Below are 112,344 nucleotides of genomic sequence, written 5' to 3'. Positions count from 1 at the left end.
GACACGATTTGATGATCGCATCCGGGTAGGCGGCATGGCCGAGGTGGTGGGCTACGACACCCATCTGGATCCCCGCCGTCAACGCACCCTGGAGATGGTGCTTAATGATCTGTTTCCCGGCAGCTACGCGCCCGGTGATGCACATTTCTGGACAGGCCTGCGGCCCAAGACGCCTGACAGCACCCCCATCGTGGGGCGCACGCGATTAAGCAATCTGTTCCTCAACACCGGCCATGGCACTCTGGGATGGACCATGTCATGCGGCAGCGGACAACTGATATCAGATCTGGTCTCGGGCAAGCCTACCGCCATCCGCAGCGACGATCTGGGCGTGCAGCGCTATCGCTAAGTGTTGGCCCTGATGCACACCTGGATCGCCACAAAATAATGATTATTTAAGCAATACCCTGCCCAACCCGCATCAGCACTCGTATACTTGGCCTCACGCGGGGGTACTCGACGGCATTGCCGGCGGGTTGAGAAACACCCTTCGTACCAGTACGGATAATGCCGATGCTGGGAGCGTGCAGGGTGTCTCTCAGGGGCATCTTGCGTCCAATCCTCCCCGACTCGGCTCCATTTCCGAAATTCTTTCGAACCTGGAGCTTCCTCTTGAACACACATCCCTCTTTTCTGGCCACACAGGCCACTGTCGACCCAGCTGCTGTCCACCCATTGCCGGCGTCACAAAAAATTTACGTTACCGGCTCACGCACCGACCTGCGTGTCCCGTTCCGGGAAATCCGCCAGGATGACACCCCAGGGCAGTTTGGCGGCGAGCCCAATCCGCCACTGACGATATATGACACGAGCGGCCCGTACACCGATCCATCCGTAACCATCGACATCCGCAAGGGGCTGAGTGCCCCCAGGTTGCCATGGATTCTGGAGCGCGGAGACACGGAAGCCCTGCCGGGGCTGAGCAGCCAGTTCGGGCGCGCCCGGCAGGCAGACCCCGAGACAGACAACCTGCGTTTTACACGCACACGTGCTCCGCGCCGTGCCCATGCAGGCTCCAACGTGACGCAGATGCATTACGCGCGCCGCGGCATCATCACTCCCGAGATGGAGTACGTGGCCATCCGCGAAAACCTGCGCCGCGAGCAATACATCGAGACTCTGCATCAAACAGGCCCGGATGGTGCGCGCCTGGCCGAGCGACTGACACGGCAACATGCCGGCCAATCCTTCGCGGCCAGCATCCCGGAGACCATCACCTCCGAGTTTGTGCGCCAGGAAATAGCCCGCGGGCGGGCGATCATCCCGGCCAACATCAACCATCCCGAAATCGAGCCCATGGCCATCGGGCGCAATTTTTTGGTGAAGGTAAACGCCAATATCGGCAACTCGGCCATCCGCTCGGACATCCACGAAGAAGTGGAGAAAATGACCTGGGCAATCCGGTGGGGTGGCGACACGGTGATGGATCTGTCCACCGGCAAACATATTCACGAAACCCGCGAATGGATCATACGCAACTCACCCGTACCCATTGGCACAGTGCCGATTTATCAGGCACTGGAAAAAGTGGGGGGCGTGGCTGAAGAACTGAACTGGGAGATTTTCAGGGACACCTTGATCGAGCAGGCTGAGCAAGGTGTGGATTACTTCACCATCCATGCCGGGGTGTGTCTGCCATTCGTCCCCATGACAGCCAGCCGCATGACGGGGATTGTCTCCCGTGGGGGCTCGATCATGGCCAAATGGTGTCTGGCCCATCATCGCGAAAGCTTTCTGTATGAGCACTTCGAAGACATCTGCGACATCATGAAGGCGTACGACGTCAGCTTCTCGCTGGGTGATGGCCTGCGGCCGGGATCGGGGTACGACGCCAATGACGAGGCACAGTTCGCAGAGCTGCGCACCCTGGGCGAGCTGACCCAGGTGGCCTGGAAGCATGAGGTTCAGGTGATGATCGAAGGGCCGGGCCACGTGCCCATGCATCTCATCCGCGAGAACATGGACTTGCAGCTAAAGCATTGCCACGAAGCACCCTTTTATACCCTGGGCCCCCTGACTACCGACATTGCCCCCGGATACGACCACATCACCTCCGGCATTGGTGCTGCGATTATCGGCTGGTATGGCACGGCCATGCTGTGCTATGTGACACCAAAAGAGCACCTGGGCTTGCCCAACAAGAAAGACGTCAAGGACGGCATCATCACGTACAAGATTGCCGCCCATGCCGCCGATCTGGCCAAGGGACACCCGGGCGCGGCGATCCGGGATAACGCACTATCCAAGGCGCGCTTCGAGTTTCGTTGGGAAGACCAGTTCAATCTGGGGCTGGATCCTGACACAGCGCGTGCGTTTCATGATGAAACCCTGCCCAAGGACTCCATGAAAGTGGCTCACTTTTGCTCGATGTGCGGGCCCAAGTTCTGCAGCATGAAGATTTCCCAAGATGTGCGCGACTACGCCCGCGACAACGGCCTGGACGAAGCGACGGCACTGGCTCGGGGCATGGCGGCAAAATCAGCGGAGTTTATTGCCGGCGGTGCACAGATCTACCAGAAGGTGTAGTGCCCGGCACGGTGCCCGGCCGTCCAGCACCCTGCCCGCACGAAAAAGCCCGCACAGTCCTGGCATTGCCGGGCCTGTGCGGGCTGATAAGCAGCTTGCGGCTTATTTCACTGCATACAAAAAGAGCTCAACGCGCCGGTTAAGGGCCCGCCCTTCGGCGGTGCCATTGTCACCAATCGGGTTGGCAGCGCCACGTCCTTCGGCCATCAGGCGGCCTGCAGCCACCCCCTGACCCGACAGATACTGTGTGACGGCCGCTGCACGGCGCTGCGACAGCGGCATATTGATGGAATCGCTACCGGTAGAGTCGGTGTAACCGATCGACTTGGCGCGCAGCTCGGGGTGTTGCGTCAGTGCACGTGCCACGCTATCGAGCACAGGCAGCAGTGCCGGCTTGAGCTGAGCCTTGCCAGTATCAAAGGATACGTTGCTGGGAATATTGACCTTGAGCGTGCCATCAGGCATCTCGATAACCGCTACCCCCAGATTGGATGCACCGGATTTTTCGACATCCTGCTTGATACCTTTCCAGTTGTAGCCGACGACACCGCCCACCACAGAACCAATCCCGGCACCAATCATGGCCGCCTGGCTGCTATCGCCTATCAGGGCTCCCAGGCCCGCCCCAAGAGCAGCACCGGCGCCCGCACCCACAGCCGTATTTTGGCCCTGAGGTGTGACATTGGCGCAAGCTGTCAGCAAGGCCAGGCTGCCGATTACGCTTGCCCGCATGACGCATCGTTTGGATAAAAGCATGGAACCCTCCTGAATTAGTATCAACTTTTTTAGCGTAACAGGACGCCTCAAATTAAATGTAAGTCGTTGTTTCAACCGCTCTTTTTACCAGTTATAAAAGGCCTACCGCCCGGGGCAGACCGAATACAATCAGCCAGAACACAGCAACCGTCTCAAAGGCCACAAAGCACATTGCATGATTGAGTTCCAGCACGTATTCAAATCGTATGGCCGCGGCCGCAACATCCTGGCCGACGTCAATTTCCATATTCAGCCCGGCGAATTCATTTTTGTTTCCGGGCCATCGGGCGCAGGCAAATCCACCTTGCTCAAACTGGTTGGTGGCCTCGAGCCCGCCAGTCGCGGTGCGGTCACCGTCAACAAGCACCGCATTGATCGGCTGTCCCCACGCCGCCTGCCCTACTTGCGCCGCACGGTTGGGCTGATCCTCCAGGACGCCCATTTGCTGTTTGACCGCAGTGCCATCGACAACGTGCTGCTGCCCATGGCAGTGCAGGGGCTGGAGCCTGCCAGCGCGGCCAAGCGGGCACGGGCCGCCCTCGAAAAAGTGGGGCTCAGGGGCAAAGAAAAAATGTTACCAATCGAGCTCTCGGGTGGCGAGCAACAGCGCCTGGCCATCGCGCGCGCCATCGTTGGACGGCCGGCCATCCTGATTGCAGACGAACCCACCGCCAACCTGGATCACGACAGTGCCAGGCACATCATGGATGTCTTTCGGGATTTCAACCAGGTGGGGGTCACCACCCTGATTGCCTCGCACGATACCCAACTGATGGCACGCTACGCCCAACGCACCCTGCACATCGACGCCGGCCATTTTGCCGATATCCCGGGAGTACAGGCATGACCCGCTGGTTGCGTCACCATCAATATGCACTGCGTGTGGCCTTGCGTCGGCTGCGCCAGCATCCCTTGTCATCACTGGCCAATATCGTGGTGATCGCGCTGATGCTCAGCGTACCCATTTTGGGCGCATCGATACTCCAATCCAGCCAGCCGCTGGCCCGACAGCTTGCTGTTGCGCCCGAGATCACCCTGTTTTTGGCGGCAGACACCAGCGCAAATCAACAAGAAGAATTGCTTGCACGGATCCAGAAGCAGTCGGGTGAACAAATCGCCAAGACCCGGCTGCTGCCTCGCGATCAGGCCATGGCACAACTGAGATCAGACCCGGCATGGGCCCAGGCACTGGATGCGCTGGGCAGCAACCCCTTGCCGGACGCACTGATCGTCACCCTCAAAGACAGCGACACCCCGGCCCAGCAGGCACAGGCGCTGGCCGACAGCTGGCGCCAATGGCCAGAGGTCGATCACGTACAACTGGATAGCGAATGGGTGCGCCGCCTCGAGTCTCTCCTGTCTTTCATCAAAGTGGGGCTGGGGCTGCTGGGTATCGGCGTGATTGTGGTGGTGCTGGCCACGGTATTCAACACCGTGCGCCTGCAGGCACTGACACAACGCGACGAGATCGCTGTAGCCCGGCTGGTGGGAGCCACCGAATCCTTCGTACGCCGCCCGTTCTTGTACCTGGGCGCCCTGACAGGGCTGGCAGCCAGTCTGCTGGCACTGCTACTGGCCTGGCTGTCACTCACGCCCCTGAACACGTTGCTGGGGCAGTTTGCGCGAAGCTACGGGATCCACTGGGCGATGCACTTGCCGGCCTGGCCTGATTTGCTGCTATCCGGCGCATTGATCATCTTGCTGGGGGCAGTGGCTGCACGCCTGTCTGTTACCCGTCACACGCAGTTTTGATGGCGGCCACAGATCCCGCCTCACGGATCGCCGGCTGGCAGATCCAGGAGGGCCGTCATACGCTGCCCTGGCAGGACACGCGTGATCCCTACCGGATCTGGCTGTCGGAAATCATGCTGCAGCAAACCCAGGCCAGCACCGTCATTCCTTACTACCAGCGGTTTTTGGAGTTGTTTCCGGACGTACTGGCTTTGGCCAATGCCCCGGCTGACGCAGTGATGCACGCCTGGGCAGGCCTGGGCTACTATGCACGCGCCCGCCATCTGCACCGCTGCGCCCAGCAAGTGCGCGACCACCACCAAGGGCGGTTTCCCAAGGACGCACAAACGCTGGAAACCCTGCCGGGCATCGGTCGCTCAACGGCCGCGGCCATCGCAGCATTTTCTGACGGGCAACGGCAGCCCATCCTGGATGGCAATGTCCGGCGGGTGTTGATCCGCTATCTGGCCCTGGAGGGCGACCCTGCCTCGGCTGCCATGACGCGCACACTGTGGGCACATGCCCAGGCATGGCTGGATCAGGCACCTGAGTCTCTGGACATGCGGGCCTACACACAAGGGCAAATGGATCTGGGCGCCACCGTATGCACCCGCCACCAGCCTGCCTGCACCCGTTGCCCACTGCAAGAGGACTGTACGGCCCGCAAGCAGGGTTTGCAAAACACACTGCCGCGGCCACGAAACCGGCGCGAAGTGCCGCGCCACGAATGCTGGATGCCGGTGATTGAGTGCGAGAATCACCTCTGGCTGCAACGCCGCCCCGCCGGAGGGGTATGGGGCAGCCTTTGGGCACTGCCTGTGTGCGAGCACCCAAGCGAGGCAGACATCCTGCTTGCACACCTGGGAGTATCCGCCAAGGACAGACAAAATCTGGCTGCCTTTGAACACATCTTTACGCATTTCCGTTTGCGGATCCGGCCGCTTTGGCTGCCTGCGCGCGAGCCCCTGCAAATAGTGAAAGCAGCGGCCACTTGGCCAGAGATCTGCACGACACCCTCTGCCAGACAATCAAAAAATCCGGTTTTGATCCCGCCGGAGGCCGGCACACATGCCTGGGTGCCCATTGCCGGGTTGTCTGGCCTGGGGATGCCTGCGCCTATCTCCCGATTACTGCTGGGCCTGTACCCCGGCACTGACTGATCGGTAAACGCCCCGGCCGGCGGATATCCCTGCCCTATCTGACTCGGCGGTCGGATGGTGACAACTGGTGAGCCCCGATACTCATCAGCAAACCGCAGGCAATACCCAGCGTCATGAGTGCAGTGCCGCCATAGCTCATGAATGGCAGCGGCACACCCACCACCGGCAACACCCCGGTAACCATCCCGATATTGACGAACACATACACAAACATCATCATCGACATGGCGCCAGCCAGCAAGCGGCCAAACTGGGTGGGTGCCCGCACCGTAATGGTAAGCCCGCGCAGCACCATCAAACCGTACAGCACCAGCAGCATCACACTGCCGTAAAAACCAAATTCTTCAGAAAATACCGCAAAGATAAAATCGGTCGTGCGCTCGGGGATGAAATCCAGATGGGTTTGCGTCCCTTGCATATAGCCTTTGCCATACACACCGCCAGAGCCCACCGCAATCATTGACTGAATCGTATGAAACCCCTTGCCCAGGGGGTCGGAGCCCGGATTCAGCAGCACACACACCCGGCTTTTTTGGTATTCGTGCAGCACCACCCAATCAACACCCGGCTGACAGATCTGGTCTTCGTAAACCACCAGGGTGCCCAAGGCCAACACAAGTACCAGCACCACCGGCACCAGGACCTTGAACGAAAAGCCCGCAAAATAAATCACGCAAAATCCTGACACCAGCACCAGCAGGGCAGTGCCCAAATCCGGCTGATCAATGATCAATGCCGCCGGCACCAGCAACAGCACGGTTGCCACAAGAAAATCCAGGATCCTGAAGCGATTGGCAGACTGCCGCTGAAAATACCAGGCCAGCATCAGTGGAACAGCTATTTTCAGCATCTCGGAGGGCTGAATCCGGCCAAACCCCAGATCCAGCCAACGCGTGGCCCCTTTGCTGGTAACCCCAAACAGCATCACGGCGACCAGCAACAAAACACCCAAAATATAAAAATAAGGGGCTGTGCGCATGATGGTGGTGGGCCGCACCAGGGCAACGGCCCACATGGCCACAAAAGCGATCAGAAAATTGCGCAACTGATCGGCAAACCGCCAGTCGGTGTTGCCCACAGCGGAATGCATGGTGGCCATGCCTACCATAGCCATCACCACCAGCAAAATCAGCAAGGGCCAATCGAGCACCGAGAAAAGCCGTCGGATGGCCTGAATGATGAGGTTCATGGCGTGTCCTCCTGTGCCCCATCTTCGGGCGGCGTATCGGCATCCGGCAAGGGTGCAGGCTCGGGGGGTTCAGTGTCCTCGGGGCCTGGGGCCACATCGGGCAAGCCGGCCGCCTGCCCGCCCGGCGGAGCATCAGGCGCTTGCCCGGCGATTGCATTCATCGCCTTGCGTGAAGCATGCTCTTTTTCCAGCTGCTGCTGACGCTCGCTGACCCGGCCCGGGTCAAGCCAGTAGTCAAACACGGTGCGGGCAATGGGCGCTGCCACTGAAGCGCCCCAACCGCCATTTTCCACAATCAGTGCAACAGCAATCTGCGGATCTTCGACAGGGGCATACGCCATGAACAAGGCGTGGTCACGCAGGCGCTCGTCTACCGATTGTGCCTTGTATTTGGCGCCCCGCAGGCTGTACACCTGCGCTGTGCCTGTCTTGCCAGCCGCCTGATACGTGGCCCCGCTAAAGGCACGCCGGGCAGTCCCCTTGCGCACCACATCCACCATGGCATCGCGCACCACCTTCAGATTTTCTGGCTTAAGCGAAATGACGTACTGGGGGGCAGGCACCGGGTAAGTAAACTGCCCGGTCAGGGGATTGATGATGCGTCGCACCAGATGAGGCTTCATGTAGACGCCGTCATTGGCCAGCACCGACGTGGCCTGGGCCAACTGCAACAAGGTAAACGCGTTGTATCCCTGCCCCACCGTGACAGACACCGTCTCGCCCTGATACCAGTGCTGCTGAGACTGCTTTTTATAGGCCTGGCGCTTCCAGGCCCTGGAGGGCAGTACGCCACGGCGCTCACCATCCAGATCGATTCCGGTGATCTGCCCAAAGCCAAACTGCTTGCTGAAATCGTGCAAGGCATCCACGTCCATCTCTGCGCCCAGCGAGAAAAAATAGGTATCCGAGGACACCACCAGGGCGCGATGCATATTGGTGGGGCCATAGGCAGCCCCACCAGCATTGCGAAACTTTTGGCCGGCCAGCTCGAAATATCCTGGGTCAGGAACCAGTTGGTTGGGCCCGCGAATCCCCATCTGCAGGGCGGCCAGCGCCACAAAGGGCTTATAGGTGGAACCAATCGGATAGGTTCCGTACAACGGCCGGTTGATCAGGGGATGGTCGGGAGACTCGTTAAGCTTGCGCCAGTTTTCAACATCGATGCCATCTACAAACAGATTAGGATCAAACGATGGTGAGGACACAAACGCCAGCACCTCGCCGGTATGGGGCTGGATGGCCACCAACGCACCTCGCCGGCCATCAAACTGCGCTTCTGCCAGTTTTTGCAACCCCGTATCAATGGACAGCTCCAGGTTGGATCCCGGAATCGGATCCGTGCGGCTGAGCTCCCGGACGGGCCGTCCGGTGGCGGTCACTTCCAGCTCCTCAACCCCTGTGCGCCCATGAAGGGCTTTTTCCCATGTTTTTTCGATCCCCTTTTTGCCCATTACCAGGGTGCCGCGATAATTGCCCTCCTGGCCGGTTTCCTCGAGATGCTGTTCGTCGGCCTCAGAGATACGGCCGACAAAACCCAACACATGAGCGGCGGATTCGTGCAAAGGATAATTGCGCACCCAGCGGGCCTGCAGGCTCACTCCGGGGAACTCGAAGGCATGCACCGCAAACCATGAGGCTTCGAGATCACTGAGGTTATTGCGCAGCAACACGGGCGCATAGCGCCCGCTTTGTTCGTAGAGCCTCAAGAATTTACGCTGATCGCTGTCACTGATGTACACCAGCGGGCGCAGCCGGGCGAGCAAATCATCCACACTGCCTTTTACCTGCGCGCGCGTCACCAGCAGGGTGTAGTCGCGCAAATTGTGCGCCATGACCTCACCATGCCGATCCGTGATCTGACCGCGCCGGGGTGGAATCGGCACAATGGTGATACGGTTTTGATCGGCGCGTGCCGCCAGGTTGTCGTAGCGCACCACTTGCAAATACCATAGGCGGCCCACCAGCAACAGCAGGCAGATCAAGCCAAACAGCCCCGCCACCCAGGCACGCAGCAACACGGTCTGGCGCTGATGCTGACTGGTTTTGTGGAATTCAAACATGGACACAAGTCAAGCCGAACGGGCGTCATCGCCATCCAGACGACGCTGCGGCAACAACAACAGTACATCTGCCAGGGGCAACAAGGCACCGGTGATCAGGGCTGCCCACAACCAATCCCAGCCGACCCATTCGCCATTCAGCCAGGCGCCCAACAGCCGTGATACCAGGGCGGCCCCCACTAAAATCGGGACGATGTGCAGGGTGTGCTCCCAGGCTGTGAAATGCCGCAAGCGGCCATGCAGGCGTATGACACCGTAGGCACACAACACATAATTAAGCGCATGCAGGCCCAGCAGGCCCGAATCATGCACGTCCATCAGCAGCCCCAGGAAAAAGGCTGTAAACAGGCCCACCCGGCGCGGCTCGTGGAGGCACCAGAACACCAGCACCAGCAGCAGCACGTCGGGCACCGGATGCCATAGGCGCCAGGGCAACAAGGATGCCAGCCAGACGAATACCAAAGAGCCCCAGATCAACAAGACGGAAGACGGCCGATGAAACGGCGCGGCATCTACGGGCTGCAAGGACGCCAGGGACGAGCCTGACACACGACGGTCACTGCGATCCGGCGGCATGCTCGAACTCCTGCGGTTGAGGGATCCCGGAGACGTCTACTTTCAGCACCAGAAAGTGACGATAACGTTCGGGATGAGATAGCGGTTCTGCCACGGCCATGGAAAACCCAGTGCCTGGGTCGCGGTCGACCTTGACCACACGTCCCACCGACAAACCGGCGGGAAACAGGCCGCCAATCCCGCTGGTGACAAGGGTATCGCCCACCTGCACGTCCACATTGGCTGTCAAGTAGCGCACCTCGAGCTTGCCGACTTCGTCGCTACCAAAGGCAATCAGACGCAGCCCGTTGCGCAGCACCTGCACAGGCACCGACACCTGGTCATCGATCAGCAAGGCTGCTTCGGACGTGAACGGTGTCACACGAACGATCTGCCCAACCACGCCACCTTCGTCGATCACCGGCATGCCGGGCGCAATACCGGCGTTTGAGCCCTTGTTAAACACCAGGCGATGACTGAATGCATTGGGGGGTTCGTAGAAGACTTCGACCGCCACTGACTTTTGGGAGATGGATTCGGAGACTCCCAGCAAGCGGCGCAATTGCTCGTTTTCGGTGGTCAGCTGCGCAGAATGCGTGACAAGTTGCGCCATTTCGATCTGCTGACGGCGCAAGGCATCTTGTTCTTCGCGGGCCAGCGTGGCGGCATGCGACCAGCTGTCGACGTAGTCGATCGCCTCGCGTGGCGCCATCACCAGCCGCTGAAACGGGTAGATGGCTACCGAAATGGCCTGGCGTACCGGGCCCAATACCGGCCAGTGTGCATCGGAGACAATCAGGCCCAGACAGATCGCCAGCAAAAGCACCAGACGTACTTCGATGCTCGGCCCTCGTTTGAAAAGCCTGAGTGTCCCGGGATCACGCATGGCGAATGGTCATCGGAAGCCGTCCGGTCAGTCGTAAATAAAGACTCCGCCCAAGCGCTCGAGGTGCTCAAGTGCCTCGCCGCAGCCGCGGACCACGCAAGTGAGGGGGTCTTCGGCCACGACCACGGGCAGGCCGGTTTCTTCTTGAAGCAGGCGATCGAGATCATGCAGGAGCGCACCACCGCCGGTAAGGGCAATGCCCTTATCGGTGATATCGGCGCCAAGCTCGGGTGGCGTTTGCTCGAGGGCAGTTTTGACGGCCGAGACAATCTGGTTGAGCGGGTCGGTGAGCGACTCGAGGATTTCGTTGGACGATACCGAGAAGCCGCGAGGCACGCCTTCGGACAGATTGCGTCCCTTGACCTCGATCTCGCGGATTTCAGAACCCGGAAACGCCGAGCCGATTTCTTTTTTGATGAGTTCGGCGGTGGGCTCGCCAATCAGCATGCCGTAGTTGCGCCGGATGTAATTGATGATGGCTTCATCGAATTTATCGCCACCCACGCGAACCGAGCCCTTGTACACCATACCGCCCAGAGAAATCACGGCGACTTCGGTGGTGCCACCGCCGATGTCCACCACCATCGAGCCGCTGGCATCAGAGACTGCCAGACCGGCACCGATGGCCGCGGCCATGGGTTCTTCGATGAGATAGACCTGGCTAGCGCCTGCACCAAGCGCGGATTCGCGGATAGCGCGGCGCTCTACCTGAGTAGACCCGCAGGGCACGCAAACGATGATTCGCGGGCTGGGCGCCAGCATGCTGCGCGGATGCACCATGCGGATGAATTGTTTGAGCATTTGCTCGGTGACGGTGAAATCGGCGATCACGCCGTCTTTCATGGGCCGGATGGCCTCGATGTTGCCCGGCACACGCCCAAGCATCTGTTTGGCTTCCCGGCCAACCGCCTGGATGATTTTTTTGCCATTGGGGCCGCCATCATGACGAATAGCCACCACTGAGGGCTCGTCGAGGACAATGCCCTTGCTGCGGACATAAATAAGCGTATTGGCCGTACCGAGGTCAATCGCCATATCGCTGGAGAAGTAGCTGCGTAGGAATCCGAACATGGGCGCACTAATGGAAAAGAGAAAAGAGAATTGATCCCGCACAAAACTGAATCACGCCGGCAAATCTTGCTGAGCACAGCAGTGCTGGTTGGTCAAGTCGCATGGAATCGGTAATGATAACTTATAATCCTCTAGGGACATGCCCGGAATCAAGAGGAATGTTTTGCAAAACATCCTCTTTACCGCTTTTCGGACACATCCACATACATTCATCCGGCTGCCCCAGACGGCAGCCTCTGTGGCAAGACAACATGGCACTCACCCAACAGGATATCGCACGGCTGGCCCGGCTTTCGGGCTTGCAGCTGGATTCTCATGACCCCGACCGCCTCGTTCAGGAGCTCGACCGCATCCTTGGGCTGATCCAGGAGTTGCAGGCGGTGGACACTCAGGGTGTACAGCCCATGGCGCATCCCCTGGAAGCACACCAAACCATCGCCCTGCGTCTGCGCGACGACATTGCAGACCCGGCCCAATCGGCCGACCAACGCGATGCCTGCCTGAAAAACGCACCAGCGGCCCACGAGGGTCTGTTTCTTGTACCCACCGTGATCGAATAAGCCATGAGCCTGCTTTCCCAATTTCACAGCATCCAGTCGCTGCGCGACGCCCTGCAGGCAAAAAAAATCAGCGCTACCGAGCTGGCCACCGATGCCTTGCAGGCAGCCCAGGCCTACCCCGACAACGCCCTGTTCCTGCACATCGACCAAGATCTCACGCTGCAGCAGGCCCAGGCGGCTGATCAATCACTGGCAGCAAACACAGCCGGGCCACTTACCGGCATCCCCATTGCCCACAAAGATCTGTTTGCCACGCAAGGCTGGCGCACAACCGCATCCAGCCGCATGCTCCAGGATTACATCAGTCCCTTTGATGCGACCGTCGTGGGGCAACTGCGCCAGGCTGGCACCGTGTCCCTGGGCAAGCTCAGCTGTGACGAGTTCGCCATGGGCTCAGGCAACGAAAACTCTGCCTTTGGCGCCGTCCAGAACCCCTGGGATCCCACCCGCGTACCCGGCGGTTCTTCCGGCGGTTCGGCAGCCGCCGTGGCAGCCGGCCTGGTGCTGGGCGCCACAGGCACCGACACCGGTGGTTCGGTGCGCCAGCCAGCGGCCTATTGCGGTGTCAGCGGCATCAAGCCCACCTATGGCACGGTATCCCGCTACGGCATCATCGCCTACGCTTCCAGCCTCGACCAAGCCGGCCCTCTGGCACGCAATGCCCAGGATCTTGTCCCCCTGCTGGACACCATGAGCGGCTTCGACCCTCAGGATTCCACCAGCCTGGAAACCTGCAATGGGGCACCCAACACTCAGGGGCGCATTCAAGCCAGCTATCAGGCTGCCCAAAGCCGTTTTCAGGCAGCCGGCGCACAGCCACTCAAGGGCTTGCGCATCGGGGTGCCCAAAGAATTCTTTAACCAGGGGCTGGCCGCGGATGTCGGGGCAGCCATCGAAGCCGCCTTGCAGGCCTTCCAGGCACTGGGTGCACAGCGGGTGGATATCTCCTTGCCGCTCACCCGTCTGGCAATACCGGCCTACTACGTGATTGCTCCGGCCGAAGCCTCCAGCAATCTGTCACGCTACGACGGCGTGCGCTATGGCCACCGGGCCGCGCAGTACACCGATCTGGCCGACATGACACGGCGCTCAAGATCCGAAGGCTTTGGCGAAGAAGTCCGGCGTCGCATCCTGGTGGGTACATACGTGTTATCCCACGGATACTACGACGCCTATTATCTGCAGGCGCAACGGGTACGACGCATGATTGCCGACGATTTCAACCGTGCCCTCACCCACGACTGTGACGTCATCATGGGCCCTGTTACCCCCAGCGTAGCCCGCCGGATCGGTGACAACCGCCAGGATCCCATCGCCGACTGGCTCAGCGACATCTACACGCTGGGTGTCAGTCTGGCAGGCTTGCCCGGCATGTCCATCCCATGCGGTTTTGGGGGCGACACCCAGCAATTGCCCATCGGGCTGCAAATTGTCGGCCACTACTTCGATGAAGGCCGCCTGCTGGCCATCGCCGACCGCTACCAGCAAGCCACCGACTGGCACCAACGCACACCGGAAAACACATAATGGATTGGGAAGTCGTCATCGGGCTGGAAACCCACGCCCAGCTGTCTACACAGTCTAAAATTTTCTCGCGCAGCAGCACCCGCTTTGGTGCGGCGCCCAACACCCAGGCCAACGCCGTGGATATGGCCCTGCCAGGCTCTTTGCCCGCCATGAACCGCGGCGCAGTCGAGCGTGCCATCCAGTTTGGGCTGGCCGTTGGCGCCACCGTGGCACCGCGTTCTGTGTTTGCGCGCAAAAATTATTTTTATCCTGATCTGCCCAAAAACTATCAGATCAGCCAGTTCGAACTGCCCATCGTCGTAGGCGGGCAACTGTCCTTTTTCGTGGACGAAACCGAACACACCATCAATCTCACGCGCGCCCACCTCGAAGAAGACGCTGGCAAATCCTTGCACGAGCACTTCACCGGCCCGCACGGCGAGTCCTCCAGCGGTATCGATCTCAATCGGGCAGGCACTCCCCTGCTGGAGATCGTCACCGAACCCGAAATGCGATCCGCCGCCGAAGCCGTGGCCTACGCCCGCACTCTGCATGGCCTGGTGGTGTGGCTGGGGATCTGCGACGGCAATATGCAAGAGGGCTCTTTCCGCTGCGACGCCAACGTTTCGGTACGCCCGCGCGGCCAGGCCACCTTTGGCACCCGCTGCGAGATCAAAAACCTCAACTCGTTTCGCTTCCTCGAGCGCGCCATCCAGTACGAGATCCGGCGCCAGATCGAACTGATCGAAGACGGCGGCAAGGTGGTGCAGGAAACCCGCCTGTACGATGCCGACCACGACGAAACGCGCAGCATGCGCACCAAAGAAGACTCCGACGATTACCGGTATTTCCCCGACCCGGATCTTCCCCCCCTGATTGTGTCTGCCGACTGGATCGAGCGGGTGCGCCAGGGGCTGCCAGAGCTTCCCGCCGCCAAGCGGGCCCGCTTTGAATCCGCACTGGGCCTAAGCCCCTACGATGCCGCACAACTGACGCTGCACCGTGACGTGGCAGATTACTTCGAAGCCACCTGCCAGGCCTTGCCGGCAGACCAGGCCAAACAGGCCGCCAACTGGATCCTGGGCGAACTCTCCGCCGCCTTGAACCGCGATTCCCTGTCCGTTGGACAGTCGCCCGTGGGCCCGGCGCAGTTGGCCGCCCTGATCAACCGCATCGTGGATGGCACGATCTCCAACAAGATTGCACGTGACGTCTTTGCCGCCATGTGGGCGGGCGAGTCCGCAGGCAATCCGGATGCCATCATCGAAGCCAAGGGGCTGCGCCAGATCAGCGACACCGGCGCCATCGAAGCCATGATCGACGAGGTACTGGCTGCACATCCAGCCATTGTCGAAGAATATCGGGCAGGCAAGCAAAAAGCCTTTAATTCACTGGTGGGCCAGATCATGAAAGCCGCCCGTGGCAAGGCCAACCCGCAACAGGTCAATACGCTGTTAAAGCAAAAGCTGGACGCCTGAATTACGTCAATGTGCACGCGGCTGGCGCCTGCCATCCCGTGCCCCATCCTTGCGGGCAAACCGCATAAGCAGCCACAAACCAATCCCGTGCAGCACAACAGCGTTGTTGTTGCACGGATCTGCGCGCGCCACTCACCCCAGGCAGCGCCGCAAAGGCGTGCGTGTCAGAAACAACATTCACGGAGCAAGACATAAGAGCGATCCAAAATCCCTGGCATGAAGCAATCGTTTTATGTATCCTTATTAAAGAAACATATGTTTCTTTAATGGATAAAAAGATCTGTTGAGCCCACACTCGATCAGCAAGCAGCAGCGCCCTTTCAACGTTTATTGCATACCATGACACATGTCTTTCATCGGAAACCGGCAACCGCGCTGAACTGCGCCGTTCGTGGGCAAGGGATCACTTTGCTTGACGCACAGGGGCGCACGTATATCGATGCATCAGGGGGCGCGGCAGTGTCCTGCCTGGGGCACGGACACCCGGACGTCATTGCCGCCATCAAGGCGCAGCTGGATCAACTGGAATACGCCCATTCCTCTTTTTTCACCAACCAGCCTTGCGAAGACCTGGCCGATTTTCTCGTGGCAAACGCGCCCGGGGATCTCTCAAAGGTCTATTTTCTTTCCGGCGGATCAGAAGCCATCGAAGCCTCTCTGAAGCTGGCACGCCAGTATTTTCTGGAGCGCGGCGAGCCACAACGCAGCTGCTTCATCGCCAGGCGTCAAAGCTATCATGGCAACACGCTGGGGGCCTTGGCCATTGGCGGCAATGCGGCGCGGCGCGAACCCTTCCTGCCCTTGCTGACACCGGCGCATCACGTGTCGCCCTGCTATGCCTACCGCGATCAGCGGGCCGACGAGACCGAAGAACAGTACGCCGGCCGCCTGGCTGACGAACTGGAACAAAAGATTCAGGAAGTGGGGCCCAAGCGTGTAGCGGCTTTTGTTGCCGAAACCGTGGTTGGTTCGACCGCTGGCGCCTTGCCCCCCGTACGCACTTATTTCCAGCGGATTCGCGAGGTATGCGACCGTTACGGCGTACTCCTGATTCTGGATGAGGTGATGTCGGGCATGGGCCGTACCGGGTACCGGTTTGCCTACGAAGAAGACGGCATTACCCCCGATATCCTCGCCATTGCCAAAGGGCTGGGCGGCGGCTACCAGCCCATCGGTGCCATGCTGGCCAGCCAGCGCATCTACGACGCCATCGTTAATGGCACGGGGTATTTCCAGCATGGCCATACCTACATGGCCCACGCAACGGCATGCGCGGCAGCCCTGGCTGTGCAGCGCATCATCGACCGCGACGGACTGCTGGCCAATGTGCGCGAGCGCGGCGCTCAGTTGATGGCACAACTTGGCCAGGTGTTTGCCGATCACCCCAATGTGGGCGATGTACGCGGCCGAGGCCTGTTTGTGGCGGTAGAGCTGGTGCAGGATCGCAACAGCAAAGAACCGCTGGATCCGGCACTCAAAACACATGCGCGCATGAAGCGCCAGGCCCTTGAAAACGGGCTCATGACCTACCCGATGGGCGGCACAATCGATGGCATCCGGGGTGACCATATCTTGCTGGCACCGCCGTTTATTTGCACCAGCGCCGATATCGACGAGATTGTGGATCGCCTGAACAAAACAGTGCGGCAGGTTCTGCCTGCGGCCTGAAGCAAACAGGCCGCAGGCTGCGCCGTTGCTTAGCGCACACCGTAGCGGTTGCGGTACGCCGCAACCGCCTCCCGGTGCGCCGACAAGCTGGCATCACCCTCAAGCAGCGCCATGACGTCTGTCAGCGAAGCAATCCGCACCACCGGGATCCCGTACTGCTGTTCGACGTCCTGCAAGGCCGAATGCACAGACAGGGCATCATCGGCCCCGGCGCGCTCCATGCGATCCAGTGCAATCAGTACGGCAGCCGGCTGAGCACCCGCAGCACGAATCAAAGCAACGGACTCTCTGACCGACGTACCCGCCGTAATGACGTCGTCGATGATGACCACCTTGCCTTGCATTGGGGCCCCCACCAGCACCCCGCCTTCACCGTGGTCTTTGGCCTCTTTACGGTTATAGGCAAAGGGCACCGGGCGCTTTGCCATGGCCGGCTGAGCAGCCAGGGCAATGGCGGCGGTGGTTGCCAGCGGAATACCCTTGTAGGCTGGCCCAAACAACATGTCGAAAGACAGCCCCGAGGCCAACAATGCGTGGGCATAGAACTGCCCAAGGCGCCCGACGCTGGCTCCGGAATCAAACAGACCCGCATTAAAAAAGTAAGGGCTTAGCCGGCCCGATTTGGTCTTGAATTCTCCAAACCGGAGAACCCCGTGATCCAGGGAAAAGCGCACAAACGCCTGGGCATCAAAACCTGACATGGTGGTGATCTCAACATCCGCAAAACCCACATTATCGGTTATTTGCGTCTATGACTCGCCCGTTATTTACGCCTATGATTAACCCTTGACCTGCCATCCCCCACAAAGGGCGGGCCGTTTTTTGGTTGTTTTGCCTGAAGGATCCCCCGTGCAACGTATCACCACACTGAACGCCAATGGCATCCGCTCAGCCTTTCGCAAAGGCCTGGCCGATTGGCTGCAAACCCGGCAACCCGACATCGTCTGCCTGCAAGAGATCAAGATCCAGGATGCCGATCTGGTCGACGAACTGCGCCACCCCGAGGGCTACCAGGGATACTTTCATCACGCAGAAAAAAAGGGGTATAGCGGCGTGGGGCTTTATGCCCGCCAGGCCCCGGACCACGTCACAATCGGGATGGATAACCCCGAGTTTGACGCGGAAGGCCGTATCTTGCGCGCCGACTGGCCGGGCCTGACAGTGGTCAGTGCCTACCTGCCATCGGGCTCCAGCGGCGACGAGCGTCAAACCGCCAAATACCGGTTCCTGGATCACTACCTGCAGTGGCTGGATACCCTGATGCAAGAGCACCGCGACACTGGCCGCGAGTTTCTGGTGTGTGGCGACTGGAACATTGCACACCACGAGATTGATCTCAAAAACTGGAAAGGCAACCTTAAAAATAGCGGCTTCTTACCCGAAGAGCGTGCCTGGATGACCCAACTCCTGGACCAGCACGGCTGGGTGGATGTTTACCGCGGGCTGTATCCACAGGCTGAGGGCGAGGCCTACACCTGGTGGAGCAATCGTGGTCAGGCCTGGGCAAAAAACGTGGGGTGGCGCATTGATTACCAGATCGCCACGCCGGGGCTGGCAGCCCGCGCCACGCAGGCTGATGTTTATAAAGACCAGCGCTTCAGCGATCACGCACCACTGACTGTGGAATACCGTTGTTCAGATACATAAACATACAAAAGCCGCATCAAAGTCTGTACAATCAAACTGAATTTGCATATTAAGCACCTCTAACCTGGAAACCACCCATGTCAGATTCCGTCGAAAGCGCAGTGGCCACTGCCTCTGGCCTGCAAAATTGGTCGATGATGCAAGAAAAACAAAACGTGCTGCTGCGTAAAGTGCTGGATGGGCAGTCCAACACCATCCTCAGCCTGGTCAACTCGGTACCCAGCGTGCCGCAACTGGCCAATACCGGTGCTGTCGGCACGTTGCTGCACACCACTGCTTAAACAGTCACAGCAAAAAGCACCATTCAGGTAGCGCCCGGTTAAAACGGGGTGCCACCTGAATGGTGCTTTTTTATTGGTGGGATACGGGTGGCTAAAGCACTATGATGCAGGCATCCGGGATACTGTGACACAGATACCCGAGAACCTGCACACTCAGGCCACAGCCCGGCGCGTCTTTTGCCGCGAGAGATCATTCTGGCGCTGATAATTTTGGGCCAACACAGCGCACACCATCAGCTGGATCTGGTGGAAAATCATCAAAGGCAGCAGCACGGGGCCAATGGCGCTGGCGCTAAACAGCACCCCGGCCATCGGCACACCCGTGGCCATACTTTTTTTAGAACCACAAAAGACAATGGTGATTTCATCTGCCCGGTTAAATCCCAGTTTGCGGGTAGACCACGTATTAAGCACCAGCACCAGCGCCAGCAAGGCCGTGCAGCAAATGGTAAGCCACACCAGCGAGGCCGTATCCACCTGCTGCCAAAGCCCCGCCACCACCGACTCGCTAAAGGCGGTGTACACCACCAGCAAGATCGAGCTTTGATCCACACTAGTGATCAGTGGGCGATGGCGATCCATCCAACGGCCGATGACTGGCCGCATCAGATGCCCGGCGACAAATGGCAGAAAAATCTGCTGGCCGATGCGCAGAATGGATTGCAACAGCGAATGGCTGTCCAGTGCCGAGGTATCGGTTTTAAGCAGCAGCTGCAATAGCAGCGGCGTAATCACGATCCCCACAATGCTGGATGCCGAGGCAGCGCATACGGCTGCAGGCACGTTGCCGCGCGCAATCGAGGTGAAGGCAATCGCGGATTGCACGGTGCCCGGCAAGACACACAGGTACAGCACCCCGACATACAGGGGCTCGCCAAGCAAAGGCACCAACACCGGCCGCAAACCCCAGCCCAGCAGCGGGAAGATCACAAATGTCCAGATGAAAATCACGCCATGCAGCCGCCAATGCATGGCGCCTGCGATGATGGCCTGACGCGACAACTTGGCCCCATGCAAGAAAAACAACAAGGCAATGGCTGCTGCGGTGAGCGTTTCAAAGAACACCGCGCCCTGGCCATGCGCCGGCAACAGCGTGGCTGCCGTAACAACGGCAATCAATATCAGGGTGAAGCGATCAAAGAGCAGACGTAATTTTGAGAGCATGATTCGGGCAGCACGGCAAAACGCGCATCATCTAAACAAAGGGGAAAATGGCACAGCTTAAATAAATCTGACACTTCTATCTATCGACAAAACCGACACCATCAATGCTGAACAGCCATTTTGATCATTTTGCAGCCATATTGCCGGCGCAACCGGTCATCCACCCTTAAGCGGGCTGTTGCTCGTCAAGCCGCATGATCAGGCCGCGCATGCGCCATAACAAGGCCAGGCCGGGCAAGGCAATGGCGATGGTGATAATGAAAAACCCTGGCCACCCCAGATGCTCGACCAGTACCGGTGTAAGCGGCCCGGCCAGATAGATGCGGCCCACCGCAGACAGCGCTGACAACAACGCAAACTGGGTGGCCGAAAACTGCTGCTGGCACAGGGCCATCAACAGGGCCACAAATGCGGCCGTACCCAAGCCACCACACAGGTTTTCAATAGCCACCACCGCAGCCATCGAATACAGATGCGGCGGCGTGACCGCCAACACCCAATAGCCAAAGTTGGAGACTGCCTGCAAGGCACCAAACAGCATCAGCGCCCGATAAAGCCCCAAGCGCGTCATCAGGCCGCCCCCCGCCAGTGCACCGATGATGGTGGCCACCAGCCCAAAGACTTTGTTCACCATTCCCACTTCGGTGACATCAAAACCGGCACCGCGAATCAGGAAGGTTGTAGACAACGCGCCCGCAAAGGCATCACCCAACTTGTATAGCACAATCAGCAACAGTATCGTCCAGGCCCCCGAGCGCCCGAAAAACTCTCGCAAGGGTTCCACCACTGCCAGTTGCAGGCTTCTGGGTGCCTGGGTGACACGCTCGGGCTCGGGCGCCCAGAGGGTTGCCAGTGAGGAGATGGCCATCAGCACACCCATCACCATATAGGTGCGTCCCCACCCCAGCCACTGATCAGCCATGATCAGGGCCAAGCCACCGGACACCACCATCGCCAGCCGATACCCCATTACTTTCAGTGCTGCGCCGGCCGCACGCTCGTCTGTGCGCAGGACATCGGTGCTGTAGGCATCAAAAGCGATATCCTGAGTGGCAGACAAAAACGCCACCCATACTGCCAGCAACGCCAGAACTTCCAGTTGCGAGCCAGGGGCAAAAAACCCCATGGCAGCAATCGATGCAGCCAGCAACCACTGCATAAGAAACACCCAGCCACGCCGCCGCCCCAGCCCGGGTGGCGCATAGCGATCCACCAGTGGCGCCCAAAGAAACTTCAGGGTGTAGGCTGTGCCGGCAAGCGTGAGAAAACCAATACTTTGCAGGGACACTTGTTCTACCGTGGCCCAGGCTTGCAGCGTGCCTGACGTCAGTGCCAGGGGCAAGCCGCTGGCAAACCCCAGGACCAGCAAGGGTGCAACCCGCCGCTGACCATATACACGCCAGCCTTTCGTCATCCTTGCCTGTCCATGGGCGACTCAAATCGATAAACGGCCAGTGTGCTGCGCCAGCTGCGCAGCCAGTGGATCTCGGTTTCTCCCCGGAAGGCGGCCAAATCCGTAATACGCAAGCCCAGTTGTGCGGCCAGCTGCTGGAAGTCGCGCAACGTGCACAAATGGATATTGGGCGTGTTGTACCACTGGTAGGGCATCTGGTCGTTGACCGGCATGCGCCCGCGCAAAATCGACCAGCCGTGCGGCCAGTATCCAAAATTGGGGAACGACACAATGCCATAGCGGGCCACCCTGGCCATTTCGCGCAGGATATGTTCTGTGTGATGCATCGACTGCAGTGTTTGCGACAACACCACCGTATCAAACTGCTGGTCATCAAACAGCGCCAGGCCTTCTTCGAGGTTTTGCTGGATCACCCGTACGCCGCGCCGCACCGCTGCAATCACTTGCTGGTCGTCGATTTCGACCCCGGCACCCTTTACCTGACGGGTGTTTTGCAGATACTCAAGCAGATGCCCGTCGGCGCAACCCAGATCCAGCACCCGGCTGCCGGGCTCAATCCAGGAGGCAATGCGCAGCAGATCGATACGCGGTGTACCGCTTTGAGAAACGGCTGCAGGCCGATTGTTGTGTGGGTCTGCTTGAGCCACAGCTGATTTCATGCCAAAACCCCGGTGGTTTCACACCTTTCGCCCAAACCCAGGCGCTGTGCGATTTGGTCGTAGTAGCCCTGGACAATCGCGTGATAACGCACGTCTCCGAGCAGGAAAGCATCATGACCATGCGGTGCGTCGATCTCGGCGTAGGTGACTTCGCGCTGATTTTTGAGCAGGGCCCGCACCATCTCGCGGGAGTGCTCTGGGGCGAAACGCCAATCGGTGGTGAACGATACCAGCAAAAAACGCGCCTGCGCAGGCGCCAATGCCTTGGCGAGATCGCCTCCATGAGCCCGCGCCGGATCAAAATAATCGAGGGCCCGGGTAAGCAACAAATAGGTATTGGCATCAAAATACCGCGAGAACTTCTCGCCCTGATGCCGCAGATAGGATTCGACCTCAAACTCGACATCGTAGTTATAGCGATAATCGCCATCCGGCCCCGGCGCCCGCTGGGATCGGCCAAACTTCGAGGCCATGACTTCGTCAGACTGGTAGGTGATATGCCCCACCATCCGGGCCACAGACAAGCCATTTAGCGGCACCACACCCTGGGCAGCGTAGTCGCCCTGCCTGAAATCGGGATCCGTCAGGATGGCGCGACGCGCGACCTCGTTGAAAGCGATGTTCTGTGCGGTAAGGCCGGCCGTACTGGCCACCACAATGCAGTCTCCCACACGATCCGGGCAAGTAATTGCCCAGCTCAGGGCCTGCATCCCGCCCAGGGATCCGCCCATCACGGCGGCGAAGCGTTGAATCCTGAAGTGATCGGCCACCCGTACTTGGGCATGTACCCAGTCTTCGACAGTCAGTAGCGGAAACGACGCACCCCACGGCTGACCGGTGGCTGGATTGACGGTAGTGGGGCCTGTCGAACCAAAGCACGAGCCCAGATTATTGACGCCAATGACAAAGAAGCGATTGGTATCCACCGCCTTGCCGGGGCCCACCATGTTGTCCCACCAACCCGTCTGATGAGGTGGCGCAGCGTCGATCCCGGCCACATGATGCGAGGCATTAAGCGCATGGCATACCAGTACTGCATTGTTACGTTGCGCATTGAGCTGCCCATAGGTTTCCACTGCCAGCGTATACGAGGGCAGCACCTGGCCACTGGCCAGTGTGAGAGGCTCGTTGAAGGTTAGAAATTGGGGCGATACATAACCGACGCTGCCTGTGGGAACAGGAGGCTGGCCGGATTGGGGTGCGGATGCCGTGCCTACGGAATCAGCGGAAAGGGCAATGGTGGTCATCGGGACCTCTTTAGCTGGATTTATGGGGCGCCCGCAAGCGGATCAGGCAAATCGGCGCCAAGACAGGTTTTATTCTAGCACCACGCCCGCCCATGATTAAGCACCACCCTATAGCGAGCAGCACTTCCTGAAAAAGAGTCCTTTTACAGGTGTCAAGGCAGCCAGCCGCAACCTGGACAGCACTTTTCACCGGGCCACATGTCAACCATCCGGGGCACTTCCAAAATTATTTGGCATCCATTTGATCTAGCGCAGAAAAACGCGACAAAAACGACAGATGGAGGCGCTGAATATTTGCAATGACATGATACATTTTCTCACGTTTAAATAAACAGAGCGCAGATTGCGCCATATAGCGGAGAGACCATGAGAAAGTCGTCGTTACCCAAGTTGTCTGAGCGAGAGAGGCAGTGCCTGTACTGGGCGTCACACGGGAAAACCAGCCAGGAAATGGGCAGCATCCTCGGCATTTCTGCTCGCACGGCAAACTTCCACCTCACCAATGTCTGTGGGAAGCTCGGGGTGCGCTCGCGCCAGGCCGCCGTTGCGCTGGGGTTACGCCGAAAACTATTCTCGTATGATCGCCTAGACTGAGCTGGCCAGTACAGATTCAGCACCCGGGCCGGTTTCATCACCGGCCCGCAAGACAGTCTAAAATCAGCTTATTCAGACTAAACCGGTACCCTTTATCATGACCCAGGCCCCCCAACGACGCAGCCTTCTGGCAGCGCACCCCGAGCTGCTGCTCGGCATCCGCCGCGGCATCGAGAAAGAAGGCCTGCGGGTTGACGGCGAAGGGACTCTGGCGAAAACGCCTCATCCAGTGGCATTGGGTGCCGCACTTACCCACCCCCACATCACCACAGATTACTCAGAATCCCTGCTCGAGCTGGTCACCAGCCCCTTGCCTTCAACCGAAGCGCTGGTCGGGCAACTCAGAGACATCCATACCTTCGTAGCCTTACGCAACCCCAACGAGGCCATCTGGAATCAATCCATGCCCTGTCATCTGCCGGCAGAGGCAGACATCCCGGTGGCCTGGTATGGCACATCCAACACCGGCATGCTCAAGCATGTATACCGGCAAGGCCTTGCCTGGCGGTATGGCAAGATAATGCAATGCATCGCGGGCGTGCACTACAACTTTTCTCTGCCGGAAGCCACCTGGGACTTCCTCAGCACGGGCGACACTGCCCAGGCACGCCGCAACACCGGCTATATGGGCCTGATCCGCAACTTCATGCGCCACTCGTGGTTGCTGATGTACCTGTTTGGCGCATCGCCGGCAATGTCACGCAGCTTTTTGCAGCACACCGGGCTTGAGTCCCAGCTCTCCAGGCTCAGCCCGGATACCTATTACCTGCCCTGGGCCACCAGCCTGCGCATGAGCGATCTGGGCTACAAAAACCCCAGCCAGTCAGAGCTGCATCTTTGCTACAACGATCTGGACACCTTTACCGCGCGCATCCACACAGCGGTCACCACACCCTGGCCCGCCTACGAGGCCATCGGCACGCACCGCGACGGCCAGCGCATCCAGCTCAATACCAATATCCTGCAGATCGAAAACGAGTACTACGCCACCATTCGGCCCAAGCAAACAGCCGGGCGCTGCGAACGTCCCAACACGATCCTGCACCAGCGGGGCATCCAGTATGTCGAAGTGCGCTGCATGGATATCGACCCCTGGGAGCCAGCGGGTATTGCCGAAGACACCTGCCGGTTCCTGGACGCCTTTTTGCTGTTCTGTGCACTTGAAGACAGCCCGTTGTTTCCTGCACCCGGCACCTGCCAGGAAAGCCAGGGCAATTTTGCAACGGTGGCCCGCGAAGGCCGGCGGCCCGGCCTGCAACTCAGCCGCGAGGGCCAAAGCATTGCCCTATCCGACTGGGCAGCCGAAACCCTGGCTCGCATCGCACCCTACGCGGCATTGCTGGACGAACAAACCACCCGTACCGCACATCAGGCATCGATACAGGCGCAATTGGCGAAAGTCAAAGATGTCTCCCTAACCCCTTCTGCCCGCCTACTGACGGCCTTGCAAGACAGCGGCCAAGAGTTTCATCAATGGACACTGGCGCAAAGCCAGGCACACTGGGCCGCTTTGCAGGCCAGAGGACTGTCTGCCCAAACCCTGGCCCAATACGATAAAGCAGCACAAGACTCTTTGGCCGAGCAGGCAGAACTCGAAGCAGCACCTGCCGAAAGCTTCGAAAACTATGTCGCGCGGTTTCACGCCGCGCTGTTGGCTGCCTGAGCTTAAAAATTACGTTGCTGCCTGGCCGCCGCGTAATGTTCCCGGCGTACCAGAGATGGTTATACCGCGGCACGAAGGCCGCTTCGTCATCTATGAGGCCAACTTCTCAACCGCTGCCGCGCTGGTGGCTTTCCTCTCAGAAAACTGCTGTGGCGGCCAGACATGCGACCTGTCTTGCACGACAGATACCGCAAAGGTGTCGGCATGAGCCTTCGCAACCTTCCCGATCCTGATTTCCTGCCGGCACTCGACAAATCGTCTGCCATCTAGCCGCTTCATGATGCTGCTGCGTCCACACAGCGAAACCCTGACTGACCGCTACTCCGAACGGAAGGCGGCAGGCCGCATCATCAACCAGGCCACCGATCTTTCATCCATCGCCATTACCGCCCAGCCACTGCCAGAAGGCCAGACATCATGACCGAAAGAACCTACAACGTCCTCATTCTCTGCACCGGAAACTCTGCCCGCAGCATCATGGCCGAAGCGCTCATCAACACGATGGGCCAGGGTCGCTTCCACGCCTACAGCGCTGGCAGCCACCCAACCGGCAAGGTCAATCCATTTGCCATCGAAAAGGCGCAGTCGGTGAACTATCCAACCGACAAGCTGCGCAGCAAAAGCTGGGACGAATTCGCCACGCCCGAGGCGCCGCAGATGGACTTCATCATCACCGTCTGCGACAATGCCGCCGGCGAGATCTGCCCGGTATGGCCGGGGCAACCCATCTCAGCACACTGGGGATTTGAAGACCCTGCTGCCGTCCAAGGCACGGACGACGAGAAACGCAAAGCGTTCGATCTGACCTTCCGGCACATGACAAACCGCGTGCGCGTGTTCGTGAGCCTGCCGCTCAAGATGCTTGACCAAGCAGCCATCAAGCACGAACTGTCGAACATCGGCAAGACCGAGCAGCAAGCATGAGTGCCAGCACACAAGCCGTTGTCGCAAAGTCGCGCCCGGCCCCAATAAGTGGATTCGAGCGTTACCTGACGCTGTGGGTAGCCCTGTGCATCGTCGCTGGCGTTGCACTTGGCCAAGCCCTGCCTGGCGTGTTCCAAGTGATTGGCCACATGGAAGTAGCCCAGGTCAACTTACCGATCGGCCTGCTGATCTGGGTGATGATCATCCCGATGCTGGTCAAAATCGACTTCGGGGCCCTGCACCAGGTTAAACAGCATTGGCGCGGCATCGGCGTAACACTGTTCATCAATTGGGCCGTCAAGCCCTTCTCAATGGCTTTTCTGGGGTGGTTGTTCATCCGCCAGGTATTCGCACCCTTGCTTCCCGCCGACCAACTGGACAGCTATATTGCCGGCCTGATTTTGCTAGCCGCCGCGCCCTGCACGGCAATGGTATTCGTGTGGAGCCGGCTCACCAATGGCGACCCGCTTTTCACGCTTTCACAGGTGGCCCTGAACGACGCCATCATGATCGTGGCTTTCGCGCCTATCGTCGGCCTGCTGTTAGGCATGGCGTCAATCACCGTGCCATGGGACACGCTGCTGATTTCGGTCGTACTCTACATCGTGGTTCCAGTCATCCTGGGACAGCTCTTGCGCCGACATCTTCTCAAGCAGGGACAGGCCGCCTTTGACCAGACCATGCAGAAGATCGGGCCGTGGTCGATGATCGCATTACTGCTGACGCTCGTCCTGTTGTTTGCCTTCCAGGGCGAGGCCATCAGTCGGCAGCCACTTGTGATTGCCATGCTGGCCGTGCCAATCCTGATTCAAGTGTTCTTCAATTCCGGGCTGGCCTACTGGCTGAACAAGCGCGCCGGAGAAAAGCACTCTGTCGCCTGCCCTTCAGCCCTGATCGGTGCCAGCAACTTCTTCGAACTGGCCGTGGCGGCCGCGATCAGTTTGTTTGGCCTGCACTCCGGCGCGGCGCTGGCAACCGTGGTCGGCGTCCTGGTCGAAGTGCCGGTGATGCTCTTGGTCGTACGTGTGGTGAACCGCTCGAAAGACTGGTACGAGGCCGGCTGAATATCGCCAGTCCCCTGATTGGCACTTTTCTCCACTGCCCACGCCAGATATTCATCTGGCGTGCGGTTTTAAAGCGCTTGGTATTCAGCTACCTGATTTATATGGCGCGCCCGACAGGAATCGAACCTGTCGCAGGCCGCCCTCATCGCCACCACGATGAGGGCTTTTTATCGACATCGTTTTATCGACACAATCGATACTTGTTAAATATCGGCAAAACCGATATTATTGATTTATCGATCACAGCGATAAAATCATGTCCAAACTTTCCACCAGCACCCAGTTGGGCATCATGTTGGCCTCGCGACGCAAGGCGCTGGGCCTCACGCAGTCCGACATCGCCACCCGCCTGGGAATTAGCCAGAATCGATTCTCAGAGCTTGAAAAACAGCCATCGCACCTGAGTGTCGACCGCCTGTTGACACTGTCAGGCATCTTGGGGCTTGAGCTCCTGCTCCAGGAACGCCCGCAAGACACCTCCCATGGCAGCGAGTGGTAGACATGGCCAGGCGATCCAAAACACGCAGTTTGACCTTATGGGCCAACGGCATCCGGGTAGGCGATTGGCAGATATCCCGCCGGAACGAAGACGTGCTGCAATACGACCTCGAATGGCTCGCATCCCCGCAAGGCCGGGCCTTATCCCTGTCACTGCCATTCACTGCCGACAACCAGCCGCTACGCGGCGCCGTCGTACACAGCTACTTCGACAACCTGCTGCCCGACAGTGAGGCTGTCCGACGCCGACTGCACACTCGTTTTCGGACCCTGAACACAGAAGCCTTCAGCCTTTTGGAGGCTATCGGTCGCGACTGCGTGGGAGCAATCCAGTTATTGCCGGACGGAGAGACGCCACAAGGCCTGTTTGAGATCCAGACCCAGGCGCTGAGCGAACGCCAGATCGCAGATACCCTCCGCGCGACCACCGCCGCGCCGGCCGCTCTTGGCCAGCACGACGCCCTGGATCAGGACTTCCGGATTTCCATCGCGGGGGCACAAGAGAAAACGGCCCTGACCCTGCATGACGGACAGTGGTGCAAACCAATAGGCTCAACACCCACCACGCATATCTTCAAACTGCCTCTGGGGCTGGTCGGCGGACGCCAGGCCGACATGAGTACTTCCGTGGAAAATGAATGGCTCTGCACGCGACTTCTCCAAAATTTTGACCTGCCAACAGCGCGATGCACGATGGCCCGCTTCGAAGACCAGAAAGCGCTGGTCGTGGAGCGCTTTGACCGCCGCCTCTCCTCCGAACGGAGATACTGGCTACGGCTGCCACAGGAAGACTTCTGCCAGGCAACAGGCACGCCTCCAGGCGCGAAGTACGAGGCTGATGGAGGCCCCGGCTGGGTCGACATCGCGCAGATCCTGCAGCAGTCCGAATCCAGGAAACAGGACTTGCGCACCCTGCTGCTAGCGCAGCTGCTCTTCTGGTTGATGGCGGCCACAGATGGCCACGCCAAGAACTTCTCCATCTTTCTCCTGCCGGGTGGTCGCTACCACCTGACGCCGCTCTACGATGTGCTATCCGCATGGCCCGTTACCGGCACAGGCCCCAACGAACTGGACCGCCACCGCTTGAAGCTGGCAATGGCATCCAGGGGCGCGAATCCCCATTACCGCTGGAAAGACATCCAGCGGCGACATTTCAATCATACGGCGCGTTTATGCGGCTGGGGGATCGACATGGAGGATTTGATCGCCGAGGCCCTGGAACGCCTGCCGCAAGTGCTCGCCCAAACCCAATCAGAGCTGACCGATGGGTTCCCCGAGCGGATATTCGAATCGATCGCAGAGGGGATGACCGACAGCGCACGAAGGTTGCGCCGAATGCCCCAGGACTGACCAGGTACTGGCTTTAGGAACTTATCAATGGCGCGCCCGACAGGAATCGAACCTGTATCAGAAGCTTCGGAAACTCCTATTCTATCCATTGAACTACAGGCGCACGTGATGGCCGACAAAAGGGCCAAAAACAGCCGCGTACCATTGCAATACGCGGGTGCACATTGTAGCGGGTTTATCCTATCCCTGCAGTGTTGCAGGCCTGTCGTTATAATCATTGGTTGAGGCCTGTAATACAAGACTGTCGGCAAACTATTGCTGGCGCCGGGCCAATGGCCGCATTCCATTATCCCAGGAACCCATCATGAGTCTCCCAGAACACGCCGAACACGGGCATGGTCACGAAAGTGCCATCAAAACACCAAAGCAACTGCTGATCACTGTCGTGTTGGCTTTTCTGATCCCGATTTCGGTGATCATCCTGCTGGTCAACCTCGTTGGCTCCAGCATCCGTACTGGTTACGGTTCTGACACCCAAACCGAAGAATCCATCGCCAAGCGCATTCAGCCGGTGGCGGGGTTCAAGCTGGTAGACGCCAACGCACCCAAGGTTTTCAAAACCGGCGAAGAAGTCTTCAAGTCCACCTGTTCGGCCTGCCACAGCACCGGCGTAGCCGGGGCGCCAAAATTTGGCGACAAAGACTCCTGGGCGCCGTTCATCAAGCTAGGTTTTGACGACCTCGTCAAAAATGCAATCCACGGGATTGGCGGCATGCCTCCCAAAGGCGGCAACTCCTCGCTTGACGACTTCGAAGTGGCGCGCGCCGTGGCCTACATGACCAACCACTCCGGTGCCGATTTCCCCGAGCCCAAAGAACCCGCGGGCAACAAGGCTGACACCAAACCCGCAGCCGCTGCCAGCACCGCCGCACCTTCGGCTGCTGCAGCCGATACAAAGGCTGAAGCCAAGCCCGAAGAAGCGGCTACTGCCAAGGCCGAAGCCAAAGTGGATAGCCAGCCGGCCGCTAAAACAGCTGATGCCTCTGCCGGCAATACTGTTGGCGAGAAGCTCTACAAATCTGTCTGCATCACCTGCCACTCTGTCGGTGTGGCAGGTGCCCCCAAATTTGGCGACAAAGAATCCTGGGCCCCGTTTGTCAAAACCGGGCTGGATGCCATGCTCAAAAATGCCATTTCGGGTGTCGGTGCCATGCCTCCGCGTGGTGGCTCACAAGCCACCGACGAAGAGCTCAAGGCAGCCATCCAATATATGGTTGACGCAGCCAAGTAAGTACGTGGTGGCCGTTTGGCCGCCCCGTAGCAAAACCCTCGCGACGCATCAGCGCGAGGGTTTTTTATTGCCTGTCATTATCGGGATTACCCGAATGATTCAAACGGTCGTTTGAATTAGAATAGGTGGCTTAGCCCGTCGGAGACTCATCCATGCCTCACCCTCTTGTGACATCCCTGCACCAAACCATGACCTTGCCGGTGATGGCTGCACCCATGTTCATCATCTCTAATCCGCAGCTTGTGGTCGCCCAGTGCGCCAGCGGAATCATCGGCTCGATGCCCGCCCTGAACGCCCGCCCGCAAGAAACACTGGATACATGGCTCACCGAGATCGAAAACGGGTTGGCCGCCTTGCGCGAGGCACACCCCAACCGTCCGGTACCGCCCTACGCCATCAACCACATCATTCATCAGTCCAATGATCGTCTGCAGGCGGATCTGGAAACATGCGCCCGCCATCAGGTGCCACTCATCATCACCAGCTTGCGGGCACCCAACCAGGTAGTAGACGCAGTACATCAGTGGGGCGGCAAGGTCTTCCATGATGTCACCACGCTGCGCCACGCCCGCAAGGCCATCGACGCCGGTGTGGATGGCCTCATCCTGGTGTGCTCAGGCGCGGGGGGCCACGCAGGCACCTTATCGCCTTTTGCGCTGCTGGGAGAGATCCGGCAGATCTTTGACGGGCCGATCTGCCTGTCTGGGGCAATCAGCCGTGGCCAGGACGTGTTGGCTGCGCGCGCCATGGGCGCCGATTTTGCCTATATGGGCACCAGATTTATCGCCAGCACCGAGGCGCATGCCCAGCAAGAATATAAACAGATGATCGTCGACACCGCAGCCGCCGACATTGTCTACACCCCCTACTTCACCGGCATCCCCGGCAACTACCTCAAGCCTTGCGTGCGCCAGATTGGCCTGGACCCAGACAACCTCCCTGCCGCCCAGGACACCCACTTTGGCAGCGACAACAAAAAAGCCTGGCGAGATATCTGGGGGGCGGGCCAAGGGGTAGGCAATATCGACAGCATCCTGCCCACCTCCGAGATCGTCGATCAATTGCGCCAGGAGTACGACCAGGCAGCGCGTGCCTTGCAAGACCATTTCTCACGGGAGACCTGCGCATGATCCGCACCCAGCAAGACGGCCCGATCCTGGAAATCCTGATTGATCGCCCCGAGCGCCGCAATGCACTCACCGACGCAATGTACCGCGAGATCGACCAAGCATTGCAGGCCGCCAACACCAACCCTGAGTGCACGGCGGTAATCCTGCACGGCGCCGGCGGCCACTTTACCGCCGGTAATGATCTGTCCGAATTTCAGATACCGCAAAGCAGCCGCGATGTGGGCTCCATCGCTTTTTTGCACACACTCGCCGACATCGACGTGCCCGTGATTGCGTCAGTACAAGGGCAGGCGGTGGGTGTCGGGGTTACGCTGCTGGCACACTGCGATTTCGTGTATGCCGATCAAACCGCTGTCTTCAGGCTGCCGTTCGTGTCGCTTGGGCTCTGTCCGGAAGGGGCTTCCAGCTATCTGCTGCCACGCCTGGCGGGCCCAAGGCTTGCCGCCCAATGGCTGCTGCATGCCCAGCCCTTTGGTGCCACACAAGCCCTGGAAGGGCATCTGATCCACAGCATCGAAGACGACCCCCTGGCGGCAGCAAGAGCCTGCGCCAAAGGCCTGGCCGCACAACCCACAGCCGCACTACGTGCCAGCAAGCGGCTGCTGAAAGCCAATGACAGGCCGGCCGTGCACCAGGTACTGGATGCCGAGGCAGCGGTGTTTTTCGAGCGGCTGAAATCTCCAGAGGCCCAAGCGGCATTTCAACAATTCTTTACCCGCAAGGGATAAGGCATGCTTTGTTTTTTCACCACAGATCTCACAAAAGGCCTCATCAAACAGAAGATTAGGGTTTACCCCTAGCTTTTATTTAGGGTTTACCCTATACTGACTCTATCGAAATCTGAAGCTTCTGAAGCAGGAGTCAGTTATGAGCCATACCTACACCCCAAACCTGTTGTCTGATTCTCTAGAGCGCGCTTATCTGCACGCAAGCCTGGACGAGTCAAAGCCGCTGTCCTTGCAAAAGGGCGTACGCAAAGTTGGTCGTCTGCTGGCCCGCGGCACCAGAGCATTTGGCCGGGGAGTGGTGGTGGCGATTAACGCCCATGCCGAAGCGCGCGCCCGCAACATGCTGTATAACCGCGCACCCTGGTAAAAAAGTATCCGTTTGACGGGCAGATCTTCCGCGAAGGCAGTACCCACAGCCGCTTAAGAAAGCGGCTGTTTTTATGGGCGCTTCAGTAAGTTCTTGAGGCGATCCAGTGCGCGGTCTGGATCCAGGCCCGTCTCTGCAGGCAATCCTCCTGCGATCTGGGCCTCCAGGCCCATCTCGGCAATAAACCGAGAGGGTTCACAAACGGTATCCTCACGGCCGCGACGTCGTTTGCGGCACCAACTTAACTGCAGGGTGCGTTGCGCACGCGTAATACCCACATACATCAGGCGACGCTCTTCCTGGATGCGGCGTAACCGGGCAGCCATGGCCGCTTCGCTGACATCGCCTTCGTCGTCACCCCCCCGGTGGGGCAGCAGGCCTTCTTCTACCCCGATCAAATAAACATGGGGAAACTCCAGCCCCTTAGACGCATGCAAGGTGGAGAGTTTGACAGCGTCCGGCTCTTCGTTGTCTGAACGCTCCAGCATGGTTACCAGCGCCACGTGCTGCACGAGCTCGAGCAGCGTGAGTTCATCCTCATCGGCCTTGCGCTTGAGCCAGGACAGGAGTTCGAGGACGTTGGTCCAGCGGGCCAGCGCCTGGCGCTCATCCAGGATATCGTACAGATGGCGTTCGTAGCCCATGGCGGCCAGCAGGTCTTCCAGCACCCGGCCGGCATTGTCGGTAATCAAGCCATCTATACCGGCAGCTGCTGCCTGGCCGTCTGGTTCACGGATCAACCCCCCTGCCAGCGAACCCCCTGCGGGAGATGGATCGGGCTCAAACGCCAGATCCGCCTGCGTGGATGCCCCCGGCATCACCGGCACCGCCCCACCCCGGCGCGCCGCACGCGCCTGAAAATACTGGATCAGACGGACAAAGGATTGCACGGCCTCGCGTTGCCGCGCAGTGGGCAGAAGCGCCTCATTTACCTCGGCAGCGACTGCAAACAGGGAAACACCCCGCCGCGCCGCCTCGGCCCCCAAGGCCTGAAGGGTGTTTTGGCCAATACCGCGCTTGGGCGTGGTGGCGGCCCGAATGAACGCGGGATCTTCGTCATCATTGGCAATCAGCCGCAACCACGCCAGCACATCACGGATTTCAGCCTTATCGAAAAAACTTTGCCCGCCAGACACGGTATAAGGGATCCGCAAAGTGCGCAGCGCCTGCTCGAATACCCGGGCCTGATGGTTACCACGGTACAGCACGGCAAAGTCTTTCCATTGGGCCTGACGCTCGAAGCGCGCGGCTGATAACCGCATGGCAATGGATTCTGCCTCGACAAGATCTGTATCCATGGCGGTCACGCCGATGGCATCTCCCACGCCCAGATCCGACCACAGGGTTTTATCGAAGGTTTTTGGATTATGGCTGATGACTTGGTTGGCAGCCTGCAGGATGCGCTGCACAGAGCGATAGTTTTGCTCGAGCTTGACGACCTTGAGACGGGGGTAGTCGCGCTCGAGCTGAGCAAGGTTTTCGACGGTTGCACCGCGCCAGGCGTAAATCGCCTGATCATCATCTCCCACTGCCGTAAATTGGGCCCGATCGCCGCACAACAGGCGCACCAACTGATACTGGCAGGCATTGGTGTCCTGGTATTCGTCTACCAGCAAATACTGAACACGCGATTGCCAGCGCTGCCTGACGGCCTCATCTGTTTGCAGCAAGTGGGCAGGCAGGCGGATCAGGTCATCAAAATCCAGCGACTGATATGCGCGCAGGGTGGCTTCATAGCTTCTGTAGATACGCACGGCCTCGGCATCATCCGCCGTCTGGGCCTGTTTGGCGGCCGCATCGGGGCCCAGCTGTGCGTTTTTCCAGAGAGAAATGGTTTGCTGCACCGCGCGCAGACGCGCGCGATCGGTACTGGCCAGGAGCTCCTGGATAATTCCCAGCGCATCCGTGGCATCCAGGATGGAGAACCCGCGTTTCAGGCCCAGCGCGGCGTATTCCTCGCGCAGAAACTTCAAACCCAGCGAGTGAAATGTCCCGACTGTCAAACCTCGCAGCAGACGAGGGTTGGCGAGGGTCCGGACACGCTCGCTCATTTCGCGCGCAGCCTTGTTGGTAAAGGTAAGCGCCACAATATGGCGGCCCTGATAACCACATTCCTGAAGCAAATAAGCCATCTTGCGTGTGATGACCCGCGTCTTGCCGCTGCCCGCGCCGGCCAGCACCAGACAGGGGCCATCCAGATAGTGCACGGCTTCTTGCTGACGGGCATTGAGGTCCATGGGTCAGATTTCCTGTGGGTCGATCTCGACGGCCCAGCGCACGGGCCAGCCCTGTGCCAGGGCATCCAGTTGCGGCAAGAGTGCCTGCAACACACCATGCAAGGCACCTCGACGCGGAGACTCGATCAGCAATTGCGCTCTTTCGATGCGGGCCACACGCACCACACGCAGAGGCACTGCATCATACAGTTGCACGCCAGTGCCCTCGGTGAGGGGTTGCGCCCAAGCACGGACTGCGCGTAAAAACGCCAGAGCATCCGCCAGCTGGGTGGCCTGCGCGGTAATGAGTGCCTGACAGGAAAAGGGCGGCAGGCCGAGGTCTTCACGCTCTGCCAGCATTGCGGTGGCAAAGCCGTTGTAATCATGGCGACACAAGGCTTGATAAACGGTTTGCTCGGGGTAGTCGGTTTGCACCAGTACCTGCGCCCCCCCAGCCCGGCGCCCAGCCCGGCCGGCCACCTGCATCAATTGTGCAAACAGGCGCTCGGGGGCCCGGAAATCCTGGGCAAACAGCATGGCGTCAGCGTTAAGCACGCCCACCAAACCCAGGCCGGCAAAGTCGTGGCCCTTGGCCACCATCTGGGTGCCCACCAGAATATCGGCCTGCCCGGCATGAACCTGCGCAAACAGCGCTTGCGCACTGCCCTTGCGCCGGGTTGCATCCGCGTCGATACGGATAATGCGCGCCGCAGGAAAACGCTCGGCTAGGAATTCTTCGACCCTTTGAGTGCCCCGCCCCATCGGCTGCAGGTCTTGGTCGCCGCAGTCGGGGCAGGCACGAGGCACCGGATGAGCTTCGCCACAATGGTGGCATTGCAGCAAGGCCCGGCCGCCCGACACTCGATGCAGCACCGTGTGCGCTGTGCAGCGCGTGCACTGGCTTACCCAGCCACACGACAAACACCGCAATACGGGCGCATAACCCCGGCGATTAAGGAATACCAAGCTTTGCTCGCCGCGATCGAGGCGGGCCTCCAGGGCCTGCAGCAGCTGTGGCGTAAACCCCTGCTCGAGTTGTGCCCGACGCGTATCGACCAGCACAATTTCTGGCAAGGCCTGGGCCTGCACGCGGTCAGGCAGGCTGACCAGCAGGTAATTGTGTGCCTGGGCACGCCGCCAGGTTTCCAGCGAGGGTGTGGCAGACCCCAACACCACGGGGATTTTCTGGTCGTGCCCGCGCCAGATGGCGAGGTCACGTGCCGAGTACCGCAAGCCATCTTGCTGCTTGTACGAAGCATCGTGCTCTTCGTCCACCACAATCAGGCCCAAACGAGGCATTGGTGTCATCAAGGCAAGCCGGGTACCCAGCAACAGGGTGGCTTCGCCCCTTAGCACGCGCAACCATGCACGCAGACGCTCGCCATCGGACAAGCGGCTGTGCAATACCGCCAGCTCCTGGGGCTGCTGGCAAAGCCGTTGTCGCACGATGTGCTCGAACTGGGGGGTGAGGTTGATCTCTGGCACCAGGATCATGACCTGGCGGCCGGCGTCGAGGACGCGCTTGGCCAAACGCAAATAGAGCTCGGTTTTGCCACTACCGGTGACACCGTGCAGCAAGGCAACCCCTTGCCCACGGTCAAGCAGCCCATCCAGGGTGTCCAGGGCCTGTTGTTGCTGCAACGTGAGAGTGGGCACCACCATCGGGGCCTCGGTGGGATCCACCAGTACACGCGAAAGCCCAGGCCGACGGTCTGCGCGGCTGACGGGCCCACCGGCAGAACGCGCACCAGTATAAGCCGCCGGCCTGCGCAGCGGCGGCGGCAAGGCCGGCAGCATCACTTCGCCCAAGGGGCGGTGGTAATACCGGGCAGCAAACGCAGCCAAGCGCCGCCAGTCTTCCGGCAAGGGAGGCAAATCATCCAGCACGGCCTCGATGGCACGGACACGATCTTCTGCCACCTGGGGGTGCTCGCGTGTCTCCCAGACAATCCCCACCATTTTGCGCCGGCCAAACGTAACCAGCACCCGCGTGCCGGCTGCCACAGGCACCTCATGCCGATAATCAAACAGGCCGGGCAGAGGGACATCCAGGGCAACGGCAAGGTACACCGATGAGGCCACTGTCATGGTTTTATCCTCTTTGGCAACAGCCGCATGGGGCGCTATCGAGGCAGCCAAGGGACTCACCGGCTAGACAGCATCCACGGCCAAGCCTGTGGATAACTTTGTGGAGAAAGAGACAATAAAGGTGCCAACACCAGTTCCAAAAGAACGTCAAGACCTGTCAAAACAACAGTACTTTTAGATAATTGTTTATTAATCAACAGGTTAAGAATTAATCCAAGATTTGTTCAAGAATCTTGGGTGTTTTCCCTGAGCATCTGAAAATTGTGCATAAGCACAAAAGTCAAGCCCTTGAACAGGGGCAGCAAAATCAAGTGCTTAGAGGCAAGGCCTGATACGTGGGTAAGCAGATCAGGGCCTTGCTATCGGAAAACTGTCCGCTGCCGCCAGGGGATCAGGTGAGGCAGCGAAGGGTGTCAGGCATGATAGGCCCTGCTGGCCGAATGCACTTCGTCGACCAGCGATACCACAGCATCGGGCGACGTAAATTGGGAAATCCCGTGGCCCAGATTAAAGACATGGCCACCTTTGCCCACCTGGCCAAAATCAGCCAACACACGACGGACTTCGGTGCGGATGGCTGCATCGCCACCAAACAGCGCCATGGGATCGAGGTTGCCTTGCAGGGCTACTTGATCATTGACAGCCAGGCGCGCAGCGGACAGCCGGGCTGTCCAGTCGAGGCCCACGGCATCGCAGCCCGAGGCAGCAATATCCCGCACCCACTGACCGCCCCCCTTGGTAAAGACAATGGCAGGAATACGCTGCCCCTCGTGTTCTCGAATCAGGCCGTCCAGCACTTGCTGGGTGTAGCGCAGCGAGAACTGCTGGAACATGCCGTCGGCCAATACCCCACCCCAGCTGTCAAAGACCATGACGGCCTGCGCACCTGCACGGATCTGTGCGTTGAGATATGCCTGCACCGACTGCGCGTTGATGTCGAGAATATGGTGCAGGAGATCGGGACGTTGATACAGCAACGTCTTGATCTGGCGGTAATCAGTGCTGCCCTGACCCTCAACCATATAGCAGGCCAGTGTCCAGGGGCTGCCGGAAAAGCCGATCAGGGGTACGCTGCCGTCGAGCTCGCGGCGCACCAGCGACACCGCGTCGAAGACGTATTGCAGGCGGCCCATGTCGGGCACTTGCAGGGCCGTAATGGCCTGCTCGTCGCGCAGCGGGCGCTCGAAGTGCGGGCCTTCTCCGGCCACAAACTGCAGGCCCAGGCCCATGGCGTCGGGCACCGTGAGAATATCGGAAAACAGGATTGCAGCATCCAGATCAAAGCGGCGCAAGGGCTGCAGGGAGACTTCGCAGGCGTATTCAGGATTTTGCGCCAAACCCAGAAACGACCCTGCCCTGGCGCGCGTTTGGTTGTACTCGGGAAGATAGCGGCCTGCCTGACGCATCATCCAGATTGGCGTGTAAGGAACAGGCTGGCGCAGCAGCGCGCGTAAAAACGTATCGTTTTTCAAAGGGGTCACGTCAGATATCCTGTGGGCGATCGCGTACACCACGCGAATAAGGTTCAACAAGCGGATGACCTTGGATTTTACCCGCCCCACTGCGTGTGATGTCTTCGAACTCGGCACGATAGGGTGTGGGGTCGATGCCGTGCTTGCGCATCAGTGCCCAAAAAGCCCGCCGGTGCTTTTGTGCCATGCGGGCGGCCAGCGTAATATTGCCGCCGTGGCGCCCTAGCGCCGCACAGATATAGGCTTTCTCAAACCGGGCAACCACCTGGCCTTTGGCTTCGCGAAAGGACTCTCGGGAAGTAGCCCGCTGCATTGCCAGCGCCACTGCATAGGCTTCGAGTTCTTCGCCGGAACGCTCGAGAATCGACTCGCAGAGATCAGCCTCGGTGGGGCTTTGACAAGCCAGTGTCATCTTGCCTGTGGCACTGCCATATAGGGGATTGGGCTCTGCCACGTGAGCAGGGGCCAGACGGCACAATACGCTTTCTAATCGCGCACGGAGCTCTTCGGGGCAAAATGGCGGGCGGATGAAATCGGACACTCCCAGGCCGATGAGATCGTGTACCGCCTGGGCTTTAAGACCAACGGCATACACCAGCAACACCGCAGGCAGACGGCCGGCCCGGGCAGCCAGGGCCGTACGCCACATCGGCAACGAGGCCTCGTCGGCGTACAGCACCCCGGCATCGTAGCGCCCACGCATCAGGGCCGGATCATCCAGCAGGGTATCCACGGCCAGATGCTCTTTGGGCAGGGCGTGCACCTGCAGCCGCCCGTTGAGGTGAACCCCTGCCAGCGCAGAGACCCAGGGCTCTTGCCCGGAAGCAAGCAGTGCGCAATCCAATCTTTCTCGCATGACAGGTCTCCTGTGTGGGCAGGTGTCGACCAGGCCAGGAATGCGGCCACTGACACCCGTGTCAAGCAGGGGAGCACCCCCGGAAAGAGCAGAATAGACAGATCTTCTGGAAGCGAATAGTCGCAAAACTACGCTAGTGATAACCCTAGGTAATAGGTAAATTGAACCCGTTTTGGTGCTTATTGCTAGGTTTATAAGGTTTTTTAGTGTTTTCTACCTAAATTAGAGTGATAGCATTGCCGACATTCTACTTATACAGCGGGAGACGCATTTGGACACCCTGAATTCTATTGTCAACCAAATCAATGGCTTAGTCTGGGGCCCCCCCATGCTGGTGTTGATCCTGGGCACGGGCTTCTTTCTGATGGTCTTGCTGCGGTTCATGCCGTTGCGCCGTATTGGCACCGGTTTTGCCATGATCTGGCGCGGCCGTCACCGCGGCGATGCCTCCACCGGTGAGATCAGCCCCTTCGAAGCCCTGATGACTTGCCTTGCAGCCACCGTGGGCACGGGTAACATCGCCGGCGTAGCGACAGCCATTGCCATGGGCGGCCCCGGCGCATTGTTCTGGATGTGGTGCACCGCACTGGTAGGGATGGCGACCAAATACGCCGAAGTCGTGGTGGCCGTGCACTTCCGTGAGAAAGACGAACGCGGCGAGCACTCCGGTGGCCCTATGTATGCCATCAAAAATGGCCTGGGTCGCAAGTGGCTTTGGCTGGGTGTCGCCTTCGCCATATTTGGCGGCTTCGCAGGCTTTGGCATCGGCAATATGGTGCAGGTCAACAGCATGGCGCTGGCACTTGAAGCCACCTTTGCCGTACCCACCTGGATCACCGGCGTAGTCACCATGGTGCTGATCGGTCTGGTGATTCTGGGCGGAATCAAGCGTATCGGTGCTGTGGCCGCTTCGCTGGTACCCTTTATGTGCGTGGCTTACGTACTGGCAGGTCTGGTTGTTCTCGTGATCAACGCCGAGCGCATCCCTGAAGCGCTGAACTTGATCTTCTCGCACGCGTTTTCACCCATTGCCGCAACGGGCGGTTTCGCCGGTGCAGCCGTCATGGCAGCCATCCGCTTCGGGGTGGCCCGCGGTATCTTCTCCAACGAGGCCGGCCTGGGCTCTGCCGGGATTGCGCAGGCAGCGGGTACCACCAATAATGCAGTGGAGTCTGGCCTGATTGGCATGATGGGTACATTCATCGACACCATCATCATCTGCAGCATCACGGGTCTGGCGATTGTCTGCTCTGGTGTCTGGTCCAGCGGGGAAAGCGGCGCCGCATTGTCAGCCAGTGCATTCGAGGTTTCCATGCCCGGCTTCGGCGGCATTATCCTCACTATCGCTCTGGTGATCTTTGCCTTCACAACGATTTTAGGCTGGAGCTACTACGGCGAGAAATGCTGGGAGTTTCTGCTGGGTGCCAAAACCACCCTGCCGTTTCGCCTGATCTGGGTTGTCGCCATTCCCTTTGGTGCCATCACCCAGCTGGATTTCGCCTGGTTGCTAGCCGACACCCTTAACGGCCTGATGGCGCTACCCAACCTGGCATCACTCATCCTGCTTAGCCCAGTGATCGTGAAACTGACGCGTGATTACTTCAAATCCCGCCAATCAGCCACGCAACTGCCGGATCCAGTGACACGTTGAGGCATCATGCCCTGCGACACTGACTTCGGCACTTGTTGGCGCCAGGGCCTGCACGATCCCGCGCGCCAGCACCTTGCCGTACTCAACGCCCCACTGGTCAAAGGGATCAATGCCCCAGATGACGCCCTGGGTAAACACCCGATGCTCGTACAGCGCCAGCAAGGCACCCAACGAGTACGGCGACAGGCGCGGCAAGGCAATCAGGTGATTGGGCCGCCCGCCTGGATGAACCCGATGGGGTGCCAGGCGATCGGCATCCTCTTCGCTCAGCCCCTCGGATAAGCACTCGGCCCGCGCCTGGGCCAGGCTTTTGCCGCGCATCAGTGCCTCACGCTGAGCCAGGCAATTGGCCAGCAACTGCCGGTGGTGGGCCGACCAATGATGATCGGCATGCGCGCACAGAATGAAGTCGACCGGCGCGCCGTCGCTACCCTGATGCATCCACTGAAAAAAGGTGTGCTGCGCGTCTGTGCCCGGCATCCCCCAAACCGCGGGCCCTGTGGGCACACCCACCGGGCGCCCGGCCAGGTCTACCGACTTGCCCAGCGACTCCATGTCCAGCTGCTGCACATAAGGCACCAGGTTGGCCAGACGCGAATCGTAGGGCGCGATGTTAAGCGAGCCCTGGCCCAGCACGCTGCGATTGACCACACCGGCCAAAGCCATGCGTACCGGCACATTGAGCGCATAGGGCGCCTGGGCAAAATGGCTGTCCATGGCGGCAGCCCCCATGCGCAGGCCGGCCAGCACGTCGGCCCCCACCGCCAAAGCGGTGGTGAGGCTGACCGCCGACCAGATCGAAAAGCGGCCACCCACCCAATCCCAAAGCTTGAAAATATGGCTATCGGCCACTCCCCAGCCGCGCGCGCGTTGCGCCTGTGCAGTAACAGCCACAATATGATTGGCAGGATCCAAGCCGGCAGCCAGCAGCCACTCTCGGGCGCGGGCGCCGTTTTCCAGTGTTTCAGAGGTGGTAAAAGACTTGGACACCAGCACAATCAGCGTATCTCGCGGATCCAGGCCGGCCAAGCCGCCCTCGATGGCATGGCCGTCGATATTGGCCACAAAGCGGACATCACGCCAGGTACCGGCATAGCCAAAGGCGGACACAGCCAGCCGCACCCCCCAGTCTGAGCCGCCGATACCAATATGCACGATATGCCGCCAACGGCGCTCGGCATCGGCCTTGCGCACCCAGGCGTCCATGCGCTCGCGCTCGGCCAGCACCTCGGGTGGCGCGGCCGGCGCGCGCAGCACCGTATGCCAGGCAGCACGGTTCTCCGTGACATTTACCACTTCCCCGGCCAACAGCCGCCGACGCTGCTCGTCAAAGCCACGGGCGCGCAACAAGGCTTCACCCGCCGCATGCAGCTCGGGCGAATGCCGCTGCCCGCTGGCATCTAGGGTGAGGCCAGGGGCCTCAAGAAGGTCCAGGCCATCCGCTTGCGATGGGCACGTTTGTGCAGCTACGGCAAAGCGTTTCCACTCGGGCATATCGACCAGGGAACGGATCGTCGCGGGGTCGACACGAAGAGAATATTGGGACATGGCGCAAGTATAAAGTGTGCCCTTGGAGATGCACACTTGAGATTCTGCCCCCCGATGTAAGAAACTATGGGTAAACACCACCTCACACGCTGAACTCGTTGAAGTACAAACAAGCTATCCACCCCTGAATATTGGCTCTGATTCTAGGGTTTCCCTGGGGTAAACATTCAAACGATATACTGTATACTTAAATTAAGTGCCAGTGAATGAACGTCAACAGGTAGCTTCATGGCTCAGGAACAGTGCAAAACCTTGGGTGAACTAAAGCAGGCATTGACACGCGACTACAACGCAATCAATTCGCGCCTGTTTGCCACCGGGGTTGTCACCCTGAAAATCGACATCGTGGACGAAAAAATCTTCATGTTGGCCGTCCACAAAAGAGTTGTACCGCTACAGATCGTGAGCGAGCAGTCGGCACTGGTGGCCGACATCGCAGACTACTACCTCGTTCGCTTGTTCAAAAGCCAATTCAAGGAAATCCTGACCAAAAATTATCAATTTGAAGTCAGTTCCATCTTTAAAGATTACGATCGGGACGACGAGCTCTCATCGACGCTTGTCCTGCTGAAGAAAGAAGTACAGACGTATTTGCATTAAGCACTCGATGCTGTGATGCAATACCCTACGCAGCCCATGCTGGCTGGTTGAAGGTCTTTCAGGTTCTCTGCACAACATGTGCAGGCATCCGAAAGCGCACGATATCGCCGGCACCGAACACTGGAAGACGATTCCAGCGCTTGGTGCCGGCTTTTTTATTGGATTTTCAAAATGAAGACAGTTGCCGACCTCCTGGATTCCCTGAACATCATTACGGACGGACGCATGGCTCCTTCTGTCGAGGCGGCCAGGGACGGCAGCTACAAATTCGTCATACTGAAATCATCCGGTATCTACGGCAAGAGCGTGCTGGAAATCCCCAGCCTCATCCATGGCGACCCGACAAAGGAAATCAAAAAAATCGCGGTCTGCATGACGCTCACCGAACAAAGCGTCGAACTGGCAGGCGCCACTGGTGTTGACGCCATTGTGGCGCACCATCCGGTGGCAGATGCCGCCAGTTGCGGCGGCGTGACCCTCAGGGATTATCTGGATCTATATGGGATTGCAGTGCTGGAATGCCATGAGGCCTTTCACGGTTTGCACCCCGGAATCGCCCATCTGCATGGCCACTCAATCCTGAAGAGCAGCATCGCGTACGGCGGGCTGCACGGCAACGTCATGTATGTGGGTACGCCGCTGGAGGGAGTGCGCAGCATGCGCGATATTCTGACTCGCCTGGACAGCTTCATGGGGCTGGAGGTGGAAAGGGACATGCTGGAAGCCGAAAGGCGCCTTAAAGGCTCCAACGACATCCAGGAGGGCAGCCTGGTTACCCGGGGACGCGTCCTGCTGGGCGATGCTGACAGCCCGATCCACAAACTGGTGCATATATTTCCACATACCGGCTTCACCCCCGACCATCTGCGTGCGGCCATCAAGGAAGACCCCGATATCAATACCGTGCTGGCCTCCATCAGCCGGGTCTACGAGGGGCACGCACTGATCGAGGCCGCCAAAGAGCTGGGGCTTCAATTGATGGTTGGCAACAGCCATGTGCTGGAGATCATGGAAAACGGCATGCCGCTTGCACGCGCCCTGCAGCGCCTGCTCGATGAGGTCGACGTGCAAATTTTCAGGGAACGCGTCACTTCCACCCCAATCGACGTATTCGGAAACGCAAGAATGCAAGAGTACGCCAGGCGCTTCTCGGAAGCGCACCTTCTTGGGAAAAATGCATTGACCTTCGCAGGATGATCCTGTGTAAATGCCGCACTGCCCGTTGATATAAATGAATCAAAACGACAGGAGACAAAACGATGAACATCTTCAAATCGCTACGAAGCCTCGCGCTGCACCGGCCTTTCCATACCGCCTTATCGCTCGCCATCGCGGGCGGCGTGGCGCTATCGACCATGCCCGTCAACGCCGCATCACCCACCAAGGTCCGCTACCAGGAAGTGGTGCGCTCCATTCTCTATATGCCCATGTATGTGGCCTTGAACCAGGGGTATTTCACAGACGAAGGGCTGGATGTCTCCCTCAAGACCTCTCAGGGAACCGATAAGGGCATGGCCGCATTGCTGTCAGGCGGTGCTGATGTGGTGTTGATTGGCCCGGAGGCATCGGTCTATGTCAACAATAGCGAATCCCCGGTAAAAACCCGCCTGTTTGCCGGCCTCACCGCAACTGATGGGTTCCTGCTGTTGGGTAAAACCCCCACCAAGCCTTTTAACTGGAATGACATGAAAGGCAAGTCTGTCATGTCGTTCCGCCAAGGCTCAAACCCCGATGTATTCCTTGAAACAGCGCTCAAGCAACATGGCCTGGATCCTGACAAGGACGTCAAGATTGTCAGCAATATCGGGCCCGCTGCGCGCGCCGGCGCATGGATGGCAGACAGAACCGACTACGCCATTTTTCTTGAACCCGAGGCAAGCAACATGGAAAAGGCGGGCAAGGGCGAAGTGGTGGCCTCAATTGGCCATGAGGTCGGGCCGGTAGACTTCACGGCCTTTACCACAACGGATACCTACATCAAGGAGCACCCGGAGGTGCTGGACGCCTGGACCAAAGCAATTTATCGGGCACAGAAATACGTCGAGACGGCCACCGCAGAAGATCTTGCCAAGCATATAGAGTCGTATTTTCCCGGTGTAAGCCAGGCAGAACTGGTCAAGGCGATCAACCGCTATCGCCCCTTGCATCTCTGGAAGAAAAATCCGCTGATCGAACAGGCCGCCATGGAAAAGCTTCAGGACATGCTGATCGACCGCGGCTTGCTCAAGCCTGAACAGCGGGTGCCCTATGCGCAACTGGTTGATGTCAGTTTTGCCAAAAAGGTAACGCCATGATCGCAACAGAAGCTTCAGATACCTGTACGCTGGAACGTCCGGTCCATGCGGAAAACCGGATCAGGATCAGTCATGTCTCACTGCGCTATTTCACACCAAAGGTAGAGATACTGGCCCTGTCGGATGTCTCGCTGACCATCGAGCCAGGTGAATTCGTCAGCCTGATTGGCCAATCGGGCTGTGGAAAAAGTACGCTGTTGTCCATCATCGCCGGGCTCCTGCCCCCTTCAGAAGGCACGGTGCACGTGGGAAATCAGCCAGTTACCACGCCCTCACCCAAAATCGGCTACATGCTGCAGCAAGACTATCTGTTCGAATGGCGCACGATCCTGGATAACGCTCTGCTGGGCGCCCAGATTCAGGGGCGTGACATCCGTGTGGCACGGGATCGGGCCGTCCATTTCCTCGAAAAATGCGGTCTGGGCCGCTTTTTGGATCAATACCCCAAGGCGTTGTCCGGCGGCATGCGACAGCGTGTTGCCCTGGCCCGCACGCTCACCACAAACCCGGATGTGGTGCTGCTGGACGAACCGTTCTCCGCCCTGGATTCGCAAACCAGGCTTGCCATCGCTGATGAAGTCGTAGAAGTCTTGCGTGCTGAAGGCAAGACGGTGGTGCTGGTCACACACGATATCGGTGAAGCGATTTCCATGACGGACAGGGTTGTTGTGCTGTCCCGCCGTCCGGGACGCATCAAATCGGAGCACACGATCCGATTCCCAAGCGTAAAGGGTCGGCCAACGCCTTTTGAAGTACGCGCACTTCCTGAATTCACTTCGTATTTCAACACCCTTTGGGACGAGCTTGACGTTCACGTCGAAGGCTAAGTCGCGCGGGAGCAGATCAAATGAATACTCGAACCACTGAAATGAGCCTATCCTCCCCTGGACACGCGGAAGCCCCCTCCGCCACCCCCAGCCCGGCCTACGCCGCCTATCTGCGCCGCGAAACCAGTCGGCGCCGCTTTGTGCTGACTGCCAGGTTCATTCTGCTGCTGGCGGTGCTTGCACTATGGGAAATCCTGGCCCGCACGCACCTCATGAACCCGCTGCTGACCAGCTACCCGAGCGCCGTCTGGCCCACCTTGGTGGACTTATTTGAAAACGGCGATCTCCTGGCCCACACATGGGCCACATTTCGGGCAACCCTCGTGGGTTTCACGTTCAGCATGGTGGTTGGCATCGCCATTGCCGCCATGCTGTGGTGGTCCACCACGCTCTACAAGGTCATTGATCCTTTCATGGTGATTGCCAATGCCATGCCCAAGATCGCCCTGGTGCCTATTTTCTATATCTGGCTGGGCCCGGATTACTCCATCTACGGCATGGCCGTCGCCATCTCGATCTTCATCACAATCATGGTGGTCTATGAAGGTTTTCGTGGCATTGACTCCAACAAGATCAAGCTGGCGATCACCCTGGGTGCAACACGCAGGCAGGTCTTGACCATGGTGGTGTTGCCAGGCAGTGTCCCAACCATGCTGGCAGCCCTCAAAATGAACATCGGCCTTGCCCTGGTGGGTGTCATCGTGGGTGAATTCCAGTCTGCCAGTCAGGGGCTGGGGTTCCTGATCATCAATGGCAGCCAAATATTCAAACTTAATATTGTGATGGCCGCCATCGTTGTGCTGGCGCTGCTATCGGGCCTGATGTATTTGGCGATTTCCCGCCTCGAAAAAGCCACGGTGACCAAGTATGCTTAGTCACCGTGGCTGAAAACCAGCCCTGCTTGGGGCCGCTGCCCGGGCAGCGGCCAATCAGCAGCGTTCGTAGATGCCAGCTGCGCCCATCCCGGTGCCGACGCACATCGTCACCATCCCGTACTGCAGATTGTGCCTGCGCATGGCATGAATCGTGGTGGCAGAGCGGATCGCCCCGGTGGCCCCCAGGGGATGGCCCAAGGCAATGGCGCCACCCATGGGGTTGACCACGTCCTCGTTAAGCCCCAAATCACGAATGACCGCCAGCGACTGCGCTGCAAACGCTTCATTGAGCTCGATCCAGCCCATCTGATCCAGGCGCAGACCCGCTTTTTTGAGAACGGCTGGAATTGCTTCTTTGGGGCCGATCCCCATGATGTCAGGCGGCACGCCGCGCACAGCAAAAGACACAAAGCGCGCCAGAGGCGTGAGATTGTGTTCTTTTAGCGCCCGCTCGGACACCACCAGCAGTGCACCGGCGCCATCCGAAGTTTGCGAGCTGTTGCCTGCCGTAACGCTACCCTTGGCAGAAAACACAGGGCGCAGACGGGCAAGCGCCTCAAGGCTGGTGTCTGCCCGCGGGCCTTCATCCAGCGCGACGGTATGGCGCGTTTCACGCACCTCGCCGGTTGCCAGATCCGGTATCCGGCGCACAATCTCCACTGGCAGCATCTCATCGGTGAACTCGCCTGCTTTTTGTGCGGCCAGGGCACGCTGATGAGAGCGCAAGGCAAAGGCATCCTGGTCCGCCCGCGAGATATCCCAGCGCTCGGCTACTTGCTCGGCTGTCGCTCCCATGCCATACGCAATGCCGATATTTTCATCATTCAGATACACATCCGGGCTAAAAGAGGTGCTGATCCCCATGGTGGGCACCAGGCTCATGGATTCTGTCCCGCAGGCCAGCATCACATCGGCCTCACCCACGCGGATGCGGTCTGCCGCCATGGCCACTGCTGTAAGGCCGGAGGCGCAAAAGCGGTTTACCGTTACACCTGCCACCGACTGGGGCAGCCCAGCCAGCAGCACGCCCACACGGCCAACGTTCAGGCCCTGGGGGCCTTCGGGAATCGCGCAACCCACGATCGCGTCCTCGATTGCGGCCGGATCAAGGTTCGGTGCCTGGGCCAGCACGCCCTGGATGGTTCTGGCCAGGAGGTCGTCCGGGCGCGTATGGGAATACATACCGCGCGGGGCCTTGCCGATGGGCGTGCGCGTCGCAGCGACGATATAAGCTTGTTGCAGGGCAGTCATCGAAAGTCTCCTTAATTGCGGACGGGCTTGCCGGTTTGCAGCAGGCCGGCAATACGCTCTTGTGTCTTGGGGTTGGCCAGCAGACTCAGGAAGGCCTTGCGCTCAAGCTTGAGCATCCAGGCCTCATCCACCAGGCTGTTGGGATCGACGTCACCGCCGCAGATGGCTGTCGCCACCTCCAGGCCAATGTGAAAATCGTAATCGCTGATATAACCACCCACCTGCATGTTCACCAGTTGTGCACGCAAGGTTGCGATGGCATCCCGACCAGCGACCGCAAAGCGGGCGGGCAGCGGTGGACGGTACCCTTGCTCGGCCAGGTTGGCTGCCTCGCGCACCGCCACATACAGCAGCTCGTGGCGGTTCATCACGATAGGATCGGAATCCCGCAGGTAGCCGATCTCACGCGCTTCGAGTGCCGACTTGGACACACGGGCAGTGGCCACGGACAGCACAAAGTTTTTGACATAAGCCAGCAAGGGCGCATCCGGGGCCGACTGGGCCTGGATCTCGGCTGCGCGGCGCGCACTATATGTCATGCCACCCGCACCCGGTACCAGGCCGATACCTACCTCCACCAGACCAATGTAGGTTTCGAGGTGCGCCACACGACGGGCACAATGCACGGAGAGCTCGCAGCCACCGCCCAGTGCCAGGCCGGCCACGGCTGCCACCACCGGCACCTGGGCATAGCGCACCCGCAGCACCATGTCCTGCATTTCCTTTTGGATGGGCTCAACCGCCTTGACGCCACCGGCCATGAAAGCCGGCAACATGGCTTTCAGATCAGCCCCTGCCGAGAAAGGGTCTTCGAGTTGGCCGATAACCAGCGCCTTATAGCCCTGCTCTGCCAGATCAACCGCGTGCGTCACGCCGCGCACCACATCGGGGCTGAGCGTATGCATTTTGGTCTTGAAGGATGCAATCAACACATTTTGCGGATGCGGCTGAGGCAAGGTCCAGCACAAGATGGCGTCGTTTTCGTAGACAACCTGCGGCACCAGTACCGGGCCTTCGCCCACCAGCCGGGGCGCCCCGATCTGGCGCTGATACACCGGCAAGGTGCTGCGCGGTACGTAGACGTTGCCCGCCGGGCTGTACGAGCCCTCTGGTGTATGCACGGCCTGAGTTTCCCACACGGGGCCCTGTGTGGCCCACTGGGGCAGCGGCGCGGACGATAAGGTTTTGCCTGCAGCAATATCCTCGTTGATCCAACCTGCCACCCGCTGCCAACCGGCTGCCTGCCAGATCTCGAAAGGCCCAAAGCTGTGCCCAAAGCCCCATTTCATGGCCTGATCCAGCTCGCGCGCGCTATCGGCGATCTCGCCCAGATGGACCGCGCTGTAATGGAAGGTATCCCTCAGGACAGCCCACACAAACTGGGCCTGGGGATGATCGGAATCATGCAGCGCCTGCAGGCGCTTGGCAGGATCACGCTCTTTCAGGATTTCCTTGACCTCGTCATCAGCCTTCTCGCCAGAAGGCACATACTGACCGGCCTTGGGATCCATGCGCAGGATCTGCTTGCCTTCTTTCTTGAAAAAGCCCGCCTTGGCTTTCTGGCCCAGCGCGCCTTTTTCAATCAGACCCGCCAACACAGGGGGAATCGTGAAATGCGCATGGAAGGGGTCGTCAGGCAACTGATCTTTCATCGTGTCGATGACGTGTGCCAGTGTATCCAGCCCCACAACATCAGCCGTACGGTAGGTGCCTGATTTTGCGCGACCCAGGCGGGTGCCTGTCAGGTCGTCGACCAGTTCGTAGGGGAGATCAAAGGCAGCGGTGTGATGAAACACAGACAGGATCCCAAACACGCCAATGCGATTGCCGATGAAATTGGGCGTGTCTTTTGCCCGCACCACCCCCTTGCCCAGCTGCGACACCAGGAAGGTTTCAAGGTGATCCAGCAGTGCCGGCTCGGTAGCCGCTGTGGGGATCAGTTCGACCAACGCCATATAGCGCGGCGGATTGAAAAAGTGCACTCCGCAAAACCGGTGTCGGAGGGTTTCGGGCAGGGCTTCGGACAAAGACGTGATCGACAGGCCCGAAGTATTGCTGGCGACGATGGCATGCGGGTTTAGCGCAGGCGCCAGCTTGTGATAGAGGTCGCGTTTCCAGTCCAGGCGCTCGGCAATGGCCTCGATGACAATATCGCAATCGGCCAGCAAAGCAAGGTCTTCGTCGTAGTTGGCCGGCGTGATCAGATCAGCCAGTTTGGAGACGCCCAAGGGGGCTGGATTCAGTTTTTTAAGCTGGGCAATCGCACGCTGCACAATCGCATTTTTGCCACCCTGGCCGTCATCTTTGGCCAAGTCAAACAGTACCACCGGCACGCCGGCATTGACACAGTGGGCCGCGATTTGGGCGCCCATAACCCCTGCGCCACACACCGCCACACGGCGGATAAACAGGGGGGCGGACTGACTGGTTTGCATGATAAGGTGTCCTCTCTCGGTGATGGAAGGTTCGGATGGGCGGCTCCTTGGCAGGTCAGCCCCTGACCGCTGGGAGCTCTATCCGAAAGCCGATTCTTCGATTGTCGCTGATTTGCAGTAAAAATTCAAACGATCGTTTGAATTGGTTTCTGATGGATCTCTGCAGTCAAAGCCGTCCATCATTCTGGCATGCACAGAGCACACCCGCCGCACATCCAACGTAACTTCGGATGTCGAGTTCTATACAATCTAAGCCTTCCTAGGCTATTTCGGCCAGCAATGGCTGCACCGCCCCTCATGGCTCGCCTGCCCCGTCTGTATGCTCCACGGATTCCGCAATTGCTGGAAGCCCGGTTTGCCCGGGCACTGGCGCCCGCCGACGCGCCCACGCCGGAGGCAGCCCTCAATACGATTGCCACCTGGCTGGCAGCGGAAGCACAGACCTTCTCCCATGCCACGCGCCTGCCACCCGGGCCTACGCCACTCATCACATCCGCTGCTACCGGCAGCAGCCTGCCGGCCGTGGCGATACATGCCTGGGCGGTGTTACCCGATCGCATCACACTGCTGGCCACACCCGGAGATCCCCGTTCGCTCTCGCGCCTGATGCAGGCCCTGGGACGAAGAATGGGTTCCGGGCTGCTGCGCACCCGGGTATATGCCGGACGCTATCACAACGCCTTGCTTGAGCCGGGCCGCTGGGTACTGCCCGCCATGCTGTGGGTTGAATCGCTGGCTGCGCAAACCGGCCTGGTGGCCAACGCCACGCAATGGCCATGGTCATCCGCCGCAGAGCATGCAGGCCAAGCAAGCGCCTTCACGGGTTGCCTGCTGGATCACCCCGACTACTGGCAAGAGGGCGACACGCCATTCGCCCGCCAGGCCACCTGGCGCAAGCGCCTGACGGCCGGCCTGACGGCCGCACAAAATAGCCAGATCGAAGCCGCCCTGCACGGACAATGGGCACTGGGCGAGAAAATCTTTCTAAGCCACCTGGGCCGACTGGCCTCGCGACGCGTCAGCCCGGCCCCAAGAGGGCGGCCCAGAAAAGTGGTCAGCCCATGAACGCCGCACCAGCCCCCCTTCCCGACACCATGCAGCAATATCAGCAACTGCTGCGTCGTCGCTGGCTGCTGGTGTCCTTGCTTGGGCTCATCATCCTGATTTCCATACTGGCGGATTTCACGCTTGGCCCCTCCGGCCTGGGCTGGGAAGATCTCCGTCAGGCCTTGTTCCAGCCTGCGCAGGCCAACCCCACACTTCGCGTCATTGTCTGGGATATCCGCCTGCCTTCCGCACTGATGGCCGTGGCGGTAGGGCTGGCGCTGGGGCTGGCGGGTGGCGAGATGCAGACCATCTTGAACAACCCCCTGGCCAGCCCGTTTACCCTGGGCATCTCCTCTGCGGCGGCCTTTGGCGCATCGCTGGTGATTGTGCTGGGCATATCCCTGCCCGGAGTGCCACAAGCCTGGGCAGTTGCAGTCAACGCCTTCGTCTTCGCCCTGCTGTCCGCGCTCGTGCTTGATCTGGTCGCCCGCTGGGGTGGCATGAGCACCTCCAGTCTGATTCTGTTTGGCATCGCACTGGTGTTTTCTTTTAATGCGGCGGTGTCTCTCGTGCAGTTCATCGCCAGCGCTCAGGCCTTGCAAGACCTCGTGTTCTGGACGATGGGCAGCCTCACACGGGCATCCTGGCCCCGACTATGGATCTTGCTGCTGGTGATCGGGCTGCTGCTGCCCTGGTCGCTGTGTGACACATGGAAGCTGACCGCCCTGCGCCTGGGCGAAGATCGCGCAGCCAGCTTTGGCATCAACGTGCCACGTCTGCGGCTCAAGGCGCTGGTGCGCATCAGCATCCTGGCAGCCCTCGCTGTTTCGTTTGTGGGCACCATTGGTTTTGTGGGCCTTATTGCCCCGCATATCGCCCGGCGCCTGTTTGGCGAAGATCACCGCTTTTATCTGCCTGGCAGTGCTTTAGTGGGTGGTGTCATCTTGTCGCTGGCCTCGATTGCCTCAAAAAATATGGTCCCAGGGGTTCTCGTGCCCGTCGGGATCGTGACCTCACTGATCGGGGTACCGTTTTTCCTGTCAGTTGTTTTACGCAGAGAAGTGAAATGAACCCAGGCAAGCGCTAACTATGTTGGAGATTCAGGATCTCTCGGTGGCATACGGCCGGCATACGGCCATCCAGCCGCTAAACGCCGGGCCATTGGCCCCGGGCCGGCTGGTGGCCGTGCTGGGCCCCAACGGCAGTGGCAAATCCACGCTGCTAAAGGCCGTTGCGGGTCTTCTTGCCTGCAATGGCCAAGTATTGCTCAACAATCTCAATCTCACAAAGCTATCGTTTGAGCAGCGCGCCCATCAAGTGGTGTACCTGCCGCAATCCCTGCCACCGGCCCTGCACCTGAGAGTCTTTGAGTCTGTCATGGTGGCGGCCCGGGCATCTGATCTGGCCCCCCAGGCGCCGCAGGTCAGCCCACAGCATATTTTGCAGATGCTCGTACGGCTGGGTATAGAACACCTGGCGATGCGCTATCTGGACGAGCTATCGGGTGGCCAAAAGCAACTTGTGGGCCTGGCACAGGCCCTGATCCGCACGCCACGCCTGCTGCTTCTGGATGAACCCTTGTCTGCCCTGGACTTGAATTACCAGTGCCATGTAATGGATCTCCTGCGCCAGGAGACCCTCACTCAGGGGCTCACTACCCTGATCGTGCTGCACGATCTGAACATCGCACTCCAGCGCTGTGATGACGCCCTGCTGATCCAGGCGGGCACGCTGGTGGGCCAAGGCGCGCCAAAGACCGTTATCACCCCCAAAACCCTGGCTGATGTCTATCAGGTGGACGCGCGGGTTGAAACTTGCTCGCGAGGCCTGCCCCATGTGCTGATCGACGGATTGCTTCAGCCGGCACATGAATAATCAGCTTGGCGTAATCCACGCCTGCGGGGTGATGTGGCAAACCGCACACAGCACAATATTTTTGGGATTTTGGCCAAAATTGACCATGAACAGAATAGTGTTTTCTACGTCTATACTTAATCCTTTCAAATTTATTGATACGTCCCTAATTTAATGCTAACTTCCTGCTGAACACAATAAAAGGGGACACATCATAAAAAAGCTGTTGTGAATCAGGGCTCCACAGCGTAATTTTCTTATTCCACCGGCGACGGTGGACTCTGCGATTTTGCCTGAAGAGCCCTGCCATGACACACCCTGCCTATTGCCCTCCCGGCCTGCCTGCCGCCCAGGGCCTCTACCACCCCGAATACGAGCACGACGCCTGTGGCGTGGGCTTTGTGGCCCACATTGAAGGCACCAAAAGCCACACCATCATTCAGCAGGCGCTGAAGATTCTGGAAAACCTGAATCACCGGGGCGCCGTGGGCGCAGACGAACTGATGGGCGATGGAGCCGGCATCCTGATCCAGATCCCCGACCAGCTCTACCGCGACGAAATGGCCAGCCTGGGCGTCTGTCTGCCGCCTCCCGACGACTACGGCGTGGCCATGGTGTTTTTGCCCAAAGAAACGGCCTCCCGCCTGGCATGCGAGCGCGAGCTGGAGCGGGCTGTGCGCGATGAGGGCCAGGTCGTACTGGGCTGGCGCGATGTCCCCATTGACCACGACATGCAAATGTCGCCCACCGTGCGTGCCTGCGAGCCCGTGATCCGGCAGCTGTTTATTGGCCGCGGGCCGGACATCATGGTGCCCGACGCCCTGGAACGCAAACTGTATGTCATCCGCAAGACTGCCAGCCATGCCATCCAGCGCATGCAGCTGGCACACGGGCAGGAATACTTTGTGCCGTCCATTTCGGTACGCACCGTGGTGTACAAGGGCCTGTTGCTGGCCAGCCAGGTGGGGGTGTACTACCGAGACCTGGCCGATACGCGTGCCGTATCAGCCCTGGCGCTGGTGCACCAGCGCTTTTCGACCAACACCTTCCCAGCCTGGCCGCTGGCGCACCCTTACCGGATGATTGCCCACAATGGCGAAATCAATACCGTAAAGGGTAACTTCAACTGGCTGCGCGCCCGCGAGGGCGTGATGTCCTCGGCGGTGCTGGGTGACGATCTCGCCAAGCTTTATCCGATTGTCTATGAAGGACAATCCGACACCGCCACGTTCGACAACTGCCTCGAGCTGCTCGTGATGTCCGGCTATTCGCTGGCACACGCAATGATGATCATGATCCCCGAGGCCTGGGAGCAGCACGCCGACATGGACGAATCCCGGCGCGCATTCTATGAGTACCACGCCGCCATGATGGAGCCCTGGGACGGGCCGGCCGCCGTGGCCTTTACCGATGGCCGCCAGATCGGCGCCACACTCGACCGCAATGGCCTGCGCCCCGCGCGCTACCTGATCACCGACGACAACTTGGTGGTGCTGGCCTCTGAAGCCGGTACGCTGCAGATCCCCGAGCACCGGATCGTCAAGAAATGGCGTCTGCAGCCGGGCAAGATGCTGTTGATCGACCTGCAGCAAGGCCGCATCATCGAAGACGAAGAGATCAAATCCCAACTGGCCAACGCGCATCCCTACCCGCAGTGGATTGAGCGGCTGCGCATGAAGCTGGACGACCTGCCTGTCGTAAAAGACGACGACACGCCCGCCCCCATCGCCAGCCTGCTGGACCGTCAGCAAGCCTTTGGATGGACGCAGGAAGACTTCAAGTTCATCCTCGAACCCATGGCCACTACTGGCCAGGAGGCGATTGGCTCGATGGGCAACGATGCCCCCCTGACCGTGCTCTCCGACCGCCCGAAGCCGTTTTACAACTATTTTCGGCAAATGTTTGCCCAGGTGACCAATCCACCAATTGATCCCATACGCGAACAACTGGTGATGTCGCTGGTGTCCTTCATCGGGCCCAAGCCCAATCTGCTGGACATCAACAACGTCAACCCACCCTTGCGGCTGGAAATCAACCAGCCCGTGCTGGACCAGGCTGCCATGGCGCAACTGCGCCACATCAGCCGCCAGACCAACGACAAGTTCCGCTGCTGCGAACTGGACATCACTTATCCTGTGGTCTGGGGCCGTGAAGGGATCGAAGCCTGTCTGGCATCTTTGTGTGCCACCGCGGCGGATGCCGTGCGCAGTGGCAACAATATCCTGCTCCTCAGTGACCGCCTGGTGGATGCCGACCGTGTAGCGATCCCGGCCTTGCTGGCCACCTCGGCCATCCATCAGCATTTGATCCGTGCGGGGCTGCGCACCAAGACTGGCCTGATCGTGGAAACCGGCTCGGCGCGCGAGACCCACCACTTTGCATTGCTGGCCGGCTATGGTGCAGAAGCCATCCACCCCTGGCTGGCTCTGGAAACCCTGGCGGGCATGGAAGCAACGATCCCGCACGCCACTCAAAATTACATCAAGGCAATCGGCAAGGGTCTCAAGAAAGTGATGTCCAAGATGGGCATCTCAACCTATATGTCGTACACCGGTGCGCAGATTTTCGAGGCCGTCGGGCTGCACAACAGCCTGGTGAAGAAATACTTCAGCGGCACACCCAGCAACATCGAAGGCATCGATATTTTCCAGGTAGCCGAAGAGGCCATGCGCTCTCACCAGGCGGCCTTCAGCACCGATCCCGTCCTCACCGACCGGCTGGACGAAGGTGGCGACTATGCGTTTCGGGTTCGCGGCGAACAGCACCTCTGGACGCCGGACTCCATCGCCAAGCTGCAACATGCCACACGCGCCAACAACTACTCCACATTCAAGGAGTATGCGCAGCTCATCAATGATCAATCCCGCCGTCACATGACGCTGCGCGGCCTGTTTGAGTTCCGCGTCGATCCCGCCCGGGCGATCCCGCTGTCCGAGGTGGAACCCGCCAAGGAGATCGTCAAACGGTTTGCCACAGGCGCGATGTCCTTGGGGTCGATCTCCACCGAAGCGCACACGACGCTGGCAGTGGCCATGAACCGCATTGGCGGCAAGTCCAACACCGGAGAAGGCGGCGAAGACGCCTTGCGCTATCGCGCTGAAATGCGCGCCGGCAAACCCACTGTCCGCAAGGGCGACTCGATCGCATCGGTACTGGGCAAAGACCGCATCGTGGCCGACATCCCCCTGGCAGCCGGCGACTCCCTGCGCTCGCGCATCAAACAGGTGGCTTCGGGCCGATTCGGCGTCACCGCCGAATACCTGTGCAGTGCCGACCAGATTCAAATCAAGATGGCTCAAGGGGCCAAACCGGGCGAGGGCGGTCAACTGCCCGGCCACAAGGTGTCGGAATACATTGCACAACTGCGCTATTCGGTGCCTGGCGTAGGCCTGATCTCGCCCCCGCCGCACCATGACATTTATTCGATCGAAGATCTGGCGCAACTTATCCACGACCTCAAAAACGTCAATCAGGAAGCCTCGATCTCGGTGAAGCTGGTGGCTGAAGTGGGCGTCGGCACGGTGGCCACAGGCGTGGCCAAGGCCAAGGCTGATCACGTGGTGATTGCCGGCCACGATGGCGGTACCGGTGCTTCGCCCGTGTCATCCATCAAGCACGTGGGCATCCCCTGGGAGCTGGGCCTGGCCGAGACACAGCAAACCCTGGTGATGAACCGTTTGCGCAGCCGTATCCGCGTACAGGCCGACGGACAGATGAAAACTGGCCGCGACGTGGCGATCGCAGCCATGCTGGGTGCCGACGAGTGCGGCTTTGCGACGGCTCCGCTGATTGTTGAAGGCTGCGTGATGATGCGTAAATGCCATCTGAACACCTGCCCCACGGGCGTGGCGACGCAAGATCCCACCCTGCGCAAAAAGTTTAATGGCAAGCCTGAGTACGTGGTGAATTACTTCTTCTTTGTGGCTGAAGAAGTGCGCGAAATCATGGCGCAACTGGGAATCCGCACGTTTGATGAACTGATCGGCCGGGTAGATTTGCTGGATATGCGCAAAGGCATCAGCCACTGGAAAGCGCACGGGCTGGATTTCAGCCGGATTTTCCATCAGGTGACATCTGAAGATTCCGTACACCACACCGAAGCACAAGACCACGGGCTGGCCCACGCGCTCGATCACCAACTGATCGAGCGCAGCAAGGCTGCTCTGGATCGCGGCGAAAAAGTGTCGTTCATCACACCGGTACGCAACCGCAACCGCACAATCGGCGCCATGCTGTCCGGCGAAGTGGCTCGCCGCTACGGCCACGAGGGCTTGCCCGACGACACCATCCACATCCAGTGCAACGGTGCTGCCGGCCAAAGTTTTGGCGCGTTCCTGGCCCACGGCATCACACTGGATCTGGTGGGCGAAGCCAACGACTACGTGGGCAAGGGGCTCTCCGGCGGGCGCCTGATTGTGCGTTCGCCCAATGATTTCCGCGGCTTCGGGCCAGACCACATCATCGCAGGCAACACGGTGCTGTACGGCGCCACCGGCGGCGAAGCATATTTCAATGGTGTGGCAGGCGAACGCTTTGCCGTGCGCAACTCGGGTGCCGTCGCAGTGGTGGAAGGCACCGGCGACCATGGCTGCGAATACATGACGGGCGGCACAGTGGTGGTGCTGGGTGAAACAGGACGCAACTTTGCTGCAGGGATGTCCGGCGGTGTTGCCTATGTCTGGGATCCCGAGCATCTTCTGGCCAAACGGTGCAATACCGATATGGTGCTGCTGGAGCCCATGCCCACGCATGAGGCCCAGAAACAGGCCGGCGATATCCAGTACTGGCATCACCAGACGCGTGAAAGCGAGCGTGAAACCGACGAAACCATCGTCCACCGGCTGGTGGAAAACCATTTCCGCCAAACCGGCAGTTTCCGCGCACGCGAAATACTGGATGACTGGGGCCAGGCACGCCTTGCGTTTGTCAAAGCCACCCCCACCGAATACCGCCGCGCACTGGGCGAACTGTGGCAAGCGTCACAGACCCGCGATCTGGCCGCCTGAAGGAATATTGCATCATGGGAAAAATCACTGGTTTCATGGAATTTGCCCGGGTCAAGCCTGCCTACGAGGCCCCCGAGTCCAGGCTGCACCACTGGAAGGAATTCGTCTCACCGCTTACCGACGAAGAAGCGCGCGTACAGGGTGCCCGGTGCATGGATTGCGGCGTACCTTTTTGTACTCACGCCTGTCCTGTCAACAACATCATCCCCGACTGGAACGACCTGGTGTACAAGCAGGACTGGAAGCGCGCGCTGGACACGCTGCTGTCCACCAACAACTTTCCGGAGTTCACCGGCCGCATCTGCCCCGCCCCCTGCGAGGCCGCCTGCACGCTTAACCTGAACGACACTGCCGTTGGCATCAAATCCATCGAACACACCATCATCGAGCGCGGCTGGCAAGAGGGATGGGTTGTCCCCCAGCCACCCGCACGAAAAACAGGCAAACGGGTAGCTGTCGTGGGTTCCGGCCCCGCAGGGCTGGCCTGCGCACAACAACTGGCGCGTGCTGGTCACAATGTGTCGGTGTTTGAGAAAAACAATCGCATCGGCGGCTTGCTGCGCTATGGAATCCCCGACTTCAAACTCGAGAAAATCCACATCGACCGGCGTCTGGCACAGATGGAGGCCGAAGGGGTCGAGTTTTTCCCGTCCACCTACATCGGGCTGCCCGAACATGCAGAAGACGGCCTGAATGTCATCTCTCCGGACGATCTGCTGGCCCAGCACGATGCCGTGGTCCTGTCTGGCGGCTGCGAGCAGCCTCGCGACCTGCCCGTGCCCGGACGCGATCTGCGGGGCGTGCACTTTGCCATGGACTTTCTGCGCCAGCAAAACAAGGTCAACCACGGAGACCGGATCGTCAAACCGATCAACGCCAAAGGCAAGCACGTGATCGTTATCGGCGGCGGTGACACCGGCTCGGACTGCGTGGGCACCAGCAATCGCCAGGGGGCTGCCTCGGTGACACAGTTTGAGCTGATGTTCCGCCCTCCCGAAGAAGAAGACAAACTGCTGGTGTGGCCCTACTGGCCCATCAAATTGCGCACGTCGTCCTCACACGAAGAAGGCTGCCAGCGCGACTGGGCCGTCGGCACCCAGGCGTTTGAAGGCAAGGGCGGCAAGGTGGAAAAGCTGGTGGCCACGCGTCTGGAATGGTTCAAGGACAAGGCCACTGGGCAGATGAAAATGCGCGAGGTCAAAGACTCGAAATTTGAAATCCAGGCCGATCTCGTGCTGTTGGCGATGGGTTTTGTCTCACCAATGCGCACGGTGCTGGATGCCTTCGGTGTCGAGCGCGATCCACGAGGCAATATCCGTGCCACCACGGACGACTACTGCAGCTCACGGCCCAAGGTATTTGCGGCTGGCGACATGCGACGCGGCCAATCGCTGGTGGTCTGGGCGATCCGCGAAGGCCGGCAATGTGCGCGGTCTGTAGACGAGTATCTGATGGGTACATCCCAGCTGCCACGCTGACGCACTCATCGCCCCCGAGCGGGTATCTGGCCGCAGGCAAACCCCGCAGCCAGATGGGTAGCAGGTACAATCTCCTGCATAGAACGGAGCCCGCTCACTTCATGTCTAACCGTCCCGAACCTCTTGTCACCTTTACCGGCGTATCGCTGGGCTATGGCGACTTCACCGTGCTGCGCGACATCGATTTCGAAGTCCTGCCGGGCCAGGTTGTGGCCATGATGGGCGGTTCAGGCTCAGGAAAAACCACCTTGTTGCGCGCCGTCACCGGGCAGTTGCTCGCCCAGGCGGGCAGCATCACCGTTTTTGGGCAAGATATCGCCTCCCTGCACGGCGAAGCCCTGCGCGAAACCCGCCAGCGCATGGGCGTTCTGTTTCAGTCCGGCGCGCTGTTCACAGACCTCGACGTCTTCGAAAACGTCGCCTTTCCGCTGCGCGAGCATACCTGTATTTCAGAGCAACAAATTCTCGAACGCGTACTCGACAAGCTGCAGGCTGTTGGCCTGCGCCACGCGGCTCACCTGCGTATCTCCGAGATCTCGGGCGGCATGGCACGCCGCGTGGCACTGGCCCGTGCCATTGTTCTCGAGCCCGAACTCATCCTCTACGATGAGCCCTTCGCCGGTCTCGACCCCATCTCGCTGGGTATTACGGCACAACTTATCCGCAACATGACAGACCAGCTTGGCTGTGCAACCATCCTCATCACGCACGATGTAACCGAATCCTTTGCTATCGCCGACCACGTCTATCTCATTGGCCAGGGCAGGCTGCTGGCCCACGGCAGCCCTGCCGAGCTGTCCGCCGCTCAGGACGAATACCTCCAGCAGTTCCTGCAGGGGCGCCCAGACGGCCCGATCGGCTTTCACTATCCGCTCACACCAGCCTTCGAACGCTGGTTTGCTGCCCGAAGAGGCGCCGCATGAAGCCATTTCAACGCATCGCTGCACTGGGGCGCACCTTCGTTAATCTGCTGACCAGCCTGGGCGGGTTTGCGCGCCTGTTCGCGGCCATCCTTGCACGCAGCAGCATCCTGTGGCGCCGGCCACGCCTTACCTCCCAGCAAGTTCATTTCATCGGCAACTACTCATTGCTGATCATCGGCGTGTCAGGCCTTTTTGTCGGCTTTGTACTGGGCCTGCAAGGTTATTACACACTTAACCGCTATGGCTCCGAAGAAGCTCTGGGGCTGCTGGTTACCCTCTCGCTCACCCGAGAGCTCGGGCCAGTGGTCACCGCGTTGCTGTTTGCCGGCCGGGCAGGTACCTCACTGACTGCAGAAATCGGTCTGATGAAAGCCGGAGAACAAATCGCCGCCATGGAAGTCATGGCCGTCGACCCCATCCGCCGCGTCCTGGCGCCCCGATTCTGGGGAGGCGTCATCGCCATGCCCATCCTGGCCGCGGTCTTTTCGATGGTCGGTGTGCTGGGAGGCTGGTTCGTGGGTGTCGTCCTTATCGGCATCGACCCCGGCGCCTTTTGGTCGCAAATGCAAGGCGGCGTCGATGTGATCGACGATGTACTCAATGGTGTCATCAAAAGCCTGGTGTTTGGGGTGGTGGTGACGCTCATCGCCCTGCATCAGGGCTGGACATCCAAACCTACCCCCGAAGGCGTCTCGCGAGCCACCACCCGCACGGTAGTCAATGGCGCGCTGGCGGTACTGGGCCTCGATTTTCTGCTCACCGCACTGATGTTCGCGCACTAAGGAAACCTTTTCATGACACGAGAAAAAACTGATTTCTGGGTCGGCCTGTTTATTTTGCTGGGCCTGATCGCGCTGGTGTTTCTGGCCCTGCGCGCCGGCAACATGAGCTCATTTTCTTTTGCGCCTACCTACCGGGTGCAGGCTTACTTCGATAACGTGGGCAGCCTGAAAGTAAGGGCGCCTGTAAAAAGCAGTGGGGTTGTGGTGGGCCGGGTAGCGTCCATCGGCTTTGACAACCAACGCTTTCAGGCCAGCGTCCAGCTTGATCTCGAACAGCAATACGCGTTCCCCACCGACTCCTCCGTGTCCATCCTTACCTCGGGTCTGCTGGGCGAGCAATACATCGGTGTCACCCCGGGAGGCGAAGACAAAACCCTGGCTGATGGCGGCACCATCAAGTTCACACAGTCTGCTGTCGTCCTCGAAGACCTCATCAGCAAATTCCTGTACAACTCAGCCGAAAAAGAAGGCTCAGTCGCTGCACCAGAATCCGCATCAGGCAGCGTAGCGCACTGATCCGCCACATATCCGCAGCCACACCGCACAAATGGGTACGGAGGTTACAATGCGCATCATATTTTGTCTCAGGCCTCACGATCCGGCTCGCTGCTTACCATGAAACTCACTGCCACCTCTGCCCGCGCCCGGCATGCCCGCTGGATACGACCCATACTCGCTGTCACCACAGCGGCCCTGGTGGCTGGCTGCGCACAGGTTCCCAACCCTTCGCCCAACGATCCCTGGGAATCCTACAACCGCGGCATGTACAGTTTCAATGATGCGGTCGACCGTGCTGTCCTGAAGCCCATTGCCACTGGCTACGAAACCATCACTCCCCGGCCCGTGCGCACCTGTGTGCATAATGTGTTCAGCAACCTGGGTGACGTCTGGTCTGGGATCAACAGCCTGCTGCAGGGCCGTGGCCGCGATTTTGTCGACACCTTCGGCCGCATCCTGTTTAACTCTACCGTCGGCCTTGGCGGCTGTATCGACGTCGCCAGCATGCACGGCGCCCGCAAGATCCCCAACGACTTCGGCATGACACTAGGCGTGTGGGGCTTTGGCCAAGGGCCCTATTTTGTGCTGCCTTTCTTTGGCGCCAGCACCGTCCGCGATGGCGTGGGCACAGCGGTAACACTGGCCGCGCCGGTTACTCCCACCGCAGCCGTATTCACCATCGACAACATCCCGGTGCGCAACTCGATTCTCGGGCTGTACATCGTCGATACCCGGGCCAATCTGCTTGAAGCCGACCGCCTGGTCGATCAAATCGCCCTGGATAAATACAGTTTCATCCGCGATGCCTATTTGCAACGCCGCAAGGCTATGCTGGATAGCAGAGAGAACAGTCAGCACGCCAGCACCCAGGACACCCTGGACAGCACCGGCCAGCCGTCTGCTCCACCCTCCAACAATCTGCCTGTCTACGACGACCCAGAGGCAGCCCCCAGCAACTAAGGGTCTGGTATCGGCCGGCCCGACCTTCCATGGGGCGGGCCATCCGCCAAACCAACCGGACAGCCGACACACCGGCGACCCCAGGAGCACGCACCATGCAGTCATTGTTTTTCAATAAATTTCGTCTTTTCTTTCAGTCCTGCCTGCTGGCCAGCACCCTGGCCCTGTGCATCACGCCAACCGCCCAGGCCCAACACACGGTTGATCCCAAAGCCGCCCCCAATGCGTTTCTGGGCGCTGTGGCCAACAACATGCTCGAAGCCGTCAAAGCCAATCCCAAGGCACTCGGTGGCGACGTCAGTGAAATCACCGCACTGGTGCGCCAGTACGCCCTGCCCTACGTCGACATGAACAAAACCACCCGTCTGGCCGCCGGCCGCCACTGGCGCCAGGCCTCCGACGCCCAAAAAGAAGCACTGATACAAGCCTTTACCGGCACCCTGATTCGCACGTACAGCGGCGCCTTTACACGCGTTACTCCCGACACCACCATCGATGTCGCGCCGTTTCGGGGTGACCCCAACGCAGACGACGCAGTCGTACGCACCTCGGTCTCACAACCCAACAGCAGCCCCATCGGTGTGGATTATCGTCTCGAGCAAACCAACGCTGGCTGGAAAGTCTACGATCTCAACGTCGAAGGCATCTGGCTGATCCAAAACTATCGCAACCAGTTCTCCCAGGAAATCGGCCGTAGCGGCATCGACGGCCTGATCAAGGCACTTAACGCCAAAATCGCGCAATAAATCCAGATAAATCGATCTCGGGCAAACCAAAGCGGCCACTCGACAATCGTTTTGGTATCCGATCAGCAATCGCCCCATCCGTAGTCAGCCAGCCGATCAGCCAACAAACGGCCGCCCTTCACCACCGCAGCATATCGCCCACACGTCACCCAGGCAACCAAGCCTTCTTGCCCCCTCCTACACAGCCTATAATGGTGGATTGCGCCCTTCTCGGCCCAAGCATCCACCATGCCCGCACTAGATCTTCAAAACATCTCCAAAATCTACGCCCCGCCCCCGCGATCCCTGCGTGATCGCTTATCCGGGCGCCCTGCGTCACCCGGCTTTCAGGCACTCACCGACGTCAACCTCAGTGTTGACCACGGCGAGTTCTTTGGCCTGCTGGGCCCCAACGGCGCCGGCAAAACCACACTAATTTCCATCCTGGCCGGCCTCGCGCACGCCACCCAGGGCACCGCACGCGTCTGCGGCTACGACGTCGTCCAGGATTTCCGCAAAGCACGCCAATCCCTGGGCGTTGTCCCCCAGGAAATCGTCTACGACCCCTTTTTCACCGTCCGCGAAACCCTCCGCCTGCAATCCGGCTACTTTGGCCTGCGCAACAACGACAACTGGATCGACGAAATCCTCGAAAACCTCGGCCTGCTGGATAAAGCCGAAACCAATATGCGTGCACTTTCGGGGGGCATGAAACGCCGCGTACTCGTGGCCCAGGCACTTGTGCACCGTCCCCCCGTCATCATCCTCGACGAGCCCACCGCCGGCGTCGACGTCGATCTCCGCCGCACCCTCTGGGACTTCATCACCCGCCTCAACCAGGCTGGCCATACCATTTTGCTGACCACCCACTACCTCGAAGAAGCCGAAGCGCTGTGCGGGCGCGTCGCCATGCTCAAAGCGGGCCACATTGTTGCCCTCGACACCACCCAGGCCCTCATGGCCCGCTTCGGTGGCACCGACCTCGAAGACGCCTTCGTGCACATCATGCACGACGACTCCCTGTTGGAGGCCGAGCTATGATCCGCCCCGTTGCCCAGACACGCCCGGCAATGGGTTCCGGATTTCCGACACTGCTGCACAAAGAGCTCATGCGCTTCTGGAAGGTCGGTACGCAAACCATTGCCGCGCCGGTTGTCACTGCGCTGCTTTACCTGCTGATTTTCTCTCATGTCCTTGAAGACCGCGTCCAGGTTTACGGCAGCCTCTCGTACACCGCGTTTCTGATCCCCGGTCTGATGATGATGAGCATGCTGCAAAACAGCTTTGCCAACCCATCCTCGTCCCTCATTCAAAGCCGCATCACAGGCAACCTTATCTTTGTGCTGTTGCCGCCATTCTCGTACCGCCAGATCTTCATGGCGTACCTGGTGGCATCCGTGGTCCGCGGCCTGTGTGTCGGCGCCTGTATTTGGCTGGTGGCCCTGTTCTTCATCCCGTTACCTGTCAGCGCGCCTGCCTGGCTGCTGGTTTTCGCCGTGCTGTCGTGCTGGATTCTGGGCACACTGGGCCTGATTGCAGGGCTGTGGTCCGAGAAATTCGATCAGCTCGCCGCCTTTCAAAATTTCCTGATCGTCCCCGCCACCTTTTTGTCCGGGGTTTTCTACTCCATCCACAGCCTGCCGCCATTCTGGCAGGCCGTCTCCCGATGGAATCCCGTGTTCTACATGATCGACGGATTCCGCTACGGGTTTTTCAGCGTTTCCGACGTATCCCCGTGGCACGGGCTGGCGGTTGTTCTGGCCGTCGCCCTTGCCCTCAGCCTGTTTGCCCTGCGCCTGCTGGCCCGCGGCTACAAACTACGGAGCTAACCTCATGCAGCCGACCCCCGATATCGTCCGCCAATACATTGCCGAACACCTCGACTGCGAACATCTCGAAGTCTATGGCGATGGCGCCCACTTTGAAGCCCTGATCGTCAGCAAAGTCTTCGAAGGCCAAAATACCCTGGCGCGCCACCGCACCGTTTATCAGGCACTGGGCGATCGCATGCGTGCTGAAATCCACGCCCTCTCGATGCGCAACCTGACACCAGCCGAATACAACGACAGCAAAGCCAATGGATAAACTGCTGATCCAGGGCGGTCGGGCCCTGCGGGGCGAAGTCACCATTTCCGGGGCCAAAAATGCGGCGCTACCTATTTTGTGCGCATCGCTGCTCGCCGACGAGCCCCTTTTGCTGGGCAATGTTCCCGCCCTGCGTGACATCGGCACCACCCTTATGCTGCTCGAGCGCATGGGTGTCACCACCGCACGCCCCGGGCCAGAGCAAGTGTCACTCAACGCCGCCCATATCCACAGCCAGGAAGCCCCCTACGAGCTCGTCAAGACGATGCGCGCCTCGATCCTGGTGCTGGGCCCCCTGCTGGCCCGTTTTGGCCAGGCGCGCGTTAGTCTGCCTGGCGGCTGCGCCATCGGCCAACGGCCCGTCGACCAACATATCAAGGGTCTGGCGGCCATGGGCGCCAGTATCCATATTGATCACGGCTTTGTCGTCGCGCAAGCCTCTCGCCTGAAGGGTGCCAACATCCTTACCGATATGGTTACCGTCACTGGCACAGAAAACCTGCTGATGGCCGCCACACTGGCCGAAGGCAAAACCGTGCTTGAAAACGCCGCCTGCGAACCCGAAGTCGTGGATCTGGCCCGGGTACTGATCGCCATGGGCGCCCACATCGAAGGGCACGGCACCGACCGCATCGTCATCGAGGGGGTCGATCGCCTGCACGGCACACAGCACCAGATCGTGCCCGATCGCATCGAAGCCGGCACCTTTTTGTGCGCCGTGGCTGCCACCGGGGGTGACATCACCCTGCGCGGCGTGGCGCCCGACACGCTCGGCGCCGTACTCGACAAACTGCGCGACACCGGCCTCGAGATCACCCTCGGAGACAACTGGATCCGTGCCCGCATGACTGGTCGCCCTCGTGCCACAGGCTTTCGTACCAGCGAGTACCCCGGGTTTCCCACCGACATGCAGGCCCAGCTGATGGCCCTCAACACCTTGTCCGAAGGCACCGCCGTCATCACCGAAAACATCTTCGAAAACCGCTTCATGCACGTCCAGGAGCTTTGCCGGATGGGCGCGGACATCGAAATCGATGGCCACACTGCCATTGTGCAGGGACAAGCCAAACTGCTGGGCGCAACCGTCATGGCCACAGACCTCCGTGCATCAGCCAGCCTGGTCATCGCGGGGCTGGCGGCACAGGGTGAAACCACCGTCGAGCGCATCTATCACCTGGATCGCGGCTACGAACACATGGAGCACAAGCTCCAGGCGCTGGGCGCCAATATCCAACGCATTCAATAGGCATCCCATGGCACTTGCACCCCTTACGCTGGCTTTATCCAAAGGCCGCATCTTCGAAGAAACCTTGCCGCTGCTGGCCGCTGCCGGCGTGGGCGTGCCCGAAAACCCCGAAACCTCCCGCAAGCTGATCCTGCCCACCGACTCCGCCAACCTGCGCATCATCATCGTGCGCGCCTCGGACGTCCCCACCTACGTTCAGTACGGCGCGGCCGACTTCGGCATTGCAGGCAAGGATGTGCTGTACGAGCACATGGCCCAGCACCCGGGCGGCCTGTACCAGCCCACCGATCTCAACATTGCCCGCTGCCGGCTGTGTGTGGCTGCGCCTGAGGGCTTCGATTATCAGGCGGCCGTACGTCAGGGCTCACGCCTGCGCATCGCCACCAAATATGTGCGTGCCGCACGCGAACACTTCGCCACCAAAGGTGTGCACGTCGACATCATCAAACTGTATGGCTCAATGGAGCTCGCGCCGCTGGTGGGCCTGGCCGACGCGATCGTCGACCTCGTCTCCTCGGGTGGCACCCTGCGCGCCAACCACCTCGTCGAGGTCGAAGAAATCCGCCAGATTTCCTCGCGATTGATCGTCAATCAGGCGGCCCTGAAAATGCAAGGAGCACGGCTGCAGCCCTTCCTGGACGCATTTGCCCAGGCCTCTACACAGATGGCGTAAGCTGGCACACGGCAGCCTGGCACCGGCTTTACGGTACCAGGCCAGGGCGTTACGCCCCGGTCTGCAGCAAATTCGGTAAGATAAGCCTTTACACCCCTGTTGCTGTCATGTCTCTCATTAACCGTCTGGATACCCGCGCTGCCGATTTCGACACGGCGCTCACCGCTTTGCTGGCATACGATGCCTCGCAGGATGACTCCATCGAAACCACGGTGCGCGACATCCTGAAAGACGTGCAAAGCCGTGGCGATACGGCCGTGCTCGATTACACCCGACGCTTCGACCACGTCAACGCCAATACGCTGGCAGAGCTCGAAATCCCCCGCACACAATGGCTGGCAGCCCTGAACAATTTGCCTGCCAACCAGCGCGAGGCCCTCGAGGCTGCCGCGCAACGGGTGCGCGATTACCACGACCACCAACGCGCCGAAACCTGGACATACACCGAACCCGACGGCACGATGCTGGGCCAGCAGATCACCCCATTGGATCGCGTCGGGCTTTACGTCCCCGGGGGCAAGGCCGCCTATCCATCCTCGGTGCTGATGAACGCCATCCCCGCCAAGGTGGCAGGCGTACCCGAACTCATCATGGTCACCCCCACCCCCGGCGGCACGCGCAACCCCATTGTTCTGGCTGCGGCCGCCGTGGCGGGTGTCGATCGAGTTTTCGCCATGGGCGGCGCGCAAGCCGTCGCCGCACTGGCTTATGGCACTGCCTCGCTGGCACCCGTGGATAAAATCGTTGGGCCAGGCAACGCCTATGTGGCAGCCGCCAAGCGCCGTGTCTTCGGAGTCGTGGGCATCGACATGATCGCCGGCCCCTCCGAGATCCTGATCCTGGCCGACGGCAGCACCCCGGCCGAGTGGCTCGCCATCGACCTCTTCTCCCAGGCAGAGCACGACGAACTCGCGCAGGCCATCTTGCTATGCCCCGACGCCGATTATCTGGATGCCGTCGAAGCTGCCATCGAGCGCCTGCTGCCCACCCAGCCTCGTGCCGACATCCTGCGCACCAGCCTGGCCAATCGTGGCGCCCTGATTCACACGGCCAGCATTCAAGAGGCCTGCACGCTGGTCAACCGGATCGCGCCCGAGCACCTCGAAATCTCCACCGCAGATCCGCAGGCCCTGCTGCCGCAGATCCGTCATGCCGGGGCAATTTTCCTGGGTGCCTACAGCTCAGAATCTTTGGGCGATTACTGCGCCGGGCCCAATCATGTATTGCCCACGGCCCGCACCGCCCGCTTTTCTTCGCCGCTGGGCGTGTATGATTTCCAGAAGCGCAGCAGCCTTATTCAGGTATCCGCACAAGGGGCGCAAACCCTGGGCCGCATCGCAGCCACCCTGGCAACCGGCGAGGGTCTGCACGCCCACGCAGCCAGCGCCACTCTGCGCCTCAACCCTCCGGCATAAGGCTGCCGGGCCCACCCCCAGCACAGGACATCCTTTCTCCATGCGCACCGCCACCATCGAACGCAATACTCAGGAAACCCGCATCCGGGTGTCCATCAATCTGGACGGCACTGGGTCTCGCACCCTCAATACCGGCGTGCCTTTTCTAGACCACATGCTCGACCAGATCGCCCGCCATGGGCTGTTCGATCTCGATATCCACTGCGATGGCGACACCCAGATTGATGACCATCACAGTGTTGAAGACGTTGGTATTACCCTGGGGCAGGCCTTTGCAGCCGCTGTTGGCAACAAGGCAGGGCTGCGCCGCTATGGGCACGCCTATGTGCCCCTGGACGAAGCCCTCTCCCGGGTGGTCATCGACCTCTCCGGGCGCCCGGGCCTGTCTTATCACGTGCAATATGTGCGTGCCCGCATTGGCAGCTTCGATGTCGATCTCGCACGCGAGTTCTTCCAGGGGTTTGTCAATCACGCCCAGGCCACCGTGCACATCGACAACCTGCGCGGTGAAAACGCCCACCATCAGTGTGAAACCATCTTCAAGGCCTTTGGCCGGGCACTACGCATCGCCACCGAGGTCGACCCCCGTGCCGGCAATGCCATCCCGTCCACAAAAGGGGCGCTGTAAGCCCAACATTTCGTCTTTTGCCGTGTTCCCCAGGCACTTCCTCAGGATTCCTCCATCGTGACTCGCATCGCCATTGTCGACTACGGCATGGGTAATTTTCATTCGGTTGCCCGCGCACTTCAGGCAGCCGCACCCGAAGACGACATCTTTATCGCCCGGCAACCCGGCGATATCCAGTCGGCCGACCGCATCGTGTTTCCCGGCCAGGGCGCCATGCCCGACTGCATGCATACTCTCGAGACCTCGGGCCTGCGCGACGCTGTCGTCCAGGCAGCCCGAGAAAAGCCGCTGCTGGGCGTATGTGTGGGCGAGCAAATGCTGTTTGAGCACAGCGACGAAGGCAACACGCCGGGCCTGGGCCTGTTTGCGGGCAACGTCCGCCGCTTCGCGGGCCCAGCATTTGATCACCCCTCGGATGCCAGCGACGCACATGGCCGGCTCAAGGTGCCCCACATGGGATGGAACCCGGTTCACCAGACCCGGGCCCACCCCTTATGGCAGGGCATCGAGCAAGACACGCCGTTTTACTTTGTACACAGCTATTACGCCCAGCCACAAAATAACTCGCTGACTGCGGCCACCAGCCTGTATGGCCATGCCTTTTGCTGTGCCGTTGCAGCCGACAATATTTTTGCCGTACAGTTTCACCCAGAAAAGAGCGCAGCACCCGGTTTACAGCTCTACCGCAATTTCACAGGCTGGCAGCCTTAAAATACGCGATACCCGCATCCAATTTTTCTGCACTGACACGACAACCATGCTCCTGATCCCTGCCATCGATCTCAAAGACGGACGCTGTGTGCGCCTGCGCCAAGGTGACCTGGCTGATGCCACCGTTTTCTCTGAAGACCCTGCCGCCATGGCAGTCCAGTGGGCCGAACTCGGTGCCCGCCGTCTGCACTTGGTCGACCTCAATGGCGCGGTGGCAGGCAAACCGCGTAACCGCGAAGCCATCGAAGCCATCATCGATGCGGTCGATGAGGACATCCCCATCCAGATCGGCGGCGGTATCCGCGATCTGGACACGGTCGAATACTATCTCGACAACGGGATTTCCTACGTGATCATCGGTACGGCAGCCGTTAAAGATCCAGGTTTTCTTAGCGACGCCTGCTCGGCTTTTCCGGGGCACATCATTGTGGGCCTGGACGCCCGCGACGGCAAAGTAGCCACCGATGGCTGGTCAAAACTTACCCGCCACGATGTGATCGACCTTGCCCAGAAATTCGAAGACTATGGCTGCGAATCCATCATTTACACCGACATCGGCCGCGACGGCATGCTCAGCGGCGTCAACATCGAAGCCACCGTACGGCTGGCGCAACACGTCCGGGTACCGGTCATTGCCTCTGGCGGGGTCGCTTCTCTCGACGATATCCGCGCGCTGTGCGACGTGGCCAGTCAAGGTGTGGATGGCGCCATCCTGGGCCGCAGCCTCTACGAAGGCACCCTTGATTTTGCTGCCGCCCAAACGCTGGCCGATACGCTCTGCAACCCCGAAGACGACGCCACTGGGCCTGCGGCATGACGGCCTCTTCGGGCCTATGCTGCCGCATCATCCCCTGCCTCGATGTCAATGCCGGGCGGGTGGTCAAGGGGGTCAACTTCGTCAATCTCACCGATGCCGGAGACCCCGTCGAAATCGCCCGCCGCTACGACGAGCAGGGCGCCGACGAACTCACCTTCCTGGATATCACTGCAACCTCCGATAACCGCGGCCTTATTTTGCCCATCATCGAAGCCGTTGCCCGTCAGGTATTCATCCCTCTCACCGTCGGCGGTGGCGTACGGCAGGTAGTCGACATCCAAAGGCTGCTGGATGCCGGTGCCGACAAGGTCTCCATCAATAGCGCAGCCGTCAATCGGCCGGCCCTGGTTGCCGAGGCCTCCCGTCACCATGGTTCGCAGTGCATTGTGGTGGCCATGGATGCCCGCCGGGTTTCGGCGGCCGATGAGCCCGCCCGCTGGGAAATCTTCACCCATGGCGGGCGCCAAGGCACCGGGATCGACGCCGTGCAATGGGCCAAACAAATGGCCGATTCCGGCGCCGGAGAGCTCTTGCTTACCAGCATGGATCGCGACGGTACAAAATCAGGCTTTGATCTCGAACTCACCCGCGCCGTCTCCGACGCAGTGCCGATTCCCGTCATTGCCTCGGGCGGGGTGGGCAATCTGCAGCACCTGGCCGATGGCGTATTGCAGGGCCATGCCAGCGCCGTGCTGGCCGCCAGCATCTTCCACTTTGGTCAGCACACGCTGGCCGAAGCCAAGGACTACCTCGCCCAGCAGGGCATTCAGGTACGCCGCCCATGAACACCACTCAAACAAGTTCTCCTGCCCAGCCTGCCGCCTGGCTGGCACAAGTACGGTTCGACAACAACGGCCTGATTCCGGCCATTGCCCAGGATGCCGAAAGCGGCCAGGTGCTGATGGTTGCCTGGATGAACGCCGAAGCCCTCCAGGAAACCGTGCGCACCCAACAGGCTGTTTACTTTTCTCGCTCGCGGCAAAAGCTCTGGCATAAAGGCGAAGAATCCGGCCATATTCAGCAGGTCCACGATATCCGGCTGGATTGCGACGGCGATGTACTGCTCTTGAAGGTTACCCAGGTAGGCGGCATTGCCTGCCACACCGGGCGTGCACGGTGCTTTTTCCGCAGTCTTGACACTCGCACGGACGAGCCCCAGTGGGTCACGCAGGATCCCGTGCTGAAAGACCCCTCCACCATCTATAAAACCCCGCACGCCTGAGCCATGAATTCTTCAGATTCCTCTTCATCCACCGCCAACCTGCTCTCCCGGCTTGCCGATACCCTGCACTCACGCCGGCCAGACCAAGGAGGCAACCCCGACACCTCGTATACGGCCAAGCTGCTGGCACGAGGCCCGGACGCATTCCTCAAAAAGATTGGTGAAGAAGCCACCGAGCTTGTGATGGCAGCCAAAGACGGCGCGCCCGATCGAATCGTGGCCGAAACCGCCGACCTCTGGTTTCACTGTCTGGTGGTGCTGACACATTTCAACCTGCGCCCCGAAGACGTACTGGCAGAACTCGCCCGGCGCGAGGGTCTGTCTGGTCTTGAAGAAAAAGCCTCCCGGCCACACCAGTAAGCACCGTCTGGCCCCCACCTCGCCGGGGCCTGGCCGGCCCCGGTGCATCCGGCCAGGAGCCGACCCTGCCAATCGGCCATTTCAAGCACAATCACCAGCCTTCTCCTAGTAGATACCCTCGACCATCGCTATTCAAGGGTATCGATCAGCACAATGCCAGGAAAATTGTGGCAACATATGAGGCTGAGAGGTCGATGTCCGACCCCATCTGCGTATAGCCCCATGAGTCACGATTGCCTGTTCTGTAAAATCGCCCGCCACGAGATCCCGGCTCGTGTGGTCTACGAAGACGACCAATTCCTTGCCTTCCACGATATCAATCCGGCAGCACCGGTTCATCTGCTGCTGATTCCCAAACACCATATCGCATCGTTGGCGGAAGTCAGCAGCGACGATAGCGGTTGGCTGGCGCGCATGGTGCAATTGGTACCGCAGCTGGCTGCCGAAAACGGTTGCAATCCACTGCCGGAGGGTGGCTTCCGCCTGGTTGCCAACACCGGTATCGAGGGTGGTCAGGAAGTCGACCACCTGCACTTTCATATCATGGGCGGCGCACGCCCTTGGTCAAAACGAGCGGCCCCCGCGGCCTAAGGAGTCCTCATGGGAAGTTTCAGCATCTGGCACTGGTTGATCGTTCTGGTCATTGTTGCCCTCATTTTTGGTACAAAAAAGCTTCGTAATATGGGCGAAGACCTGGGTGGCGCTGTCAAAGGCTTTAAAAAGGGCATGAAAGAAGCCCAATCCGAAGACACCCCCGAAAAACCCGCCGTTACCCAGCAAGTTCAGGACGCCAATACCGTCGACGTTCAGGCCCGCGAAAAAACCGACGCCTGATCCTGGGTTCTAACCGGAAACAACATGTTTGATGTCAGTTTCAGCGAACTGATGCTTATCGGCGTAATTGCGCTGATTGTCATCGGTCCGGAACGTCTGCCCAAGGTTGCCCGCACGCTCGGGCATCTGCTTGGCCGCGCACAGCGCTACGTCAACGAGGTCAAATCCGATATCCAGAAAGAAATGGATCTCAAAGAGATTGGCGACATCAGAAACCAGATGGAAGACGCCGCCCGATCCGTGAAATCTTCGATGACAGCCTCGGTGGATGACATCAAATCTGCCGTTTCAGTAGACGACATCAAATCCGCAGTCAAAGAGCCTGCCGTGGCGCTAGAAGACTCCCTCGACGAGGCGCGCAAGGCGCTGGACGTAAAGAGAAAAGATGACTGACGCCAACGACGCGTCCTCGCAGGACACTTTTATCTCGCACCTGATGGAGTTGCGCAACCGCCTGTTGCGTGCCGTGATGGTTGTACTGGCCATTTTTGTAGTGCTGTTTCTTTATCCAGGCCCCTCCGTCCTCTACGACTTTCTCGCCCAGCCCATGCTGGCATCCCTGCCACAAGGTACCCGGATGATCGCCACGGGCGTGATCACGCCGTTTATGGTACCCATCAAGGTAGCCCTGCTGGCCGCTTTTGTGCTGGCTCTACCGTACGTGCTGTACCAGGCGTGGGCCTTTGTGGCACCGGGCCTATACCGGCACGAGCAACGCCTGGCATTGCCTCTTATCATCTCCAGCACCTTTCTGTTTTTGCTGGGCATGGCGTTTTGCTATTTTGTCGTGTTTCACACGGTATTCAGCTTCATTGCGCACTTTGCACCGCAATCCATCACACCAGCCCCTGACATCGAGGCCTACGTCAATTTTGTACTGACGATGTTTATGGCCTTCGGTGTCACCTTCGAGGTGCCGGTGGCAGTGGTGTTGCTGGTTAAAACCGGTATGGTTACCGTCAAAAAGCTGCGCGAGATCCGCGGCTACGTGGTGGTGGGCGCCTTTGTGCTGGCCGCTGTCGTCACGCCACCAGACATCCTTAGCCAGCTACTGCTGGCTACCCCACTGTGCCTGCTCTATGAGATCGGCATCCTGGCCGGTGCGGCCATCGAGCGAAAAAAGACAGCCCCAGATCCCGCCGACGACGCCGACGCAGTCACCCGGCACACTGGCACACCCGAGCCTTCTGTCGACGAAGACCCATTTGACGACGCAGTGTTTGATCTGAAAGACCCGCCAGACAACCAGACCCCCGACAACAAAGTCTAAGCCTGGGGCCTTTGCCAAGAGCGCAGCAATCAGGGCGAGGCAAGCACCTCGTCCTGAACCGCCAAAAAGGCCTCGGCCTTTTTAAAGCCCACTACCCGCGCCTTAGGCAATAGCTTGCCACGGCGGTCAAAAAACAGGATGCCAGGCGGCCCAAACAGATTGAATCGCGCCAGCAAGGCACGGTCTTCCGGGGTCATCCGGGTAACATCTGCCTGCAGCAGCAGCATTTGATCCATCCGTGATGACACCTGCTGGTTGCTGAAGGTAAATTTCTCCATCTCCAGGCAAGAGACGCACCAGTCGGCGTAAAAATCCAGCATCACCGGCTGCTGCGTCGTGGCCAGGATTGTATCCAGTTGGGCCACTGAGCTTACCGGGGCGAATCGCGCACGAATAGCTTGCGGGCTGGCAGGCGCGGTGCCACCGGCCATAGCCGCTGTACGGCCAGTAAACGGCTCTAGGGGGCGCAGCATATCCTGGCCACCCGCCAGCAACCCCACGCCCTGTGCAAGGCCCCATAGCCCTACCAGCAAGGCAAGTGCCCGCACCAGCAAGCGTAAGGGTGCATTGGCAGCTTCAGTATCGGAGGATGCAGACACCCCCCACAGCAGCATCGCGGCCCAAAAGGCCAGTACTACCCAGCCCAGTACCAGCACGACACCTGGTAACAGCGGTTGTGCCATCCACCAGGCAGTGGCCAGCAGCAAGATCCCAAAGCCCGCCTTCAGGGGATTCATCCAGGCGCCCGCCCGCGGCAGCAGCGCCCCCGCGCCAAAGCCCACTACCAGAAGTAGCAGGCCTTCTCCCCAGGCCATGGCAAACAGGGCACTACCACCCACCACCATATCGCCCGTCTGGGAGATAAACAGCAGCACCCCGGCCAGCGGCGCGGCAATGCAAGGGCCCACGATAAGGGCCGACAACATCCCCATCAGGAATACGCCACCCACCTGGCCACCTGGCAGCCTCTGTTGCCAGTTTTGCAGGCGCGACTGCAGGCCCACTGGCACCTGCAACGTAAAGACATCCAGCATGGCCAGCGCAAACAGCGCCAGCAACACCGCAAACGTGCCCAGCACCCAGGGGGATTGCAGCCATGCCGCCATCCCCGCACCCAATAGCCCGGCGACAATCCCCAATGCCGTGTAGATAAGCGACATGCCCAACACATAGACAGCCGCCAGGCCCAGGCCACGGGCACGACTCGTGGTGCCTGGGGAGGATCCCGCAATGATCGCCAGCAAAATAGGTACCATGGGCAGCACGCAGGGCGTGAACGACAGGAGAATCCCCAACAGAAAGCTCAGGCCAAGGATCTGCCACAGAGGGGCATGCTGCAGCCAAGCCGCCATACCGGTATCACCCAGATCCAGCACGCTGCCGCCGGATGTCGGCTGGTTGCTGGCGGTAGTGTCAACACCGCTGGTGATAGTGCCCTGCGTGCCACCCACAGCACTTTGACCGGTTTGTGCGGCAGGAGAGACCTCATCCTGAGGCGCAGGTACTTGGCTGCGCACCTGAGTGCCCTGTGCCGCATACCCCTGAGCATTGGCCAGCAACTGAAAGGTTTGCGTCATCGGTGGATAGCAAAGCCCCGCATCGGCACAACCCTGCCCCGTCACAGTGACCGTCAGCGGCCCACTGGCACCTGCCTGCAGCGGTGTCCGTAGGGTCACCTGCTGGTGATACACCTCCATGTTCTGCTCGAAGGTAGGATCATATTTGACTTGGCCATGGGGCAACTGCAACGTCCCAGGCCAGATCGGCCGGCGCGTTTCCATCTCTGGCGGAGTGAGTGTAGAACGTCGATACAGCAGCAGCTGACCTTGCGCATCCTCAATCTGCACCTCGAAGCGCTCTTGGTACATGTAATAGTGCGGCGCTATCTGGTAATGGATGTCGAGTGTCAGGGGATCGGGCTGCGCCACCGTGCTGATAAACGCAAGCTCGGGATCCAGAAAGTCCTCTGCAGCCAGAGATGCGCCGGAAATACCCAGGCAACTTAAGGCAAAGAGCCACAGAACCAATAATTTCTTCATCTAACCTTCTCGGCATGACAACGCTGCCTGCCAGGGCAGCTGCGTCGGCAAAACAGGGGCAAATCAGACCCGGACACTATACAGGCTGATGCACGACTTCGCGCACCCAGCCCAGATAAGCCGCACTACCTGCAGGCACCCCCAACACCAGAAACTCGGGGACATCATATGGATGCAGGGTACGCAGGCGCTGGTACAGGGCCGGCAACACGGCTGCGGTGGTTTTCAAGCTCAAGGGGATTTCCTCGCCGCCCTCAAGCTTGCCCTGCCACAGATACATCGATGTGACGACAGCACCCACCTGCGCGCAGGCCACCAGAGACTCTTCGACCAGTACATGAGCAATGCGCTTGGCCAGCATGAGATCAGGCACTGTCGTACACACCACCACCACGTCTTCTGGCGTACCGGCTTGCTGTACAAGGCCCTGCCAGGCCCGTGTGGCAGAGGGCAGCCCAGGGGCAAAATCGTCGGGCGTTGGCATCACATCCCCTGAGGATCAAAACCTATTGATTCTACATAAAAACAGAGCCCGAAGCTGTATCGCTTCGGGCTCTGTTTGTTTGAGCGTACCAGCTGGCTGACAGCTGCGGCGATTATTCAGCGGCCGCTTCTGCCTCGGGGCGGTCGACAAGCTCCATGTAGGCCATGGGGGCGTTGTCGCCCTGGCGGAAGCCCATCTTCAGGACACGGGTGTAGCCACCATTGCGCGCAGCAAAGCGGGGGCCGATATCGTTGAACAGCTTGGTCACAGCGTCGCGATCGCGCAAGCGGGCAAATGCCAGGCGGCGATTGGCCAGTGTGGGGTTCTTGCCCAGAGTGATCAGGGGCTCGACGACGCGGCGCAATTCTTTGGCCTTGGGCAGCGTGGTCTTGATGGCTTCGTGGGTAAGCAGCGACACAGCCATGTTGCGGAACATGGCCAGACGGTGGCTGCTGGTACGATTGAGTTTACGGAGGCCAGAACGATGGCGCATTTTGATTTCCTTGAATCTAAGACCCGGATCTTCTATCGCTGAACGCGCGGCCCGGGTGGGTGGTTAAGCATCTGCCAGCGGTGCTGGCAGGCGCGAAATTTTAGCACGGCGCAAACCACGCGCCGGTCCAAAATGATTTAGGGGCGCTCGAGGCCGACGGGCGGCCAGTTTTCGAGCTTCATACCCAAGGTAAGGCCACGTGCAGCCAGTACTTCCTTGATCTCGTTGAGCGACTTGCGACCCAGGTTCGGCGTCTTGAGCAGCTCGTTTTCGGTGCGCTGGATGAGGTCGCCGATGTAGTAGATGTTTTCTGCTTTGAGGCAGTTGGCCGAGCGTACGGTGAGCTCGAGATCATCAACCGGGCGCAGCAACACGGGATCGATCGGCGCAGACTGGCCGGCCATCGGCATGCTGGTGGTGAGCTGGCCAGCATCTTTATCGGCCAGGGACACAAACACAGAGACCTGATCCATCAGAATGCGGGCAGACTGGCGAACGGCTTCTTCGGGGCTGATGACACCGTTGGTCAGCACATCCAGCACCAGCTTGTCGAGGTCGGTGCGCTGCTCAACGCGCGCATTTTCAACGGCGTAGCTGACACGGCTCACGGGGCTGTAAGAGGCATCCAGGACAATCTGGCCAATGGTGGCCGAACGATCATCCACCAATGCCCGCACGTTGCCGGGCACATAACCACGGCCTTGCTCAACCTTGATTTGCATTTCCAGCCGGCCAGTGTCGGTCAGTGTGGCAATCAGGTGGTCGGGGTTGACGATCTCGACGTCGTGCGGCAAATCGATGTCGCTGGCGCGGACTTCGCCCGGGCCTTGCTTGTTGAGCTGAAGGGTGACTTCTTCGCGATTGTGCAGCTTGAACACTACACCCTTGAGGTTGAGCAGAATATCAACCACGTCCTCACGGACACCGGTGACGGTGGAATACTCGTGCACCACGCCACTAATCTGGACTTCGGTGGGCGCATAGCCTGTCATGGAGGACAGCAAAATGCGACGCAGCGCATTGCCCAGCGTGTGGCCATAGCCGCGCTCGAACGGCTCCATGATGACCTTGGCGTGATTGGCGCCCAGGGACTCGACCGTAATGGTGCGAGGTTTCAGAAATGCTTGCGAAGACATAGAGGTTCCTTTTCAATACCCTCGGCTCGTTACACCGATAAGGCTGACGGAAAAAACACCCCGGCAACACCGCCGGAACAAGACCACAGCCCACACCAGGCAAATACCTGAAGTGGGCTGGGTGCACGGTGCCCGGACGATGCCCGGGCTCCGCGGGGTGGCATATGGCCACCCGGAAGCTATCAACGTGAGTAGAGCTCGACGACCATCGATTCGTTGATGTCGTGTGCGACGTCAACGCGATCAGGAGCCTGCTTGTAGACGCCGGACAACTTGCTGGAATCTACCTCAACCCACTGAGGCAAACCGTTGCCGCTGGCGAGATCGAAGGCTTCTTTGATACGATCTTGGCTTTTTGCCTTTTCGCGGATCGACACGACGTCGCCGGCCTTGACCAGCATCGAGGCGATATCAGCGGTGTGGCCATTGAGCTCGATGGCACGGTGGTTGACCAACTGACGCGCTTCGGCGCGGGTAGAGCCAAAGCCCATGCGATACACCACGTTATCCAGGCGCGATTCGAGCAGCTGGATCAGGGTTTCGCCGGTATTGCCATGACGGCGCTCGGCTTCTTCGAAGTAGCGGCGGAATTGCTTTTCGAGCACGCCGTACATACGCTTGAGTTTCTGTTTCTCACGCAGCTGCAGACCGAAATCGGAAGTGCGGGAACCTGAAGTGCGGCCATGCTGACCGGGCTTGGATTCAAGTTTGCACTTGGAATCCAGCGAGCGGCGGGCGCTTTTCAGGAACAGATCGGTACCCTCGCGACGCGAGAGCTTGCATTTGGGTCCAGTATAACGAGCCAAGATGTTCCCCTTAAATACGACGACGCTTGGGCGGACGGCAGCCGTTATGCGGCACCGGCGTGATATCGGAAATGCTGGAGATGCGGATCCCCAAAGCATTCAGGGCACGCACAGAAGACTCGCGGCCGGGGCCGGGGCCCTTGATGCGGACTTCGAGCGTCTTGATGCCGTATTCCTGGGCCACACGGCCAGCGGACTCGGCAGCAACCTGAGCGGCAAAGGGAGTGGATTTACGTGAACCCTTGAACCCTGCGCCACCCGATGTCGCCCACGACAGGGCATTGCCCTGACGATCGGTGATGGTGATGATGGTGTTGTTGAACGACGCGTGGACGTGTGCGATCCCGTCAGCAACGTTCTTTTTGACTTTCTTGCGGACGCGAGTGCCGCCGGCTTGTGCTTTGGCCATGTTGGTTCCTTGTTATTTCTTCAGGGACGCAGCGGCGCGACGCGGGCCCTTACGGGTGCGTGCGTTGGTGCGGGTACGCTGACCGCGAACCGGCAGACCGCGCTTGTGGCGCATGCCACGATACGTGCCAAGGTCGATCAGGCGCTTGATCGACAGCTGAACCTCGCGACGCAGGTCCCCTTCGACGGTGAAGGAGTGAACCTGCTCGCGAACTTTTTCAAGTTCAGCATCGGTCAGATCTTTGATCTTTTTGGAATATTCGATACCGGTGGCTTCGCAAATTTTGCGGGCACGTGTGCGTCCGATACCAAAAATTGCGGTCAAGCCGATCTCGGCGTGTTGATGCGGCGGAATATTAATGCCAGCAATACGGGCCATGACTGTTCCTCGTGAAATCCGTGGTGCCCGGCCTTAGCCTTGGCGTTGCTTGTGACGCGGGTCGGTGCAGATAACACGCACCACGCCGTGACGTTTAATGATTTTGCAGTTGCGGCAGATCCGCTTTACCGATGCCATTACCTTCATGGGATTCTCCTGGTTTTTGACCGGCCGCCTATTTGGAGCGGAAAACTATCCTGGCGCGCGATAAGTCATAGGGCGTGAGCTCCACTGTGACTTTATCGCCCGGAAGGATCCGGATATAGTGCATACGCATCTTGCCCGAAATATGGCCTAACACCATGTGGCCGTTTTCCAGCTTGACACGAAACGTTGCGTTGGGAAGGTTCTCGACAACCTCCCCTTGCATCTGAATAACGTCGTCCTTGGACATGATCAATTAACGCATTGGAAGACCCGAGCCCTTGAAGTTGGCCTTCCGGAGCAGCGAATCATACTGTTGGGACATGACGTAGGCCTGAGCCTGGGCCATGAAATCCATGGCAACAACGACAATAATCAGCAATGAAGTGCCACCGAAATAAAACGGCACGTTCCAGCGCATCTGCATGAGTTCGGGCAGCAAACAGACCAAAGTGACATAGATAGCCCCCGACAGCGTCAGGCGCATCAGGATCTTGTCGATAAAGCGGGCGGTTTGTTCGCCGGGACGGATCCCGGGCACAAAGGCACCGCTTTTCTTCAGGTTGTCGGCTGTTTCGCGGCTGTTAAACACCAGGGCCGTATAGAAAAAGCAGAAGAAAATGATCAGGCCAGAATACAGCGTGACATACAAAGGCTGACGAGGCGACAGCGCCGCAGCGAGATCTCCCAGCCAACGCATATTTGGGTTGCTGGAAAACCAGCTGGTGATGGTTGCCGGCAACAGGATGATGGACGACGCGAAGATCGGCGGAATCACCCCGGACATATTGAGCTTGAGCGGCAGATGGGACGACTGCCCACCATACAACTTGTTGCCCACCTGGCGCTTGGCGTAGTTGACCGTAATACGGCGTTGACCACGCTCTACGTAGACCACGAAATACGTGACCGCAACCACCAGAGCCAGAATGAATATGGCCGACAGCACTGACATGGAGTCAGTACGAACCAGATCCAGCATACCGCCCAACGCACCCGGCAAACCTGCCACGATACCGGCAAAGATCAACAGCGAAATGCCGTTGCCCAACCCCCGCTCGGTGATCTGCTCGCCCAACCACATCAAGAACATCGCACCCGTAACCAGCGTGACGATAGTGACGAAGCGGAACATCAGGCCAGGATCGATCACCAGCCCAGGCTGGGATTCGAGGGCGACCGAGATGCCGACGGCCTGAAACAGGGCCAGGAATACCGTGCCATACCGCGTGTACTGCGTGATCTTGCGCTGCCCGGACTGGCCTTCTTTTTTGATGGCCTCGAGCGTTGGCACCACAACAGCCAGCAGCTGCATGATAATCGCTGCCGAGATGTACGGCATGATCCCCAGCGCAAGCACCGAGAAGCGTTCGAGGGCGCCACCGGAGAACATGTTGAACAAGCCCAGAATACCGCCCTGGTTTTGTTGAAACAGATCCGCCAGTGAATCAGGATTGATGCCCGGCACGGGGATGTGCGTCCCCATGCGATAGACAATCATCGCCAGTACAAGAAACAGGATGCGACGCTTGAGGTCGCCGTATCCCGCACTAGCCTTGTGTGCCTGAGCTTTCGCCACTGCTGCCCCTTACGCCAGCGTACCGCCGGCGGCTTCGATCGCGGCGCGAGCGCCGGCCGTTGCGTTGATGCCCTTGAGCGAAACCTTGCGGCTGAGCTCGCCAGACTTGATCACTTTGACATAGCGGACGAGTTCGCCCACCAGACCAGCGGCTTTCAGAATCTGGACGTCGACTTCATCGATGGGCAGAGCCTGGAGATCGGACAGACGGATCTCGGCGCGCAGGTGGCGACCCAGGGGCGTAAAGCCGCGCTTGGGCAAGCGACGCTGCAGCGGCATTTGACCGCCTTCGAAACCGACCTTGTGGAAACCACCGGCACGGGAGCGCTGACCTTTGTGGCCGCGACCGGCCGTCTTGCCCAGGCCAGAGCCGATGCCGCGGCCCACGCGACGGCGGGCCCGTTTGGCGCCTTCGGCCGGTGCAATCGTATTCAGTTGAGTAATGGACATCTGAATTCCTTTATTCAGGCTTCCGAGACCGTGACTAGATAATCCACCTTGCGGATCATCCCACGCACCTCGGGAGTGTCGATCAGGACGCGGCTGCTGTTAACCTTGCCCAGACCCAGGCCGCGCACGGTGGCGCGGTGGGACTTGTGGGTGCCGATCACAGAGCGCACGAGCGTGACTTTGATTTGCTTTTGTGCCATGACTTACCCCAGAATTTCTTCGACGGTTTTGCCGCGCTTGGCAGCGATTTCCGACGGGGTGGAGCAGGCGCGCAAGCCATTTAGCGTGGCGCGCACCATGTTGTAGGGGTTGCTTGAGCCGAGGCTCTTGGCCACGACGTTACGCACACCCATCACCTCGAAGATCGCACGCATCGGGCCACCAGCGATAACGCCGGTACCTTCTGCAGCCGGCGAGATCAGGACAGTGGATGCCCCGTGCTTGCCAACAACCGTGTGATGCAACGTACCATTTTTGAGGGCGACCTTGACCAAGCCGCGACGGGCTTGTTCCATTGCCTTTTGCACCGCCACGGGCACTTCGCGGGCCTTGCCCTTGCCCATGCCGATACGGCCATCGCCATCACCAACCACGGTCAGTGCTGCGAAGCTCATGGTGCGACCACCCTTGACGACTTTGCTGACGCGATTGACCGCAATCATCTTTTCGCGCATGCCATCGTCGCGTTCTTGATCGTTGGCGTGCTTGCCTTGTGCTTTAGCCATGTGATTCCCTTAGAACTTCAAGCCGGCTTCACGCGCGGCTTCGGCCAGCGCCTTGACGCGGCCATGGTAACGGAAGCCCGAACGGTCGAAGGCGACGAGTTCGATGCCGGCAGCCTTGGCCTTCTCGGCCACACGCTTGCCGACCAGGCTGGCGGCGGCAGCATTGCCCCCGGTAGCCTTTTGGCTGGCGAGTTCCTTGCGGACTTCGGGCTCGAGCGTCGAGGCGCTGACGAGCACCCGGTCGCCTTCCGGCGAAATGATGTTGGCGTAGATGTGCAGATTCGTGCGGTGCACCGACAGGCGGTGTACGCGCAGCTCGTGAATCTTGCGGCGGGTTGCCGCAGCACGACGCAAACGGGAGAGTTTCTTGTCCATGATTCGTCCTTGCCTGCGTGCTTATTTTTTCTTGGTTTCCTTCAGGATGACGCGCTCGTCCGAGTACCGCACGCCCTTGCCCTTATAGGGTTCGGGTTCACGGTAGGCACGGATTTCGGCGGCAACCTGACCGACGACCTGCTTGTTGGCGCCCTTGACCACGACTTCGGTCTGGGTGGGGCACTCGATTTTGATCCCTTCGGGGATCTCATGCAGGATGTCGTGGGAGAAACCCAGTTGCAGTTTCAGTGCGTTGCCTTGGAGCTGGGCGCGGAAACCCACACCCACCAAATTGAGGCGACGCTCGAAACCAGCACTGACGCCAGTGACCATATTATTGACCAGCGCACGCACGGTGCCGGACATGGCCTTGGCCTGACGGGAGTCGTTGGCAACAGCAAACGACAGCTGACCGTCTTCTTGGGAGATGCGGACGTTACCATCCAGCGACTGAACCAGCGTGCCCAGCGGCCCCTTGACGGAGATCTGACCGGCACTGATGGTGGCTTCGACGCCCTTGGGCAACGCAACGGGATATTTGGCGATACGTGACATAGTGTGATACTCCCTTATGCCACGTAGCAGAGCACTTCGCCGCCCACACCGGTGGCACGGGCCTTGCGGTCTGTCATGACGCCACGGGGGGTAGAAACGATTGCCACACCCAGGCCGTTCATGACCTGAGGAATGGTGACGCTGCTCTTGTAGATACGCAGGCCAGGACGCGAGACGCGGTCGATGCGCTCGATGACCGGACGGCCGGCATAATATTTAAGCGTAATTTCCAGCTGAGGCTTGGCTTGCTCGCCGGCCACGCGGAAATCTTCGATGTAGCCTTCGTCTTTCAGCACAGCTGCAATCGCAGCCTTCAGCTTCGAGGAGGGCATGGAAACCGATGTCTTGTTGACCATTTGCGCATTACGCACGCGGGTCAGCATATCGGCGATGGGATCGCTCATGCTCATGTGTGGTTCTCCTACCAGCTGGCCTTGGTCATGCCCGGCACTTCGCCGCGCATAGCCATTTCACGCAGTTTGTGGCGCGTCAGCCCAAACTTGCTGAACACACCGCGAGGACGACCCGTGACCACGCAGCGGTTACGCTGACGGGTGGGGCTGGCATTGCGGGGCAGCTGTTGCAGAGCCAGGCGAGCCTGATAGCGTTCTTCGTCGGATTTAGACTGATCAGCGATGACTGCTTTCAGTGCGGAGCGCTTTGCTGCAAATTTCTCTGCCAGCTTGGCGCGTTTGATATCGCGATTGATGAGGGAAAGTTTTGCCACGTCAGCCCCTTAGTTGCGGAAGGGGAAGCTGAATGCGCTTAACAACGCCTTGGCTTCCTCGTCAGTTTTGGCGGTGGTGGTGATGCTGATGTTCATCCCGCGCACGGCATCGATTTTGTCGTACTCGATTTCCGGGAAGATGATCTGCTCTTTGACACCAATGTTGTAATTGCCACGGCCATCGAATGCACGGCCGGACACGCCACGGAAGTCGCGGACACGCGGCAGAGCCACCGAAACCAGGCGATCCAGGAATTCGTACATCCGTTGGCCACGCAGGGTAACCATGCAGCCGATAGGATAGTCTTCGCGGATCTTGAACCCGGCGATTGCCTTGCGGGTTTTGGTGACCACAGGCTTTTGACCAGCAATTTTGGTCATGTCGCCCACAGCGTTTTCGATGATTTTTTTGTCGGCAACAGCCTCGGACACACCCATATTGAGCGTGATCTTGGTGATGCGCGGCACTTCCATGATCGACTTGTATTCGAATTTCGCTTTGAGGTCGGCAGCGACCTGGTTGCGATAGAAGTCTTGTAAACGAGCCATTTGATACGCCCCTTATGCCTTCGCACCAACGACAGCGCCGTTGGAACGGAAAATACGAACCTTGGCACCATCGACAACTTTCACGCCGATGCGATCAGCTTTGCCGGTTTCAGGGTTGTAGATAGCTACATTGGAGATATGGATGGGCAGGGTCTTGTCGACGATGCCGCCAGGTGTGCCAGCCATGGGGTTGCCCTTGGCATGCTTCTTGACGACGTTGACGCCTTCAACCAACACGTGGTCGTCGTCGACGCGGGCCACAACAGTGCCACGACGGCTGCGATCGCGGCCTGCGAGCACGACGACTTCGTCGCCTTTACGAATGTTTTGCATGATCGGCTCCTTACAGCACTTCGGGCGCCAGGGACACGATCTTCATGAACTTCTCAGTACGCAGTTCGCGCGTGACCGGTCCGAAGATACGAGTGCCGATGGGCTCAAGTTTGGCATTGAGCAATACGGCTGCGTTGCCGCCGAAGCGGATCAGCGAGCCATCTTTGCGGCGAACGCCCTTGGCGGTACGCACCACCACAGCGTTGTAGATTTCGCCTTTTTTGACGCGCCCGCGAGGTGCCGCTTCTTTGACGGACACCTTGATGATGTCGCCGATGGCGGCATAGCGGCGCTTCGAGCCGCCCAACACCTTGATGCACATGACGGAACGCGCACCTGTGTTGTCGGCCACGTTCAGCGTGGTCTGCATTTGGATCATGATTTTTCCTGTTCCAACTTAACAACGGTGCCCAGAGCACTTGCCCAAGACAACGCAGCCAGTTTTGGTCCCGTCAAGCCGGCACAGCTAGCTGCGCACGGGCTCTGGGTTGAAATTCTTGTTTGTGCAAGATGATCTTGCACATAAACGAGACTACCAACTTGGCCCTGCCGATTGCCATCTGTAATGTGCTTTGCCCCAATGTGGTTGGGTAAGCCCAAAACAAAATGCACCCGGCAGATACGCCAAGACAGCAATTATAGACAGAATATAAGGCCTTATGCAAGTGAAACACTCACACCGTCGCAAAAAGCCCTCATAACTCCCGCGTCAAGGCACCATACTCCATCACCATTTGCCGGGTGGCCTCGTCTTTGGCGTCATCAACATACACGCGCATGCCCATGCCAATGGCGGTTTCAGTCACTGCCACCATCATTTGCATACCGCCCGGGCTGGACAGAAGCTCGTGCACAAAACTGCCCCCCAGCTTGACATAGCTGAAGTTGGCTTCGTGGATCTTACGCAGCGCATCGGGCTCCCGATCCAGCCCGCGCAAGCCGATCTGGATGCCCATTTCAGTGAGGCCTTCACTAAACCTCTTGAAGTCCTTGAGGTGACGGCTTAATCCGTAAGCATCGAGCTCGATGACCAGGCGGGCAAGGAGCGCAGGGTCAGCAAATGCACACACCCGATGCATCTCCTCCAGATACTGGGTATCCAGAACCGAGGAGATCGACATACGAACGACCAGCAATCCGGGATGCTCGCCCAGCCAACTGAGCGCCAGGGCAAGCGCACGCATATCGCAATCCGAGGACAGACCGAGACGGGCCGCGGCAGGCATGAACAGATAACCCGACATGCCGGGTTGCGCCGGATCATCCTCCTGAAGCCGCAATGAAGCCTCGTGACGCTCGGTGATATCGTCGCCCTGGTACTGGACCCGGCGGACATCGAGAGACAGACGGTCGTTATCCAGTGCCTGAGAAATCAGGGTGCGCCAGGAAGCCTCCCCCATCCGCAGTTCGCCGGTTTCGTGGTCGGCATGCGAGAGGAATTCAACCTCAGTGTGGCCGGCGCTTTCCGCGCACATCAGGGCCAGGTCGAGACGCGTGAGAACCTCTTTGGGCGTGCACTGTACGGTGTAATCTGTCAGGGCAAACGCCCAACGCGACAGATTTTGGCTATCAAGTTTGACGCGCAGGGTTTCGAACAGCACATGCAGACGCTGTACCGGCCGCATGACCTCAGGGCCACCACCCACCGGAAACAGAATCACAAAATCCGCGCCATTGAGACGCGCGGGTAGGGCGTGCGCCTTGGGGTACTCTGCGAGAACTTCAATGAGGCGTGAGCCCAACAGACGCAGCCAATCATCGATCTCCTGGCGGTCGCTCTGGTTTTGCAGACGAGCCATGTCGCGCTGGCGCACCAACAAGATATAGCCACTGACCGCCCCCTGGCGGGAATCGTCACGCAGCACCCGCTTGAGCTCGTTGAGGAAAAACGCACGATTGGCGAGACCGGTGACGGGGTCGCGATTGAGTTCGATCTCCAACTGCTCGATACGGGCCATTTGCTCGTCCATGGACGGTGGAACGCGTTCGCGAACATCATCCAGGAGCTCGGCGTCCTCGGCGGGCTCGGTTTCCTTGATTTTGATTTCAGGAGCTTCTGCAACAAGTTTATCGGCAAATGCGCGACGGAGCCGCGACAGCAACGCCGCCAAAAACAGCGCCCAAAACGCTGCAATCCCCAAAGCCAGCCATAGCCACTGCATCACATGCGCCCACAGGGCATCCTGGGCCGGGCGGCTATCCAGTACCAGCGAGAGCCTGCCTACCTCAGGCACCTGACGAGAGGCCTCGTGAGGCTGAATGCCTGCCATGGCGCTGAACCATCGAGGTGCTTCGGCCAGGGCCGTGTCTGGCCGCCGCGCCTGAAACTCGAGAGTGCCCTCGGGTGTTTGCAGGGCCATCTGGGAGAAGCGCCCCTGCTGAAACGCAGCATCCAGCACGCGCGCACGCGCCTGGGCATTGGGCTGTGCACTAATAAGAAGCGCCAAAGTGGCTGCCGCGTTTTCGCCGTCTGTCTGCAGCTGTGCATCCAGTTGACGATCCATCAGGCGCGTCCCCACGGCCAACATGCTGATCAATATACAGACGATCACCAGTGAAGAAATCACCAGCAGTTGTCGCACTGAGGCCATGATGGATCCTATCACTCTGTCCAAAGAATCCCGAAAGTGTATCCTTTGCGCTGCGAAATCCCAAGAATCACACAGCACGCTCTGGGGAATTATGGAGTCTAAGGGGTAACACGGATACCGTTTCAGGGCAGCTTGTGTATAGTTTTAAAACAAACGTTTGAACTACACATGACTATTACTCGATCATCCCTCACTCGCGACGCCATCCTGGATGCGGCAGAACATCTGTTTGCCGAACAAGGGCACGACAAAACGTCCATGCGGCAAATCACCAAAGCCGCAGACGTAAATCTGTCTGCCGTTAATTACCACTTTGGCTCCAAAGATGCCCTGATTGAAGCTGTTTTTCAACGCCGCCTCGACGCCCTGAACACCGAGCGTCTGCAGATTCTTGATGGGCTCGAAGCCCAGTCTGCCGGGCAACCACTTAAACCTTCAACCATCGTCGAGGCCTATTTTGGGCCGCTGGTGCGCCATGCCTGCAGTGCGGGCGCAGAGCGCCGGGCATTTATGCCGTTGCAAAGCTGCAATGTGTCCGACCCCAACGGCGCCATCAATGCACTGTTCGAGGCCGAGCGCTCGGTGGTAGCGCATCGGTTTACCCGCGCCTTGCTAAAGGCCCTACCCGCAGTACCGGAAGCCGAAATTGTCTGGCGCTTTCACTTTATGCTGGGGGCTACCGCCTACGCCATCATGGGTGCCGACAGCTCCAGCCAGGTAATGAATCTACACGGCCAGGATATCAATCTCCAGGATGCCGACGCCCTGTTGGAGCGCCTGATGTCGTTTCTGCTGGGGGGGCTGCGCGCGCCGCTGGCCGGCACCCAATCTGCAACGCCCGGCCAAAAGGCCAGTCAGGATTTTTCTTCGCCCGACCCCACCGCCCACCCGGCGTCCGGCCGACATGCCTCTTCACCGCTTCAGGGGGATTCCATGAAACCAGGAAATGGCTGATCCCGATCTGATGCCGGACTAACGCCGGTTCCCTTCTAAAACCCATTTTTCACGCTGTGCCGCCGGCACGGCGGGGGGTTTTGCACGCCTAAACGTGTGACTTTTGCGATGCAGCCTTGCACCGCACGGGGATTTGCACGTCCAAAATTTGCCGGGCCAATGCCCATATTTCCACCTATGGAGAAGACATTATGAAGTTACATCATTCGATCAAGACGCTATCCGCCCTGATCATCGGCCTGGGCAGCATCGGCGCCGCCCATGCAGCCGGTTTTCAGCTGCTCGAACAAAACGGCAGTGGCCTGGGCGCGGCCTATGCGGGCTCTGCCGCATTGGGCGAAGATGCCAGCACGGTGTACTACAACCCCGCCGCCATGACGCTATTGCCCGGCATGAACGTCAGCGCCGGCGCCGTGGCCATCAAGCCAAATTTTGAGTTCTCGGATGGCGGCAGTACCGCAGGCAAGAAAGTGGGCGGCTTCCCCACCGGCGCAGGTGGTGATGGCGGTAACGCTGGTAAATGGGGTGTTGCCCCCAACGCTTACTTTACGTGGGAACTGACCCCGAAATGGTGGGTAGGCGTAGGCGTGGGTGCCCCCTTTGGCCTGATGACAGACTATGAAAAGGGTTGGGCAGGCCGCTATCACTCCGAGAAATTCTCGATAGAGAGCATCAACATCAACCCATCCATCGCCTTCAAGGCCACCGATACCTTGTCCTTTGGCTTGGGTCTGAACTGGATGCAACTGGATGCAGACTACCGAAAGGCTCAGTCGATGGGCCCTGCAGGCGACATCCAGGCCAGAGTTGAGGCGGACGGCGATGCCTGGGGCTGGAATGCCGGCCTCTTGTGGCAAGCCACGCCGGATACCCGTTTCGGCCTGTCCTACCGTTCAAAAGTCAAAATCGATGCCGACGGCACGACCAAGCTCTCGAATCGATCCGTTAATCCCGGAACAGTGCCGTTTTTGCCGGTAAAAATGGGCTCTTACAACGCCGAGACCTCTGTCGAACTACCTGATACCGCCATCTTCAGCGTCGTGCACAATCTGAACGACCGCTGGACCTTGCTGGGTGACGTGTCGTGGACCGGCTGGAGCAGCATCCCGGAGCTGAAGATCGAAAGCGCGGGCTTGCCTGATTCCACACTGGATCTTCGCTTTGAAGACTCCTGGCGGGTGGCCTTGGGTGCGCATTACCGCTACAGCGACAGCTGGACGTTCAAGGGTGGTGTGGCCTGGGATCAGTCTCCCGTGCAAAGCGACACCTATCGCCCGTCATCTCTGCCTGACAACGACCGCTATTGGGTCTCGCTGGGTGCAAAGTACAACTTCAGCAAGGCCACCAGCGTGGATATCGGTTACGCCCACCTCTTCGTGAAGAGCACTTCGGTCAACAACACTTCTTCTGCTGATGCGGGCACGCTGAAGGGTGACTACAAGAGCAGTGCCGATCTGATCGGCGTGCAATTCTCCCACCGTTTCTAAGCGGAGCCTGCGTGAACCCAGTGTCCCGTCTGTTGCACCCCCGTCACTCTGGCATCTTAGCGGGGCACTGACATGAAGCTTTCGCAGTTATCGCGCCTGTCACCCCGGTGGCGGGCGCGGGTGATGCGCACCGGCTTTAACCTGCACCCGGCATTTCGCGCCACGGGTGGCCGGGTGATAGCAGTGTCTCCGGATCTGCTGCACATCCGTGTGCGCCTGGCGCTTACCCGCCGCACGCGCAATCTGGTGGGCTCCATTTATGGAGGCTCACTGTTTGCGGTAACCGACGGTGTGCATGCCGGCATGCTGATGGCCCGATTGGGGCCGGATGTCATTGTGTGGGATAAAGCGGCCACAATCCGCTACCGCCGGCCTGCCTTCACCGCCGTCATGGCAGATTTTGATCTGTCTGAAGCCGAGCTGCAGGATATTCGCGACACACTGGCGCGCGATCATGAAACTGAACGGACCTATCCGGTTGAGCTTAAAGGGCCTGACGGGACTGTCCATACCGAAGTGCAAAGAACGGTCTACCTGGCCGATAAGGCCTGGTACAAACATCACAAGTTGCGTGCACGCGCAGCAGGAGACTCTGTATGAAGAAGTGCTTGATTTCACAGGCCCGTGTGGCCTTGGCCGGCGGGCTGCTGGCATTGGCGGGCCTGTGTGCCGCGCCGGCAGTGCAGGCTCTGACTATTTCCAACGTCGAGGTGCCCACCCAGGAAACAGTTGCCGGCCAACCACTGGTGCTAAATGGTGCCGGCATGCGCCAGCGCTTTGTGTTTCATGTGTATGTGGCAGCCCTGTATCGCCCTCAGGCCAGCCAGGACGCCACCGCCATCGTGAACAGTGCTGACACACAGTTGCTGCGTCTGACCCTGCTGCGCGACATCAACAGCAAGGCCCTCACCGACGCGCTAAACGATGGCCTCAAGGCCAATAATAGTGAAGCCGACCTGGCTGCCATGAAAGACACGATCAATCATTTTGAAGCTTTTATGAAGACCGGTGGCGAGGGCGCATCGGGCGATCGGGTGGACATTTATTTCCAGCAGGGTAAGGTCTCGGTATCATTCAAGGGCAAGGCACTGGGTGAGGTCGGCGACCCCCGGTTCTCTGCGGCATTGCTTAAGGTGTGGCTGGGCGACGTCCCCGCCCAGGAATCCCTGAAACAGGCCTTGCTGGGCAAAACATCCACCGCCAACTGATTTTCGCGATTGCAATAAGGAACAGCACCATGGAACCCATCTGGCTGAAACACTATCCCGAAGGCGTGCCGGCCGACATCACCGACCAGGCCGATGCCTACGCGTCGCTGGTGGACATGTTTGAGGAAAGCTGCCGGAAGTATGGCAACAACACGGCCTACATCAGCATGGGGGTGTCTCTCAGCTATGCGCAAACGCACCAGAAAGCCCAGGCGTTTGCGGCATGGCTGCAGTCGCAAGGGGTTGGACAGGGCGACCGTGTAGCCCTGATGATGCCCAATCTTTTGCAGTATCCCGTGTGCCTGTTTGGCACCCTGATGGCCGGCGCCGTGGTGGTCAATACCAACCCGCTATACACCCCCCACGAGCTGCACCATCAGCTGACTGACTCTGGTGCCACCACGGTGGTGGTGGCCGAAAACTTTGCACACACACTGCAAGAAGCCATGCCAGGCACAGACGTGCAACGGGTGGTAGTAACGTCGCTGGGCGAGATGCTGGGGTTTCCCAAGGCCTTGCTTACCGACCTCGTGGTGCGTTATGTCAAGAAGTTGGTGCCCGACTGGACGATCGCCAACACGGTACGTCTGCGTGATGCCCTGGCGGCCGGTGCGCGCGCAAACTACCAGCGCCCCACCTTGACAGCCAAGGACCTGGCCGCCCTGCAATATACGGGAGGCACCACAGGCGTAGCCAAAGGCGCCATGCTTAGCCACGGCAACCTGGTGGCCAACGTGTGCCAGGCCCATAGCTGGGTAAAACCTTTTTGCCAGGGCGAGCGCGAATGTATCGTGACAGCCTTGCCGCTCTATCATATCTTCGCCCTGACAGCCAATTGCCTGACCTTCATGAAGCTGGGTGCCAGCAACCTCTTGATTGTCAATCCACGCGATATCCCGGGCTTTATCAAAGAGCTTGGCACCGTCAAATTTACAGCGCTTACCGGGGTTAATACCTTATTTAATGCCCTGCTTAACAACCCGCAGTTTGCCAAGCTGGATTTCAGCCATTTGAACCTGACGCTGGGTGGGGGCATGGCAGTACAAGAGGCAATCGCTCAGCGCTGGCTGAAACTCACCGGCAAACCAATTGCACAAGCTTATGGCCTGACCGAGACCTCACCGGCGGTCACCATCAACCCGCTGGACAAGGTGGACTTCAATGGCTCGATTGGTCTACCCGTTTCCTCTACGCTGGTGGCTGTGCGCACCGACAATCGTGACATGGCGATTGGCGAGTCCGGCGAAATCTGTGTGAAGGGCCCCCAGGTAACCTCTGGATACTGGAACCGCCCTGAAGAAACCGCCAAGGTATTTGACGCAGATGGCTGGCTGCTCACCGGCGATATCGGTTACATGGACAACGAAGGCTACGTCTTTTTGCTGGATCGCAAAAAAGACATGATCCTGGTGTCCGGGTTTAACGTGTATCCCAACGAAGTCGAGGCTGCCGCGATCGAACACCCCGGCATCCTCGAGGCCGCCGCAGTTGGGGTGCCTAACGGGGCCTCGGGCGAAGTCGTCAAGTTGTATGTCATTCGCAAGGATCCGTCGTTGACCGAGGCAGACGTCATTGCCCATTGCCGCAAACTGCTGACAGGCTATAAGGTGCCCAAGTTTGTGGAGTTTCGCGAGGATCTCCCGCGCAGCAACGTGGGCAAAATTTTGCGCAAAGAACTGCGCAACGAAGCCAGCAAAAAATAAAGCAGCCGGCTGGCTGGGCCGGCCAGCCGTCAGGCAGCACCAAACACCAGCGGATCGCCCGCGTGATCAAAGGCCAGCAACGAGCTCACAGAGCCGTACTTGATCATTTGCGTCATCCGCTGAAACGCAAGATCCACATCCTTGTTATCCGGCAGGTAGGCCGATTGATCGGCCATGGCCGCTACAAACACCACCTGCCAGTCTGCCTGCCCCGTGGTACGCGACTCAGCCGCCAGCGCGGCAAAATCGGTGAGCTGATCAGGCGTTTTATCGACGCACAGCAAAGGGGTAAGCTCACCGCCCTGGCCGCGCATGTGGCTGGCTTTTTGTGCCGGCGTGGCGTCGTCTGGTACGGCACTGGTGGCAAACACAAACAGCAGGCGCTGGGGCTCGGGCTGCTGGCGGGCAGCCTGAAGAAGGTCGTCGAAACAGGTGATATCCATCGCTAATAAACCAGACAGTGAGGGTAGCTGCCATGCTACCCGATCCGGGGCCGGCTGTCTGGGCCACACGACATGCCGGGTGCAGCAACGTAGCAGGCACACCGGCCAGCCGCGTCATGGCCCGCGTACACCTGGCCAGGCCAGGTGTTTTCGCGGAACCGCTGCTTAGCGGCCCATCGCAGCACCATCCGGATTGCGGGGATCGGATGCCCCGTACAGAAGGCCATCTTGTACCTGGATGGTTTCGGTTTTGCCCATGGTGGGTTTAAGCACGATATGGTGCCCATACTGGCGCAACAGGGCCAGGGTATCCGGGCTGAAACCTTTCTCGATACGCAGCTCGTCTGGCCACCATTGGTGATGAAACCGCGGAGTGGCTGCCGCTTCGGCGGGGTTCATATCAAAATCGATGGCATCCACCACGGTTTCGAGCACCGTGGTAATGATGCGGGCGCCACCCGGGCTGCCGGTGACCAGCCAGGGGCGGCCATCCTTGAGCACAACGGTTGGGGTCATGGATGACAGCGGGCGTTTGCCCGGTGCAATGGCATTGGCCTCACCGCCAATCAGGCCATACACATTGGCCACCCCTGGCTTGGCCGAGAAATCATCCATCTCGTTGTTTAGCAAAATCCCGGTGCCGGCAGCCACAATGCCGCTGCCAAAATGGGTGTTCAAGGTATAGGTAACCGCCACTGCGTTGCCAGCCGCATCCACCACCGAATAATGTGTGGTTTGATCACTTTCGTAAGGCTGGGGGGTTCCCGGTTTGATCTGCGAGGATGGGGTGGCATGCGTTGCATTGATCTTGCTGACCAACTGGCGGGCGTAGGCCTTGGACACCAGCCCCGACACAGGGACATCCACAAAATCGGTATCACCCAGGTATTCAGAGCGATCGGCGTAGGCTCGCTTCATGGCCTCGACCATATGATGGATGGTTTGTGCACTGCCCGACCCCCACTGGCGGATGGGCCAGTTTTCCATCATGTTGAGGATCTGCACCAGGTGGATGCCCCCGGAGCTGGGCGGCGGCATGGCCAGCACCCGATAGCCACGATACTCGCCGGCAATCGGGGTGCGCTCGACGGCCCGATACCGGGCGAGGTCTTGTGCGGTAATCAGGCCACCATGCCGCGCCATCTCAGCCACGATTTTCTGGCCAATCGGGCCCTGATAAAAGGCTTTTGGGCCCTGCGCGGCAATCAGGCGCAGGGATTGCGCCAGATCCTTTTGCATCAGCCAGCTGCCTGCCTTTAGAGGTTGGCCGTCCTGCCAGAAAATCGCCCGGGTAGCTGGCCATTGCCCCATGGTTTTACGGCTTTTCTCAAGGGTTTCCGCCAGAGTCTGGCTGACTGCAAAGCCACGATCGGCCAAGCGGATGGCGGGTGCCATTACCTGTGCCAGCGGCAGCTGGCCCCATTGCTGCTGTGCATGGGCAAGGCCGGCCACACTGCCGGGAACACCCACGGCCAAATGCGTAAAGAGCGACCGTCCGCCCACCACCTTACCTTGCGCATCCAGATACATGTCCCGGGAGGCATGACCAGGCGCCATCTCGCGAAAATCCAACGCAATGTCACGGCCATCGGAGGCAGTATGCACCATCATGAAGCCGCCGCCACCCAGATTACCCGCATTGGGCAAGACCACCGCCAAAGCAAAGCCCACGGCCACTGCGGCATCCACGGCATTTCCTCCGGCGGCCAGCATGGCCAGGCCTGCCTGGCTGGCCAGCGCCTGTTCGGACACCACCATGCCATGACGCGCCACCACGGGATGAAAAATATCCCGGTCGAAATCGTAGGCAGCCGCCGCCGCTGTGGTGGCAGCGGGCGTCACCGGTGCCGTAGAGACGGGCGCCGGATGAGTATCCAGCTGAGTAGTGGGTGCCTGGTTAGGCTGCGTGACACAGCCAGCCAGCAGCACGGACAAGAAGGCGGAAGGAATCCAGCGACGTGAGTAACGCATCAGCAGTGCTCCGGGCAAGCAGGATGGGCGACCAGAAGAGCGGCGAGGCTTACTCTTCGACGAAAGCTTCGTCGCGTTTGCGACGAATCACCGGGACGGCAATCAGAACCAGCAGGCCTGCGGCCACCAGCAATAAGGACAGGGACACCGGCCGGGTGATGAAGGTAGTGAAATCACCCCGGGACAGCAACAACGCCCGGCGGAAGTTTTCTTCCATCATTTCTCCGAGCACCAGCCCCAACAGCAGGGGGGCGGATTCGCAACCAAGCCGTGTCCAAAGATACCCTGCTGCACCAAAGAACGCCAGCATCCAGACATCAAACAGGCTGTTGTCGAGTGAATAGACACCAATCGAGCAAAACACCAAAATGGCCGGAAACAGCACGCGATAAGGCAGTTTAAGTAGCTTCACCCACAGCCCGATCAGCGGCAGATTAAGAATCACCAGCATCAGGTTGCCAACCCACATGGAGACCACCAGCCCCCAGAACACCTCGGGGTGCGCAGTCATCACGCGTGGGCCAGGCTGAACATCATGGATGATCATGGCACCCAGCATCAGGGCAGTGACTGCATTGCCGGGAATACCGAGCGTCAGCAGGGGGATAAACGAAGTTTGCGAGGCGGCATTGTTGGCCGATTCTGGGCCGGCCAGGCCTGCGGGATGGCCCTTGCCAAAGCGCTGTGGCTCGTGCGAGATCTTTTTCTCGAGGGTGTAGGAGGCAAACGAGGACAGCACCGCACCGCCTCCGGGCAAAATGCCCAGTGCCGAGCCCAGCAGCGTGCCGCGCACGCTGGCCGGCCAGGCCTCTTTGAACTCTTGTCGGTTGGGGTACAGCGAGCCCACCTTGTCCATCACGCTGACCCGGCGCTCGCGTTGTTCAAGATTGCCGATAATCTCTGCCAGACCGAAAATCCCCATGGCCACCACCGCGAAATCCAGGCCATCCTGCAACTTGAGAAAGCCCAGATCAAACCGCGGCATGCCGGAGTTCACATCGGTGCCAATCATCCCCAGCGTCAGGCCCAGGAGGGTCATGCCAATGGCTTTAAGGAGCGACCCTGACGCCATGACCACAGCCGCCAGCAGCCCCAGCACCATCAGAGAGAAGTATTCGGAGGGCCCAAACTTGAAGGCGATCTGTGCCAGCAAGGGTGCAAAAGCCGCCAGCAGCACCGTAGCCACACAGCCGGCAAAAAAAGAACCCAGCGCCGCGATGGCCAGGGCAGCACCCGCCCGCCCTGCTTTGGCCATCTGATAGCCATCCAGCACAGAGACCACCGAGGAGGTTTCTCCCGGCAAAGCCACCAGGATGGCCGTAGTGGAGCCCCCATACTGCGCACCATAGTAGATGCCGGCCAGCATGATCAGGCCAGCCTCTGGCGGCAATACATACGTAATGGGCAGCAGCATCGCAATGGTGGGTACCGGCCCAATGCCCGGCAGAACACCAATCAGTGTGCCCAGCAGACACCCCAACAGACAGTAAGTAAGATTTTGCAGGCTGAGGGCAACAGAAAGCCCCAACGCCAGGTGATCGAGCCACTCCATGGATATCGGCCCTAACCCAGCAGGCCGGCGGGAAACACCAGCCCCAGGCCCTTGATGAACACCAGCCAGACAAACAGCATCATGCCCAGCCCGACCCCGGCTGCCACCTTCCAGCTGAAATCATGGGCGGCCATGCTGCCGACAAAGGCCAGCAGAAAAACAGCGGGCAGTACACCAAGCCAGGGTAGCGTAAGGGCAAACAGACACACAGCCCCCAACACTACTGCTGCTACCCGCCAATCGGGTGACGTAATCTTGGTGCTGGTAGCACCAGGCCGACAGGCCTGCCAGGCCAGCAACACCCCTAGAAGCACCAGGCACACCCCCAGCAGCGTGGGGAAATACGCGGGGCCCATGCGCGCTGCACGGCCCATCGGGTAGTGTTGTGCCCCCAGCGCAAACGCCAGCCCCGCACACACAAACAGGGCCCCCGCCCAGAAATCCGGCTGATGACGGATCTTCAGGCGCACGGTACGTATCCGGTGGCCACGGGAGAGGCTGGCAATACCATCAGATTACTGGTCGAAGCGAATGTTGTTGGCCTTGATCACGGGGGTCCAGCGGTCCAGATCGCCCCGCACCACCGCTTTCATTTCGGCTGGGGTGCTGGCAACGGGCTCTTCGTGCAAGTTGGCCAGTTTCTTGACGATGGCGGGATCCTTAAGCATCGCCACGACTTCTGCAGTGAAGCGATCTTCGATGGCCTGCGGCGTACCGTGAGGTGCCACGAATCCCATCCAGGCATCGGCTTCGATGCCGGACACGCCACTCTCGGCCAATGTGGGCAGATCTGGCAGGATGGTAGAACGCTTGGCCGTGGCAACCGCCAGTGCCTTGATCTTGCCCGCCTTTACCTGCTCCATCACGGCAGCGGCCGGCAAAATGCCCATCTGGGTTTCGCCAGACAAAATAGAGGTGACAACCTTGGAGGAGCTGGCATACGGCACGTGCACGATATCGGTGCCACTGGCCGCCGCCAGCGCGGCCATCGCCAGATGCGAGATGCTGCCCACGCCCATCGACCCATAATTGTAGTCGCCTGGTTTGGCGCGCAGCACTTTCAGCAAGCCATCCACATTATCGACGCCAAGGCTGGGAGACACCACCAGCACACTGGGTTGCGTGGCAGCAATGGTCAGGAGATCGAGATCCTGGGCGGGCTTGTACGGCAGATTGGGGAACAGCACCGTATTGGCAGCCAGCGGCCCGGAGATGGTGATGCCAAAGGTATAGCCATCGGGATCGGCCTTGGCCATGGCAGCGGTACCGATATTGCCACCGGCCCCGGCCTTGTTCTCGACCACCACCGGCACACCCAGCTTGGGCCCGATGTAATCGGCCGTCATGCGCGCCATGGTGTCGGGTGTAGAACCTGGCCCAAACGGCACAAGGATACGGATTGTCTTGGCAGGCCAGGCGTCGGCCGCCTGCACCGGCAACACCAGCAGGCTGCTTGCCGCCAGAAGCGCAAAGGCACTAAGTATTCTCAAGGCTTTCATCATCGATTCCCGAATCTTTGAACAGGCATTATGTTACCGGAATGTGGTCACGGCAGGCAGCGTGAAATGCACAAGCCCCGCTTGCGCAGGGCTTGTTTGTACTACTGGCTGGCGCAGGGCCTTGCAGGCCCCCGAAAGCGTGCGATCAGATGACGCGCACGGCTTCGACCAGGCGAACCACCTTCCAGGACTTGGTCTTGGAGAGGGGACGGCCTTCGGCGATTTCCACGGTGTCGCCCTCGTTGTATTGGTTGGACTCGTCGTGCGCCTTGTATTTGGCAGTACGGTTGACGAATTTGCCCAGTACGGGGTGCTTCACGCGGGTTTGGACGCTGACCACAACGGTTTTGTCCATTTTGTTGCTGACGACCTTGCCGACCAGCGTGCGTTGACGCTTGACGGTGTCTTTTTGGATTTCGGTTGTCATATTACTTTCCTGCGTTCTCAGTCATGATGGTGCGGATGCGCGCGATATCGCGACGCACTTTGCCCAGCTGGCTGGTGTTGGAAAGCTGCTGAGTGGCACGCTGCATGCGCAGGTTGAAGTGTGCCTTCAGCAGGCTCTCGAGCTCGGTCTGGAGCCCGGCGGCGTCTTTTTCGCGCAGTTCACTGGCTTTCATATGTATACCCCTTAGGCGCCCACACGACGCGACACGAAGGTCGTGCGCAGGGGCAGCTTGGCGGCGGCCAGACGGAATGCTTCGCGTGCCACGTCTTCGGACACGCCTTCCATTTCGTACAGCACCTTGCCAGGTTGAATTTCAGCGACCCAGTACTCTGGATTGCCCTTGCCTTTACCCATCCGGACTTCGGCGGGCTTTTGCGAGATGGGCTTGTCCGGGAAGATCCGGATCCAGATACGGCCGCCGCGCTTGATGTGGCGGTTGATGGCACGACGGGCTGCCTCGATCTGGCGGGCTGTCAGGCGGCCGCGATCGGTGGACTTAAGGCCGTATTCGCCAAAAGAAACATTGTTACCGCGCGTCGCCAGGCCCGTGTTGCGGCCTTTTTGCTCTTTGCGGTATTTCCTGCGAGAGGGTGACAGCATGGTTTATTCTCCTTCAGACGCGGGCGCGGCCGAAGCGGCGTCACGGCGCGGACCACGGCCACGGCCACCGGGACGGCCAGGACGGTCGCTACGCGGTGCGCGGCGGGGCCGGCGCTCTTCGTCGCGCGGGGCGGCGGTTTCAACGGGGAAGTCGCCGTTGGGCAGCATATCGCCCTTGTAGACCCAGACCTTGATACCGATGATGCCGTATGTGGTTTGGGCTTCGGACGTGCCGTAGTCGATGTGTGCGCGCAGTGTGTGCAGGGGCACACGGCCTTCGCGGTACCATTCGGTGCGGGCAATTTCGATGCCGTTGAGGCGGCCCGACGACATGATCTTGATGCCCTGGGCACCCAGACGCATGGCGTTTTGCATCGCACGCTTCATGGCCCGGCGGAACATGATGCGCTTTTCGAGCTGTTGGGCGATAGAATCGGCAACCAGCTGGGCATCGGTTTCGGGCTTGCGGATTTCCTCGATGTTGACGTGCACAGGCACGCCCATCAGGCGCTGCAGATCGGACTTCAGTGTTTCGATGTCTTCGCCGCGACGGCCGATCACCACACCCGGACGTGCCGAATAAATGGTAATGCGGGCATTCTTGGCAGGACGCTCGATGATGACGCGACCGACAGAAGCGCTTTTAAGTTTCTTCTTGAGGTACTCGCGGACACGGATGTCTTCGGCCAGCATGCTGCCGTAGACCTTGTCGTTGGCGTACCAGCGGGAAGTCCAGTTGTGGTTGACCGCCAGGCGGAAACCGGTTGGGTGGATTTTCTGTCCCATTGCGACTCCTTAGGCCCCGACCTTAACCACGATGTGGCAGGTCTGTTTCTCGATGCGGTTACCACGACCCTTTGCGCGGGCAGAGAAACGCTTCATCGACTGAGCTTTGTCGACATAAATGGTGGTGATTTTCAGCTCGTCGATGTCGGCACCGTCGTTGTGCTCGGCATTGGCGATGGCCGATTCAAGCGCCTTCTTGAGGATGCCTGCGGCCTTCTTGGGGCTGAAATTCAGGATATTGAGGGCGTGCGCCACGGACTTTCCGCGGATCAGATCCGCCACCAGGCGGGTCTTTTGGGCGGAAATATGGACGCCGCGAATGACTGCGGTGGTTTCCATGGCTTACCTCTTGGCCTTTTTGTCTGCCGCGTGACCCTTGAAGGTACGCGTCAGGGCAAATTCGCCGAGTTTATGGCCGACCATGTTCTCGTTGATGTAAACGGGCACATGCTGACGACCGTTATGCACGGCAATGGTCAACCCGATGAACTCGGGCAAAATGGTGGAACGACGCGACCAGGTCTTGATCGGCTTCTTTTCCTTGCCCCCGACGGCGGCATCGACCTTTTTGATCAGATGCGCATCGACGAATGGGCCTTTCTTGATCGAACGTGACATTGTGTTCGCCCCTTATTTGCGCTTGCGGCGCGAGACAATCATATTGTCTGTGCGCTTGTTACGACGGGTCCGGTAGCCCTTGGCGGGAGTACCCCACGGGCTGACGGGTTCGCGGCCTTCGCCGGTGCGGCCTTCACCACCACCATGCGGGTGATCCACCGGGTTCATGGCGACGCCACGAACGGTAGGACGCACACCGCGCCAGCGAACAGCACCGGCTTTACCGATTTGTCGCAGGCTGTGGTCGCTGTTGCCGACTTCACCAATGGTGGCACGGCAGTCGATGTGCACGCGGCGAACTTCACCGGAGCGCAGACGAACCTGGGCGTACACGCCTTCGCGGGCCAGCAGGACAGCCGAAGCACCTGCAGAACGCGCGATCTGGGCACCCTTGCCAGGCTGCATCTCGATGCAGTGGATAGTGGAACCCACAGGAATGGCACGGATCGGCAAGGTGTTGCCTGAACGGATCGGAGCATCGCTGCCGGATACGACCGTTGCACCAACCTGCAGACCACGGGGCGCAATGATGTAACGACGCTCGCCGTCGGCGTAGCACAGCAGTGCCAGGTGAGCCGTACGGTTGGGGTCGTATTCGAGGCGCTCGACGCGGGCGACGATGCCATCTTTGTTGCGACGGAAATCAACCATGCGGTAGTGCTGCTTGTGACCACCACCCCGATGGCGCACAGTGATGTGGCCATTGTTGTTACGGCCGGAACCGCGGGATTGGGATTCAAGCAGGGGCGCATAGGCCGGGCCTTTGTGCAGCTCGGGGTGCACAACCTTGACCATGCCCCGGCGGCCGGCGGATGTCGGTTTGACTTTAATCAGCGGCATTTAGTTCACCTCCGTAAAGTCGATTTCCTGGCCTGCCTTAAGGGACACATAGGCCTTGCGCTCGTTGCGACGACGACCGATGAAACGGCCGAAACGCTTTTCTTTGCCCTTGCGGTTGGCAACCTGCACGGAATCAACTTCGACCTTGAACAGGAGTTCGACGGCAGCCTTGATTTCGGGCTTGGTGGCATCAGCCACGACGCGGAAAGCGACCTGGTTGTTTTTTTCGGCAACCATCGTGGACTTTTCAGTAACCACGGGTGCCAGAATGATTTGCATCAGACGTTCGGCATTCATCCCAGCAACTCCTCGAGTTGGGCGATCGCAGCCTTGGTGACCAACACTTTCTTGTAGTGCACCAGGGACAACGGATCGGCGTAGCGCGTTTCGATCACTGCCACATGAGGCAGGTTGCGCGTCGCGAGATAGACGTTTTCGTCCATGGCATCAGTGATGATCAGGACGGACTCGGTGATCCCCAGATCCTTGAGTTTGCTGGAAGCAAGCTTGGTCTTGGGGGCCTCGAGGGAGAAGGATTCGACCACGGCCAGACGGTCCTCGCGGACCAGCTGGGAGAAAATGGCACGCAAACCGGCGCGGTACATTTTCTTGTTGACCTTGTGGCTGAAGTTCTCTTCGGGCGAGTTGGGGAATGCACGACCACCCCCACGCCAGATCGGCGAGGAAGTCATGCCGGAGCGGGCACGACCAGTGCCCTTTTGACGCCAGGGCTTCTTGGTGGAGTGCTTGACCGTCTCGCGGTTTTTCTGGGCGCGGTTACCCATGCGTGCGTTGGCCTGATAGGCCACGACGATCTGGTGCACCAGCGCTTCGTTGAATTCGCGACCGAAGATGTCATCGGCGCCGGCCACGGTGGCCGAGGATTGACCCTGATCGTTCAGGAGCTTGAGTTCCATGATTAGGCTCCTTTTTTGGGCGCGGCCTTGACGGCCGGACGCACGACGATATCGGCGTTTTTATGACCCGGGACAGCGCCCCGAACCAGCAACAGACCGCGTTCGACGTCGACACGCACGACGTCCAGATTTTGGACTGTGCAGGTGACATCACCCAGGTGACCGGCCATTTTCTTGCCCGGAAAGACGCGGCCCGGATCTTGTGCCTGACCGATGGAGCCGGGCACGCGATGCGAGCGTGAGTTACCGTGCGACGCGCGCTGCGAACCGAAGTTGTGGCGCTTGATGGTGCCGGCAAAACCCTTACCGATTGAGGTGCCGGTGACGTCGACTTGTTGGCCGACTTCGAAGACAGACTCGACGGAAACCACTGCGCCGGCCGTGAATTCGGCGGCACGGGCGGGATCAAGACGGAATTCTTTGAGCGTAGAACCGGCTTCGATACCGGCTTTTGCAAAGTGACCCGACTGGGCCTTGGTAACGCGAGAGGCACGGCGGGCACCATAGGCCAGCTGAACCGCCGCATAGCCGTCGACTTCGGGCGTCTTGACTTGGGCAACGCGATTGTTGGACACGTCCAGCACAGTTACCGGGATGGAATCGCCTTCCTCGGTAAAAATGCGGGTCATGCCGACCTTGCGTCCCACAAGCCCAAGGCGCCAGGCCGCGGGGGTAGGTGTCGTGTTCGACATTGTTTTCTCCGGGGTATGAACCCTTAAGCGTAAATCCCGACTTCGATTGGCCGGGGCTTGAGTGCAACCGCTAAGCTGCGCCGCTGCACAAAATGCATGCAACGAACGCCACCCATATAGATGGATGGCGAAGCTAAGTATTCTAGCACGAACAAAACTACGAAGGAAGAGCCCCTGTGCAAAACAGACACATGCGATACCAGGGAGGTGGCCTGCCCGAAACCGGAACCTGCTGGGCTCTGATCAGAGATTACCGAAGGCGTGCATTAAATCGCACAGCGCGCGCGCCAGCGGATGTAGTGCTCGAATGCGGCGCGACCGGTGAACGCAGGCTGGAAGCCGAATTCGGTTTCCATCCGGCCGATGGCAAACGGCGGCCGGGGCGTGGGTGCGCTGCGGCCGATATTGATCTTTTCGGGATCGTCACTGATCTCGTAGGTGAAACCCGGAAACGCCTCTGCCAGCAGCTTGCACCAGTCCAGGGCATCCCAGCGCTGGCCTGCCGACAAATGATAGACCGGCTCTTTTGGGGTGGTGGCCAGCATCTCCGCCACGCCAATGGCGACATCGTCAGCGTATACCCAATCGACCGGCAGTTGCGGCCCCAAAACGGCATGGCCACCGGTTTCTGCCATTTGTGTCAGCCCCAGGGGGATGCTGAGCGTGTCACGCACGCCGGTGGCGTACTCCCAGCGACCAAAGCATGTGCCCAGCCGGACAACGCTTGTACAAAGCTGGCGCGTGCTTCGATAGCGAACCGACAGCCGCTCGGCGGCATACTTGCTGATCCCGTAATGGCTGTCCGGCACGGGTATATGCCGGGTTTCATCCAGAAATTCATCTGTTGGCGATGCCGCACCAAACACCGCCCCCGAGCCCAGCACAATCACCTGAGCAAGCGCGCATTGGGTTGCCGCCTCCAGGACATTGAGTGTGCCGCCCAGATTGACTGCAAAGATCCGGGCCGGATCGGTGCGCTCGCGGTGGATGTCCGCGGTGATGGCCGCACCGTGGATCAGTGCCCCCACCTTGAATTGCTGCAGGGCGACTTTAAGTGCAACCGGATCACAGACATCACCTTCCACAATGGACAGGTGGCCCGGCAAGCCCTCTACCGCACGGATAAAGGGCTGGGGTGGTGCTGCCAAGCTGTAGCAAACCACATTGATGCCGCGCCCAAGCAAGTGCTCGGTGATATTCAGGCCAATGAAACCGGCGCCGCCGGTAATCAGGATGGTTGGCATGACTTCTTGTTGGGCACGGGCGTGTGGCATCAATGTTTAACCAAAGTGACAGAGAGATCAGTACCCGAGAAGCCGTGGCAACCACGTGACGATGGCCGGAAACACCATGCACAGAATCAAAACAGCAAACTGCCAGGCCACAAAGGGAACACACTCTTTGACCACCGGGCCCATGGGCATTTTTGTGATGCCACACACCACAAAATAAAGCACACCCACCGGCGGCGTCATCATGCCGATCACCAGGTTAAGCACAAACAGCAGGCCAAACCACAAGGGATCGATACCAAATGCTTGTGCGATAGGCGCAAACAGAGGAACCAGCATGATGTACGCTGCGTTTGACTCCAGGAACATCCCGACCACGATGAGAATTACCATGGTAAGCAGCAGAAACACCATCGGGCTGTCGGTGATAGACTGCACCCAGAGCGCCATATCCTGCGGAACCCGATTGACGGCAAACAGGAAGGTAACGGTTGCCGCAAAGGCAATCAGTGCCGCCACCATGGCAGAGATGACCGCGGCCCGAAACATGCACCCGGGCAAATCCCGCCACTTGAGCTTGCGGGTGGCCAAAAAGCCAATGGCGGCAGAGTACACCACTGCCACAGCCGCGCCCTCGGTGGCGGTAAACAAGCCCCCGATGATGCCGCCCAGCACAAGGATGGGCATAAATAGAATGGCATAGGCACGACGAAACTCGGTCCAGGCCCTGCGCCCATCGAAAGCTTCTCCGGTAAGGGGATACTTGCGTTTCCAGGACAAATACGAGGCGATCCCGATAAAGCCGATACATAAAAGGATGCCTGGGACGATGCCGGCGATGAACATGCCCCCCACCGATACGGTTGAGCCCGCCATCAAGGCGTACACAATCATGGCATTGGAGGGTGGAATAACCGGGCCGAGGTTGGACGCCGAAGCGATGATCGCGCAGGAGTATGTATCCGGGTAATACTTGCGCAGAGAAGGCACCAGGGCGCTGCCCAAGGCGCTGGCACTGGCTACGGCCGCACCGCTGACCGCCGCAAGAATAGTGCCCGCCACGATAGTGACATTGGCAAGGCCACCATGCATGCGGCCAACCAGACTGTTGGCAAAGCTGACCAGGCGCTCCATCATGCCTGCCTTCACCATGAACTCGCCCGCCAGAATAAACAGCGGTATGGCCATCAGCGGGAAGCTGTTAACCGAATACAGCATGCGTTCTGCCAGCATCGTGATGGGAAAATCGGCCGAAAACAGCGCCCCCAAAGAGGCAAACCCCAGGGCAAAGGCCAGTGGCATGCCCAGGAAGGCAAAGATCACAAACAGGATCAGGACCACGATAATCATAGCGATTGACCTCCCCAGATTCTCGAGCCACCCCAGGTGAAGAGAATCAGGTGCAGAACACTGTGCACGGCACAGATGAGGACAGCGATGTAGAAAACCGCTGCACTGATGGGCAAAGTGGGCATAAGCGCCTGCCATTTCCCGAGGGTGGCATCCCAGGCAGCGATGGCTACCGCGGCCATCAGCACGGCAGCTGCCAGCGACATCAACCGGAACAGGATCTCTTTGACACTTGGGCTCAGTGCGCTGACCAGCAGATCGATGCCCACGTGAACCCCATACTTGATGCCTTGCGGAATCGCCAGGAACATCGCCCAGACAAACAGCAATCTGGAGAGCTCGTCGGCGGAGTCAATCGATGAGTTGAGAATATGCCGCCAGACCACTTGCAAAGTGACGATGATGGTCATGCCGGCCATTGTGAGGACAATACCCGCCACAGACAACTGATCGAGGTATCTGACGACCGTCTGCAGCGGGCTGCCCGGCCAGCGCACAGGAAGCGCAATGTCTTCCTGTGGCTGGTTGCTACCCGGTTCTTGGGGCTGGTTCACTTGTCTGCCTCGGCAAACATGGCATCAACGATTTCGTCGCCCACGTTTTTACGGACGGTCTGCACCACGGACGCGGTTGCTTCGCGCATCTTGGCCCGGGCCTCGTCAGAGACTTCGGTGTACTGCATGCCGCGTTTGATCAAAGTGTCACGCCATTTGTCTGCCTCGGTAGCCGAGGCATTGCGTTGCCACTGAATCGCTTTTTTTGCTGCCTCGCTAACGACTTTCTGGTCTTCGGGGCTGAGCTTGTCGAAGGCTTGCTTATTGACCACAAAGACCATGAAATCGAACAGGTGACGGGAATCGGAAATGTACTTTTGCACCTCGTTGAAACGCCGGGTGGCGATGCTGTCATACGGGTTTTCCTGGCCGTCCAGCACACCCTGCTGCAGTGCGGAGTACACCTCGCTGATATCCATCGCCACCGGGTTTGCGCCCAGCGCCCGGAAAGCATTGATATGCACCTCGTTGGGCTGCAGCCGGATTTTCAGGTCTTTGAAGTCGGCCAGCGTTGCGATGGGCCGTACATTGTTGGTGACGTTACGAAAGCCAAGCTCGCCAAAGCCCAACCCTTTAAAGCCTTTGGCTGCCATTTTGTCGTTCAGGATCTGCCCCACCTTGCCATCGGCAACCTTCCAGGCGGATTCGTGCGTATTGAAGACAAACGGCAGGCTGACCGCCTCGAACTCCGGGACGATGCGGGACATGTACGCCACCGACAGCAGCGTGCCAAAGATCGTGCCAGATCGCGTCTGATCGATGTTCTCGGTTGCACCGCCGAGCATCATGTTGGGAAACAGGCTGATCTTCAGCGAGTCCGTTGTGTTTTTCTCGACTTCGGTCTTGAAGATCTCCATCGCTTTGGAAACCGAATGCTCAGCGGGGAAATTGCTGGCAATCCGCAAGTTTTGGGCAGCCATGGCAACTTGGCTGAGTGAGATGGCGCCGCCCACAATGCAGGCGAGCAAGGTGGATTTAAGGGTGATACGCATGTTCATGTTCCGTCTCCTCTATGGTTCACTTTGCAGTGATCTCTGGGTGCTGCAACCCGCCTTTGGTGGCATGAGTTACAGCAGCATTGGTTTACCGCATGACATGAATTCCCCGGTACCGGCCTGGCCCAGGAATTCGAAATTTTTGGCTACCAGCCTTCCGCGTGAGAAGGTCATGACCGGCCAGCCTGTGACGGTTTGGCCCTCGTAGGGCGTGTAGTCGACGTTGTGATGCAGCATCTGGTTGTGGATGGTGACCTCTCGATCGGGATCCCACAACGCAAGATCTGCATCAGACCCCACCATGAGCGAACCCTTGCGGGGATACAGCCCATACAGCTTGGCAGGTTGAGTGGATGTGACCGCTACAAACTGATGAATGCTGATGCGTCCCTCCTTGACGCCACCTGAAAACAGCAAGGGCAACCGTGTCTCGAGTCCAGGGATGCCGTTGGGAATATGGTGAAATTTTTGCTCGACGCCGCGCAGCTTTTTGCCGTGCGGGTCGTCGTAACCAAAGGGTGCATGATCGGATGAGAACACGGCAAAGACGTTGTGCTGCAGGCCATCCCAGACCACCTGCTGATTGGCACGGTCGCGGGGGGGTGGGCTGCAGATGCACTTGGCACCGTCGTAGTCGCCATGGCCGAGGTCGTCTTCGGTGAGATAAAGATACTGAGGGCAGGTTTCGGCATAGATGCGCTGCCCCCTGCCATGTGCCCAGCGGATCTGTTCGATGGCTTCGCGCCCGGACACATGCACGATCAGGATCGGCACATCGACCAGCTCGGAAAACGTGATGGCCCGATGCGTCGCCTCACGCTCGACGGCCTGCGGGCGGGACACCCCATGGTACTGGGGAGTGGTCTTGCCCTCGGAAACCAGGCGGTCGGTAAGCCAGCCGATGCAGTCGGAGTTCTCGGCATGCACCATCACCAGCGCACCTTCCTGGCGCGCGACATCCAGCACCTCCAGAATCTGGCGATCATTGAGCTTGAGATCATCGTAGGTCATGTAGACCTTGAATGAGGTGTAGCCTTCCTGGATAAGACGCGGGAGCTCGGTTTTCAGCACCTCTGGGGTGGGGTCCGACACAATCATGTGAAACGCGTAGTCGATGCAGGACTTGTCTTGCGCGCGCTGGTGATAGTCGGTGACGGCAGCTTGCAAAGACTGCCCCTTGGCCTGCGCGGCAAAGGGGATGATGGTGGTGGTGCCACCACAAGCGGCAGACCGCGATCCACTGAGGAAGTCGTCGGCCATACGCAAGCCGAAGTCTTGTGGCTGATCGAGGTGACAATGGGCATCCACGCCGCCTGGCAAGGCCAGCAGCCCGCTGGCATCAACGATTTGCGTGGCTATCCCGAGGTTTTTGCCCAATGCGGCAATCTTGCCATCGATGACACCAATATCAGCCTGAAATTTGTCAGATGCAGTGACGATTTCGGCGTTGATGACGAGCAGATCAAAATGCTGGCTCATGAGCGCGCCCCACCTGCGATGGCATCGGACTGGCCGGCAAACAGAGCAGCCAGGGCCGGGTTCATTTGCTGGTTGGGTTTGGCCGGTGGCGGTGCAAGCGGGCCGGCACGACGCGGCTGGTAATTGCTGCGAACCAGGGTTTCAACCATGCGCACGGCACTACCCACGCCGTCTACCAGCGGGACAGGCACCTGGCTTTCGATCTGACGAGCCAAGCCGGCAAGTGGAGCACCCGCCAGAATAATGGTGTCAGCCCCGGCGTCCACTTGTTGCAGGCACATCCGCAACAACGCGGCGCGGGCTTCGTCTTGCACGGCACCCACATCCGAGAACGCGCGGCCCAGGCCCTGGTACCCGATGAAGCGATGCGACATGCCCAGGGCTTCGAGGGTTTGCTGATACCAATAACCGATTCTTTTGGAGATGCCGACAATCCCGAAGCGCCCTCCAAGCAGAAAGGCGCTGGCCAGTGCGGACTCTGTCAGCCCCACCACGGGGATGGGGAACAGCTCTTTGGCCTGAGCCACTCCGGGATCGCCATATGCGGCAATGACGACACCATCGTAAGCAGTATGACATTGCGCAAGGTGCACAAAGCTTGCATACGCCGCCACGACGGATTCTGCCGGGGTTTCGATGTAAGCAACACCCATATCTACCGTTTCGGCGGTGATCTCGGTATCCGGCAAGGCTGCGCGCTGTGCTTCGTGCTGGATAAGCTGCGTGACGCTATTGGATATGTTGGGATTGAGCAGGAGGATCTTCACAGGTGTTCCTTTTTGATGCATCAGGCAAATGCCGCCCTATCAGTTCACGTGCACAGAATACCTGTGTCGACGATTCTTTTAACATCAGGATTAACACCTACGTGGACAATGATGTTTATAAATTTGTGTACATGTATGTACGCATTAAAGAAACTCAGCACCTTAAGCTCTGCTCATATCAGCTTGGCAGATCTGGCAGATCATCCGCGCAGAATAAAAAAGAGCTTCCCGAAGGAAGCTCTTTTTCGCAAAACGAACCGCTTATACAAGCAAGCGCGTTTGTATTACTGCAACGCGATCTCGACATCAACACCAGCCGGCAGATCGAGGCGCATCAATGCGTCGACGGTCTTGTCGGTGGGATCAACGATGTCCATCAGGCGCTGGTGCGTACGCATTTCGAACTGGTCGCGCGAGGTTTTGTTGACGTGCGGCGAACGCAACACGTCGTAGCGACGAATCCGCGTGGGCAGAGGCACGGGGCCACGAACCACGGCGCCGGTGCGCTTGGCGGTCTCGACGATCTCGGCGGCCGATTGGTCGATCAGCTTGTAGTCATACGCTTTCAGGCGGATGCGGATTTTCTGGCTTTTCATGGGTATCCCTAAAGAACGAATCCAGGCGGGGGCACAGCCCCCGCCAGACCATCAATTACTTGATGATTTTGGCAACGACGCCGGCGCCCACGGTGCGGCCACCTTCGCGGATGGCAAAACGCAGAC

The 112,344-nt window shown here is 59.4% G+C and carries 120 protein-coding genes, 1 tRNA gene, 1 pseudogene and 1 riboswitch (1 of these 123 only partly in view); of the genes and pseudogenes, 59 read left to right on the top strand and 63 right to left on the bottom strand.

From position 1 onward, the window contains the following. On the top strand, positions 1-349 hold the 3' end of the coding sequence (locus ABS758_RS10955; protein ID WP_350382739.1) for a D-amino acid dehydrogenase. It extends 902 nt beyond the left edge of the window; the window shows 349 of its 1,251 coding nt (coding positions 903-1,251); its start codon lies off the left edge, out of view; it ends in the stop codon at positions 347-349. 263 nt (positions 350-612) lie between these two features. Continuing rightward, positions 613-2,526, top strand: coding sequence for a phosphomethylpyrimidine synthase ThiC (gene thiC / locus ABS758_RS10950; protein ID WP_350382738.1), 1,914 nt, complete (start codon positions 613-615; stop codon positions 2,524-2,526). 102 nt (positions 2,527-2,628) lie between these two features. Here the strand turns inward: thiC and ABS758_RS10945 are convergent, their stop codons facing one another. Then, positions 2,629-3,258, bottom strand: coding sequence for a YiaD family glycine zipper/OmpA-like lipoprotein (locus tag ABS758_RS10945; RefSeq protein WP_350382844.1), 630 nt, complete (start codon positions 3,256-3,258; stop codon positions 2,629-2,631). Between the two features lie 199 nt (positions 3,259-3,457). Between ABS758_RS10945 and ABS758_RS10940 the strand changes: the two genes are divergently transcribed. Genes ABS758_RS10940 through mutY form a run of 3 tightly spaced genes read left to right on the top strand, consistent with a single transcriptional unit; the run spans position 3,458 to position 6,173 of the window. Continuing rightward, a complete protein-coding gene (locus tag ABS758_RS10940; RefSeq protein WP_350382736.1) occupies positions 3,458-4,129 on the top strand; it encodes a cell division ATP-binding protein FtsE in 672 nt (223 codons plus the stop codon). Continuing rightward, complete coding sequence (locus ABS758_RS10935; RefSeq protein WP_350382735.1) at positions 4,126-5,034, top strand: cell division protein FtsX; 909 nt, start codon at positions 4,126-4,128, stop codon at positions 5,032-5,034. The genes ABS758_RS10940 and ABS758_RS10935 overlap by 4 nt, the downstream gene beginning before the upstream one ends. Then, entirely contained in the window at positions 5,034-6,173 is a 1,140-nt protein-coding gene (gene mutY / locus ABS758_RS10930; RefSeq protein ID WP_350382734.1) for an A/G-specific adenine glycosylase, read from the top strand. The genes ABS758_RS10935 and mutY overlap by 1 nt, the downstream gene beginning before the upstream one ends. A 34-nt stretch (positions 6,174-6,207) precedes the next feature. Here the strand turns inward: mutY and rodA are convergent, their stop codons facing one another. Genes rodA through ABS758_RS10905 form a run of 5 tightly spaced genes read right to left on the bottom strand, consistent with a single transcriptional unit; the run spans position 6,208 to position 11,934 of the window. Beyond that, positions 6,208-7,362 carry a rod shape-determining protein RodA gene (rodA, locus tag ABS758_RS10925; protein ID WP_350382732.1) on the bottom strand — a complete coding sequence of 385 codons (1,155 nt, stop codon included), beginning with the start codon at positions 7,360-7,362 and terminating at the stop codon, positions 6,208-6,210. After that, positions 7,359-9,422, bottom strand: coding sequence for a penicillin-binding protein 2 (mrdA, locus tag ABS758_RS10920; RefSeq protein WP_350382730.1), 2,064 nt, complete (start codon positions 9,420-9,422; stop codon positions 7,359-7,361). Before mrdA ends, rodA begins: the two co-directional genes overlap by 4 nt. A gap of 9 nt (positions 9,423-9,431) precedes the next feature. Beyond that, complete coding sequence (mreD, locus tag ABS758_RS10915; RefSeq protein ID WP_350382728.1) at positions 9,432-9,998, bottom strand: rod shape-determining protein MreD; 567 nt, start codon at positions 9,996-9,998, stop codon at positions 9,432-9,434. Beyond that, complete coding sequence (mreC, locus tag ABS758_RS10910; protein WP_350382727.1) at positions 9,979-10,863, bottom strand: rod shape-determining protein MreC; 885 nt, start codon at positions 10,861-10,863, stop codon at positions 9,979-9,981. The genes mreD and mreC overlap by 20 nt, the downstream gene beginning before the upstream one ends. Before the next feature lie 27 nt (positions 10,864-10,890). Beyond that, the gene (locus ABS758_RS10905; RefSeq protein ID WP_350382726.1) at positions 10,891-11,934 is read right to left on the bottom strand and encodes a rod shape-determining protein; all 1,044 of its coding nucleotides are present in this window, start codon (positions 11,932-11,934) and stop codon (positions 10,891-10,893) included. 251 nt (positions 11,935-12,185) lie between these two features. Here ABS758_RS10905 and gatC point away from each other — a divergent pair, with 251 nt between their 5' ends. From gatC to ABS758_RS10885, 4 genes are all read left to right on the top strand, one after another. Then, the gene (gatC, locus tag ABS758_RS10900; RefSeq protein WP_350382725.1) at positions 12,186-12,494 is read left to right on the top strand and encodes an Asp-tRNA(Asn)/Glu-tRNA(Gln) amidotransferase subunit GatC; all 309 of its coding nucleotides are present in this window, start codon (positions 12,186-12,188) and stop codon (positions 12,492-12,494) included. Positions 12,495-12,497: 3 nt separating this feature from the next. Beyond that, positions 12,498-14,021 (top strand): Asp-tRNA(Asn)/Glu-tRNA(Gln) amidotransferase subunit GatA, encoded by a 1,524-nt coding sequence (gatA, locus tag ABS758_RS10895; protein WP_350382724.1) that lies wholly within the window; start codon positions 12,498-12,500, stop codon positions 14,019-14,021. Next, on the top strand, positions 14,021-15,478 hold the full coding sequence (gene gatB, locus ABS758_RS10890; protein ID WP_350382723.1) for an Asp-tRNA(Asn)/Glu-tRNA(Gln) amidotransferase subunit GatB: 1,458 nt from the start codon (positions 14,021-14,023) through the stop codon (positions 15,476-15,478). Before gatA ends, gatB begins: the two co-directional genes overlap by 1 nt. A 339-nt stretch (positions 15,479-15,817) precedes the next feature. Then, the gene (locus tag ABS758_RS10885) at positions 15,818-17,146 is read left to right on the top strand and encodes an aspartate aminotransferase family protein (RefSeq protein ID WP_350382721.1); all 1,329 of its coding nucleotides are present in this window, start codon (positions 15,818-15,820) and stop codon (positions 17,144-17,146) included. Positions 17,147-17,175: 29 nt separating this feature from the next. On the opposite strand, the gene pyrE is transcribed toward ABS758_RS10885, so the two are convergent. After that, positions 17,176-17,847, bottom strand: a complete 672-nt coding sequence (gene pyrE / locus ABS758_RS10880; RefSeq protein WP_350382719.1) for an orotate phosphoribosyltransferase — start codon at positions 17,845-17,847, stop codon at positions 17,176-17,178. Positions 17,848-17,995: 148 nt separating this feature from the next. Between pyrE and ABS758_RS10875 the strand changes: the two genes are divergently transcribed. Both ABS758_RS10875 and ABS758_RS10870 read left to right on the top strand, forming a co-directional pair. Continuing rightward, entirely contained in the window at positions 17,996-18,793 is a 798-nt protein-coding gene (locus tag ABS758_RS10875) for an exodeoxyribonuclease III (protein ID WP_350382718.1), read from the top strand. A gap of 77 nt (positions 18,794-18,870) precedes the next feature. Next, entirely contained in the window at positions 18,871-19,074 is a 204-nt protein-coding gene (locus ABS758_RS10870) for a hypothetical protein (protein WP_350382716.1), read from the top strand. Positions 19,075-19,227: 153 nt separating this feature from the next. Here the strand turns inward: ABS758_RS10870 and ABS758_RS10865 are convergent, their stop codons facing one another. The 4 genes from ABS758_RS10865 to metX all read right to left on the bottom strand — a co-directional run bounded on the left by ABS758_RS10865 (position 19,228) and on the right by metX (position 23,558). Continuing rightward, complete coding sequence (locus tag ABS758_RS10865; protein WP_350382715.1) at positions 19,228-20,238, bottom strand: bile acid:sodium symporter family protein; 1,011 nt, start codon at positions 20,236-20,238, stop codon at positions 19,228-19,230. A 166-nt stretch (positions 20,239-20,404) separates the two neighbouring features. Further along, positions 20,405-21,652, bottom strand: a complete 1,248-nt coding sequence (locus ABS758_RS10860; RefSeq protein WP_350382714.1) for a muropeptide transporter — start codon at positions 21,650-21,652, stop codon at positions 20,405-20,407. Next, complete coding sequence (metW, locus tag ABS758_RS10855) at positions 21,649-22,311, bottom strand: methionine biosynthesis protein MetW (protein WP_350382712.1); 663 nt, start codon at positions 22,309-22,311, stop codon at positions 21,649-21,651. Before metW ends, ABS758_RS10860 begins: the two co-directional genes overlap by 4 nt. Continuing rightward, complete coding sequence (gene metX, locus ABS758_RS10850) at positions 22,308-23,558, bottom strand: homoserine O-succinyltransferase MetX (RefSeq protein WP_350382710.1); 1,251 nt, start codon at positions 23,556-23,558, stop codon at positions 22,308-22,310. The genes metW and metX overlap by 4 nt, the downstream gene beginning before the upstream one ends. Further along, positions 23,548-23,626: riboswitch (SAM riboswitch) on the bottom strand. Its footprint overlaps the gene before it by 11 nt. Positions 23,627-23,924: 298 nt before the next feature. Here metX and ABS758_RS10845 point away from each other — a divergent pair. The 7 genes from ABS758_RS10845 to ABS758_RS10810 all read left to right on the top strand — a co-directional run bounded on the left by ABS758_RS10845 (position 23,925) and on the right by ABS758_RS10810 (position 29,651). Beyond that, the gene (locus tag ABS758_RS10845) at positions 23,925-24,152 is read left to right on the top strand and encodes a LuxR C-terminal-related transcriptional regulator (RefSeq protein ID WP_350382708.1); all 228 of its coding nucleotides are present in this window, start codon (positions 23,925-23,927) and stop codon (positions 24,150-24,152) included. A 97-nt stretch (positions 24,153-24,249) separates the two neighbouring features. Further along, the gene (gene gshA, locus ABS758_RS10840; RefSeq protein ID WP_350382706.1) at positions 24,250-25,815 is read left to right on the top strand and encodes a glutamate--cysteine ligase; all 1,566 of its coding nucleotides are present in this window, start codon (positions 24,250-24,252) and stop codon (positions 25,813-25,815) included. 277 nt (positions 25,816-26,092) lie between these two features. Further along, on the top strand, positions 26,093-26,236 hold the full coding sequence (locus tag ABS758_RS10830; RefSeq protein WP_350382704.1) for a hypothetical protein: 144 nt from the start codon (positions 26,093-26,095) through the stop codon (positions 26,234-26,236). Then, positions 26,233-26,739, top strand: a complete 507-nt coding sequence (locus ABS758_RS10825) for an arsenate reductase ArsC (protein WP_350382703.1) — start codon at positions 26,233-26,235, stop codon at positions 26,737-26,739. The genes ABS758_RS10830 and ABS758_RS10825 overlap by 4 nt, the downstream gene beginning before the upstream one ends. Next, on the top strand, positions 26,736-27,803 hold the full coding sequence (gene arsB / locus ABS758_RS10820; RefSeq protein WP_350382702.1) for an ACR3 family arsenite efflux transporter: 1,068 nt from the start codon (positions 26,736-26,738) through the stop codon (positions 27,801-27,803). The genes ABS758_RS10825 and arsB overlap by 4 nt, the downstream gene beginning before the upstream one ends. Before the next feature lie 256 nt (positions 27,804-28,059). Then, positions 28,060-28,302 (top strand): helix-turn-helix domain-containing protein, encoded by a 243-nt coding sequence (locus ABS758_RS10815; protein ID WP_350382701.1) that lies wholly within the window; start codon positions 28,060-28,062, stop codon positions 28,300-28,302. Between the two features lie 2 nt (positions 28,303-28,304). Further along, positions 28,305-29,651: a type II toxin-antitoxin system HipA family toxin gene (locus ABS758_RS10810; RefSeq protein WP_350382699.1), complete on the top strand. Its 1,347-nt coding sequence runs from the start codon at positions 28,305-28,307 to the stop codon at positions 29,649-29,651. Between the two features lie 28 nt (positions 29,652-29,679). Here ABS758_RS10810 and ABS758_RS10805 read toward each other — a convergent pair. Further along, a tRNA-Arg gene (locus tag ABS758_RS10805) sits at positions 29,680-29,754 on the bottom strand. A gap of 201 nt (positions 29,755-29,955) precedes the next feature. On the opposite strand from ABS758_RS10805, the gene ABS758_RS10800 reads away from it, so the two are divergent. From ABS758_RS10800 to ABS758_RS10785, 4 genes are all read left to right on the top strand, one after another. Continuing rightward, a complete protein-coding gene (locus ABS758_RS10800) occupies positions 29,956-30,882 on the top strand; it encodes a c-type cytochrome (RefSeq protein ID WP_350382697.1) in 927 nt (308 codons plus the stop codon). A 152-nt stretch (positions 30,883-31,034) separates the two neighbouring features. Then, positions 31,035-32,012: an NAD(P)H-dependent flavin oxidoreductase gene (locus ABS758_RS10795; protein ID WP_350382695.1), complete on the top strand. Its 978-nt coding sequence runs from the start codon at positions 31,035-31,037 to the stop codon at positions 32,010-32,012. Then, a complete protein-coding gene (locus ABS758_RS10790; protein ID WP_350382843.1) occupies positions 32,003-32,740 on the top strand; it encodes an enoyl-CoA hydratase-related protein in 738 nt (245 codons plus the stop codon). The genes ABS758_RS10795 and ABS758_RS10790 overlap by 10 nt, the downstream gene beginning before the upstream one ends. 139 nt (positions 32,741-32,879) lie before the next feature. Then, positions 32,880-33,107, top strand: coding sequence for a hypothetical protein (locus ABS758_RS10785; RefSeq protein ID WP_350382693.1), 228 nt, complete (start codon positions 32,880-32,882; stop codon positions 33,105-33,107). Between the two features lie 71 nt (positions 33,108-33,178). Here ABS758_RS10785 and ABS758_RS10780 read toward each other — a convergent pair whose 3' ends face one another. From ABS758_RS10780 to ABS758_RS10765, 4 genes are all read right to left on the bottom strand, one after another. Next, positions 33,179-35,344, bottom strand: coding sequence for a UvrD-helicase domain-containing protein (locus ABS758_RS10780; RefSeq protein WP_350382691.1), 2,166 nt, complete (start codon positions 35,342-35,344; stop codon positions 33,179-33,181). A 3-nt stretch (positions 35,345-35,347) separates the two neighbouring features. Next, positions 35,348-37,411, bottom strand: a complete 2,064-nt coding sequence (locus ABS758_RS10775) for a primosomal protein N' (protein ID WP_350382689.1) — start codon at positions 37,409-37,411, stop codon at positions 35,348-35,350. 413 nt (positions 37,412-37,824) lie between these two features. Next, entirely contained in the window at positions 37,825-38,892 is a 1,068-nt protein-coding gene (hemE, locus tag ABS758_RS10770; RefSeq protein WP_350382687.1) for a uroporphyrinogen decarboxylase, read from the bottom strand. A gap of 1 nt (position 38,893) precedes the next feature. Beyond that, positions 38,894-39,739, bottom strand: a complete 846-nt coding sequence (locus ABS758_RS10765) for a helix-turn-helix domain-containing protein (RefSeq protein ID WP_350382685.1) — start codon at positions 39,737-39,739, stop codon at positions 38,894-38,896. A gap of 271 nt (positions 39,740-40,010) precedes the next feature. On the opposite strand from ABS758_RS10765, the gene ABS758_RS10760 reads away from it, so the two are divergent. Beyond that, on the top strand, positions 40,011-41,390 hold the full coding sequence (locus ABS758_RS10760; protein WP_350382684.1) for an alanine/glycine:cation symporter family protein: 1,380 nt from the start codon (positions 40,011-40,013) through the stop codon (positions 41,388-41,390). Here the strand turns inward: ABS758_RS10760 and pgi are convergent. Next, entirely contained in the window at positions 41,355-42,938 is a 1,584-nt protein-coding gene (gene pgi, locus ABS758_RS10755; RefSeq protein WP_350382682.1) for a glucose-6-phosphate isomerase, read from the bottom strand. The genes ABS758_RS10760 and pgi overlap by 36 nt on opposite strands. A gap of 228 nt (positions 42,939-43,166) precedes the next feature. On the opposite strand from pgi, the gene ABS758_RS10750 reads away from it, so the two are divergent. The 5 genes from ABS758_RS10750 (at position 43,167) to ABS758_RS10730 (ending at position 47,534) form a co-directional block, all read left to right on the top strand. Next, entirely contained in the window at positions 43,167-43,538 is a 372-nt protein-coding gene (locus tag ABS758_RS10750) for a Na-translocating system protein MpsC family protein (protein ID WP_350382681.1), read from the top strand. Between the two features lie 171 nt (positions 43,539-43,709). Then, the gene (locus tag ABS758_RS10745) at positions 43,710-44,735 is read left to right on the top strand and encodes a Nif3-like dinuclear metal center hexameric protein (RefSeq protein WP_350382679.1); all 1,026 of its coding nucleotides are present in this window, start codon (positions 43,710-43,712) and stop codon (positions 44,733-44,735) included. 62 nt (positions 44,736-44,797) lie between these two features. Continuing rightward, positions 44,798-45,832, top strand: coding sequence for an ABC transporter substrate-binding protein (locus tag ABS758_RS10740; protein ID WP_350382677.1), 1,035 nt, complete (start codon positions 44,798-44,800; stop codon positions 45,830-45,832). Beyond that, positions 45,829-46,659 (top strand): ABC transporter ATP-binding protein, encoded by an 831-nt coding sequence (locus ABS758_RS10735; protein WP_350382675.1) that lies wholly within the window; start codon positions 45,829-45,831, stop codon positions 46,657-46,659. The genes ABS758_RS10740 and ABS758_RS10735 overlap by 4 nt, the downstream gene beginning before the upstream one ends. 20 nt (positions 46,660-46,679) lie before the next feature. Next, a complete protein-coding gene (locus ABS758_RS10730; protein ID WP_350382674.1) occupies positions 46,680-47,534 on the top strand; it encodes an ABC transporter permease in 855 nt (284 codons plus the stop codon). 54 nt (positions 47,535-47,588) lie between these two features. Here the strand turns inward: ABS758_RS10730 and ABS758_RS10725 are convergent, their stop codons facing one another. Further along, complete coding sequence (locus ABS758_RS10725) at positions 47,589-48,785, bottom strand: acetyl-CoA C-acyltransferase (RefSeq protein WP_350382672.1); 1,197 nt, start codon at positions 48,783-48,785, stop codon at positions 47,589-47,591. Positions 48,786-48,796: 11 nt separating this feature from the next. Next, positions 48,797-51,220: a 3-hydroxyacyl-CoA dehydrogenase/enoyl-CoA hydratase family protein gene (locus ABS758_RS10720; protein ID WP_350382671.1), complete on the bottom strand. Its 2,424-nt coding sequence runs from the start codon at positions 51,218-51,220 to the stop codon at positions 48,797-48,799. Between the two features lie 297 nt (positions 51,221-51,517). Between ABS758_RS10720 and ABS758_RS10715 the strand changes: the two genes are divergently transcribed. The 26 genes and pseudogenes from ABS758_RS10715 to tatC form a co-directional block, all read left to right on the top strand. After that, positions 51,518-52,285: a hypothetical protein gene (locus ABS758_RS10715; RefSeq protein WP_350382669.1), complete on the top strand. Its 768-nt coding sequence runs from the start codon at positions 51,518-51,520 to the stop codon at positions 52,283-52,285. Further along, positions 52,282-53,337, top strand: a complete 1,056-nt coding sequence (locus tag ABS758_RS10710; RefSeq protein WP_350382667.1) for a FecCD family ABC transporter permease — start codon at positions 52,282-52,284, stop codon at positions 53,335-53,337. Before ABS758_RS10715 ends, ABS758_RS10710 begins: the two co-directional genes overlap by 4 nt. 19 nt (positions 53,338-53,356) lie before the next feature. Next, on the top strand, positions 53,357-54,142 hold the full coding sequence (locus ABS758_RS10705) for an ABC transporter ATP-binding protein (protein WP_350382665.1): 786 nt from the start codon (positions 53,357-53,359) through the stop codon (positions 54,140-54,142). Positions 54,143-54,429: 287 nt separating this feature from the next. Beyond that, positions 54,430-59,127, top strand: a complete 4,698-nt coding sequence (locus tag ABS758_RS10700) for a glutamate synthase-related protein (RefSeq protein ID WP_350382664.1) — start codon at positions 54,430-54,432, stop codon at positions 59,125-59,127. Between the two features lie 14 nt (positions 59,128-59,141). Beyond that, entirely contained in the window at positions 59,142-60,605 is a 1,464-nt protein-coding gene (locus ABS758_RS10695) for a glutamate synthase subunit beta (RefSeq protein ID WP_350382663.1), read from the top strand. Positions 60,606-60,706: 101 nt separating this feature from the next. Continuing rightward, complete coding sequence (locus ABS758_RS10690; RefSeq protein WP_350382662.1) at positions 60,707-61,528, top strand: ABC transporter ATP-binding protein; 822 nt, start codon at positions 60,707-60,709, stop codon at positions 61,526-61,528. Further along, positions 61,525-62,310, top strand: coding sequence for a lipid asymmetry maintenance ABC transporter permease subunit MlaE (gene mlaE, locus ABS758_RS10685; protein WP_350382661.1), 786 nt, complete (start codon positions 61,525-61,527; stop codon positions 62,308-62,310). The genes ABS758_RS10690 and mlaE overlap by 4 nt, the downstream gene beginning before the upstream one ends. A 12-nt stretch (positions 62,311-62,322) precedes the next feature. Beyond that, positions 62,323-62,826, top strand: a complete 504-nt coding sequence (mlaD, locus tag ABS758_RS10680) for an outer membrane lipid asymmetry maintenance protein MlaD (RefSeq protein ID WP_350382659.1) — start codon at positions 62,323-62,325, stop codon at positions 62,824-62,826. A gap of 99 nt (positions 62,827-62,925) precedes the next feature. Beyond that, positions 62,926-63,768: an MlaA family lipoprotein gene (locus tag ABS758_RS10675; RefSeq protein ID WP_350382658.1), complete on the top strand. Its 843-nt coding sequence runs from the start codon at positions 62,926-62,928 to the stop codon at positions 63,766-63,768. A gap of 95 nt (positions 63,769-63,863) precedes the next feature. Further along, the gene (locus tag ABS758_RS10670) at positions 63,864-64,514 is read left to right on the top strand and encodes an MlaC/ttg2D family ABC transporter substrate-binding protein (protein WP_350382657.1); all 651 of its coding nucleotides are present in this window, start codon (positions 63,864-63,866) and stop codon (positions 64,512-64,514) included. 228 nt (positions 64,515-64,742) lie between these two features. Further along, a complete protein-coding gene (locus ABS758_RS10665) occupies positions 64,743-65,534 on the top strand; it encodes an ABC transporter ATP-binding protein (RefSeq protein WP_350382656.1) in 792 nt (263 codons plus the stop codon). Next, positions 65,531-66,322: an ABC transporter permease gene (locus tag ABS758_RS10660; RefSeq protein ID WP_350382655.1), complete on the top strand. Its 792-nt coding sequence runs from the start codon at positions 65,531-65,533 to the stop codon at positions 66,320-66,322. The genes ABS758_RS10665 and ABS758_RS10660 overlap by 4 nt, the downstream gene beginning before the upstream one ends. A gap of 4 nt (positions 66,323-66,326) precedes the next feature. After that, positions 66,327-66,578 (top strand): BolA family protein, encoded by a 252-nt coding sequence (locus tag ABS758_RS10655; RefSeq protein WP_350382654.1) that lies wholly within the window; start codon positions 66,327-66,329, stop codon positions 66,576-66,578. Further along, positions 66,571-67,824, top strand: coding sequence for a UDP-N-acetylglucosamine 1-carboxyvinyltransferase (gene murA / locus ABS758_RS10650; protein ID WP_350382652.1), 1,254 nt, complete (start codon positions 66,571-66,573; stop codon positions 67,822-67,824). The genes ABS758_RS10655 and murA overlap by 8 nt, the downstream gene beginning before the upstream one ends. A 7-nt stretch (positions 67,825-67,831) precedes the next feature. Then, entirely contained in the window at positions 67,832-68,497 is a 666-nt protein-coding gene (gene hisG / locus ABS758_RS10645) for an ATP phosphoribosyltransferase (protein WP_350382650.1), read from the top strand. Between the two features lie 107 nt (positions 68,498-68,604). Further along, positions 68,605-69,912: a histidinol dehydrogenase gene (hisD, locus tag ABS758_RS10640; RefSeq protein ID WP_350382649.1), complete on the top strand. Its 1,308-nt coding sequence runs from the start codon at positions 68,605-68,607 to the stop codon at positions 69,910-69,912. 40 nt (positions 69,913-69,952) lie between these two features. Beyond that, positions 69,953-70,540 carry an imidazoleglycerol-phosphate dehydratase HisB gene (gene hisB, locus ABS758_RS10635; protein ID WP_350382647.1) on the top strand — a complete coding sequence of 196 codons (588 nt, stop codon included), beginning with the start codon at positions 69,953-69,955 and terminating at the stop codon, positions 70,538-70,540. Between the two features lie 57 nt (positions 70,541-70,597). After that, positions 70,598-71,251 (top strand): imidazole glycerol phosphate synthase subunit HisH, encoded by a 654-nt coding sequence (gene hisH / locus ABS758_RS10630; RefSeq protein ID WP_350382645.1) that lies wholly within the window; start codon positions 70,598-70,600, stop codon positions 71,249-71,251. A gap of 46 nt (positions 71,252-71,297) precedes the next feature. Further along, complete coding sequence (gene hisA / locus ABS758_RS10625) at positions 71,298-72,068, top strand: 1-(5-phosphoribosyl)-5-[(5-phosphoribosylamino)methylideneamino]imidazole-4-carboxamide isomerase (RefSeq protein WP_350382643.1); 771 nt, start codon at positions 71,298-71,300, stop codon at positions 72,066-72,068. Beyond that, positions 72,065-72,853, top strand: a complete 789-nt coding sequence (hisF, locus tag ABS758_RS10620) for an imidazole glycerol phosphate synthase subunit HisF (protein ID WP_350382641.1) — start codon at positions 72,065-72,067, stop codon at positions 72,851-72,853. The genes hisA and hisF overlap by 4 nt, the downstream gene beginning before the upstream one ends. Then, positions 72,850-73,290: a phosphoribosyl-AMP cyclohydrolase gene (gene hisI, locus ABS758_RS10615; protein WP_350382639.1), complete on the top strand. Its 441-nt coding sequence runs from the start codon at positions 72,850-72,852 to the stop codon at positions 73,288-73,290. The genes hisF and hisI overlap by 4 nt, the downstream gene beginning before the upstream one ends. Positions 73,291-73,293: 3 nt before the next feature. Continuing rightward, positions 73,294-73,650 carry a phosphoribosyl-ATP diphosphatase gene (locus ABS758_RS10610; RefSeq protein ID WP_350382638.1) on the top strand — a complete coding sequence of 119 codons (357 nt, stop codon included), beginning with the start codon at positions 73,294-73,296 and terminating at the stop codon, positions 73,648-73,650. 222 nt (positions 73,651-73,872) lie between these two features. After that, the gene (locus ABS758_RS10605) at positions 73,873-74,241 is read left to right on the top strand and encodes a histidine triad nucleotide-binding protein (protein WP_350382637.1); all 369 of its coding nucleotides are present in this window, start codon (positions 73,873-73,875) and stop codon (positions 74,239-74,241) included. A gap of 9 nt (positions 74,242-74,250) precedes the next feature. Further along, positions 74,251-74,484 carry a Sec-independent protein translocase subunit TatA gene (gene tatA / locus ABS758_RS10600; protein ID WP_350382635.1) on the top strand — a complete coding sequence of 78 codons (234 nt, stop codon included), beginning with the start codon at positions 74,251-74,253 and terminating at the stop codon, positions 74,482-74,484. Between the two features lie 24 nt (positions 74,485-74,508). Next, positions 74,509-74,877 carry a Sec-independent protein translocase protein TatB gene (tatB, locus tag ABS758_RS14985; RefSeq protein WP_492304504.1) on the top strand — a complete coding sequence of 123 codons (369 nt, stop codon included), beginning with the start codon at positions 74,509-74,511 and terminating at the stop codon, positions 74,875-74,877. Then, positions 74,870-75,652: pseudogene (gene tatC, locus ABS758_RS10590) on the top strand (twin-arginine translocase subunit TatC); the annotation flags it as partial. The gene tatB and the pseudogene tatC, both read left to right, overlap by 8 nt. A 131-nt stretch (positions 75,653-75,783) precedes the next feature. Here tatC and dsbD read toward each other — a convergent pair. The 21 genes from dsbD to ABS758_RS10485 all read right to left on the bottom strand — a co-directional run bounded on the left by dsbD (position 75,784) and on the right by ABS758_RS10485 (position 89,527). After that, positions 75,784-77,793 carry a protein-disulfide reductase DsbD gene (gene dsbD, locus ABS758_RS10585; RefSeq protein WP_350382634.1) on the bottom strand — a complete coding sequence of 670 codons (2,010 nt, stop codon included), beginning with the start codon at positions 77,791-77,793 and terminating at the stop codon, positions 75,784-75,786. 76 nt (positions 77,794-77,869) lie between these two features. Next, the gene (gene cutA, locus ABS758_RS10580) at positions 77,870-78,277 is read right to left on the bottom strand and encodes a divalent-cation tolerance protein CutA (protein ID WP_350382633.1); all 408 of its coding nucleotides are present in this window, start codon (positions 78,275-78,277) and stop codon (positions 77,870-77,872) included. Positions 78,278-78,389: 112 nt separating this feature from the next. Next, entirely contained in the window at positions 78,390-78,770 is a 381-nt protein-coding gene (gene rplQ, locus ABS758_RS10575; protein ID WP_350382631.1) for a 50S ribosomal protein L17, read from the bottom strand. Between the two features lie 137 nt (positions 78,771-78,907). Then, entirely contained in the window at positions 78,908-79,906 is a 999-nt protein-coding gene (locus tag ABS758_RS10570) for a DNA-directed RNA polymerase subunit alpha (protein ID WP_350382630.1), read from the bottom strand. A gap of 182 nt (positions 79,907-80,088) precedes the next feature. After that, the gene (gene rpsD / locus ABS758_RS10565; protein ID WP_350382628.1) at positions 80,089-80,712 is read right to left on the bottom strand and encodes a 30S ribosomal protein S4; all 624 of its coding nucleotides are present in this window, start codon (positions 80,710-80,712) and stop codon (positions 80,089-80,091) included. 10 nt (positions 80,713-80,722) lie between these two features. Further along, a complete protein-coding gene (gene rpsK, locus ABS758_RS10560) occupies positions 80,723-81,121 on the bottom strand; it encodes a 30S ribosomal protein S11 (RefSeq protein ID WP_350382627.1) in 399 nt (132 codons plus the stop codon). Positions 81,122-81,133: 12 nt separating this feature from the next. Next, the gene (gene rpsM / locus ABS758_RS10555; RefSeq protein ID WP_350382626.1) at positions 81,134-81,499 is read right to left on the bottom strand and encodes a 30S ribosomal protein S13; all 366 of its coding nucleotides are present in this window, start codon (positions 81,497-81,499) and stop codon (positions 81,134-81,136) included. Positions 81,500-81,532: 33 nt separating this feature from the next. Beyond that, positions 81,533-81,646 carry a 50S ribosomal protein L36 gene (gene rpmJ, locus ABS758_RS10550; protein ID WP_003805360.1) on the bottom strand — a complete coding sequence of 38 codons (114 nt, stop codon included), beginning with the start codon at positions 81,644-81,646 and terminating at the stop codon, positions 81,533-81,535. Between the two features lie 28 nt (positions 81,647-81,674). Next, entirely contained in the window at positions 81,675-81,893 is a 219-nt protein-coding gene (gene infA, locus ABS758_RS10545; protein ID WP_298014710.1) for a translation initiation factor IF-1, read from the bottom strand. Positions 81,894-81,899: 6 nt separating this feature from the next. Continuing rightward, positions 81,900-83,222: a preprotein translocase subunit SecY gene (gene secY / locus ABS758_RS10540; RefSeq protein ID WP_350382624.1), complete on the bottom strand. Its 1,323-nt coding sequence runs from the start codon at positions 83,220-83,222 to the stop codon at positions 81,900-81,902. Between the two features lie 9 nt (positions 83,223-83,231). Beyond that, positions 83,232-83,672, bottom strand: coding sequence for a 50S ribosomal protein L15 (rplO, locus tag ABS758_RS10535; protein WP_350382623.1), 441 nt, complete (start codon positions 83,670-83,672; stop codon positions 83,232-83,234). Between the two features lie 14 nt (positions 83,673-83,686). Further along, positions 83,687-83,872 (bottom strand): 50S ribosomal protein L30, encoded by a 186-nt coding sequence (rpmD, locus tag ABS758_RS10530; RefSeq protein WP_066454712.1) that lies wholly within the window; start codon positions 83,870-83,872, stop codon positions 83,687-83,689. Positions 83,873-83,875: 3 nt separating this feature from the next. Then, a complete protein-coding gene (gene rpsE, locus ABS758_RS10525; RefSeq protein WP_350382622.1) occupies positions 83,876-84,397 on the bottom strand; it encodes a 30S ribosomal protein S5 in 522 nt (173 codons plus the stop codon). 9 nt (positions 84,398-84,406) lie between these two features. Further along, positions 84,407-84,772 (bottom strand): 50S ribosomal protein L18, encoded by a 366-nt coding sequence (gene rplR, locus ABS758_RS10520; RefSeq protein ID WP_350382620.1) that lies wholly within the window; start codon positions 84,770-84,772, stop codon positions 84,407-84,409. A gap of 21 nt (positions 84,773-84,793) precedes the next feature. Further along, entirely contained in the window at positions 84,794-85,327 is a 534-nt protein-coding gene (rplF, locus tag ABS758_RS10515) for a 50S ribosomal protein L6 (RefSeq protein ID WP_350382618.1), read from the bottom strand. A 14-nt stretch (positions 85,328-85,341) separates the two neighbouring features. Beyond that, positions 85,342-85,737 (bottom strand): 30S ribosomal protein S8, encoded by a 396-nt coding sequence (gene rpsH, locus ABS758_RS10510; protein ID WP_350382616.1) that lies wholly within the window; start codon positions 85,735-85,737, stop codon positions 85,342-85,344. Positions 85,738-85,748: 11 nt separating this feature from the next. Then, on the bottom strand, positions 85,749-86,054 hold the full coding sequence (rpsN, locus tag ABS758_RS10505) for a 30S ribosomal protein S14 (protein ID WP_350382614.1): 306 nt from the start codon (positions 86,052-86,054) through the stop codon (positions 85,749-85,751). A 9-nt stretch (positions 86,055-86,063) separates the two neighbouring features. After that, on the bottom strand, positions 86,064-86,603 hold the full coding sequence (rplE, locus tag ABS758_RS10500; protein ID WP_350382612.1) for a 50S ribosomal protein L5: 540 nt from the start codon (positions 86,601-86,603) through the stop codon (positions 86,064-86,066). Positions 86,604-86,615: 12 nt separating this feature from the next. Continuing rightward, a complete protein-coding gene (gene rplX / locus ABS758_RS10495) occupies positions 86,616-86,936 on the bottom strand; it encodes a 50S ribosomal protein L24 (RefSeq protein WP_350382610.1) in 321 nt (106 codons plus the stop codon). A gap of 10 nt (positions 86,937-86,946) precedes the next feature. Next, the gene (gene rplN, locus ABS758_RS10490; RefSeq protein ID WP_350382609.1) at positions 86,947-87,315 is read right to left on the bottom strand and encodes a 50S ribosomal protein L14; all 369 of its coding nucleotides are present in this window, start codon (positions 87,313-87,315) and stop codon (positions 86,947-86,949) included. Positions 87,316-87,631: 316 nt separating this feature from the next. After that, on the bottom strand, positions 87,632-89,527 hold the full coding sequence (locus ABS758_RS10485) for an EAL domain-containing protein (protein WP_350382607.1): 1,896 nt from the start codon (positions 89,525-89,527) through the stop codon (positions 87,632-87,634). Positions 89,528-89,695: 168 nt separating this feature from the next. Here ABS758_RS10485 and ABS758_RS10480 point away from each other — a divergent pair, with 168 nt between their 5' ends. The 5 genes from ABS758_RS10480 (at position 89,696) to ABS758_RS10460 (ending at position 94,879) form a co-directional block, all read left to right on the top strand. After that, positions 89,696-90,481, top strand: a complete 786-nt coding sequence (locus ABS758_RS10480) for a TetR/AcrR family transcriptional regulator (RefSeq protein ID WP_350382606.1) — start codon at positions 89,696-89,698, stop codon at positions 90,479-90,481. 191 nt (positions 90,482-90,672) lie between these two features. Next, positions 90,673-91,968: an OmpP1/FadL family transporter gene (locus ABS758_RS10475; protein WP_350382604.1), complete on the top strand. Its 1,296-nt coding sequence runs from the start codon at positions 90,673-90,675 to the stop codon at positions 91,966-91,968. A gap of 72 nt (positions 91,969-92,040) precedes the next feature. Beyond that, complete coding sequence (locus tag ABS758_RS10470; protein ID WP_350382603.1) at positions 92,041-92,568, top strand: DUF4442 domain-containing protein; 528 nt, start codon at positions 92,041-92,043, stop codon at positions 92,566-92,568. Further along, entirely contained in the window at positions 92,565-93,176 is a 612-nt protein-coding gene (locus ABS758_RS10465) for a chalcone isomerase family protein (protein ID WP_350382602.1), read from the top strand. The genes ABS758_RS10470 and ABS758_RS10465 overlap by 4 nt, the downstream gene beginning before the upstream one ends. Before the next feature lie 29 nt (positions 93,177-93,205). Continuing rightward, a complete protein-coding gene (locus ABS758_RS10460; RefSeq protein WP_350382600.1) occupies positions 93,206-94,879 on the top strand; it encodes an AMP-binding protein in 1,674 nt (557 codons plus the stop codon). A 29-nt stretch (positions 94,880-94,908) separates the two neighbouring features. Here ABS758_RS10460 and ABS758_RS10455 read toward each other — a convergent pair whose 3' ends face one another. The 23 genes from ABS758_RS10455 to ABS758_RS10345 form a co-directional block, all read right to left on the bottom strand. Further along, entirely contained in the window at positions 94,909-95,322 is a 414-nt protein-coding gene (locus ABS758_RS10455) for a ribonucleotide reductase subunit alpha (RefSeq protein ID WP_350382598.1), read from the bottom strand. Positions 95,323-95,487: 165 nt separating this feature from the next. Then, entirely contained in the window at positions 95,488-97,293 is a 1,806-nt protein-coding gene (gene ggt, locus ABS758_RS10450) for a gamma-glutamyltransferase (protein ID WP_350382597.1), read from the bottom strand. Between the two features lie 49 nt (positions 97,294-97,342). Beyond that, on the bottom strand, positions 97,343-98,845 hold the full coding sequence (locus tag ABS758_RS10445) for a tripartite tricarboxylate transporter permease (RefSeq protein WP_350382596.1): 1,503 nt from the start codon (positions 98,843-98,845) through the stop codon (positions 97,343-97,345). 11 nt (positions 98,846-98,856) lie between these two features. Further along, positions 98,857-99,315, bottom strand: coding sequence for a tripartite tricarboxylate transporter TctB family protein (locus tag ABS758_RS10440; RefSeq protein ID WP_350382595.1), 459 nt, complete (start codon positions 99,313-99,315; stop codon positions 98,857-98,859). Between the two features lie 45 nt (positions 99,316-99,360). Beyond that, the gene (locus tag ABS758_RS10435) at positions 99,361-100,347 is read right to left on the bottom strand and encodes a Bug family tripartite tricarboxylate transporter substrate binding protein (protein ID WP_350389079.1); all 987 of its coding nucleotides are present in this window, start codon (positions 100,345-100,347) and stop codon (positions 99,361-99,363) included. 142 nt (positions 100,348-100,489) lie between these two features. Continuing rightward, positions 100,490-100,771: a 30S ribosomal protein S17 gene (rpsQ, locus tag ABS758_RS10430; protein ID WP_350382593.1), complete on the bottom strand. Its 282-nt coding sequence runs from the start codon at positions 100,769-100,771 to the stop codon at positions 100,490-100,492. Position 100,772: 1 nt separating this feature from the next. After that, a complete protein-coding gene (gene rpmC / locus ABS758_RS10425; RefSeq protein ID WP_066454649.1) occupies positions 100,773-100,964 on the bottom strand; it encodes a 50S ribosomal protein L29 in 192 nt (63 codons plus the stop codon). A gap of 11 nt (positions 100,965-100,975) precedes the next feature. Continuing rightward, positions 100,976-101,392: a 50S ribosomal protein L16 gene (gene rplP, locus ABS758_RS10420; RefSeq protein WP_350382592.1), complete on the bottom strand. Its 417-nt coding sequence runs from the start codon at positions 101,390-101,392 to the stop codon at positions 100,976-100,978. Between the two features lie 3 nt (positions 101,393-101,395). After that, positions 101,396-102,178 (bottom strand): 30S ribosomal protein S3, encoded by a 783-nt coding sequence (rpsC, locus tag ABS758_RS10415; RefSeq protein ID WP_350382590.1) that lies wholly within the window; start codon positions 102,176-102,178, stop codon positions 101,396-101,398. Between the two features lie 9 nt (positions 102,179-102,187). Continuing rightward, positions 102,188-102,517 (bottom strand): 50S ribosomal protein L22, encoded by a 330-nt coding sequence (gene rplV / locus ABS758_RS10410; protein WP_350382588.1) that lies wholly within the window; start codon positions 102,515-102,517, stop codon positions 102,188-102,190. A 3-nt stretch (positions 102,518-102,520) separates the two neighbouring features. After that, positions 102,521-102,796, bottom strand: coding sequence for a 30S ribosomal protein S19 (gene rpsS / locus ABS758_RS10405; RefSeq protein ID WP_066454635.1), 276 nt, complete (start codon positions 102,794-102,796; stop codon positions 102,521-102,523). Between the two features lie 12 nt (positions 102,797-102,808). Further along, complete coding sequence (gene rplB, locus ABS758_RS10400) at positions 102,809-103,636, bottom strand: 50S ribosomal protein L2 (protein WP_350382586.1); 828 nt, start codon at positions 103,634-103,636, stop codon at positions 102,809-102,811. Beyond that, positions 103,637-103,933 carry a 50S ribosomal protein L23 gene (gene rplW / locus ABS758_RS10395; protein WP_350382584.1) on the bottom strand — a complete coding sequence of 99 codons (297 nt, stop codon included), beginning with the start codon at positions 103,931-103,933 and terminating at the stop codon, positions 103,637-103,639. Beyond that, positions 103,930-104,553 carry a 50S ribosomal protein L4 gene (gene rplD / locus ABS758_RS10390; protein WP_350382583.1) on the bottom strand — a complete coding sequence of 208 codons (624 nt, stop codon included), beginning with the start codon at positions 104,551-104,553 and terminating at the stop codon, positions 103,930-103,932. Before rplD ends, rplW begins: the two co-directional genes overlap by 4 nt. Positions 104,554-104,555: 2 nt before the next feature. Further along, positions 104,556-105,245, bottom strand: a complete 690-nt coding sequence (gene rplC / locus ABS758_RS10385) for a 50S ribosomal protein L3 (RefSeq protein ID WP_350382582.1) — start codon at positions 105,243-105,245, stop codon at positions 104,556-104,558. Between the two features lie 266 nt (positions 105,246-105,511). Next, positions 105,512-106,519: an NAD-dependent epimerase/dehydratase family protein gene (locus tag ABS758_RS10380; RefSeq protein WP_350382581.1), complete on the bottom strand. Its 1,008-nt coding sequence runs from the start codon at positions 106,517-106,519 to the stop codon at positions 105,512-105,514. 27 nt (positions 106,520-106,546) lie between these two features. After that, positions 106,547-107,827: a TRAP transporter large permease gene (locus ABS758_RS10375; protein WP_350382580.1), complete on the bottom strand. Its 1,281-nt coding sequence runs from the start codon at positions 107,825-107,827 to the stop codon at positions 106,547-106,549. After that, positions 107,824-108,381, bottom strand: coding sequence for a TRAP transporter small permease (locus ABS758_RS10370; RefSeq protein ID WP_350382579.1), 558 nt, complete (start codon positions 108,379-108,381; stop codon positions 107,824-107,826). The genes ABS758_RS10375 and ABS758_RS10370 overlap by 4 nt, the downstream gene beginning before the upstream one ends. Then, positions 108,378-109,379, bottom strand: coding sequence for a TRAP transporter substrate-binding protein (locus ABS758_RS10365; protein WP_350382578.1), 1,002 nt, complete (start codon positions 109,377-109,379; stop codon positions 108,378-108,380). Before ABS758_RS10365 ends, ABS758_RS10370 begins: the two co-directional genes overlap by 4 nt. 69 nt (positions 109,380-109,448) lie before the next feature. After that, complete coding sequence (hydA, locus tag ABS758_RS10360) at positions 109,449-110,855, bottom strand: dihydropyrimidinase (RefSeq protein ID WP_350382577.1); 1,407 nt, start codon at positions 110,853-110,855, stop codon at positions 109,449-109,451. After that, positions 110,852-111,622: an aspartate/glutamate racemase family protein gene (locus ABS758_RS10355; RefSeq protein ID WP_350382576.1), complete on the bottom strand. Its 771-nt coding sequence runs from the start codon at positions 111,620-111,622 to the stop codon at positions 110,852-110,854. Before ABS758_RS10355 ends, hydA begins: the two co-directional genes overlap by 4 nt. A 284-nt stretch (positions 111,623-111,906) precedes the next feature. Continuing rightward, complete coding sequence (gene rpsJ, locus ABS758_RS10350; RefSeq protein WP_350382575.1) at positions 111,907-112,218, bottom strand: 30S ribosomal protein S10; 312 nt, start codon at positions 112,216-112,218, stop codon at positions 111,907-111,909. A 55-nt stretch (positions 112,219-112,273) separates the two neighbouring features. Beyond that, the coding region (locus ABS758_RS10345; RefSeq protein WP_078536286.1) for an EF-Tu C-terminal domain-related protein at positions 112,274-112,344 on the bottom strand (71 nt) is incomplete at its 5' end.

Source organism: Castellaniella sp. FW104-7C03, assembly GCF_040276085.1.
Taxonomy (GTDB): Bacteria; Pseudomonadota; Gammaproteobacteria; order Burkholderiales; family Burkholderiaceae_B; genus Castellaniella.
This window is presented reverse-complemented; position numbering and strand designations above follow the sequence as displayed.

Excerpts from the sequence above, each read along its gene's own strand:
- ABS758_RS10945 (WP_350382844.1), bottom strand. The coding sequence starts at position 3,258 with ATGCGGGCAAGCGTAATCGGCAGCCTGGCCTTGCTGACAGCTTGCGCC.
- ABS758_RS10940 (WP_350382736.1), top strand. The coding sequence starts at position 3,458 with ATGATTGAGTTCCAGCACGTATTCAAATCGTATGGCCGCGGCCGCAAC.
- ABS758_RS10935 (WP_350382735.1), top strand. The coding sequence starts at position 4,126 with ATGACCCGCTGGTTGCGTCACCATCAATATGCACTGCGTGTGGCCTTG.
- mutY (WP_350382734.1), top strand. The coding sequence starts at position 5,034 with ATGGCGGCCACAGATCCCGCCTCACGGATCGCCGGCTGGCAGATCCAG.
- rodA (WP_350382732.1), bottom strand. The coding sequence starts at position 7,362 with ATGAACCTCATCATTCAGGCCATCCGACGGCTTTTCTCGGTGCTCGAT.
- mrdA (WP_350382730.1), bottom strand. The coding sequence starts at position 9,422 with ATGTTTGAATTCCACAAAACCAGTCAGCATCAGCGCCAGACCGTGTTG.
- mreD (WP_350382728.1), bottom strand. The coding sequence starts at position 9,998 with ATGCCGCCGGATCGCAGTGACCGTCGTGTGTCAGGCTCGTCCCTGGCG.
- mreC (WP_350382727.1), bottom strand. The coding sequence starts at position 10,863 with ATGCGTGATCCCGGGACACTCAGGCTTTTCAAACGAGGGCCGAGCATC.
- ABS758_RS10905 (WP_350382726.1), bottom strand. The coding sequence starts at position 11,934 with ATGTTCGGATTCCTACGCAGCTACTTCTCCAGCGATATGGCGATTGAC.
- gatC (WP_350382725.1), top strand. The coding sequence starts at position 12,186 with ATGGCACTCACCCAACAGGATATCGCACGGCTGGCCCGGCTTTCGGGC.
- gatA (WP_350382724.1), top strand. The coding sequence starts at position 12,498 with ATGAGCCTGCTTTCCCAATTTCACAGCATCCAGTCGCTGCGCGACGCC.
- gatB (WP_350382723.1), top strand. The coding sequence starts at position 14,021 with ATGGATTGGGAAGTCGTCATCGGGCTGGAAACCCACGCCCAGCTGTCT.
- ABS758_RS10885 (WP_350382721.1), top strand. The coding sequence starts at position 15,818 with ATGACACATGTCTTTCATCGGAAACCGGCAACCGCGCTGAACTGCGCC.
- pyrE (WP_350382719.1), bottom strand. The coding sequence starts at position 17,847 with ATGTCAGGTTTTGATGCCCAGGCGTTTGTGCGCTTTTCCCTGGATCAC.
- ABS758_RS10870 (WP_350382716.1), top strand. The coding sequence starts at position 18,871 with ATGTCAGATTCCGTCGAAAGCGCAGTGGCCACTGCCTCTGGCCTGCAA.
- ABS758_RS10865 (WP_350382715.1), bottom strand. The coding sequence starts at position 20,238 with ATGCTCTCAAAATTACGTCTGCTCTTTGATCGCTTCACCCTGATATTG.
- ABS758_RS10860 (WP_350382714.1), bottom strand. The coding sequence starts at position 21,652 with ATGACGAAAGGCTGGCGTGTATATGGTCAGCGGCGGGTTGCACCCTTG.
- metW (WP_350382712.1), bottom strand. The coding sequence starts at position 22,311 with ATGAAATCAGCTGTGGCTCAAGCAGACCCACACAACAATCGGCCTGCA.
- metX (WP_350382710.1), bottom strand. The coding sequence starts at position 23,558 with ATGACCACCATTGCCCTTTCCGCTGATTCCGTAGGCACGGCATCCGCA.
- ABS758_RS10845 (WP_350382708.1), top strand. The coding sequence starts at position 23,925 with ATGAGAAAGTCGTCGTTACCCAAGTTGTCTGAGCGAGAGAGGCAGTGC.
- gshA (WP_350382706.1), top strand. The coding sequence starts at position 24,250 with ATGACCCAGGCCCCCCAACGACGCAGCCTTCTGGCAGCGCACCCCGAG.
- ABS758_RS10830 (WP_350382704.1), top strand. The coding sequence starts at position 26,093 with ATGATGCTGCTGCGTCCACACAGCGAAACCCTGACTGACCGCTACTCC.
- ABS758_RS10825 (WP_350382703.1), top strand. The coding sequence starts at position 26,233 with ATGACCGAAAGAACCTACAACGTCCTCATTCTCTGCACCGGAAACTCT.
- arsB (WP_350382702.1), top strand. The coding sequence starts at position 26,736 with ATGAGTGCCAGCACACAAGCCGTTGTCGCAAAGTCGCGCCCGGCCCCA.
- ABS758_RS10815 (WP_350382701.1), top strand. The coding sequence starts at position 28,060 with ATGTCCAAACTTTCCACCAGCACCCAGTTGGGCATCATGTTGGCCTCG.
- ABS758_RS10810 (WP_350382699.1), top strand. The coding sequence starts at position 28,305 with ATGGCCAGGCGATCCAAAACACGCAGTTTGACCTTATGGGCCAACGGC.
- ABS758_RS10800 (WP_350382697.1), top strand. The coding sequence starts at position 29,956 with ATGAGTCTCCCAGAACACGCCGAACACGGGCATGGTCACGAAAGTGCC.
- ABS758_RS10795 (WP_350382695.1), top strand. The coding sequence starts at position 31,035 with ATGCCTCACCCTCTTGTGACATCCCTGCACCAAACCATGACCTTGCCG.
- ABS758_RS10785 (WP_350382693.1), top strand. The coding sequence starts at position 32,880 with ATGAGCCATACCTACACCCCAAACCTGTTGTCTGATTCTCTAGAGCGC.
- ABS758_RS10780 (WP_350382691.1), bottom strand. The coding sequence starts at position 35,344 with ATGGACCTCAATGCCCGTCAGCAAGAAGCCGTGCACTATCTGGATGGC.
- ABS758_RS10775 (WP_350382689.1), bottom strand. The coding sequence starts at position 37,411 with ATGACAGTGGCCTCATCGGTGTACCTTGCCGTTGCCCTGGATGTCCCT.
- ABS758_RS10765 (WP_350382685.1), bottom strand. The coding sequence starts at position 39,739 with ATGCGAGAAAGATTGGATTGCGCACTGCTTGCTTCCGGGCAAGAGCCC.
- pgi (WP_350382682.1), bottom strand. The coding sequence starts at position 42,938 with ATGTCCCAATATTCTCTTCGTGTCGACCCCGCGACGATCCGTTCCCTG.
- ABS758_RS10750 (WP_350382681.1), top strand. The coding sequence starts at position 43,167 with ATGGCTCAGGAACAGTGCAAAACCTTGGGTGAACTAAAGCAGGCATTG.
- ABS758_RS10745 (WP_350382679.1), top strand. The coding sequence starts at position 43,710 with ATGAAGACAGTTGCCGACCTCCTGGATTCCCTGAACATCATTACGGAC.
- ABS758_RS10740 (WP_350382677.1), top strand. The coding sequence starts at position 44,798 with ATGAACATCTTCAAATCGCTACGAAGCCTCGCGCTGCACCGGCCTTTC.
- ABS758_RS10735 (WP_350382675.1), top strand. The coding sequence starts at position 45,829 with ATGATCGCAACAGAAGCTTCAGATACCTGTACGCTGGAACGTCCGGTC.
- ABS758_RS10730 (WP_350382674.1), top strand. The coding sequence starts at position 46,680 with ATGAATACTCGAACCACTGAAATGAGCCTATCCTCCCCTGGACACGCG.
- ABS758_RS10725 (WP_350382672.1), bottom strand. The coding sequence starts at position 48,785 with ATGACTGCCCTGCAACAAGCTTATATCGTCGCTGCGACGCGCACGCCC.
- ABS758_RS10720 (WP_350382671.1), bottom strand. The coding sequence starts at position 51,220 with ATGCAAACCAGTCAGTCCGCCCCCCTGTTTATCCGCCGTGTGGCGGTG.
- ABS758_RS10715 (WP_350382669.1), top strand. The coding sequence starts at position 51,518 with ATGGCTCGCCTGCCCCGTCTGTATGCTCCACGGATTCCGCAATTGCTG.
- ABS758_RS10710 (WP_350382667.1), top strand. The coding sequence starts at position 52,282 with ATGAACGCCGCACCAGCCCCCCTTCCCGACACCATGCAGCAATATCAG.
- ABS758_RS10705 (WP_350382665.1), top strand. The coding sequence starts at position 53,357 with ATGTTGGAGATTCAGGATCTCTCGGTGGCATACGGCCGGCATACGGCC.
- ABS758_RS10700 (WP_350382664.1), top strand. The coding sequence starts at position 54,430 with ATGACACACCCTGCCTATTGCCCTCCCGGCCTGCCTGCCGCCCAGGGC.
- ABS758_RS10695 (WP_350382663.1), top strand. The coding sequence starts at position 59,142 with ATGGGAAAAATCACTGGTTTCATGGAATTTGCCCGGGTCAAGCCTGCC.
- ABS758_RS10690 (WP_350382662.1), top strand. The coding sequence starts at position 60,707 with ATGTCTAACCGTCCCGAACCTCTTGTCACCTTTACCGGCGTATCGCTG.
- mlaE (WP_350382661.1), top strand. The coding sequence starts at position 61,525 with ATGAAGCCATTTCAACGCATCGCTGCACTGGGGCGCACCTTCGTTAAT.
- mlaD (WP_350382659.1), top strand. The coding sequence starts at position 62,323 with ATGACACGAGAAAAAACTGATTTCTGGGTCGGCCTGTTTATTTTGCTG.
- ABS758_RS10675 (WP_350382658.1), top strand. The coding sequence starts at position 62,926 with ATGAAACTCACTGCCACCTCTGCCCGCGCCCGGCATGCCCGCTGGATA.
- ABS758_RS10670 (WP_350382657.1), top strand. The coding sequence starts at position 63,864 with ATGCAGTCATTGTTTTTCAATAAATTTCGTCTTTTCTTTCAGTCCTGC.
- ABS758_RS10665 (WP_350382656.1), top strand. The coding sequence starts at position 64,743 with ATGCCCGCACTAGATCTTCAAAACATCTCCAAAATCTACGCCCCGCCC.
- ABS758_RS10660 (WP_350382655.1), top strand. The coding sequence starts at position 65,531 with ATGATCCGCCCCGTTGCCCAGACACGCCCGGCAATGGGTTCCGGATTT.
- ABS758_RS10655 (WP_350382654.1), top strand. The coding sequence starts at position 66,327 with ATGCAGCCGACCCCCGATATCGTCCGCCAATACATTGCCGAACACCTC.
- murA (WP_350382652.1), top strand. The coding sequence starts at position 66,571 with ATGGATAAACTGCTGATCCAGGGCGGTCGGGCCCTGCGGGGCGAAGTC.
- hisG (WP_350382650.1), top strand. The coding sequence starts at position 67,832 with ATGGCACTTGCACCCCTTACGCTGGCTTTATCCAAAGGCCGCATCTTC.
- hisD (WP_350382649.1), top strand. The coding sequence starts at position 68,605 with ATGTCTCTCATTAACCGTCTGGATACCCGCGCTGCCGATTTCGACACG.
- hisB (WP_350382647.1), top strand. The coding sequence starts at position 69,953 with ATGCGCACCGCCACCATCGAACGCAATACTCAGGAAACCCGCATCCGG.
- hisA (WP_350382643.1), top strand. The coding sequence starts at position 71,298 with ATGCTCCTGATCCCTGCCATCGATCTCAAAGACGGACGCTGTGTGCGC.
- hisF (WP_350382641.1), top strand. The coding sequence starts at position 72,065 with ATGACGGCCTCTTCGGGCCTATGCTGCCGCATCATCCCCTGCCTCGAT.
- hisI (WP_350382639.1), top strand. The coding sequence starts at position 72,850 with ATGAACACCACTCAAACAAGTTCTCCTGCCCAGCCTGCCGCCTGGCTG.
- ABS758_RS10610 (WP_350382638.1), top strand. The coding sequence starts at position 73,294 with ATGAATTCTTCAGATTCCTCTTCATCCACCGCCAACCTGCTCTCCCGG.
- ABS758_RS10605 (WP_350382637.1), top strand. The coding sequence starts at position 73,873 with ATGAGTCACGATTGCCTGTTCTGTAAAATCGCCCGCCACGAGATCCCG.
- tatA (WP_350382635.1), top strand. The coding sequence starts at position 74,251 with ATGGGAAGTTTCAGCATCTGGCACTGGTTGATCGTTCTGGTCATTGTT.
- tatB (WP_492304504.1), top strand. The coding sequence starts at position 74,509 with ATGTTTGATGTCAGTTTCAGCGAACTGATGCTTATCGGCGTAATTGCG.
- dsbD (WP_350382634.1), bottom strand. The coding sequence starts at position 77,793 with ATGAAGAAATTATTGGTTCTGTGGCTCTTTGCCTTAAGTTGCCTGGGT.
- cutA (WP_350382633.1), bottom strand. The coding sequence starts at position 78,277 with ATGCCAACGCCCGACGATTTTGCCCCTGGGCTGCCCTCTGCCACACGG.
- rplQ (WP_350382631.1), bottom strand. The coding sequence starts at position 78,770 with ATGCGCCATCGTTCTGGCCTCCGTAAACTCAATCGTACCAGCAGCCAC.
- ABS758_RS10570 (WP_350382630.1), bottom strand. The coding sequence starts at position 79,906 with ATGTCTTCGCAAGCATTTCTGAAACCTCGCACCATTACGGTCGAGTCC.
- rpsK (WP_350382627.1), bottom strand. The coding sequence starts at position 81,121 with ATGGCCAAAGCACAAGCCGGCGGCACTCGCGTCCGCAAGAAAGTCAAA.
- rpsM (WP_350382626.1), bottom strand. The coding sequence starts at position 81,499 with ATGGCCCGTATTGCTGGCATTAATATTCCGCCGCATCAACACGCCGAG.
- rpmJ (WP_003805360.1), bottom strand. The coding sequence starts at position 81,646 with ATGAAGGTAATGGCATCGGTAAAGCGGATCTGCCGCAACTGCAAAATC.
- infA (WP_298014710.1), bottom strand. The coding sequence starts at position 81,893 with ATGTCCAAGGACGACGTTATTCAGATGCAAGGGGAGGTTGTCGAGAAC.
- rplO (WP_350382623.1), bottom strand. The coding sequence starts at position 83,672 with ATGTCCATTACTCAACTGAATACGATTGCACCGGCCGAAGGCGCCAAA.
- rpmD (WP_066454712.1), bottom strand. The coding sequence starts at position 83,872 with ATGGCACAAAAGCAAATCAAAGTCACGCTCGTGCGCTCTGTGATCGGC.
- rpsE (WP_350382622.1), bottom strand. The coding sequence starts at position 84,397 with ATGGCTAAAGCACAAGGCAAGCACGCCAACGATCAAGAACGCGACGAT.
- rplR (WP_350382620.1), bottom strand. The coding sequence starts at position 84,772 with ATGGACAAGAAACTCTCCCGTTTGCGTCGTGCTGCGGCAACCCGCCGC.
- rplF (WP_350382618.1), bottom strand. The coding sequence starts at position 85,327 with ATGTCACGTATCGCCAAATATCCCGTTGCGTTGCCCAAGGGCGTCGAA.
- rpsH (WP_350382616.1), bottom strand. The coding sequence starts at position 85,737 with ATGAGCATGAGCGATCCCATCGCCGATATGCTGACCCGCGTGCGTAAT.
- rplE (WP_350382612.1), bottom strand. The coding sequence starts at position 86,603 with ATGGCTCGTTTACAAGACTTCTATCGCAACCAGGTCGCTGCCGACCTC.
- rplX (WP_350382610.1), bottom strand. The coding sequence starts at position 86,936 with ATGCAAAACATTCGTAAAGGCGACGAAGTCGTCGTGCTCGCAGGCCGC.
- rplN (WP_350382609.1), bottom strand. The coding sequence starts at position 87,315 with ATGATCCAAATGCAGACCACGCTGAACGTGGCCGACAACACAGGTGCG.
- ABS758_RS10485 (WP_350382607.1), bottom strand. The coding sequence starts at position 89,527 with ATGGCCTCAGTGCGACAACTGCTGGTGATTTCTTCACTGGTGATCGTC.
- ABS758_RS10480 (WP_350382606.1), top strand. The coding sequence starts at position 89,696 with ATGACTATTACTCGATCATCCCTCACTCGCGACGCCATCCTGGATGCG.
- ABS758_RS10475 (WP_350382604.1), top strand. The coding sequence starts at position 90,673 with ATGAAGTTACATCATTCGATCAAGACGCTATCCGCCCTGATCATCGGC.
- ABS758_RS10470 (WP_350382603.1), top strand. The coding sequence starts at position 92,041 with ATGAAGCTTTCGCAGTTATCGCGCCTGTCACCCCGGTGGCGGGCGCGG.
- ABS758_RS10465 (WP_350382602.1), top strand. The coding sequence starts at position 92,565 with ATGAAGAAGTGCTTGATTTCACAGGCCCGTGTGGCCTTGGCCGGCGGG.
- ABS758_RS10460 (WP_350382600.1), top strand. The coding sequence starts at position 93,206 with ATGGAACCCATCTGGCTGAAACACTATCCCGAAGGCGTGCCGGCCGAC.
- ABS758_RS10455 (WP_350382598.1), bottom strand. The coding sequence starts at position 95,322 with ATGGATATCACCTGTTTCGACGACCTTCTTCAGGCTGCCCGCCAGCAG.
- ggt (WP_350382597.1), bottom strand. The coding sequence starts at position 97,293 with ATGCGTTACTCACGTCGCTGGATTCCTTCCGCCTTCTTGTCCGTGCTG.
- ABS758_RS10445 (WP_350382596.1), bottom strand. The coding sequence starts at position 98,845 with ATGGAGTGGCTCGATCACCTGGCGTTGGGGCTTTCTGTTGCCCTCAGC.
- ABS758_RS10435 (WP_350389079.1), bottom strand. The coding sequence starts at position 100,347 with ATGATGAAAGCCTTGAGAATACTTAGTGCCTTTGCGCTTCTGGCGGCA.
- rpsQ (WP_350382593.1), bottom strand. The coding sequence starts at position 100,771 with ATGACAACCGAAATCCAAAAAGACACCGTCAAGCGTCAACGCACGCTG.
- rpmC (WP_066454649.1), bottom strand. The coding sequence starts at position 100,964 with ATGAAAGCCAGTGAACTGCGCGAAAAAGACGCCGCCGGGCTCCAGACC.
- rplP (WP_350382592.1), bottom strand. The coding sequence starts at position 101,392 with ATGCTGTCACCCTCTCGCAGGAAATACCGCAAAGAGCAAAAAGGCCGC.
- rpsC (WP_350382590.1), bottom strand. The coding sequence starts at position 102,178 with ATGGGACAGAAAATCCACCCAACCGGTTTCCGCCTGGCGGTCAACCAC.
- rplV (WP_350382588.1), bottom strand. The coding sequence starts at position 102,517 with ATGGAAACCACCGCAGTCATTCGCGGCGTCCATATTTCCGCCCAAAAG.
- rpsS (WP_066454635.1), bottom strand. The coding sequence starts at position 102,796 with ATGTCACGTTCGATCAAGAAAGGCCCATTCGTCGATGCGCATCTGATC.
- rplB (WP_350382586.1), bottom strand. The coding sequence starts at position 103,636 with ATGCCGCTGATTAAAGTCAAACCGACATCCGCCGGCCGCCGGGGCATG.
- rplW (WP_350382584.1), bottom strand. The coding sequence starts at position 103,933 with ATGAATGCCGAACGTCTGATGCAAATCATTCTGGCACCCGTGGTTACT.
- rplD (WP_350382583.1), bottom strand. The coding sequence starts at position 104,553 with ATGGAACTCAAGCTCCTGAACGATCAGGGTCAATCCTCGGCCACCGTG.
- rplC (WP_350382582.1), bottom strand. The coding sequence starts at position 105,245 with ATGTCGAACACGACACCTACCCCCGCGGCCTGGCGCCTTGGGCTTGTG.
- ABS758_RS10380 (WP_350382581.1), bottom strand. The coding sequence starts at position 106,519 with ATGCCACACGCCCGTGCCCAACAAGAAGTCATGCCAACCATCCTGATT.
- ABS758_RS10375 (WP_350382580.1), bottom strand. The coding sequence starts at position 107,827 with ATGATTATCGTGGTCCTGATCCTGTTTGTGATCTTTGCCTTCCTGGGC.
- ABS758_RS10365 (WP_350382578.1), bottom strand. The coding sequence starts at position 109,379 with ATGAACATGCGTATCACCCTTAAATCCACCTTGCTCGCCTGCATTGTG.
- hydA (WP_350382577.1), bottom strand. The coding sequence starts at position 110,855 with ATGAGCCAGCATTTTGATCTGCTCGTCATCAACGCCGAAATCGTCACT.
- rpsJ (WP_350382575.1), bottom strand. The coding sequence starts at position 112,218 with ATGAAAAGCCAGAAAATCCGCATCCGCCTGAAAGCGTATGACTACAAG.